The sequence below is a fragment of the Rossellomorea sp. RS05 genome, from assembly GCF_039822645.1.
Classification (GTDB): Bacteria; Bacillota; Bacilli; order Bacillales; family Bacillaceae_B; genus Rossellomorea; species Rossellomorea marisflavi_B.
The window spans coordinates 1375300-1461179 of record NZ_JBDKWY010000001.1; the positions used below are offsets into that span (position 1 = coordinate 1375300).

Below are 85880 nucleotides of genomic sequence, written 5' to 3' on the forward strand. Positions count from 1 at the left end.
CCTGTACCGGTCTGGGATTGACCGATGGCACTTTGACCCTTCAAGATCATCGGGATCATCTTTTTCTGGATTTCCGTCGGCTCATGAAACCCCCGTTCTTCAATAGCATGCTGAATGAACGTTTTGAATTCATACTGTGTGAAGGCGTTCTTTGTCATGTCTCTTCATCTCCTTTATATCGACATCTCATTATACCTATTTCATGGTGATGCATGGACACCCCATACTGAAGGGTCCACCCGGTGTTCAGCGGGTGAAGATCTATATAAAACGTCAGTTGTCATTTAAAATAAGAACATCTAATCATTATAATCAATTTTCGGGGAAACATCTAGCCTATCAGGACAAAATCATTTCTCCCTCTACACAATACCCTTTTCAATCTGCTTGCATACGTTATAAAGATGGCAATTCCATTTGAAAGGAGGCGATCATCATGCCGCCACGCGGAATGATGAGAATGCGCGGAGGAAATCCATTCGGCATGCAGCAGCGGAATCCGTTCGGGATGCAACAGAGCAACTTCCGCATGCAGCAGGGGAATCCATTCATGATGCAACAAAACCGAAGGAATCAACCTACTATTGGCCGCACTTCACCTTCTCCGTTCCAGATGTCAGGAGGACAGCCCGGTAAAAAGAAAGGTCTGCTCTCCAAACTATTGAAAAAAGGCGAAAATCGAGGGGGTGGCACCCCTGAAGGTGGAGCAGGCCTTCTCGAACAGTTCACACGGTCCGTATCCGACTCGGGGATGGACCGGTCTCCGCAAGCAGCCGGAGGCATCCTTCAAGGGCTGATGAATCCGGGAAATATTGGCTCTTTCCTCACGAATACCCAACAGGTCCTGCAAACCGCTCAGCAACTCGGACCGATGGTTTCCCAGTATGGTCCCATGGTCAAGAATATCCCAGCATTATGGAAGTTGTACAGGGGACTGAAAGATGTAACAGGGGATGAAGAAACGAATGCAGATGCAGAAGATGCTACTCCCCCACCAAAGGATCAGGACTCCGAGGAAACCGTGGAAACACCCGCACTCGATGAAGAATCAGAGCCTGCCCCTCCTGTCAGACCGAAAGCCCCCAGGATAACGGGGCAATCTTCACCAAAGCTTTATATTTAAACCAGTAATGCCCTGCAGAATGCCTATCTGGAGGGCTATTCCCAAAGGTTCAACCCTTTCCGTACCCATACTCTTTGTCATAAAGGACGTTCTCCTTTATAATGGGGGTACAACCTTTCCCATGTAGGAGGATTATCAGTGGATATTATTAAAATTACCCCGAGGGGGTACTGCTACGGAGTCGTCGATGCCATGGTCATCGCCAGGAATGCGGCGCTCGACAAGTCACTCCCCCGTCCGATATATATATTGGGCATGATTGTCCATAACAAACATGTGACCGATGCATTTGAAGAAGAAGGCATCATCACCCTGGATGGTCACAACAGAAAGGAAATCATCGACCAGGTCAATGAAGGGACCGTCATCTTCACAGCACATGGGGTATCCCCAGAAGTGAAGGAAATCGCCAAGAATAAAGGACTGGTGACACTGGATGCAACATGCCCCGATGTCACGAAGACACATGACCTCATCCGCGAAAAGGAAGCCGAAGGTTATGACGTCATCTACATCGGTAAAAAAGGCCACCCAGAACCAGAAGGGGCCGTCGGTGTCGCACCTGATATCGTACACCTTGTGGAAACCGCCGCGGATGTGGAAAAGCTCACCATCGACAATGAAAAGATCATCGTGACGAATCAGACGACGATGAGTCAATGGGATGTTCTCGATACGATGGAGAAAGTCAGGGAAATGTACCCACATGTGGAACTTCACAAAGAAATCTGCCTGGCGACGCAGGTGCGTCAGGAAGCCGTTGCAGAACAGGCTGGGGCGGCAGACGTCCTGATTGTAGTCGGTGACCCGAAGAGCAATAACTCCAACCGGCTGGCACAGGTGTCAAAAGAAATCGCCGGAACACCTGCCTACCGGATCTCTGACATAAGTGAGTTGGAGCTGGAGTGGCTGAAGGGTGCTAAAGTAGCTGCCGTCACTGCAGGTGCTTCCACCCCTACTCCCATCGTCAAAGAAGTCATCCGTTTCCTGGAAGCATATGACCCGGCTGATGAAGAGACGTGGACAAGGGAACGCAATGTCCCGCTCAATAAGATTCTTCCAAAAGTACGCAAAGCAAAACTTGGTTCTTCTAAATAAATCTAAACGCCTATGCAGGAATTCTCATGCATAGGCGTTTTCTTTGTCCTTTCCTGTTCCCACTCACTATGGATCACTTGACTCATGAATGCTATAATTAAGGAAAACATTTACAGGAGGCTGTATGGGCTATATCTTGAATTTGCGTAAACAAGTCGGGACCCTCCCCCTCATCATGGTTGGATCATGCGTCCTCGTCATCAATGATTCAGAGGAACTCCTATTGATGAAGCGCACGGACAATCAATGTTGGGGCCTGCCGGGAGGTTCCATGGAACCCGGGGAAACCTTGCAGGAAGTAGCCGAAAGGGAGCTTTATGAAGAGACCGGCATCAAAGCTGAAGCTTTATCTTTATGGGGTATCTATTCAGGGCAGGAATTCTACTACCAGTACCCACACGGAGACGAGGTCTACAATGTTGTGACCGCCTATCTATGCAGGTCTTACAGTGGAGAATGTTGTCTGAATGAAGCGGAAGGATCCGAATTGCGCTTCTTCCCATTGGATTCCCTTCCCCTCGAACTGAGCCCGCCAGATCAACCCATCATTATGGAGTTTCTGGAGCAAAAAGAAAAGCCCCGTTCGCAACCCTTATAATAAGGAGTGCAGACAAGGCTTTTTTTACATGAACGTAAACGGATTCGTGTTAGAGGTAGAAGGGAAGATATTCACGACATATCCTTTTTCCGCGCACGTCTTGGCCAAGTGCCGGGCCACGCCGTCCTTCATGATTTTTTCGATATGATGTCCCGCATCAATGACGTTCAAGCCAAGCATCATGGCATCGTGGGCTGTATGATAGTAGATGTCACCCGAAATGAAAACGTCTGCTCCTTGTCGCTTGGCAGCATGGATGAATTTATTCCCGTCGCCACCGAGGATCGCCACTTTGTTCACGGGCGCCTCAAGGTCACCGGTCACTTTGACACCATCCATCCCGAAGACCGCTTTGACCCGCAGGGCAAATTCTTTCAGGGTCGTGCCCTCAGGTAACCTTCCGATCCTGCCGAGACCCATAGCGGGCGCTTTGTTCTCCAGTGTATAGATGTCATAGGCCACTTCTTCATAAGGATGATTGGTGAGCATGGCTTTCAGTACCCTGCCCTCCAAAGAAGCAGGAAAAACTGTCTCAATTCTTTCTTCCTCTGCTACTTCTAGGCTACCCTGTTCCCCTAGGTAAGGGTCGGTTCCTTCCCCCGGCATGAATCTGCCTTCTCCTCTTGTAGTGAAGCTGCAATCGGAGTAGGCGCCGATATTCCCCGCTCCCGCTTTGGCCAGGGCCCCGCGGAGGCGTTCACCGTGCTCTTGCGGTACAAAGACCACCAATTTCCTGAGCTCTTCGGAGTACGTCGGTACAAGGACGGATGGCTCAACCAGCCCAAGGGCATCAGCGAGCAGATCGTTCACTCCACCTTCCGCCACATCAAGGTTGGTATGGGCAGCATAAACGGCAATATCATGTTTGATGAGTTTTTCAATCATTCTCCCCTGATAGGTATCGGTATGGATTGATTTAAGGGACCTGAACAGCGGAGGGTGATGGGCGATGATCAGCTTCACATTATTCTTGATCGCTTCATCCACCACATTTTCAAGAACGTCCAGGGCCACCATGACATTTTCCACCTTTTCATTCAGCTTGCCGATCTGAAGTCCGATCGGATCGCCCTCCTCTGCAAGATGCTTCGGTGAAAATTGTTCAAATAGCTGAATGATCTCATGTCCATTTGGTGTTTTCATCGATTCAGAACCTCCTCTACCAGTTTGATTTTTACAAGCAGATCATTTCTGCGCTCCTCGAGTGCTGGAGTTTCCTCAGCCTGTTCCATGTTTTTCAGGATCACCTTCCACTGGGTTATTTCATGTGTCCATTTCTTTCTGAACGGCGCACTGCGTTCAGTACTTAGTAACGGACCCATGAGGAGCTCTGCTTCAAGATTTCCGCTTGTATATCCTGCCTTCGGATCTCCTTTTTCCGCTACGAGAACTTCATAGATCTTACCGTCCTCTTCCAAGATCTCCTCTCTCAGAAGGGACCAGCCATTATCCATCAGCCATTCACGGATGGACACGGCGCTGATATTCGGCTGTAGGATGAGTCGTGCATTTTCTACTTTAGCCTTACCCTTCTCGAGAATGGAGGCAATCAGGGGCCCGCCCATGCCAGCAATGGTGATGCAATCCACTTCTTCTGGACGGAGCACATCAAGGCCATCTCCCAGTCTGACATCCACCCTGTTTTCGAGGGCATTCAGTTTGACCTGTTTCAGAGCTGATTCGAATGGTCCCTTCACGACTTCACCGGCGATGGCCGAAGCCGCAATTCCTGTCTGGATCGCATAACATGGAAGATAGGCATGATCCGAACCGATATCTGCAATGGTACTGTCTTTTGGTATGTAGGATACAACTGTCTCCAGTCGTTTGGATAATTTTTCGCTATTCATCATTTCACCTTATCAATCTGGATTCATTCTTCCCTTCCCTGTACCGGGAAGGATTTTTCCGCTTCGATACCATTCTACCCAATTTCAAGGCATAAAAAAAGCCCCCTGCCCATCAGGCAAAGAAGCTTTCCCTATTATTTGAGTGACAAGATCCAGTCTGCCATGGCATCAAGATTCTCATCTTCCACAAGTCCTGCCGGCATGATGCCTTTACCATTCTTGATCGTTTCCTTGATTTGATCTTTGGAAAGATCCGTTCCTTTCAATGCAGGTCCAGCTCCGCCTTCATAGTCACCACCGTGACAGCTCATACAGTTTTCCTTGTAGTGTGCTTCAGGATCGAATTCACCGCTTGAAGCCTGCTCTCCGCCTTTTTCTTCTTCCTTTGCCTTGTCAGCCTTCTCTTCAGCATTATTCAATCCTTCAAGAGATAAGAAGAAAACAAGTCCGATACCAAGTGCCATAATGAGAATGAACGGAATGATTGGATTGCGATTCATGGCTTAACCCTCCTTCGTATGTATACCATCCAAATAGTACCCTATTTAACAATTTATATTTTACTGTAAAAACAGGGAAAGTAAAAGTCCTACGAATTAACTTTTCCATCTTTCTCACAATTTAGACACATTATGTTCGTTTTTACGTCGAATTCTCTTAACCGTTTTCATTATTGACACAAAAGCAATCCATTTCACAGGACTATCATCCTGTTCTGATTTGGTATCGCTAACATGAATCTCTCGCATTTCCAGTTACTTTACCAAAATAAGGGACCCGTTACCAAGGGTCCCCGGGCATCAGTGACATCCAATCAGCCTTGAGATCACCATGCGCTGGACTTCCGACGTTCCTTCGCCGATTTCGAGGAGCTTCGCATCGCGAAGGTACCTCTCCACATGATACTCCCTCATATACCCATATCCTCCGTGGATCTGGATCGCTTCATCGGCCACTTCCATACTGATTTCGGATGCATAGAGCTTGCACATGGACGCTTCCTTGGAAAATGGTCTGCCCTGATCCTTCAGCCACGCTGCCTTGTGCACCATGTTCCGGGCCAATTCGATCTTCATCGCCATGTCGGCCAGCTTGAACTGGGTCACTTGGAACTGGGAGAGCGTCTTTCCGAACTGCTTTCGCTCTTTGGCATATTGCAGGGCCTTATCAAAGGCTGCCTGAGCCACCCCCACAGCCATCGCACCGATCCCGATCCTTCCGCCGTCAAGAGTGACCAGGAACTGCTTGAAGCCCTCTCCTCTCTTACCAAGGAGGTTCTCCGCAGGAACCTCTACATCTTCCAGCACGAGTTCAGTGGTGTTCGAGGCGTGCAGCCCCATCTTTTCATAATTATCAATCACCTTGAAGCCTTTGGCATCCGTCGGTACGATGATTGCGCTGATTTCCTTGTTGCCGTCCTTTTTACCGGTGATAGCAGTCAGAGCCAGATGGTTCGCATAGCTGGCATTTGTGATGTAACACTTATTCCCATTGATTACCCAGCGGTCCCCTTGCTCCACTGCCGTCGTCTGGGTTCCACCAGCATCTGATCCCGCATTCGGTTCGGTCAGCCCGAAAGCTCCGAAGCTCTCGCCCGTACAGATCGGCGTCAGATACTTCTCCTTCTGCTCTTCCGTACCGAACATGGAGATCGGTGCTCCACCCAGGGAAATGTGGGCAGAGTACGTGATGCCTGTTGATGCGCATGCACGGCTCAATTCTTCTGTCACGATGGCAAAGCTGACCGTATCCGCCCCGGCTCCGCCGTATTCTTCTGAAAACGGAAGACCCATCAGTCCAAGGTCCGCCAATTTTTTAAAAACGTCAGCAGGGAATTCCTTGGCCCGGTCCCTGTCAAGGGCACCCGGCGCCACCTCTTCATCTGCAAACTCTTTAATGGTTTTTTTGATCATTGCCTGTTCCTGTGTCAAATCAAAATTCATTCCCATCCCCCTTGTCTGTCTCGCTTCCTGCCAAAAGCAGAAATGTATGCGCTATCATTTCCATTATAAAAGGATTAAATGAATTTTCTCAACTTTAAAAAACTTTATAATTTTCTGTAGTTATATTACAATATAAATAGTCAGCAGGATCGCTCCCAGAGTCCCTCCGATGGAAAATGGAAGGATTTTGCGCCCGAAACCCGTAACCGACCATACAAAACAATGCAAATATAGGAGCGCTATCAGGACACCTCTCTTCCCTTCAAAAAATGCATCCACGATGTGAACCGTCATAAAAAGAAGGATGAGGGCTACAACCACATACACAAAAAGGGTAGAGATTCCTTTTTTGCTATAATGAATTGCCATGACCACAAGGAAAACGACAAATACTGCCAAAATCGCTGTTTGCAAAAGCGGTGACATTTCAGTAAAATAAATGACAAATACGGTGAGGCCGAGAGTCAGGGCCGATGCTGCAAGATGTGTGTACCCCTGTGAGGAAACGCTTTCACTTCCCCCTTTGGTGTAAAGGTTTAGAAGGTAGTCACAGTAGTGCTCCGGAAGCATGCTGCTTTCTTTCCACCGTTTGATTTCGTTTATGATGATTGTTGTTTCTTTATCCTGTTGTTTGATTCCAATCACTGCCTAACCTATCAAGTATATGTATAAACTTCGTCACAGCCTGTCGAAATTCCTTTTTTGCCGAAAAAAAACCGCCTCGGCGTATGCGAGACGGTTCTGGTTCCTATTCGAGGAAATCTTTCAAACGTTTGCTTCTGCTTGGATGGCGTAGTTTACGCAGAGCTTTCGCTTCGATCTGACGAATCCGTTCTCTGGTAACACCGAAAACTTTACCGACTTCTTCCAAGGTACGGGTCCTTCCGTCATCAAGTCCAAAGCGAAGACGCAGAACGTTTTCTTCACGGTCTGTCAAGGTATCGAGTACATCCTCGAGCTGTTCCTTCAAAAGTTCGTAAGCAGCATGCTCTGATGGTGACTGTGCTTCTGCATCCTCAATGAAGTCGCCGAGATGTGAATCATCCTCTTCCCCGATCGGTGTTTCCAATGAAACAGGTTCTTGGGCAATTTTCAGGATTTCCCTTACTTTTTCCGGTGTAAGGTCCATTTCTTCTGCTATTTCTTCAGGCGCAGGCTCACGACCAAGATCTTGAAGAAGTTGGCGTTGGACACGGATCAGTTTATTGATGGTCTCTACCATATGGACAGGGATACGGATCGTCCTGGCCTGGTCAGCGATGGCACGGGTGATGGCCTGACGGATCCACCAAGTGGCGTACGTACTGAATTTGAACCCCTTGCGGTAATCAAATTTCTCAACCGCTTTAATAAGGCCCATATTCCCTTCCTGGATCAAATCAAGGAATAACATACCCCGACCGACATAACGCTTCGCAATACTGACCACAAGTCGAAGGTTGGCTTCTGCAAGGCGGCGCTTCGCCTCTTCGTCCCCTTCTTCGATTCTTTCGGCAAGATTGATTTCTTCTTCTGCTGATAGCAGGTCGACCCTTCCGATTTCTTTCAGATACATACGGACCGGATCATTTATTTTGACGCCGGGAGGGACACTGAGGTCATTCAGATTGAATTCCTCTTCCTCTTCCTTTGCCAATTCAGGGGCACTCGGATCGTCATCTTCATCACTTTCTTTGATGATTTCGATGCTTTGTTCACCTAAGTGCTCGTAAAATTCATCCATTTGATCAGAGTCCAATTCGAAGCCCGATAGTTTATCGGCGATATCCTCATATGTGAGAACACCTCTCTTCTTACCCTGATTCACTAAAAATTCTTTCACCTGATCAACGGTCAATTCAGACGCTATTTGTTTGGAACGCGCGGACTTTTCAGCCATGTGTTCCCCTCCTTCCAACTTCCTGGCAAAACTATAAAGACTTACGCAGCTGTAAGATTTCCATCGCAATCTCTACTTCCTTGCGATAATCATTTCTTCTTTCAGCTTCTTTTCTTTCCTGTTCTTTTTCCTTTATCTTCAACATCTTTTGATGTTTTAAGACCTGTTTCACATAATCCATCAGTTCATCATCGGTGCATTCTTCGCTGATGGACATCATTTCGATCTCCGTCACCACCCGCCTCAAACGCTCATCGCTCAGATATCCAATGAATCCGCGGGCGCCTGGTGGCAGACCTTCTTCATAATACCCGAGAAGATAGGTGATGATCGCCTGGTGCTCATCTACGTTGAGACTGACACCTGCAAGCCAATCCTGAACCTTATACGCAATGTTGGGGTCCCTCATCATATGGGCGATCAAGCGCCTTTCGGCATTTTGATATGCAGGAAGGAGCTGTGACTTCCGGTTGAAGGGAGCAGCCACGGGTGCGGGGCTTTGTTGTACCTTCTTTGACCGGGGTGCTCCTGCCTGCCCCATCTGCTGCTGCAGGGCATCCAGCGATAGATCAAACTCATCGGCGAGGTTTCTCAGATAGAAGTCTTTTTCAACGGCACTGCTCAAGCCGACGATTTCCTTGAGTACCTCTTCGATATAGGCGAGCCGATCTCCTTCATCATTCAGGTTTTTATTCAGCTTGTAATAGCGGAGTTTGAACGCCATGAATGTCAGAGCCGCCCCTATTACATCCTGCTGAAACTTTTCGGATCCATAGGTGGAGATGTAGTCATCGGGGTCGAGCTGCTCCGGAATGGCGGCGATGCGGATATTCATGCCGTGGTTCGTCAGGAGATTTCCTGCCCTGAACGCGGCTTCGATCCCCGCAGAGTCGCCGTCATAACAAATCACGACGGTATCCGTGAGTCGTTTGATCAGTCCGATCTGTTGCTCGGTCAAGGAGGTCCCCATTGTGGCGATCCCATTCTCGACTTCCGCCTCGTTTGCGGAAATGACATCTGCAAACCCTTCAAAGAGGATCGCCTGCTGTTTCCGCCTGATTGAGGCCCGAGCACCATGGTAATGATAGAGGATTTTACTCTTATTGAAGATTTTCGTCTCCGGACTGTTCAAGTATTTCGGTTCATCGCCTTTTTGGAGGCTCCGTCCCGAAAAGGCAACCGTGTCTCCTTTGGGGTTCTGGATGGGAAACATGATCCTGCCTCTGAACCGGTCCAGGAAGGATTGGTCCCTTTCCCTTCTGACCAGGAGCCCGGCCTCTTCCATGAGTTCGAGGGGATATCCCCTCTTTTCTAGAAACTTGACTGTGAAATCCCAATTGGGAAGCGACCAGCCGATTTTGAACTTCCGGATGCTTTCGGTTGTGAACCCCCTGGCAAGCAAATATTCCAGTGCATCCTGACCCTCTTTTGTATTAAGGAGCAAATGATGGTAAAATTTACTCAAAAGTTCATGGGCCTCGATCATCCTCTTCTCGTCTTCAAGTTGAGCATGATCTACATTCGGGGTGGAAGGCGTAACGTCAATTTCCTCGCCAACCTTCTCACCAAGCTTTTGAGCTGCTTCCTGGAAGGACATGCCGTCTACATCCATAAGGAATGTAAAGGCGTTACCTCCCGCACCGCAGCCGAAGCAATGGAAGATTTGTTTATCAGGTGATACAGAAAAAGATGGAGTGTTCTCTCCATGAAATGGGCAGAGCCCAAAATAGTTACGACCCTGTTTCTTCAGTTGCACATAGTCGCTTACAACATCCACGATGTCCGTGGATGATAAAATTTTATTCAGCTTCTCTTCAGGGATTCTTTCTGACACTATTCATCACCTGTTTTATAAATGTCACTCATAAGTTGATTCGATAAATTTTATCAATCTCCTGCAATTTGCGACAATAAATTCTCGAAGTTTGCGGAAAAAGTTTCCCGGTCTGATTGGGTAAATGCCTTGGGACCTTTTCCATACTTCCCTTTTCTACGTTCCTTAGCGGCAAGATACCTGTAATCGAGGGCCGTGGCAATCATTTCTTCCCTGTATGCTTTTCCCCTGGGGGACAGTGCATAAACGTGCTTTGGCAGGACAAGACTGGCAAGCCCTATATCCTGGGTGACGAGCACATCGGAAGATCGGACGTGATTCATGATGTACAGATCGGCTGATTCCTTGGAACTATCAACATAGATCCATTCACCTGCTTCAGGCTCACTTTTCCGGTGGGCATGGGAAGCGACGAATACAACCCCGAATCCGTATCTTCTTGAAATCCGGCTGATTTCCTCCTTGACAGGACAAGCATCAGCATCCACGAATACACAAGGATGATATGGGTCATACCTAACTATTCTACATCACTCCATGTAATCCTTCTCTCCCGGATAACTTTCCTTGGGAGCAAGGAAGAATTTGTCGAAAAAAACCCTCTTCAGGACTTGACATATCACAATAATTAGTTTATTCCTTAAGAGTTTAGTCTAAACCTATTTTAAATATTTTTATCACAATTTTTTATTATAGTATATCCCCGGCTATTTGACCACCCATAAAACTCCTTCTCTTCACGATTCCACCTTCTTGCTTCTCCACTTTAGGTTGAAGTCCCCAAGCACAGAAAAACCGGACCACCACGATCATGATGGTCCGGGTAAAAACACTCAGGATTTCTGATAGATATTCGTGATGACATTGGCCGTCTCTTCAACGGCTTTATTCGTCACGTCGATGACATGACAACCGATGCGTCCGGTGATCGCTTCGAAGTATGTAAGTTCTTCTTCGATTCTTTTAATGTTTGCATAGCTTGCCTGGTCGTTCAATCCAAGGGATTTCAACCGTTCCCTTCGGATCGTATTCAGTTTGTCCGGACTGATCTTCAGCCCGAAGCATTTTTCCGGAGGAACCTTAAAAAGCTCCTCGGGGGGATCGACTTCAGGCACAAGGGGGACATTTGCCACCTTATAACGTTTGAGTGCCAGATATTGTGATAATGGCGTCTTGGAGGTCCTTGATACGCCCACCAAAACGATATCCGCCCTGAGAAGGCCCCTTGGGTCCCTTCCATCATCATACTTCACGGCAAATTCGATGGCCTCGACTTTTTTGAAATAATCGTCGTCCAGTTTCCGGACCGTACCCGGTTCAAACAGCGGCTCCTTTTGATATGACGATTGATATGTATCCATGAGGGGTCCGATGATATCGAACGCATGGAGGTCTTCCACCTTCGCCTTCGCCTTGATATAGGCGCGCATTTCAGGTTTCACAAGGGTATAGACGATCAGCCCTTTCGTCAGTTTTGCAAGGGAGATTACTTCATCGATATTTTCCAATTCTTCGATATACGGGAAGCGTTTAATGACCGTATTCTTAGAACCATCGAACTGGCTGATGGCTGCCTTGGTCACTAGTTCGGCCGTTTCCCCGACGGAGTCTGATACCACATAGATAATCGGTTCTTTCACGATCATTCACCACCTGTTAATATTCATCTGCCAGTGCAACGAAGGCCTTTGTGACATTCGTCTTTGTAATCCGCCCTGTTACTTCAAGATCTCCATTATCCGTTTTCCGGACAACAGGGACAGAGTCGATCTGCTTATGGATCAAATCCTTCGCTACACCGATCAACGGATCATCCTTCTCGCATGTCGTGATATTCGGCATCCTCGTCATGATGATATTCACCGGGAGCGTACTCAATTCCTGCTTTCCGATGCTCGCCCTTAGAAGATCCTTCCGGGAGAGTACCCCGACCAGATAGGAATTCGCATCGACTACGAACAGTGTCCCCACATCTTCGAGGAACATCGTCACGATTGCATCATAGACTGAGACATTTTCATTCACGACCACAGGAATGGATTGATAATCCTTCACGTAGATTTTCTTCAGGTTTTCTGTCAGCAGCTGGGTTCCCGTCTTACCGGTATAGAAATAACCCACCCGGGGCCTTGCATCAAGGTAACCCGCCATTGTCAGAATGGCCAGATCCGGTCTCAGGGTGGCACGGGTCAAGTTGAGTCGGTCGGCAATCTGTTCTCCCGTGATGGGCCCATTATCTTTCACGATCTGCAAGATAGTTTCTTGACGTTTATTCAGTTCCATTTTCCTTCACCACCTAACGACCCTTTTTCAAAATGTTATACTGTATACTAAATATTATATACTAATGAGTCAAAATGAAAAGAGTATTATCTTTTCCCTTTATGTGTAAACTATATCGGAATATTAGACCTGTAAAAGAGTATCCTGTTTCCAGGGAAACATCAACTCTTTTTAACTTTGAGCGAACAATGGTTGTCAAGAAGAAAATCCCATGATAAAATAGCTAACACATTCATAACGTAAGCAATGACGGATAGATAAGTAACCGCAGCCTTAAGCGACCGGGGATGGTGGAAGCCCGGAACAGCGGAGAAACGGCGATCCCGAGCTCATACAATCGAAAGTGGATATGCCTTTTGCATATCAACTAGGGTGGAACCGCGAGCCAAAGCTCGTCCCTAGGCCAACAGTGCCTGGAGACGAGCTTTTTTTATTGGCCGGCACCCTTATCTAAAAAAGGAGTGACAGATTATGTCGATGGAACAAGTAGTAAACCTTGCCAAGCACCGCGGATTCGTCTTCCCAGGATCTGAAATCTACGGTGGCCTTGCCAACACATGGGATTACGGTCCCCTTGGCGTGGAGCTGAAGAACAACATCAAGAAAGCATGGTGGAAAAAATTCGTTCAGGAATCCCCTTATAATGTCGGTCTGGATGCCAGCATCCTGATGAACCCCAAAACATGGGAAGCTTCCGGCCACGTTGGGAACTTCAATGATCCGATGATCGATTGTAAAAAATGCAAAACCCGTCATCGTGCCGATAAATTGATCGAGAATGCCCTTGAAGCAAAAGGGATGGAGATGATCGTCGACGGCCTCCCGTTCGAAAAGATGGAAGAGATCATGAAGGAACATGAAATCGTCTGCCCTGACTGTGGAGCGCAGGATTTCACAGAAATCCGTCAGTTCAACTTGATGTTCAAAACGCATCAGGGTGTAACTGAATCCTCAACGAATGAAATCTTCCTTCGTCCGGAAACGGCCCAGGGGATCTTCGTCAACTTCAAGAACGTACAGCGTTCCATGCGTAAAAAAATGCCTTTCGGTATTGCACAGATCGGAAAGAGCTTCCGAAATGAAATCACTCCGGGTAACTTCACGTTCAGAACACGCGAATTTGAACAGATGGAGCTTGAATTCTTCTGTAAGCCCGGTGAAGATCTTGAATGGTTCTCTTACTGGCGCGAATTCTGTAAGAACTGGTTGCTGAACCTTGGTCTAAACGAAGACAATATGCGCCTTCGCGATCACGACGAAGACGAACTGTCCCACTACAGTAACGCAACAACCGATATCGAGTACAAATTCCCGTTCGGATGGGGCGAACTGTGGGGTGTGGCTGACCGTACAGATTTCGATTTGAAGCGCCATATGGAGCATTCGAATGAAGACTTCCATTACATGGATCCGCAAACCAATGAAAAATATGTGCCTTATTGCATCGAGCCTTCCCTCGGAGCAGACCGTGTGACACTTGCCTTCCTATGTGATGCATTCGAAGAAGAGGAGCTTGAAAACGACTCCCGCACTGTCCTCCGCTTACATCCTGCACTTGCACCATATAAGGCTGCCGTGCTTCCGCTTTCGAAGAAGCTCTCGGATGAAGCGTTCAAAGTGTATGAAGAGCTTTCCAAAGACCTGATGATCAATTTCGATGAGACGGCTTCCATCGGGAAACGCTATCGTCGCCAAGATGAGATTGGTACCCCGTTCTGCATTACGTATGACTTTGATTCTGCTGAAGACGGCCAAGTGACGGTCCGCGATCGTGATACGATGGAGCAGGTTCGCATGCCGATCAGCGAAGTAAAAAGCTTCCTGGATGGTAAAATTAACTTCTAAATGAAACAAGACCTCCACGCCTGAGCGTAGGGGGTCTTTTCTATCCAATCCAACAAAAGGACCGCTCCCGGCAAAAGGGGGCGGTCCTTCTCACTCTATTCACATCACACTAGAATAAATCCTTCAGGTTGTCCATCTGGTCCAAGAATCTTCTTGATTTCAAGTGCAAACCGGAATATTCGTCGTAATAGGTCCGGATCACCTTTTTTAATTCGGCCTTTGTTTCATCCTTCACCGATACATTCCCCAACCGATTGATATCAAAGTAATAAAAGACCCTGAGTAACTTGACCGTCCCCTGTTTCAAAGGGAGGGCGTGGGAGTCCTTGTGGACGCACCGGTGGCAGATGAAGCCATTTTCCCGGAATGAAAAGGAAAAGGTCCCTTCCTTCTCACCGCACACAGAGCATCTATCGAGGTTCGGATAAAGCCCCAAGACCGGCAACATCTTCATTTCAAAGATATGGACGAGGATCTCTGGATCCACTTCATCATCAAGATAATGCAGGGATTGGTGGAGAAGCTCGAACAGGAAGGGATTCGGCTTCCGGTCCTCCGTTGCCTTATCCAGCAGCTCCACCATGTAGGTGGCGTAGGAGGTTTTGAATAAATCTTCCCGGATATGACGGAGTGACTCGACCATCTCCCCCTGCTGGAGGGTACCGAGACCGTTTCCTTTGATGTACATGAAATAGCCATATGTAAATAACTGTGATATGGCGGAAAGACGGCTGTTGGGCTTCTTAGCACCACGAGCCATCAGTCCCACCTTACCGAATTCTCTTGAAAAGACGGTAACGATTTTATTCGTTTCGCCGTAGTCATTCGTCCTGATGACGATTCCTTCACATTTCTGTAGCATAAGGCCACCTCCCGACGTCCATTTGTCCGGGTGATGACAAACTCGTTTACGTTATGGGAAAATCCGCTTCTGAATTCTCCTCATCAAATCCTGTTATTTCATCACTTGAATCTTTTTCGAGTTCTTTAAAAAGCAGATACGTGTCGATACTTCCTGTTTGCGAAAAGAACTTCCAGGTTAAGTCTAACATTTAAAACCCACCTTTCTGGATTTAAGCTAGTAAGACCTTTCATGTGATTAGAGTGAGCATTTCCCGCAGATTTGATGTGTTCTAAATATTGTTAATCCTGAGATCAATATTCATCATCATTGAAGCCGTAGTCTTTCAGGTTCGAAGCACGGTTGCGCCAATCTTTCTGGACCTTCACCCAAAGCTCCAGATAAACCTTCGATCCCAGGAGATTTTCGATATCGATCCTGGCTCTCTTGCCGACTTCTTTCAGCATGGCTCCGCGTTTACCGATGACGATCCCTTTCTGTGAATCACGTTCGACGATGATCGTGGCAAGGACGTCGATGAGGTTATTGGAGTCTTTCCTCTCCATCTTGTCGATGACGACCGCAATGCTGTGCGGGATCTCTTCACGGGTCAGATGCAGCACCTTTTCCCTGATGAGCTCGGATACGATGAAACGCTCCGGATGATCCGTGATCTGATCGGCTGGATAAAATTGAGGCCCTTCCGGCAGACGGTCCTTCAATAGTCCAAGGAGCTGGTCGACATTATTCCCCTCAAGGGCTGAAATCGGCACGGTGGCCGCGAATGGATACAGTTCGTTATATTTCTGGATGATCGGTAAAAGCTCATCTGGATGAACCTGATCGATCTTATTCAAAATGAGGAAGACGGGTGTCTTGACTCCTTTGAGCTTCTCGATGATATAGTGATCACCCTTGCCTAGGCCTTCTTCGACATTGATCATGAAAAGGATCACATCGACTTCCTTCAGGGTATTCTGCGCGATCTTGACCATGAAATCCCCAAGCTTATGCTTTGGTTTATGGATTCCCGGTGTATCGATGAAGATCATCTGCGCTTCATCGGTCGTATAGACTCCCTGTACTTTATTACGGGTCGTTTGTGGCTTATCGCTCATAATGGCAATTTTCTGGCCGATGACACGGTTCAAGAATGTCGATTTTCCGACGTTCGGTCTTCCGATGATGGAAATAAAACCTGATTTGTACTGATTACTCATGTAAATCCTCCGGTGAAAAAGCTCCCGGCAACAACTCTGCAACTGTCAGTTCCTGAACATCTCCGTTCAGATTGGTAAGGACGACCCGCATGTCTTTCGAACAAAGCTCCGAAATGACCTGACGGCACGCTCCACATGGAGGGACCGGTCTCTTCGTATCCGCTACGACGGCAAGCATGGAGAAATCTTTATCGCCTTCTGAGTACGCCTTGAATAAGGCGGTCCGCTCAGCGCAATTGCACATGCTGTATGCCGCGTTCTCGATGTTGCATCCACGATAGACCTTCCCGTCCTTTGTGAGGAGCGCTGCCCCTACCTGAAACCGACTATAAGGGACGTATGCTAGTTCTCTTGCTGCCTTTGCTTCTATTATCATTTGTTCAACATTCATTCGTTTGATTCTCTCCTTTTTCCCTTACCCCTTCATTTTACTACACTTTTTCTGAAATGACATGGGATGTTATCAAATTGTTAATAAATAGTTAGATAATTCAAACAACTTATCCTTCCTGTTCTCTTTTCCCTTCCTCCATTAAAACGCTTTCAGCCCAGAAAATCAAATGTCCCCAAAAAGGGGACATGGATTTAGAAAATCGCCACTATTTTCGGTATGAAAATGATCAAGCCGATAATGGCCGAACAGATGGCAAAAAGCAACACGGCCCCCGAACCCAGGTCCTTGGCCAACTTGGCTAGAGGATGATAAACCGGGGTCGAAAGGTCAACCGCCTTCTCGATGGCCGTATTCACCATTTCGAGGGAATGCATCAGGAAGATCAAGATGAGGATGACCATCCATTCCACTTTTGACACGTGGAGCAACGCCGCCATGACGAGGACAATCATGCCCATGCATGTATGGATTCTGAAGTTCTGCTCGGACTTCCAAGCGCTCACCACCCCTTCCGATGCATAACCGAACGACCTCATCAGCTTCTTGAAGCCGCCCTTAGCCCCTTTGGAGTCCATATGCGTCCAGGATATCCCTTTGTCTCTGGAACATCCTCTCTTCGTCTTCTTTCTCCATATGGTCGTATCCAAGCAGATGGAGGAAACCATGAAGGGCGAGGAAGCCCAGTTCCCTTTCGAAAGAATGACCGTATTCTTCCGCCTGCTCACGCGTGCGTTCGATGGATATCACGATGTCTCCGAGGATCCGCGGCATCCCTTCCCCGATGATTTCCACTTCGTCCTCTCCAAGCTCTTCGAGTGCGAAGGAAATGACATCCGTCGCCTGATCCTTCTCTCGGTAATCCCGGTTGATTTCACGGATCCGTTCATTGGACACGAAGGTGACGGACACTTCACTTCCTTCTTCGATCCCTTCTTTGCCGGCGGCAAAATCCAGAATGGACAAGACGAGCTCCGAATCCTTATCCGATATCTCTTCCGTTTCATCTATCATATCAATATTCAAGATCATGTTCATTCTCCTTTTGCTTGTTCTTCCGGGTATTCTATCCTTGGATGGAAGATCCCGTTCAATGTCTCGCACAGGGCCCTTTTCACTTGCTCCAGTTGTTTCAGTGTAATATCACATTCATTGAACTGCCCGTCCTGGAGCCTGTCCTGGACGATGGAATGGATCAGGTTCTTGATCTCCTCCTGTGTTGGAGACGACTTTGAGCGTACGGCAGCTTCCACGCTATCCGAGATCGAGATGATCGCCGCCTCGATGGTTTGCGGCTTCGGACCAGGATAACGATACTCCTCTTCCTTCACATCTTTCCCCTGTTCCTTCGCCTTATAATAAAAGAATTTCAACAGGGTGGTTCCGTGGTGTTGCTCTGCGATATCGATGATCTCTTTAGGAAGCTTATGCTTTCTCAGCATGTCTGCTCCGTCCGTCGTATGACTAATGATAACATCCCGGCTCGTTTCAGGCGATACCCGGTCATGGGGATTTTTCCGGTTCATCTGATTTTCGATGAAGAACTGGGGACGCTTCGATTTACCGACATCGTGATAATAACATCCCACTCGTGCAAGAAGGCCATTGGCTCCAATGGCTTCACACGCAGATTCGGCGAGATTGGCCACCATGACGCTGTGGTGATAGGTACCAGGAGCCTCAGTCAGCAGCTTCTTCAGAAGTGGCTGGGTCGGTCTCGAGAGCTCCATGAGTCGCATGGAAGACAAGATCCCAAAGCCTGCTTCGAAAAAGGGAAGGAATCCGATTGTGAAAATGGATGAACCCACTCCTGAAATCAATGCAAATATGAAGTAGTAGAGATACTCCGTATTCGTATAGGATGTTCCACTAAGCAGGATCAGGAACGCAAGGACCAAAACGTTCACCAGCGCAACAAAAAGACCGGCACGGAGAATATTGGACCGTTGATTCTTACTCACAAGGAATAATACCCCTGCAACTCCGCTGAACAGGGTGTAAATGGCGATTTCAAAATCGATTGCACCCGTGAACGGATGGTGGAAGATCACACTCGAGCAGGCAGACAGGATGAAGACCATCATCATGGCGATCCGCTCGTTCAACAGGATCCTGAGGATCATCCCGCTGAACGCTGCAGGGAGTATGTAGGCAATATCATTGAACTGAAGTTGCTCAAGAAGACCAACAATCTTCATGATCAGCAGGGAAATGACGAAAATGATGCTTGTGAGCAACAGATAATTCTGCTTTCTTTCTTCCGTGATCTGAAGGGTGTAGAAGAAGTAATACAATGACCAGATGATGACGATCACAAAGATCGCGAGACCGAGGAATGGTTTAAAAGAGAAACTGTTGTCGACCATCCCGAGCGCCTTCAGGATTTCGTATTTTTTCGGCGTCACGAGTTCTCCGTCTTCTACGATGACACCTCCTTCAATGATTTCCACGGAACTGACATTGGCAACCGCCTGTTTCTTCAGTTCTTCCGTCTTTTCTTTATCATAATATTCCGTTGGCTCGAGGGCCAGGTTCCCGAGATCGATGGCCACCTGAAGGAGATTGCCGTTGAATGAAAATTTGGAAATCCGCTGTTCGAGTTCCAATCGTGCTTCCTTCAGGTCCTCTTCCTTGACGTGGTCCTCCATGATCACCTGCATCTGGGTGGATACCACCGTTTCGACGCGGTCAAGGTCTTCACCTGATGCTTCGAGCATGGTCAACAAGCGATCATCCTTCAGCGTATCCGCTGCATCGTTTTCCTTCGGCAGCTTCTCTTTCAGCTGATTGAGCTGATCGTTCAGTTCTTTTTTAGAAGGAGGCTTCAGATCATCCCGGTTCTTTTCCTCGTATTGTTTCTTCACGTCCTTGACGCTCTCGACCATGGAATGGACCAGGGTATTGGAATTGTCGATGGCCCCTTCCTTCGGGGTATACACCTTCCCGACCTCCATTTCCGCTTCTTGTTTCTTTTTCTCCGTCGCTTCGGCATCGACGAATTTCTTCGGCGCCCTGATGGTCGTCTGTGCTTCTTCATACAAATGGATATCCAGGGTTTTCGGTTTTACATTTCCATATAGGACCCCGAAGACGATGAGCCCCAGGAGGATGAATAGCAGATTTGTGAATAGTCTGTAGCTTAGGATGCTTTTTATCTTGTTCAATAACGGGTGCGTGCGCATAGTGACCCCCCTGTTGTAACGGTTTCCGGCAACATACAGCCAGTCCAGGAAATACATATGTAAAATGATAGCAGTTTTTTACTTATTTATCTATGTATAAAAGGGTACAAAAAAGATTGATCCTCGCCGCGCATGGCGACATGACGCGCGAGATCAATCCTGGTATTATCCTTGTTGTTCGTTTTTTTCGTACGCATCGATGATTTTAGCCACAAGAGGGTGGCGGACCACATCTGCCTGCTCAAGGTAGATGAATTCTACTCCCCTGACGTCCTTAAGGATCTTTTCCGACGAAATCAAGCCCGATTCACTTCCACGAGGAAGGTCTACCTGGGAACGGTCACCCGTGATGACCATCTTGGAATCAAACCCTAATCGGGTCAGGAACATCTTCATCTGTGCCTTGGTCGTATTCTGGGCTTCGTCCAGGATGACAAAGGCATCATCCAGGGTCCGACCCCTCATATAGGCAAGGGGGGCAATCTCGATGGTGCCTCTCTCGATGAGGCGGGCAGTATGCTCCGCTCCCAGCACATCGTGAAGGGCATCATAGAGTGGCCTCAGATAGGGATCCACCTTCTCCTTCAGGTCACCAGGCAGGAAGCCGAGGCTTTCTCCGGCTTCCACCGCTGGCCGTGTGAGGATGATTTTCTTCACCTGACCGTTTTTCATGGCATGCACGGCCATGACTACTGCGAGATATGTCTTCCCTGTACCGGCAGGGCCGATGCCGAAGACAAGATCTTTCTTCCTGATTGCTTGGATATATTGGCGTTGACCAAGGGTCTTGACCCTGATTGATTTACCCTTGGCATTCTTTGTGATTTCTTCTTGATATAGGTCTGCAAAATACTCAAGCGTCCCTTGTTTCCCCATTTCAATGGCATACAGCACATCCCTTGAACTGATGTTGATGCCTTTTCGGATAATGGCAACAAGCTGATCGGCAATTTCGACCGTCAGGCGCACCTCTTCGTCCTTACCGGATACGAGAAGCTCCTCTCCCCGGGTGACGATTGAAACGCTGAGTTCCGTTTCCAACAATTTTAAATGTGAATCCGATACCCCAAAGAGCGCGACGGCTTCATTCGGGTTCTCAAGCTGCAATTTCATTAAGATTTCGTCTGACATTCGCTAGTCTCCTTGAATGAGTGGTTGTCCTACTGCAATGTTTTCTATTACCTTAAAGTGAATGGTTACCCTAACTTTACCATTCTCGAACTTCTCATGCAAAATTTTTTCTCCCTTTATTTCCGCATCGTCCGGAAGTTGGGATAGAAGGTTGTTCCGTGCAAGCTTCCTTGCTTCTGCAAGAGCTTGTTTTTTTGTATATGTGCGGTCCACCACTTCTTTCTCTTTGATGGAAGTGTCGGTTATGGCAATCGGCGTTTCCCACTTCAAAAAGCGGAGCCGTTTTGTATTCACTTCTTTTACGGATTCCTTATATTCCGGATCCCCGAATCCCCATACAGGAAGCTTCCACCCGGATATACCCACGTGGAAACGTCTCTTCTCGTTTCCTGTAAAGACGGAAAATGTTGAATGGAGGGGAAGATCAACACTCGTCTTATACCAAGTTTCCCCGAAGACTTCGCCTTTGGCAGGTACGCCCTTTGGTTTATCCTCAGTACCGATCAAGCCGGATACAAGCAGTTGTCCCTTTTCAACATAATCGGTGACTGCCACCTTCGGATCGCCCTCTTCGACGAACATATGGACGATGACCGCTTTCTTGCTAGCCACAAGATGCTGTGCACCCGTTACTTCCCCTGGCTCAGGAGCGTTCTTCTCCACTACTTGGAAGTGGAAGGTTGTCCCCTTAAGGTCCACACCGACCCATGTGATATTATCCATGCGATACGATAATTCCCTCTGGATGGTTTCCACATCCGGCACGGTAAACTGCGTTTTACCAGTAGACAGTCCCAGCGACTTTAATTCTTTCCTCATCTGATGCTCGACTTCCGGGGACGCCCCCTTGATCTCGATTCCCCAGATCATATTCGAGAGGACGAAGATGATGGCGAAGAAAGCGAGGGCTCCCGCGAGGAAACCCGAGTTCTTCCATATCCGTTTCAAAAGGAACGGCCCCCCTTCCCCTTTCAGGAAGGAAACCCTGCAATCGAACGGTCGCACAGCATGCCTCAGCTTATGTACATCACTGAATGCAATCTGGAATGTGATGGATTCCGGGGTCTTCCTTTTCACATCCCACACCGGGATCCCCGTCTTTAATAAGGCGTTGAGGACAGGCTCCATTACCCTGCCTTCAATTTTGACCATGACCTTCCCATTGATAAAGGTGACCCATGGATTCTTCAAAGTCCATTCCTCCTACTCATCTAAATAGATTACTTCAACGACTTTCCCCTGTAAGAGGATTTCCTCAGGAAGGATGATTTTAATCACAAATTGTTCCCCCTTGATCAGAAGCTGCCCCTGCTTAAGGAGCAATCTCACTTCATTATCCGCAAAGGTCAGGAGCCCCCTGTGGTTTTCTATATAAATATGGATTTGTCCAATCATTGTGATGCGGGGTAGGTCCATCATGACATCTTCCGGTAGATCCATCTTCTCCGTCATCCATTTGCGCATCTCCTGGAGCCAGTTTTTTGCCATAAAAAAAGAACCCCCTTTCATCTCATACGTATGAATGAATCGGGAGATATATGTATGGCCATTGTATAAAAACCGGGTTTCCTAAAAGCGTTGAACCACCAATTCAATCAAGATCACCCCGCCTTTCGGAATGAAGTACGTTCACCCATTGAATAGCATAGGATATTCCGAAAACGTTGAAGGGATTGAGAAACATGTATTACGATCCAAAAAGGATCCACCATTCACACGTCTACTCCTGGAATGCCGGGTCCATTCCTTCTTATGTGAACGGTCCTGTTGAAAGACGAACATATCATCCACCGTACCATCATCATGGTGAACCCGCCTATCCGCTTCACTACTATGGCCCTGGACGGTTCGTGAGTTCCTCCACCCCTTACCACCAACCTCTTCCTGTGCCAGAAAGGGACATGGCTATAGAAGACAGGAATGAAAACAGCAATAAAAATGCCGTGTATTTCGGCCGAACACCTGATGAGTGGATCACTCACACGGACTTTCTGGTCAATGAAGGGCTGGAAGATGTCAATAGGGGAATAAATGCCACCCACATTCTTCAGGAATTCATATTAATGGGCGTCCTTGTGGGAAAAGGGTACGCTCCAGAAAAAGCATATAAAACGGTGGAAGAATGGCAACGTACAGGTGCATCAAAGCATCTTCAGCAAAGCAAAAACATGTATAGGTATGGCGATTCTCCGAGTAATCGTCCGCCTGTTATCCTTCCCCAATTCTAAAAGGGAGTGCGATGATACTTATCATCGCACTCCCTTCCTCATTATAGACCCTTGAGTTTTCCAGAAAATCCCAAGTTCACTTCACCAAAAGAAAAAGGGTGAGGTTAAAATTGCACCTCACCCTTTCTAGATTCCTCTGAAAAGTAGACCACCGCTTGTGGCCCTCTGAACTTGCCACCTAACGAAATGAAGGTGGCGCTCTGTTCACAGTTTATTATTTTCGATGATGCCTTCTTCTCGACCTTGGCGCTCCGAAAACTTCGGAGTAAATGAACCCTTTCACTACATCATCCTGATTATGGAAATCAAGGTCGATGCGCTTCTTCCGAATGGTTTCAGCCTTTGCCAATGTTTTCTCCATTTGCTTCGATAACCGTTTTTCCTCTTCTTGCCAGGTGTTGGTAATCGCATTAGCAGCGGTTGCCTTCTTCTCTTCAAAACGAGTCTGAAGGTTTGTAGCACTCTTATTGACTTGTTTTTCGACTCTGGCTTTTGTTTGTTCGATTTCAGGTGACCGGGAAGGATTGCTGCCCGGGTTCGGCGTACGGGGTCTGTTCGTCTGATCCTTTCCCTTTTCTTTATTACGGCCGAAAAAGGCGGAGATCAGACCGATGACGATCGCAAATATCAGTCCTTCCATGAAGGCATCTCCTTTCCTTCAGGGACTTACTTATCCGTATCGTGTTTGTCCCCGGTCATTTTACCGATGGAATCTCTCATATCCGTATCGGCATCGATATTCTTAAGATTCATATAATCCATGACGCCCATGTTGCCAGAACGCAAAGCTTCTGCCATAGCAAGTGGTACTTCCGCCTCGGATTCCACAACCTTCGCTCTCATTTCCTCGACTTTTGCTTTCATTTCCTGTTCGTTTGCTACGGCCATTGCCCTTCTTTCTTCTGCTTTTGCCTGGGCAATCTTTTTATCTGCTTCAGCCTGCTCTGTTTGAAGCTCGGCACCGATGTTTTTACCGATATCCACGTCCGCGATATCAATGGACAGGATTTCAAAAGCCGTTCCTGCATCCAATCCTTTCGATAGGACTGTCTGCGAAATCAAATCAGGGTTTTCAAGTACCTTTTTGTGATTGTCGGAAGAACCGATCGTTGATACGATCCCTTCCCCTACGCGGGCAACGATGGTTTCTTCTCCAGCTCCACCTACGAGTCGGTCGATATTGGCACGCACCGTGATACGCGCTTTCGCTTTCACTTCAATCCCGTCCATCGCCACACCGGCGATGAATGGTGTTTCAATAACCTTAGGGTTAACACTCATTTGAACGGCTTCGAGTACGTCCCTTCCTGCAAGGTCGATGGCGGCTCCGCGTTCGAATGTCAATTCGATATTGGCACGGTGGGCAGCGATCAAGGCATTGACGACCCTGTCGACATTCCCCCCTGCAAGATAGTGACTCTCAAGCTGATTGATGGATACTTGCAGACCAGCTTTATGAGCTTTGATCAACGGATTGATGACCCTGCTCGGGATGACCCTTCTCAGTCTCATACCGATCAGCGTGAAGATGCTGATCCTGACACCTGCTGCTAGTGCTGAAATCCACAGCATCACAGGGACGAACGTGAATAGGATGGATAGGATGATGATTCCCACCACAATGGCGGCAATCAAGAGAATTGAACTTGTATCAATGACCATTTACACAACCTCCAATAATTTAGGTGATTTCCCTTACGACGATACGGGAACCTTCCACTTTTACAATCTTGATTTTTTCATTTGCTTTGATGAAGCTTCCTTCGGTGACGGCATCGATCCGCTCATCGTCGATGAGGATGGTGCCCGATGGTCGGAGTGGCGTCTTGGTGATGCCTTCGCGTCCGATGAGTTCCAATCTGTTGGCATTTGAAACGTAACCGCTTTCCGTGGATGTTGAATCTCGCAAAATCATCTTATTGAATAGTCTCATTTTTTTACCAAACACCTTTACATACAGAATGATGGCGGCGATCGCTACAGCGATGGCTATTAGAATCGAGTAACCCATTTGCACAAAATCGCCTCCTGCCATAAAAATGCTGCCGATGACGGCTGCGGCCCCGAGCGTGCCGGCAATTCCTCCCGGAAGGAAAAACTCTGCTATTAACAAGGCGATCCCAATGATGAAGAGGATGAGGGTTTCATACCCTGCAAAACCCGCCACCATATGACCATAGAAGAACAAAAGGAGCGAGCTGATCCCGACTGTCCCTGCTACCCCGAACCCAGGAGAATAAAGTTCTACGATCAATCCCAGGCTGGCAAGCGACAAGAGGATCGGAACGACGACCGGATTGGTCAGGAAGCGGGCAAGCTTTTCTGCGAAGGTTTCTTCCACATTCACAACAGAACCCTCTTCAGCGCCTATCTTTTGAAGCAGTTCATCCATAGTGCTTACGGTACCGTCGGAATATCCGATTTTCTCAGCGTCTTTTGATCCCAAGGTCAGCAGCTCACCCTTTTCAAGGTCGACTTCGGGGATGGACATAGAGTCGTCAGCCATCGCCATGGCGTACTTTGGATCACGATCCTTTGATTCAGCTGCGCTTTTCATGGAAGACAGCCAGTAGCTCTGTGCTTTTTTATCTGCTGCGTTCCCCTCTTGGTCGATGACAGCTGCAGAACCGAATTGCCCATTCGGCACCATATAGATTTCATCGGCGTGAAGGGCCAGGAACGCTCCGGCAGACAACGCCTTATGATTAACGAAGGCGACAGTCTTTGTATCGATTCCATCCATGAGCTGACCGATATCACCCGCGGCATCCACAAGACCACCCGGTGTGTTGAGATCGAATATGATCACATCGGCACCGGCATCCTCCGCTTCCTTGACGGCACGTTCAAGGAAGGCATGCAGACCGCGTTCCACTTCTTTGTGGACGGGTATCACATAGGCCTCTTTGGCGGCGGCACCTGTCAACGGCTGGATCAGCGAATAACCGAAAAGGAACAGGAACAAAACCAATAATCCTTTTTTCAAACAGACCCCCTCGTTTCATTAAAATGATTCCCTGACTTATGTACGTTTGAGTTGGGGATCAGGTTTCATCTTTTTTGATTTTTTCTCATGAGGAAGATTCTGGTTGAAGAGCGGTACGCGATCAGGTCGGCAAGACGGTGTGGCGGGCATACCTCTGAAGGAGAGGAACCATGGGGCTGTTGATGCATGCTACTTACTAAAAAAGCCGGCAAGCAACTGCTTCCCGGCTTTTTCCTATGATAGATGGTGAAGAACAAGTTTATTGACGAGAGCCCCATCAGCTTTCCCTTTTACTTTGGGCATGATCGCTCCCATCACTCTACCCATATCAGCTTTAGATGAAGCGCCCACTTCTGCTACCGTCTCTTGGACGATGGCTGAAACTTCTTCTTCCGAAAGCTGCTTAGGCATATATATTTCGACGTAAGTCAGTTCTGCTTGGAGTTTCTCCACGAGATCGTCACGACCTGCGTTTTGAAACTCCTGGAGGGAGTCTTTCCGTTGTTTGACTTCTCGAGAAAGGACTGTCAACTCTTCGTCTTCAGAGAGCTGCTGATTTCCGTGCTTGATGGCTTCATTTTGAAGTGAGGCCTTCAGCATGCGGATGACGGACAGCTTCTCCTTTTCTTTGTTTTTCATCGCTTGTTTCATATCATCATTTAAACGATCGAGAAGACTCATGGTTACACCCTCTCTTAGAACTTACGTTTTCTTGCTGCTTCTGATTTCTTTTTGCGTTTTACGCTTGGTTTTTCATAGAATTCGCGCTTTCTAAACTCTTGTAAAGTTCCTGTTTTAGAAACTGAGCGTTTGAAGCGACGAAGAGCATCTTCAAGCGATTCGTTTTTACGAACAACTGTTTTTGACATCTCTCTTTCCCTCCCTCCGAACACACTACACTTACATGTTCAAGTCAGAAATGGTTTGTACCATATCCAAGGACATTGGATGTCCCTTTACTTAAGATCTTCCCTTGCTGCATTGTCACAAGGGGACAGAAAGTGTATGTCTTTCTTGGATGAATCCCATAAAGTACTAAAAGGAATCCATGTACTTTGCCATTATAATATATCCTATGTGATAGGTCAACAATTTATCCCGAATCAGGACATAAATAGGCATGTCCTCCGCGGTTTCCCCATAGATTTGAGTATGCTCTTCTATACAAGGCGGAAGGGAGACGATCCTATCATGGGATATATGTTGGCTTTCATTCTTTTCATCGCTTGCTTCCTATTCGGCATGACCTGGCTGAGGACGGGCCTGTTCAACCTCGCCAGTGATAATATCCGGAGATGGCTCCACTACCTGACCCATACACCGTTCAGGGGTGTCTTGACCGGGACGCTCCTGACGGCATTGATTCACAGTAGCTCTGCGGTCATGGTGTTGACAGTCGGACTTGCTTCCTCGGGTATGATCCCCTTCAGACAGACGATCGGGATCATGCTGGGTTCAAATATCGGAACCACCTTCACGTTGGAGATGTTCACGCTCAACCTGAATATGCTCATCATCCCGGCTGCCGTCGTGGGGGCCATCCTCCTCTTGTTCGGATCTACGAATGGCAGGAGCTTCGGGATGACCTTGGTGGGCTTCAGCTTGATCTTCACCGCCATCATGGGCATTCAGCGCCTCGCTGAACCCCTCACCCATCATCCTGCGGTGAAAGGATACATGGAAAACATGGATCGCCATCTTTTCCTCGCCCTGTTGGTCGGCTGTCTTCTCACGGCCATCATCCAGTCCAGCACGGTGGTGACAGGAGTGGCCATGGGGTTTCTTGCAGCAGGATCAATCGGGATCGATACGGGCATCGCAGTGATGCTTGGGTCAAACGTGGGGACATGCATCACTGCCATCATGGCGAGCATTGGAGGAGGGCGGGAGGCAAAGCTCACGGCCTATGCACATGTATGGCTGAACGTCATCGGTGTCGGACTTTTCATTCCCTTTATCCCCCTTTTAACGAGAGGCGTCCAAGCTTTGGCTTCTTCAGGGGATATGCAGCTTGCCCATGCCAGTGTGATCTTCAACCTGGTCTGCTCTCTCATGGTCCTTCCGTTCGCAAGAAGATTTGCCCGATTTGTTGAACGAATTCACGGTCCAAAGGCTAGAGGATAAAAAAGTTGGGACAAAACTAAGAAAGCTACCAATTAAAGGCGATCAATATCAATATCAGTATAAATCTTTTATTCCACTCACGGTTCCCCTGCAAGACTACGCTTGTCCTGGGAGTTGTCGTCATGTACTACAATCCACACTATACAATTGCTCATGACACAAATGAAAAAACCGAATACATTCGCCTGATCGCAAATGAATTCGGGTTTCATTATGACTAAGACACATTTGTCCCAGCCTCGTTCCTACATATTAACTCAGTAGTCCGATTCTGCTGCCAGTCCCTGCATGATTTTCACGCCGGAGCTCGCACCAAGTCTTGTAGCTCCTGCTTCGATCATGTTTTGGGCATCTTCAAGGGAGCGGACTCCACCAGATGCTTTAACGCCGATATCAGGTCCAACCGTTTCCCTCATGAGGGTGATGTCGGCTACCGTTGCCCCACCAGTGGAGAATCCAGTAGACGTCTTCACATAATCGGCGCCTGCCTCAACAGCAAGCTTGCATGCTTTAACCTTTTCTTCGTCGGTCAGAAGGCATGTCTCGATGATGACCTTTGACAGGGCTTTTCCTTTAGAAGCTGCCACGACCGCTTCCATATCCCGTTTCACCAATGCATCATCCCCGCTTTTGAGCGCGCCGATGTTGATGACCATATCCACTTCTGTCGCTCCATTGGCGATGGCATCCTTCGTTTCGAATGCCTTCACTTCTGGGGTGGAAGCTCCAAGCGGGAATCCGATCACTGTGCAGACCTTCACTTGAGTGCCTTCAAGCAGTTCATGTGCATATGACACCCAGGTAGGATTCACACATACTGATGCAAATGTATATTCTTTTGCCTCTTGACAGAGGATTTCGACTTGTTCTTTTGTTGATTCCGGTTTCAGTAATGTATGGTCGATCATATTAGCAATTTGTTGAGCCATTCCAATCTCTCCTTTAAGCAGTTGTCCGTACCTCCATCATCATACCAAAATCCTCTGAAAAAGACGAGTATTTCTTGTTGGAAGATCACGCACCATTCCACCTATCATAACGATGAGACCGTTTTCTCCGACATTGCATTCTAGATCTTGTATACCCTTGCTTCATATGGTTTGAGCGTGATCGTGCTCGATTCTTCATGCGCTTCCACTTCATGATTGGCCAAGAGCAGCTGGGAGAACATCACTTGGATGTCTCCAAGATCCACTTCCGCACCTTCCGTCGATAAATTCGTGAGCACTACGACACGAGTGTCGTCTTCAACGCTTCGGGTATACGCATAGATCTGCGGATGATCCTCAAGAAGCAGCTCGTAGGCACCATATGTGAACACCGGCTCTGATTTCTTAAGTGCGATCATTTTCTTATAGAATGAAAGGATTGATTCTTGATCCTTTTCCTGTGCGGATACATTGATCTCCTTGTAGTTTGGATTGACTTTCATCCACGGCTCCGCCGAGGAGAAGCCTGCTTGTTCAGCAGCAGACCACTGCATCGGAGTACGGCTGTTATCACGTGATGAAGCCCAGATGATCTCCATGATGGCGTCATGCTCCAATCCTTCATCACGCTTGGCGCGGTACAGATTCTTCACAGCCACATCATCATAGTCCTCGAGGTTAGGGAACTGGACGTTGGTCATGCCGATTTCCTGTCCCTGATAGATGAACGGGGTCCCCTGCATGAGGAAGTACATCGCTCCCATGGCAGTAGCGCTCTCCCTCCATAGAACGGTGTCATTCCCCCAGGTCGATACCACCCGCGGCTTATCATGGTTTTCGATGAACAGGGCATTCCAGCCGTCACCCTCGAGTCCTTTCTGCCAACGGCTGAGGACCTTCTTCAATTCCACGATATCGAGATCGGCATCAGACTCGGCATCCCACAGTCCAAGATGTTCGAACTGGAAGATCATGTCCATCTTTCCTTCCTTCTCCCCGACCCAAAGACCTGCCTCATCTGCGCTTACGCCATTGGCTTCGCCGACCGTCAACACATCATAGTTCGCATAGGTCTTTTCTTTGAATTCCTTGAGGAAGGTGTGGATCCCCTCCTGGTTCATATGCATATCGAATGAGGAAACATATTTCTTCCCATCAGGATTCGGCATATCCGGAAGACCTGGTCGCTTTTTGATATGGCTGATGGCATCGATTCGGAATCCGTCGATTCTTTTATCAAGCCACCAGTTCACCGTATCATACAGCGCTTCGCGGACATCTGGATTCTCCCAGTTCAAGTCGGGTTGCTTTGTCGAGAACACATGAAGATAGTATTGCCCTGATTCTTCATCAAATTCCCATGCCGAACCATTGAAGATACTTTCCCAGTTGTTCGGTTCCTCCCCATCCTTAGCGTCCCTCCAGATATACCAGTCCCTTTTCGGGCTATCGACAGCGCTCCTGGATTCAATGAACCATGGGTGTTCATCGCTCGTGTGATTCAACACGAGGTCCATGATCAGCTTCATATCCCGCTTATGCACCTCGGATAGGAGCTGATCGAAGTCCTCCATCGTGCCGAAATCCTTCATGATGTCCTGATAGTCTGATATATCATACCCATTATCATCATTCGGAGATTCATATACCGGGCAGATCCATATTACATCGATACCAAGGTCCTTGATATAGTCGAGCCGTTGGATGACACCTTGAATATCACCGATTCCGTCACCGTTGGAATCTTGAAAACTCCGGGGGTAAATCTGATATCCCACTGCTTCCTTACGCCATGATCGTTCCATCTCATCACACCTTATCTATGTTTTTTAGATTAAACGCTTTCACCTAATATGCAATCGTTTGCACAATCAAAGAAAAAAAGTACTGGAAGAGATTATTCCAGCTACGTTTAGTTTACCTTCTTCCACCGACCATATCAATATCTATTTTATAAATATGCTTACCCTGCCGAAATCCCCACACCTCACCCATGAAAAAAGGCCGCCTAATGGCAGCCTTTTTATCAGATAGCAGCTTTTTGATCCTCGAGGACCCTCACGAATTCACCTTGGTTGGTCGGATAACCGGCCTTGGTGATTTTCACCTTCACGAGTTTCCCGATCATCTCTTCCCTAGCAGGGAATATGACTTTGAGGTAGTTATCCGTATATCCGACATACAGATCCCCGTCCACCTGTTCTTCAGGGATCACTTCCAGCACTTCGTTTTCAAAACGGGAAGCATACTCCTTCGCCAGCTGATCAGATAGATTGATGAGGCGATGAACGCGTTCATTCTTTACCTCTTCATCAATTTGATCATCCATTCTGGCAGCGGGTGTACCGGTCCTCTGAGAGTAAGGGAACACATGAAGCTCTGAGAATTTTTGATCTTTGATGAAATTGTACGTTTCCATGAACTCTTCTTCCGACTCACCCGGGAATCCGACGATCACGTCTGAAGTCACGGCCAAGCCCGGCAAAGCTTTCTTGAGCTTTTCAAGCCTTTCAGCGAAGAATTCCATTGTATATTTCCTGCGCATCCGCTTCAGGACGGTATTGGAACCGGATTGAAGAGGAATATGCAAATGTCTTACCACCATATTGGACCTATCGATCACATCGATGACTTCATCGGTAAGCTGACTCGCTTCGATGGACGAAATCCTGATCCGCTTCAGCCCCTTCACCTTCTTCTCGAGGTCGGTTAGAAGCATGGCAAGATTATAGTCTTTCATGTCTTCTCCGTATCCTCCAGTATGGATCCCGGTCAAGACGATTTCTTTGTATCCTGCGTCAACCAGCTGCTGCGCCTGGTGGATGACTTCCTCTGGGTCACGGGAGCGCATGAGTCCGCGGGCCCATGGAATGATGCAGAATGTGCAGAAGTTGTTGCAGCCCTCCTGGATCTTGAGCGAAGCCCTGGTACGGTCCGTGAATGCCGGTACATCGAGCTCCTCGTATACGCGGTTTTTCATGATATTCGTCACGCCGTTGATCGGCTGGCGTTCTTTTTTATACTCGTCAATGTATGTGAGCATCTTCCTGCGGTCCTGAGTTCCGACTACAATATCCACTCCAGGGATGGCCATGATTTCTGCAGGGGACGTCTGTGCATAGCATCCAGTCACGCAGATGACCGCATCGGGATTCTTACGGATTGCCCTCCTGATCACCTGACGGCTCTTTTTATCCCCCGTATTCGTAACCGTACACGTATTGATCACGTACACGTCTGAAATGGAGTCATACTCCACCCGGTCGTATCCTTCTTCTTTGAACAGCTGCCAGATCGCTTCTGTTTCATAATGATTCACTTTGCATCCTAACGTATGGAACGCTACTGATGGCATTGCCTTCACCTCATTAATTCTAATTGATAGCTGATGGCGGACAGAGCATAAAGAGGGGCGGTTTCAGTCCGTAGGATCCTCGGTCCGAGGCCACATGGGATGAACCCGTTCTCCTTGCATAATTCCACTTCACTATCGGTCAAACCGCCTTCCGGTCCGAATAGGATCAGGACCCTTTGTGAAGGCTTCAACTTCGAGAGTACGTTTGAAAGATTGCTTTTTTCTCCCGCTCTTGATTCTTCTTCATATGCCACTAGCTTGTAATCATACCCCTCGGCTTCCACAAGCAATTCTTTTAGCGTAAGCGGGGAAGAGAGGTCGGGAATCAGTGTCCGGTGCGACTGCTCGGCCGCTTCCTTCACAATCTTCTCCCAGCGCTCGACTTTCTTCTTCCCCTTCTTTTCATCCCATTTCACAATGGAGCGTTCTGCTTTAAAAGGGATAAATCCCGAGGCGCCAAGCTCGGTTCCCTTTTGAAGGATCCATTCCAACTTATCCCCTTTCGGCAAACCGCTCGCAATGGTGACTAAAATTGGCATTTCCTTCTTGTCCGACTCCCATTCTACAATCGATACATCGACAGCGTCACTGGAAATCCTTTCAATTTTACCGATGGCAGAGGATTGGTCAGGGAAAACAACGAAAATCTCGTTGCCTTCCTGCATCCTCATCACACGTACGATATGATGATGGTCCTCTCCTGAAATGGAGATCCATTCCCCATCCTGATAGGGTTGCTCTACAAAATAGCGCTGCATATCAATTCACCGGCTTCTTCGCGATGATGGCCACCCAATCTTCCATCACCATGACTTCTTCCACTTGGAATCCAGCCTCTTCAAGGGCGTCACGTACCTGCTGTTTCTTCGGCTGGATGATCCCTGACGTAATGAACGTTCCGCCAGGCTTCGTGAGGCGATAGGCATCCTCTGTGAACCGAAGAATGATTTCAGCCAGGATATTGGCTACAATCACATCCGCTTCTTCTGTGATGCCTTCAAGTAGGTTGTTCTCATCTACGGTCACGATGTTCTGAACCTTATTGAGCTTGACATTCAAGCGTGCCGAACGCACGGCTACCTCATCCAGATCATAAGCGTTCACACGTTGTGCCATCATGAGGGCTGAAGCAATGGATAACACACCGGATCCGGTCCCGACGTCGAGTACATAGTCGTTTTCCTTCACTGTCCGCTCAAGGGCCTGGATACACATGACCGTGGTGGGATGCGTTCCCGTACCAAATGCCATACCCGGGTCGAGCTCGATGATGAGTTCGTCACTGTTGACCGGGGTATACTCTTCCCACGTCGGCACGATCGTCACCTTATCAGAAATCTTCACCGGATGATAATATTTCTTCCATGCTGTGGCCCACTCTTCCTCGTTCACTTCGGAAATCTCCACTTTGTTCTCACCGATATCAATGTCATATGTGACGAGATTGGTGATGCCCTGCTTAATTTCCTCAACGGTTTCACCAAGGAAGCTGTTGACCGGCAGATAGGCTTTGACCAATACACCTTCATTCGGATAATCCTCAGGGTCGAGTTGGTAGATCTCCCCGAATACGTCTTCCCGTTCTTTGATCAGCTCCATCGGATCTTCAATCACGACACCGCTGGCGCCTGATTCATGAAGGATATTGGAAACTGGTTCGATTGCTTCGTTCGTTGTAAGGATACTGATTTCTGACCATTTCATGTTTCTCTACCAACTCCGTTCTGAGTTATTCACCTTTGAAGGCTTTTTTCACTTTATCAAAGAAACTTTCATGCTGTTCATCCGGTACCTGCCCGCTGATATCGGCAAATTCCCTTAACAGCTGTTTTTGTTTTTCCGTAAGCTTGGACGGAGTGACGACCTTGATCAGGACGTGCTGGTCCCCTGTGCCGTAGCCCCTTACATTCGGAACACCTTTTCCTTTTACGCGGAAACGGGTTCCCGTCTGCGTGCCTCCAGGAACTTTGAGCTTCACCTTGCCGTGCAATGTCGGCACCTCGATTTCGTCCCCGAGTGCTGCCTGTGCGAATGTAATCGGCATTTCGCAGTAAACGTCATCTCCATTACGTTCGAAGAAATCATGGTTCCGCACGTGGAACACAACATAGAGATCTCCAGCCGGTCCACCGTTGATGCCCGGTTCACCTTGACCGCTCACACGCAGCTGCTGTCCATCATCGATTCCTGCAGGGATCTTGACGGAGATTTTACGGCGTTTTTGCACTTTGCCGTCTCCTCCACATGTCCTGCACTTGTCTTTGATCTGTTTACCCGTTCCATTACAGTGATGACAAACGCGTCGGTTGACAATCCGTCCGAATGGGGTGTTCTGCTCCACATTCAGCTGACCGGAACCTTGACAGTGGGAGCAAGTTTCCACTTTCGTCCCGGGCTTCGCCCCCGAACCATGGCAGGTATCACATTCTTCTTCCCTCAGAATCTCGATTTCCGTGTCTTTTCCGAAAACCGCTTCCTCAAAGGAAAGTGTCATGGTGTACTGCAGATCGGCTCCTGCCCTTGGGGCGTTCGGATCGCGTCTTCTGCCACCGCCTCCGCCGCCTCCGAAGAACGTATTGAAGATATCTTCGAAGCCTCCGAAGCCGCCTCCGAAGTCTCCTGCTCCACCGCCGCCGAATCCCTGGTTCGGATCGGTATGTCCGAATCGGTCATACTGTGCCCGTTTCTGATCATCGCTCAGTACTTCGTACGCTTCTTTGACTTCTTTGAACTTATCTGCAGCATCCGCTTCTTTATTAATATCAGGATGATATTTTTTGGAGAGTTTGCGGTATGCTTTCTTCATTTCTTCTTTCGAGGCGCCTTTATCGACACCGAGAACTTCATAATAGTCCCGTTTACTCATTCAAACACCACTCCCGAATCCTTTGCATAAAGGTTATTTTAACATTGGGGGAGATCGATTATCAATAGAAACCCTCGGATCCCTCCCCATAGAAAAAGCCAAAGCCAAGAACCGTCCTGACTTTGACTTTTTTCAATGGTTGATTTATTTCTTTTCGTCGTCTACTTCTTCGTACTCAGCGTCTACGACATCATCGTTCTTTGCGTCTCCTCCTTCAGCTCCCTGTGCAGCCTGGGCTTCAGCTTGGGCTTGCTCATAAAGCTTCATGGAAAGGTTCTGAACAATTTCTTGAAGTGCATCTTTCTTCTCACGGATCAGGTCAAGATCGTTCTTCTCGATCGCTTCCTTCAGTTCAGCTTTCGCCTCTTCCGCTTTTTTCACTTCTTCTTCGTCCACTTTACCTTCAAGGTCTTTTAGCGTTTTTTCCGTTTGGAAGACAAGTTGGTCTGCTTCGTTGCGAAGTTCAACTTCCTCTTTACGCTTCTTGTCCGCATCGGCATTTTCTTCTGCTTCCTTCACCATGCGTTCCACTTCATCGTCTGAAAGGCCGGTTGATGATTTGATTGTGATGTTTTGCTCTTTACCTGTTCCAAGGTCTTTCGCGCTTACATTCACAATTCCGTTTTTATCGATATCGAATTTAACTTCAATTTGTGGAACACCACGTGGTGCCGGTGGGATATCCGCAAGTTGGAAACGGCCAAGCGTTTTGTTATCCGCAGCCATCGGGCGTTCACCTTGAAGGACATGGATATCAACGGCTGTCTGATTGTCAGCGGCTGTTGAGAACACTTGTGATTTAGATGTCGGGATTGTCGTGTTACGATCGATGAGCTTTGTTGATACGCCACCCATTGTTTCGATACCGAGTGAAAGTGGGGTTACGTCGAGAAGGACAACGTCTTTGACGTCACCAGTCAGGACTCCACCTTGGATGGCAGCACCCATTGCCACAACTTCATCCGGGTTAACGCCTTTTGAAGGCTCTTTTCCAGTTTCTTTGCGAATCGCTTCCTGAACGGCAGGAATACGAGTTGATCCACCAACAAGGATGATCTTGTCGATTTCACTTGCAGATAGACCGGCATCTTTCATCGCTTGGCGAGTAGGTCCCATTGTGCGCTCTACAAGGTCAGAAGAGATTTCTTCGAACTTCGCACGGGATAGAGTCACTTCAAGGTGAAGTGGTCCAGCTTCCCCAGCTGTGATGAACGGAAGGGAGATTTGTGTGGACGTGACACCAGAAAGGTCTTTTTTCGCTTTTTCAGCCGCATCTTTCAAGCGTTGAAGAGCCATTTTGTCTTTTGAAAGATCAATGCCGTTTTCTTTTTTGAATTCAGCTACGAGATAGTCGATGATGACTTGGTCGAAGTCATCCCCACCTAGACGGTTGTCACCTGCAGTTGAACGGACTTCAAATACTCCATCGCCTAGTTCAAGGATGGATACGTCGAACGTACCGCCACCAAGGTCATAGACAAGGATCGTCTGGTCTTCATCCATTTTGTCAAGGCCGTAAGCAAGTGCTGCTGCCGTCGGCTCGTTGATGATGCGTTCCACTTCAAGGCCAGCGATTTTACCCGCATCCTTCGTTGCTTGACGCTCGGCATCGTTGAAGTAAGCAGGTACAGTGATGACCGCTTTATCAACTGTTTCACCAAGATAGTCTTCAGCGTATGATTTCAAGTGTTGAAGGATCATGGCTGAGATTTCTTGAGGCGTGTAGTCTTTACCTTCTGCTTCCACTTTGTGGGCAGTACCCATGTGACGCTTAACGGAAATGATGGTGTTAGGGTTTGTGATTGCTTGGCGTTTCGCTACTTCCCCAACTTGTTTTTCTCCATTTTTGAATGCGACAACAGAAGGAGTCGTACGGTTACCTTCAGCGTTGGCGATAACTTTTGGTTCTCCGCCTTCAAGTACGGATACGCAAGAGTTTGTTGTACCTAAGTCGATTCCGATAATTTTACTCATCGTAGAAAAACCTCCCTGTATTCATATGTAGTGTATTATTGATTCACTTTCACCATAGATGGACGGATGACGCGGTCCTTCAGCTTGTAGCCTTTTTGGAACTCTTCGACAACCACGTTGCTTCCGTATGCTTCGTCTTCAGTCTGCATGACGGCTTGATGCATATGCGGATCAAACTCCTGTCCTACAGCATCGATCGCTTCCACGCCTTCTTTTTTGAGGGCTTCGATCAGGCTTCTGTGGACCATTTCCATCCCTTGGAGAAGGGTTTTGGTTTGATCGTTATCCGCTTCTATATTCAAAGCGCGTTCAAAGTTATCGAGGGCCGGCAATAATTCAGTGATCAATGCCTGCGAGCGATACTTTTCCTTCGCTTCATTCTCAGCATTTATACGGCGACGGAAGTTATCGAAATCCGCTCTGAGGCGAAGATAGCGATTTTCGGATTCGTCAAGCTTCGCCTGGAGCTCGGACAGTTCATCAGTTGCTTGGTCTTCCTGAGGTGCTTCTTCAGCGAATACCTCTTCCACTGTTTCTTCATTGTCCACTTTCGGCTGTTCTTCATTCAATTCTTGATCATTCTTCGTTTCTTCAGACAATTCGTTCACCTCCTTAAAATAAATGTGACTTCTACAATATAGCCACTAGCTTTTGCTTTGATACAGCTTGGTCAGCACCTTGGACATATCCGTTGAAAAGAAGTCGAGGAGGCTGATCACACGGGAATAATCCATCCGTGTCGGACCGATGATGGCGATCGACCCCAGCTGCTCCATCCCGATCGAATAAGTGGCTGTGATAAGGCTGCAGTTTTCCATGGCGAGATTGTTATTCTCTTTCCCGATCTTGATGCTGAGCCCGGACCCTGAAGGACGGATCAGATCGTAAATGCTTTCTTCCTGATCAATCATCTCAAGTAGGAGCCTGACTTTTTGTATATCGTTGAATTCAGGTTGGTTCAGCATATTCGTCTTCCCGCCGAAGAACAGTTTATCTGTTCCTGACAGATGGAAGTCATCAAGCATGGAATGTAGGATGCTATCATAGCTTTCGATATGCCGTTTCAGCAGGATGGCAACTTCCTTGAAGATGCGGTCGTTCAGCTCACTGAGGGGAACGCCTGTGAGGCGATCATTCAGGATATTGACGAGCTTTTCAAGGTCACTCGCATCCATGCCCGGCGGCAGGGCCACCGTTTTATTCTCCACATGACCGTTTTCAGTCACGATGATGGCGATCGCCGTTTCACGGTTAAGCGGAATGAGCTCGATTTTACGGAGTTTGTTCTCCTTCACATCTGGCCCGAGGACGATCGTAGTATAATTGGTTAAATCGGAAAGGATCTTGGCTGATTTCTGAACCACTTTCTCCAGCTCATAAATCCTCTCGGAAAAGATCGAACGCAGTGCATTCACTTCATTCTTCTCCAGCTTTTGCGGAGATAGAAGATGATCGACATAGTACCGGTACCCTTTCTCGGAAGGGACGCGGCCTGAAGAAGTGTGGGTCTTTTCAATGAACCCGAGTTCTTCTAGATCAGCCATCTCGTTCCGGATCGTTGCCGAGCTGAAGGAGATTTCATCCTTCTTCGACAGGCTCCGGGATCCGACCGGCTGAGCCGACATGATAAAGTCGTCGATAATGACTTGTAGAATAAGAAGTTGTCGATCTGTTAACAACATTCATCACCCCTGTTAGCACTCTTAGATACTGAGTGCTAAATCTAATAATAAATTATCAAATCATGATAGGGATGTCAATATTTTAGATCACACCAAGGAAAGATTGAAATACTTCATTCCCCAGGAAACGTCCCTGCTTCGTGAGACGGATCCGATCACCTGCAACCTCGAGGAGTCCCTTACCCGTCATCTCCTCCAGCGCATCGGGGAAGATGCTTTCGACGGTCGCACCGAATTTCTCTTCGAATCTCTTCCTGCTGACCCCTGCTGTCTTCCTTAAACCGAGGAACATCTCTTCTTCCATCATCTCGCCCTTGGTCACATCATGTGACTGGATCGTCGGTACCTCACCCATGCTCACAGGTTCCATATATTTCTTCAATGGACCGTGGTTGGAATAGCGCACTCCGTTTATATAACCGTGTGCACCGGCTCCTAAACCAACATATTCTTCATTATCCCAATAAACAAGGTTATGAAGGCTCTCAAAGCCTTCCTTGGCAAAGTTGCTGATTTCATATTGATGGATGCCATACCGTTCCATCGTCTGGATGAGCACATCGTACATGGCGGCCTCCTGCTCCTGTGAAGGCAGGGACAGCTTTCCTTTTCTCATCAGGTTGTAAAACACCGTTTTCGGTTCCACGATTAGGGAGTATGCCGAGTAATGAGGCAATCCAAGATCGAGGGCCTTCGTCAGGGTGTCCTTAAAATCTTCTTCCGTCTGCTTCGGCAGGCTGTAGATCAGATCGATGCTGATATTTTCAAAGCCGACCTTCTCAGCGGCTTTGACGGAAGTGTACACGTCTTCACTCTTATGCGTCCGCCCGATCGACTTCAGCAGGTCATCATTGAACGACTGTACACCGAAGCTCAATCGGTTTACACCATGGTCCTTCAGCACCTTCAGCTTCTCTTCCCCCAGATCTCCGGGGTTCGCTTCGAACGTGAACTCCCCTCCTGAGAACGGGAGATGCTCATTGATTTTTTCGGATAGGTATGCAAGCTGGCGTGCATCCAGGGATGTCGGGGTACCCCCGCCAACGAAGATCGTATCGAGCTGTCCTTTCTGCCTCCGCAGTTTCATTTCTTCTCCGAGCCGCATCAAATACTCATCGACCGGCTGGCCTTCAAGGAACACTTTATTAAAATCACAGTAGTGACAGATATGTTCGCAGAAAGGGATGTGGATATAGGCTGATTTGGCCATTGATATCCCTCCTATTTCAACTCATAGAGAAAGGGGGTAAGCGCCGAATCATCCGACGCTTTCCCCCTTCCCCCTGTATGTGTGCGCCCCCATCCGTTGGGGGTTGGTCATTATTTTGAATCCGTGTCGTCCATTTTCAGGACGGCCATGAATGCTTCCTGAGGCACCTCGACGGAACCGACGGACTTCATTCGTTTTTTACCTTCTTTTTGTTTCTCGAGAAGCTTACGCTTACGGGAGATGTCCCCGCCGTAACATTTAGCCAGTACGTTCTTGCGGATGGCCTTGATGGTTGAGCGGGCAACGATTTTTTGTCCGATCGCCGCTTGGATCGGCACTTCGAACTGCTGTCTCGGGATGAGCTGCTTGAGCTTTTCCACAATGAGTTTCCCCCGTTCGTAGGCAAAGTCCATGTGGACAATGAAGCTCAGGGCATCGACGTTCTCTCCGTTCAGGAGGATGTCCATCTTCACAAGCTTGGATTGCTTATAACCAATGAGTTCATAATCGAAGGAGGCATACCCTTTCGTATTGGACTTCAATTGATCGAAGAAGTCATAGACGATTTCCGCCAGCGGAATTTCGTAGACGATGTTGACGCGCGTATCATCCATGTACTGCATGTCGATGAAGTTCCCACGCTTATTCTGGCATAGTTCCATGACCGCGCCGACATAATCATTCGGTACCATGATGGTCGCCTTTACGTACGGCTCCTGTACATGATCAACCTTCTGAGGATCCGGCATCATGGATGGATTATCGACGCTCAGGCTCTCTCCATCGGTCAGTTGTACATGATAGATAACGCTCGGCGCCGTCGTGATCAGGTCGATCTTGAATTCCCGCTCGATCCGTTCTTGGATGATCTCCATATGAAGGAGTCCAAGGAAACCACAGCGGAAACCGAAACCGAGTGCCTGGGAGGTCTCAGGTTCATACTGCAGGGCCGAGTCATTCAGTTCAAGCTTTTCAAGGGCTTCACGTAGATCATTGTATCGATTTGAATCGATCGGGTACAGACCGCAGTAAACCATTGGGTTCATGCGGCGGTAACCTGGAAGTGCTTCTTCAGCCGGGTTGTTTGCAAGGGTGATGGTGTCCCCCACACGGGTGTCCCCAACATTCTTGATAGACGCGGTCAGGAAGCCTACATCCCCGACGGTAAGCTCCTTTAGTCCAGTTGGTTTCGGTGTGAAAACGCCGACCTCTGTGACTTCGAATTCCTTGCCGGTTGCCATCATACGGACCTTATCCCCGACTTTGACGCTCCCTTCCATCACACGGATGTAAGCGACGACGCCCCTATATGCATCATAGAGGGAGTCAAAGATCAAGGCTTTCAGTGGCGCATCGGGATCACCCTGTGGAGCAGGTACTTTCTCCACGATCTGCTCGAGGATATCCTCGATTCCGATTCCCGCCTTGGCAGAAGCGAGGACCGCATCCGATGCATCCAGTCCGATGACATCTTCCACTTCCTGTCTGACCCTTTCAGGATCTGCCGCAGGGAGGTCAATCTTATTGATGACCGGCAAGATTTCAAGATCATTGTCCAAAGCCAGGTACACGTTGGCAAGGGTCTGTGCTTCGATCCCTTGTGCTGCGTCAACAACGAGTACGGCCCCTTCGCACGCTGCAAGGCTTCGGGATACTTCATATGTAAAATCGACATGTCCCGGAGTATCAATCAAATGGAAAATATACTCCTCGCCGTCTTTCGCCGCATATTTCAACTGAACTGAATTCAGTTTGATAGTAATTCCGCGCTCTCTCTCAAGGTCCATGGAATCGAGCAGCTGCTCTTTCATTTCACGGGCGGTCAGCGCTTTTGTCTTTTCAAGGATTCGGTCAGCCAAGGTCGATTTCCCATGATCGATATGCGCGATGATGGAAAAGTTCCTGATCCTGGACTGTCTGTTCAATTTTTCTTCACGATTCATTCTATGTTCAACTCCTGTAAATTCCACACATATACACTAGTTTGAATTATAGCAGTACCATCTGCAATATTCAATGTAAACTGAAGCCGCCAGATTATATGAGTGAACTGAGGAAGTCGAGGAGCTTATTGGTAATGCCCTCCACCATTCCTGCGATGGTCTTACCGATGGACGAAAAGAAATTATAGGCTTTCATTTCCTCAAGCTTTTCCTTCTTTTCTTTTAATGTCTTCCCCTCGACATCTTTTCCCAATACGGTTGCTTCAATATTCCCTTCATTATCCTCCGAAACCTTTACCGGTGCGGAGAAGGCATCCTCATGCTGTGCGCCTTTCGTTTCTACAATCCCATCATTGGCATATTGCATTCCGATCAGCACGCCGAGGAATAAGGCCACCGCCAAAACAAGACATTTCAATGTGAACATCTTCATGAACGCCCTTCTCCTTTCATCTTTTCGTTCCACCGTTCAGGTAATCAGCGTATGCTTTTGAAAAAGCGCGGGCAGACCGTCCGATCTCTTCGGCCGTATTATCTACCCCTCCGAATTCCAGGAGGAGGGAGTGACCCGACAAGTCCTGATTGAATACCCCGTTTGTATCCGCACCGCTTTTGAGGATGATCCCACGGGTGATACCGGGGGAGGCAGACTCAAGTTCTGAGACCATTAACTGGGCAAATTCAAGGTTCTTCTTATACCCTGGTTGATCCTGGCCGATGACAAAAGCAATCCTCGCATAGGGTTTATCTTGGATGGTGACCGTGGAGACGGAAGGACCCACAGCGTCACGATGGATATCCAGGAGTGTGACCGGCTGTCGATGACTGAGGATCACAGGGATGAGGATTTCCCTCGACTTTTCATAGGCCCTGCCGTACGGAATGTTTTGTTCAAGAAGCCTTTTAATCACATCCGTACGGTCGATTTCCGCTTGGACACCCTCTTTTTCCAGCTCTTTCTTGATCATGACCCCTGCGTCCATGACCGTACTTCCGTCCCCATAGGCCTCCTCTGAATGGGTGAAATACAAGAACACTTTTACTTCAGGCGGATGACTGTAGAAATGTCCGGCAGGGATGAGGGTCAGGGTGAATAAGAGAAGGGCAGGCTTTTTGAAAAACCGTGTCAGAGAACAATTCCGATTACTTTCTACCATCATCAGGCACCTTCTTTCATGCCTCTCACTAGTATTTCTATTCATCTGATAGAGATGATAGAACGGCAATTAGTAGCATTATCGGGAATTCCCCTCGGATTTAAACCCCCATGCAAAAAACCCCCTCTGGGCAGGGGGCTATCTCGTTTTGAATCCGGTATCGTCCTGGTCGACTGCTTCATGGAGTGCGGCATTCAGCCCGTTGGCGATCAGGTTGGCCATATCTTCGATGAACACATCCACTTCCTTCGGCGTGACCATGAGATTATGGCCGATCGGGGCCAGGACTTCATGGATCAGCTTCCTTTTCTCATCATCACCGAGGTTTCCGACAACTCCCAAAAATGTTTGCCGGTGAGCTTCCTCCGGCAGGTCATCATCGGTAAGCTTGCGTCTTTCGCCAAAGCTGAGTCCGGCCGGGGCAAGGGACCGGGACGGCCGGTCTCCTTCCCTCATCTCTTTGCCGAAATGCTTCAATAGAAAATCCACTGTATCGCTGACAATCGTGACGGCATCGAGTACAGTCGGAACACCGATGGCAAAGACGGGTACCCCTAGCGTCTCTTCATCCAAGCCTTTCCTTTTGTTCCCCACACCTGAACCTGGATGTATTCCCGTATCCGAGATTTGAATGGTCGCATTTACACGCTCAATGGATCGCGAGGCAAGAGCATCGATGGCGATGATAAAGTCCGGTTTTGACTTTTCCACCACACCGAAGATGATATCGCTCGTCTCGATTCCTGTAAGCCCCATGACGCCTGGGACGATGGCGCTCACGGAGCGATACCCTTCCTCGACGGATTCAGGCTGAAGTCTGAACAGATGCCTGGTCACGATGACATCTTCGCACACCCTTGGTCCCAGAGAGTCCGGCGTCACATTCCAGTTTCCCAGCCCTACAATTAAGCAGCTGGCGTCTTTCGCGATGTTCTTGTTCTCGATGAATCGTGAAAATTCCCTTGCAAATATTTTCTCGACCCGTTGCTGGAGCTCTGTGTCCTCTTCACGAATGCCAAAGGCTTCAATGGTCAGATAGTTCCCGGCCTTTTTTCCGATTTTCTCTTCGCCTTCCTTTGAAACGGACACGAGGGAGACTTTCACATCGTCTTCTTCCTTTTCTTTGATAATGACCCCGGATATTTCAGATTGATCCTCCCCCTGGTCGGCGAGTGCCATCTCCCTTGCTTCAACGGCGAGATCAGTTCTGACTTCATAAACGTTTAAATCGAGTTTTTCTTCCTTTTTCATGCGCGCGTACCTCCACGTCTGGATTCTTGCTATTATATTTTCCTTAAGGCCGCCGCTTCATTCACCCGTTTAAATTCATCCTGAGTATTGCAATCTGCCGGTGCGTTTGATAAAATATCACTTGTTCTTATTAGTTAGGAATATACACGAGTCAAATAGAATCTCGAACCTTTTGTAGGAGGTGACAGAAATGCCAAACATTAAATCAGCTATCAAACGCGTGAGAACAAACAACGAACGCAACGTTAAAAATGCAGCTGTGAAATCTTCAATGCGTACTGCGATCAAGAAAGCAGAAGCGGCAGCTACTAATAACGAAGATAACGCACAAGAACTAGTGAAAGTAGCCGTGAGCCAGCTTGACAAAGCAGCTCAAAAAGGTTTGATCCACAAAAACACTGCGGATCGCCAAAAAGCTCGCCTAATGAAAAAAGCGAACTAATGAAAAAACCATTCCGTTTTACGATCGGAATGGTTTTTTTGTGTTTATAGGTGCTTTTTTTGAAGATGGGGGATGAGGTGGAAGTGGTCCGTTCCTTTTCGCTGCAGGGGCTTGCTTTCCGCGGGGAGGAAGTCGAGCCTCCACAGCTGCGCCTCCGGGGTCTCGATCATTCCTCTTTTCCCGTCAGAGTCATGCCCCTTCTGCTTCAATCCACTCTGTGATTCTTGATAAGGGTCCCCATAAAGTCAACATCCTGCTTCGAGTCTTGAATGTTGACTTTATATGAAGAGAGGCTCATTGGAACATTGATCGTTCCTTTCCGCTGCAGGGGCCTGCTTTCCGCGGGGAGGAAGTCGAGCCTCCTCAGCTGCGCTTCCGGGGTCTCGAGCTTTCCTCTATTCCCGTCGGAGTCTAGCCCCTTTCGCTTCAATCCACTCTCTGATTCTTGATGGGGTTTCCCTTGAATGAAACATTCTGCCAATCAATTCTTGTACGTTCCGGGTCTTGATAAATGATCGTATTAATTATTCATATTGTGCTTGTCATGCTTTTTCCTTTTCACAGCGCATGCAGCTTCAAAAGGAAGAGTTCGATCATGAGTTCTTTTTTGATTTTTCCGGATTTGATTTCGTAATCTCCCTGTGAGAGGAGGTCGATGATGCGGGATAGCTGTGTGTCGTCGAAGTGTTTTGCCTGGCCTGCGGCGAGCTTCACCCTGAATGGGTGGACTTTTAGGTTGGTGGCGATTTTTTGTTGGCCGTAGCCTCTTCTCGATAGCTCCTTCACTCCATAGATCAAGCGGAACTGACCGGCAAGGATGGCCAGGATCTTTAGGGGCTCTTCGTTCTGCTTCAAGAGGTCATAATAGATCCTGAGTGCCTCATCGGTACGCCTTTGGACGACCTTGTCGACGAGGGCGAAGATATTTTGTTCAAGAGAACGGGCCGTGAGCTTTTCTACGACGGCTGCATCGACGAGGTTCGTGTCACTTGCATAGAGGGACAGCTTGTCCAATTCCTGAGTGAGCATCATCAAATTGGTCCCGGCAAGGTTGATGAGGAGTTCCACTGCTTCTTCATCGATCTGGACCCCATGCGTCGTGGCGCGCTCCCGGATCCACGATTTCAGCTCCTGTTCCGACAGTTTTTTCGCCTCGACCACCTCTCCGGCTTTTTTCAAGGCTTTCGTGATCTTTTTGCGCTCATCCAGCTTCTCATAGTGGGCTGTGATCACAAGGATCGTGTATGGGGCCGGTGACTGTATGTAATCTTCCAGGCGCTTTACGTTATGCTCCACTTTCCCCTTTGATTTCTCAGATGTGAGGAAAATAGGGTTCTGAAGGATCACGACTCTCCTCTCTCCCATGAATGGAAAGGTTTCGGCATCTTCAATCGCTACTTCTACCGGTGTTTCTTCCAAATCATAGGTTGAAAAGTTGAAGTCCATTTCCTCTTCCGTGATGGCATGGGATATGATCCTTTGCCGGGTTTCGTTAATAATAAATGATTCATTTCCGTAAACTAAGTAAATCGGGGAGAATCGGGCATTCTCTATTTTCTTCCAGATATCGATAACCAAGACAGCACTCTCCAATATTTCTTTCTATCCCTCTATGGTAGAAAAGCTTTACCCATTTGGCAAGTGGAAAAGGGGACGCCCGCCGTAAAGGACACCCCCTATATCTATATTAACGCGACAGCAGAAGACCTAGGAACCTTGAGCTGCAGCGGTATTTCCCTCTTGTAGATTAGTGTCACCCCATGCCTCGGTCTTATGGGTGACAACTCTTGTCAGTAAAGGAAAATGTAAAGTGAAAGTATAGATTTTTACCGGGTGATGCTCTATACTAAAATAGAAATAGGAGGGGTAAAAGTTGAATCAATTCGAAAAGAACGTACAATCGAAACGTAATGATGCAGTAGATTCAGGCGTCGGCTTTGTTGTCTCTTTTGGCTTCTTCGCTGTCATGTTCGTAATTGCAACCGTTATCAAACTCATCGGTTCATAAAAGAACAGGAAGGAGGCAGACCAAAAAGGGTCACGGTTCTTCAATTCCCGTATATGGTACTCACCGAAGTATCCTACACATGACTTGAAGCTCCATGACGCTTTTACCGGTCTGCTTTTTTTTTCATACTCCCATCCTATGGTCGGTGGGCAGAAAACGTTCCGCTTCCCCTCCAAAAACGATAGGTCACCGCCCCATCTTCCGCTGTGTTGTAGATTATTACGCCACCATTCTCCAGGCGAGCCACCACATCGGGGTGCGGATGTCCGAATCGATTATCCTTGCCGGCTGAAATAATCGCCACTTTTGGGTCCACCGTTTCCAAAAATTCAACCGACGTGCTTGATGCACTTCCATGGTGACCGACCTTCAGGACGTCCGCTTCAACGTTATACCGGCGGATCATCTTCCGTTCCCCGCTTTCTTCCAAATCTCCGGTGAAGAGCCATTTCATCCCGCCGATATGGGCATAAATCACAAGGGAGTCATCATTCCCCTCATACACAGCGTCATCGGGTGAAAGGATCGAAAACGAGCTACCACCCGCCTGCCACTCGTCCCCCATCTTCGCCTCCCGGACTTCACTTCCTTTTGCAGCCAACATGACTTCCTCCATCACTTCCTTTTGAGCACTTCCCGGCGAAATCCACACTTCCTTTACTTTCATCCCTTCCAGTACATCCACCGCCCCGCCTACATGATCAAGATCTCCGTGGGTAAGAATCAGTTTGTCGATCGATCCGATGCCCTTGCTTTTCAAATAAGGCAACACGATATCCTTCCCCGTTGAGAAGGCCTTCTTCCTCTCCTCCCACTCTTCCTGAGGGAAAATCAGATTCCCTCCTGTATCGATCAGGTATGTCCCCTGGTTAAAAGGGAGATCGATAAGGATCGAATCCCCCTGCCCGACATCAATGAACGAGATTTCACCGTACGGGCGAAAGCTATTCCACATGAGATGGAGACTGATAAACAAAACAGGGATTACAGCGGATTTGATCTGTCTCCCCTTTTCCATGAGCATGAAACCAACCCAGATGATGACGAAATAACCACCCGTCACGATTGCATGGGGCCTGCCAAGAATGAGCGTACTGAACGGGAAGGACGCAAGGAAAACAGAGAATCGATCCGTCCATCCAAGCAAGGATTGATAAAGATCCATAGCAAAAGGAAGATGAAAGCCCATGATCGTGACAGCATACAGAATGAAAGCCGCAGGGAGGATGACGAGGGAATAGAGTGGAACGTACAATAAATTCGTCACAAATCCGATCACGGAAAACTCAAAGAAATGATGGAGGATGAAAGGTATAGATGCCACCTGGGAAACGTAGGTCACCTTAAAGGCCTGAAGAAGGGTCGAAGAGCTCGAGAGGATCCGATTGGAGGAGAGGACGAGTGAAAAACTGACAAAGAAGGACAGCTGGAATCCGGCATGAAACAAGAGGAAGGGGTCATAAAAGACCATTACGCTGAAGATGATACTGAGACTATCGAGAGTCTTGATTCCAAGGAAGGCTTTTTGCCCGAGGAGGATGACGATGAGCATGGACGAAGCCCTCACGACAGATGGTGCGGCACCCGTAAGTACCATATAACCAAGAAGGAACACGATCACGACCCACCCTGCTCGTTCTTTCCGCAGTCCCGCACGGAGAAGCAGGAAGAATACACATGCCGAGATGAGCCCAACATGAAGGCCCGAGATCGCAAGGAGATGAACAACTCCAAGGGCCCTGTATGCTTCCATAGTCTCTTCTGCTATCTCCCCCGTATCTCCGAATAGCAGGGCCTGGGTGATGCCGACCGCTTCAGGGGGAAAGCCTGAAGCAATCAACTTCAATCCCTCTGACCTGACCTGCACAAGCTTGTCACTCCAACTGTTTGCTGGCACGCAGGTGCTGAAAGAATCGACTTTAAGGGTCCAATAGGTCTTCTGCTGATACAGATACTCCTTGTAATCGAATAAGTTGGGGTTCCCGCTCCCGTTTGGGGCCTTGAGTTCTCCCGACACGGTACAGGATGTTCCTGGGGATATCGATGAGAATAGTTCTTTTTCTGATAGGGATGACAAATAATAGGTGAGGGCTACCGACTCCCCTCCTGTGTCAACGGGAGAAGAAAAGCGGTTTCCATCAATGGATGGGATGTTCGTGAAGGTGATCAGGAAAGTGGTTTGATCTGGAGAAAGGATGCTGAAGCGGCTGTTCTGTTGGTAGAGTCCGTTCAGGTATGAGAGGAAGATAAGGAAGCAACAAAAGAAGATCCGGGGGGATTTCCGCAAGAATAAGGAGAGAAACAGAAGGGAAAGAACGAAAGCACCCCAAACCCATTGAAGTGCCAGAAGCGTCCCTGCCAACACGGAGATCCCTCCGTACAGAAAGAACTCCCTATCGACTCTATTCATTGAATAGTTTCATATATTCCTGTTCATAGTGGCTGACTTTTTCTTCATCAGCCCCGCATGCTTTTAGGTCTGCAATCATCCCGGCGATCATGTCTGCTTTTTCACGGTGGTGCACATCGATGCTGTTTTCATCGAATTGAACCTTTTCCACCTTGATCCCTGCCTGTTCAAATAGCTGGATTGCATAAGGATGGTTCTTGTAATCTTTCGCATAATAAACCGTTGTGATGCCCGCTTGGATAATGGCTTTGCAGCATTGCAGGCAAGGAAAATGTGTCACATATATATCGGACTGTCCTGAACCGACGCCAAATTTCGCACATTGGAGAAGGGCATTCATCTCTGCGTGGATCGTGCGCACACAATGGTTATCGATCACATAGCAGCCTTCGTCGATACAATGATCCCCTCCAGCGATGGAACCATTATATCCTCCTGCAATGATCCTTTTATCCCTTACAATCGTTGCACCGACGGCAAGCCTTGTACAGGTGCTCCTAAGTGCCAGCAAATGGCTTTGCGCCATGAAATATTGATGCCACGCAATTCGTTCCATTGTTACTCCCCTTTTCTACTAAGATTCGTCTATCGCCGGCTCAACCGACCTTGTACTAGTGTAGTCATAGATGCGTCCAACGTCAATTCATTGAACGGTAATCAATTCTTTCAGTCGTTCAAATGTCTTCTCTCCGATGCCCGATATGTTCTTGATATCTTCCACAGACCTATAGGGTCCATTCTCTTCGCGGTATTGAATGAACGCGGCTGCCTTTGAAGGACCGATACCAGGGAGTGTCTGGATCTCTTCTGAGGTGGCTTGATTGATGTTCACAAGTTCGCCTTCTCCACCGTTCGTGCCAGAAGGAGAGCCCGGTGGAAGGGGCGTCTCCACTTCTCCTTTCTTCGGTACATAGACCATCATTTCGTCGCTCACCTTCAAAGCTAAGTTGATGGCATTGCGGTCAGCGTCTTTCGTGAATCCGCCTGCCATTTCCACGACGCCATCGACTCTTTCATGGGGAGACATCTCATAGAGACCAGGGCGCTCTACCTGCCCTTTGATGTCAACGAAGATCTTGTCATCGGTCGTGACCGTATCAGCGGGTTGAGGAGCTTCGATTGCAGATTCTTTTGCTTCGATGGCCATGGGAGTTCCCTGTTGGGGTGGTGAAGGTTTGAAGAGAAGGAAGAGGGACAGGGCCGCAGCGCCTGCCAGGATGAAAAGGAGAGTCCGGTATTTCTCAAATAAGTGTATCAAGAGATCACCTCTTATGGGGAATATTGATCGTGGTCTTAAAGTGAGGAGGAGGAAGAATTGCCGTGGTACATGTTCCATTCGACACCATGTGAGAAAATCCTGCTTTTTCCCTCAAAATTAAAAAACCTGATGATGCGATGATCATCAGGCTTCCGTATTCTTCGCGCATGTAAAGAAAATGCGTTCACTGTCTTCTCTTGGAGACTCATCACGGTAATCGGCCGTGATTTCCTTCACGATGAATCCTGCTTCCTCGAGCCAGGCTTGATAGCGCTCGACCGGATACGTCCTTTGTTTGTGAAGCTCTTCCACCCTCTCATAGAGACCGGTCGCTTCCTGACGCACAAAGAAGGTCAGTTCGTGCTCGACGCTATGGGGATATTCACCTTTGAAGCTTTCCCAGATATACGAAACCTCTTGGTCGGTCAAGGTGAAGCTTGATTCCATGAAGATCTCATCCATCTTGAAGAGGGAGTGGACATCAAACAAGAAGACACCATCCTGCTCTAGATGAGCATGGACGCTCTTGAACGTATCCTTCACACTTTCCTCGGTCTCCAGGTAGTTCAAGGAGTCACAAAAGATGGTCACGACATCATAGGAACCGAGCCCATCAAGGGCGGCCATATCCTGATTGAAGAGCGGAAGGGCGACGCCCCTGCGTTCCGCCTTCTCCCTGGCGACCATGAGCATGTCTGAGGATAAATCCACACCGGTGACGTCATAACCAGATTCTATGAGTTTCAATGAAATCTCGCCCGTCCCACAAGCGATGTCAAGGACCCTGTTGCCGCCATTACCATACCGTTCACCATGTGTCCGGAGGAAATCAACCCATCCATCATACGGAACATCTTCCATGAGGTGATCATATATGTAGGCAAATCCTTCATAGCTCATGGGTCAGCTTTGTTCTACTTCTACCAATGAAGCATCTCCCCACAGGCGCTCAAGGTTGTAGTAGCCCCTCTCATCTTTGTGGAACACGTGGGCAACGACATCCCCAAGGTCGACAAGGATCCAGCGGGCCTGGTCGAACCCTTCCAAACGGCGTACTGTGTGGCCGTTTTCTTCAGCTGTATCCTTCAGTTCCCGGGCAATGGCCTGTACCTGTTTATCAGAGTTCCCGTGGCAGATAAGGAAGTAATCCGCAATGAGGGAAACACCCTTCATATCAAGGACCACGATATCTTCTGCTCGTTTATCATCTGCGGCTTTGTAAGCCAATTCTACTAATGTCTGTTCCATACTAACTCCTCCTATCGAAGATCAATCCGTTATAAAATCTGAATGTGTCCGGATGGATCGCCTGGTTCTTTTTCATTAAGAATGTCATGGTATTGCGCAGTGAAGCGATCAGCGCTTCGTCAAGGGATGTTTCTGCCATCGCCCTGACCTCCTCTACCCCTGGAAACTGACGGTTCGGTTCAATGTAATCAGCAAGATAAACGACCTTATCAAGGACGGTCATCTTCCTCTTACCGGATGTATGATTCCGTATTGCCTCCAAGACTTCGTCATCATCGATGCCTACTTCTTTTTCAACAAGATAAGCGCCGACGGGTGCATGCCATAGCTCCGCATTATAGTCCAGAAGATCGTCACCCAGGTGATGAGAAAGAATGATTTCTTTCATCTCATCTTTGTCCCTGAACTTGGCATAGTCGTGAAAGATGGCCGCAACCTCTGCCTTTTTCACATCGGCGCCGTATTTTGCAGCAAGGTGAATGGCGGTTTCCATCACACCGCATGTGTGAATGTACCGATGTTCCGTTAAATGTTCTTTCACGATCGAAAGGGCTTCTTCCCTATTCATACAGTTTCTCCCCCTTTATCAATCGATAGACGTCATCTTGAACAAGATAGCGGAATGACCGCTTGTCTTTCGCAAGGTTTCTGATCGTGGATGAAGAAATGTCGATGGCGGGAATATCCAATGACGTTATCTCATATGGACTGTCAGTAGAATATTGTGGACGGTTTACACCAATGAACGTGATGGTTGAGAGCAATTCATCGATTTCCTTCCAGTTGGGAAGGTATTCGACCATGTCCCCACCGATGATGAAGGAAAATTCATGGTGAGGATACTTTTCCCTCAGAAGCCTCATCGTTTCATACGTGTAGGAAGGACCTTCCCTCTCCAGCTCGATCGTCTCGACCCTAAAGTGGGGATGCCCCTTGATTGCTTCCTTGATCATGGCCACGCGCTGAATAGCCGTCACATTGCTCTCCATCACCTTATGGGGAGGGACCGCGTTCGGCATGAACCAGACTTCGTCCAACCCGGCTTGATCCCTTACCTGTTCGGCCACGATGAGATGACCCATATGGGGCGGATTGAATGTACCGCCCAAAATCCCGATCTTCATGTTCATCACGACCTTATCTTGGAAGGATTATCGCCTTGTTTTCTTTAGATTCCTTATATAGGACGACCGTATGGCCGATGAGCTGCACAAGCTCTGCCCTCGCTCCTTTTGAAAGGGCCTTCGCAACGTCATGCTTGTCCATTTCACAGTTCTGCAGGATGCTTACCTTCAGCAGTTCCCTGGCTTCAAGTGCTTCTCCGATTTGGTTGATCATATTCTCATTCACTCCGCCCTTGCCGACCTGGAAGATCGGGTTCAAATGATGGGCTTGTGACCGTAGATATCTTTTCTGTTTACCTGTTAACATGTTGACCTCCTAGTTGCTTTAAAACGATTTTTTTCATAGTTTCTGTGTCAGGGGTGACCCCCGTCCACTTCTCAAACGCCAGTGCCCCCTGGTGAACAAACATTTCGAGACCATTCTGCGTTTGAGCCCCAAGCTCCCGTGCCCGTTTCATGATGGCTGTTTCAAGGGGGTTATAGATGATGTCACTGAATAGGCTGCCATCCTTCACCGAATAGAAGGCAAGCGGTGAGTAGCCGACGTCCGGGCTCATCCCGATCGAAGTCGTCTGGATGATGATGTCATACCTGTTGACCGCTGCTCCCGCTTCATCCAGGGGGATGAATGAAGAAGAGATGGCGAACGGACAGGCTGCAATCATGTCCGCTGCCCTTGTTTCGGTGCGATTGGCGATGTCGATATGCTCCACCCCGATGGAGGCGAGGCTGTAGAAGATGGCCTTTGCGGCACCGCCTGCTCCGATCATCAAGACGGACTTGTTTGTCACATCACCGGTCAGTGCCTTCTGCAATCCTTCGACATATCCCGGACCATCTGTATTATACCCTGTCAGCACCCCGTTATCGTTAACGATGGTGTTGACCGCACCTATGGCTTCCGCAAGGGGATCGATGCGATCAAGGAGCTCCATCACGGCGACTTTATGGGGCACGGTGATATTCACACCGCGGATCCCGAGCGCCCTTATGCCTCCGATGGCCTGCGGAAGGGCGTCGGGGGTGACGCGGAATTTCATATACGTGCCTTCGAGCCCGGAATCCTTCAGTGCTGCTTGATGCATGACCGGGGACATGGAATGGGCAATGGGGTCACCGATGACCCCGTATAAGTGATTCATGATAATCCCCCTAGATCAATGATTTTCTTAGGAAGACGCTGACCCCTTTCGGTACATGGGCAGCGATGTAAGCTCCCGGTTCGTTCACCGTGATCCAACCAAGTCCGGAAAACACGATATCGGTCTTCCCTTCCTTGATCTTGAATTCATGCTTCACAAGCTCAGGGAACGTATCCATATCCTCGATGCGGGGCGGCTGAAGCAGCTCACCGGCATGATTTTTATAGAGCTCGTCTGCTTTTTCCACCTTCGTCCGGTGGATATTCAGCTCATTGGAGAAATAGCAGGTGAATGCCTGACGGTCTCCCTTCAGGAAATCGAAACGGGAAAGCCCGCCAAAGAATAGCGTTTGCTCCGGATTCAACTGGAACGTCCTCGGCTTGATTTCCTTCTTCGGTGTGATGATCTTCAAATCACCCTTGTTCACAAAATGGGCCATCTGATGATGATTGATGATTCCCGGTGTATCGATCAGGTATTCGTCTTCCCCGAGTGGAATTTGGATCATATCCAAGGTCGTTCCCGGGAAATGCGATGTGGTGATGACGTCCTGTTCCCCTGAAACCTGCTTGATGATGCGGTTGATGAACGTGGACTTCCCTACGTTGGTACATCCGACCACATACACATCACGGCCTTCACGGTACTCTTCGATGGCCTGGATCGTTTCTTCGATTCCCTGGCCGCGTGAAGCACTCACCAATTTGACATCGACGGGCTTCAGTCCGAGCTGTTTCGCTTCATGCTTCATCCACTGGGTAAGCTTTGAATGCTTGACCGATTTAGGAAGAAGATCGGCTTTATTCCCCACAAGGAGGATTGGATTCGAACCGACGAAGCGGTGAAGCCCCGGAAGCCAGCTGCCGTTGAAATCAAAAATATCAACGACTTTGACGATCAACCCTTCTGAATCGCCTATTTCATTGAGGATTTTCAGGAAGTCGTCATCCGTAAGGGGAACGTCCTGCACCTCATTATAATGCTTCAGCTTGAAACAGCGCTGACAGATGACTTCATCCTTCTTCAAGGAAGATGGGGGTGCATACCCCAATCCTTCCTTGTCTTCCGTCTGAATCTCGACTCCGCAGCCTATACATACAACTTGACTCACTTTTTATCCTCCCAACCGATCATGCCTTTTCGTTTGAAGAAGTTCATGATCCTTCTCTCGACTTTGCGATTAAATTTCGTCATAAATCCGTCCGACTGAGCCACAGGAACGACCAGAATGGTATGAAAGCCGCTCCGGTTCCCCCCCAGCACGTCAGTGAGCAGCTGATCGCCGATCACGACCGTCTCCTCTTTCCTGACATCCATCTGCCTGATCGCCCGTTTGAATGCCCGTCCCATGGGCTTGCGCGCCTGGAAAATGAACGGGACACCGAGGGGATCGGCAAAAGACCCGACGCGCATCCTGTTATTATTGGAAACGATCGTCACAAGGATCCCATGTTCCTGCATCTCCTTGAACCATTGGATCAGCTTCGGGGTGGCATTCGGGCGGTCCCACTCGACCAAAGTATTGTCAAGGTCCGTGATGATTGCCTTGATTCCTTTTTCTTTCAGATCCTCCGGCCGGATCGCAAATATATCCTGTACCTGTTCATCAGGCAAAAATTGTTTTAACAAAGCAAACACCTCATATTTATAGTCATTTGACATCTCAGTCTTCCGCACGCTTACTGTATAACAGATTAATGATAACCAATTTCCCCATGACTTTCAAAGTAAACCCGCATGTATTCATTGGAAGGGGAAAATATGTGAGGAAAATCAAATATTTTTCGACAAAATTCAACTTTGCTCTCGACTGTGGATAACGTTATACACATTATTCACTTACGAATCACCCAATATTTTACCAGTTGTATACAGGTTAACCACAAGATATCCACGGAGACATGTGGATAAAGGAACAGTTGTTCTGTCTTTTTAATTTTGGTAAAGTTTAGTTACAGCAAGAGCACGGTAGTAAAAGTATGGGAGGTGGAGTCATGAGGAAATTATCCGATGAATTGTTGATCGATTCCTATTATAAGGCCAGAGAATTAAATCTCAGCAAAGAATTCATTCGCCTCATCGAAATGGAAATTCACCGACGTTCCCTTACGAATAAAATCAAGGCTTCATCTTAATACGGATAAACGGGACGGATGCTCATCCGTCCCGTTTATTTTGACATGAAGCTACCCAAATGCTCCCCGACCCTTACTTCACGAGGGGCGGTATCCCCGTCGAAGGAGAAGCGGCCTTTTTCAAACAGAAGGATCACGGTGGACCCGAAGCTGAAGTAGGCGACTTCCTCGCCCTGGATCCATTCGTTCCGATCCACGACGTAATCGACACTGTTAACGAACATGGCCCCGACTTTGACAACGGCCATCCTTCCTCCGGGATGACGCAGCTCCGTGATGGACCGATAGTTCTTTGATAAGGTTTCCTTTCCGTAACGGAGGCCGAGTTCGTTGACGGGATAGGAGTGCTTTCCGAGCTCCCATCTGCCGATGACCTCTCCGTTTGCCGGACTGTGGATGCGATGGTAATTCGCAGGGCTCAGGTAAAATACGGCGAAGGATCCCCCCATATACGGTGCTGCTTTCTCATCAGAACCCAACATATCCAGGATGGAGTAAGGCTTGCCTTTCACCGTTACTTCGAGCTGATCCGTGATCACACCCGTTTCTGCCATGACACCATCCACGGGACTGACCACAGCGGCCTCCCCTGCCTGGATCGTCCGTGCGCCCGGTTTCAGTCTGCGGATGAAGAATTCATGAAGACTCGGATAGAGTTCGATGGACTGCTCCATTTCTTCCGTATTGATCCCGTAGGTTTTGGCAAACGAAGGGATCAGCTTCCTGCTTGCTTTTGATCGAACAAACCGACGGAGCAAAAAAGAGGACCACTTTTTATTCGTCAGTTCGATGCACAACCGGTAAAGAGATTGCTTCAACAACTTCCAACTCCTTTATCGTCAACAGGGATGGGCACAGCCCAAAAGTCCCAGACATTTGAAAAAAAGTACGATTTTTGAAAAACCCTTAACGTTCACAGTTTAATAAGTATATAATAAAACAATGTCATATACTATATCTTATATTATCTTTTTCTTTGAATAAGGAGTGAGGTTCATTGTTTCTCTCCGAAGCACTTGATCAAACCGTAAAAAAACTGAAAGCCCATGCAGCCAATTTCGTGACGCTACTCAACCTGTCCCTTGGGGGGTTCGCCATTGTCTCTGTCCTGCATAACCAGCCTCATCAGGCCTTATTATTCATCTTCATCGCTGCTCTCACGGACCGTTTCGACGGGATGGTGGCCAGGAAGCTGAACGCAGAGTCAGATCTTGGCAAACAGCTCGATTCCATGAGCGACATCGTTTCATTCGGGGTGGCACCGGCTGTACTCATGTATTATGCCGCGCTCCAGTCATTGGGTGTGGTAGGGGCATTCTTCATGATTTTCTATATCGGCTGCGGCGCCTATCGACTTGCCCGCTTCAACATCACCGATAATGCCGGTTACTTTACAGGGCTTCCCATCACGGCAGCAGGCTGCCTTGTGACCCTTTCCTATCTCGCCATTCCCCATGTACCGGTTGGGATCATCCTGACGACGATGATCCTTATGTCCCTTTTGATGGTCAGCCCGTTCACCATCAAAAAAGTATGAAAACCATTATATAAAAAAAGGATGCCCGGTTCGCGTAAGAACCGGGCATCCTTTTTTATACGTATCATACCAGGGTGCATCCCCGCCTAAGGAGCACCGCGGCAACTCCTATTGATCAGCAGCAGCAGGTCGTATAGTACCACCAGCCTCCGAAAAGGAAAAGCAAGATCAACAGGATGACACCGAGGGCGAACAGATAGCCGCCTCCACCGTAGTAACCTGGATAGCCCGGTCCATAGCATGGATATCCGTACATGGGTTTCCCCCCTCCCGTACTTCCTGTAGGTAGTATATGTAGGTTGGGACGCACGGGTATAGGCGTTTCACCAACTCCCCTGTCGTTTTCCAACCCTTGTCCTACTCAAAGAAGTGCTTTTCACAAATCACATGCGGAAGTATACATTCGTGGGTGGTTATTGATAAATCCCATTGAACCATACTTCTTTGTATAAGATGAATCTTTCAAAATACCGATTTCCTTTTTTATCCTTACAGCGTATACTTTTGATACACTTGATTCCGGTAAAAGGAGTGGTGATGGATGAGAAATTTATTCTTTTCTGCTTAGGGGTCTATGATTATTGCAGGTAGACTGCTAATTTTTCAACGTGCTGACCATTACGTTTTGTACACTGTATCATCAGCCTTCTGCGTGTCCATTGCAGTGAATGGCCTGGTGATCTGTTCCCTTTCCCGTTCCTCCTTTTACAGATCCTCTATGTATTCAACCGTCGTCTTTAACGGACTTTTTTCCGGAATGATCGGATTACTCATCCTGCACGTTTACGATGAACCATTTGAGGTGGATGCGGTGGACCTTTTGACTCCTTATATTACGTTGTTCTTCCTTTCTTTCTTGCATGCCATCATCATGTTGATCATGATCAAATGGAATCCAAATCTTGTGTAAAGACTCTCTCCGGGGCTATTCATCAAATCCCTTTCCCCTTACTTCCAGAGGACATGCAAGAGACTCCACTCGCTAACATAGGTATGGGTTATAGGCAAAAGTCCTTTTGGAGGTGGAACCATGTCTGGAGTTCTGACAGCGCTCGGCTATTTCGTGAAAGAATTGTTCTTCCTTGTTTCCTATGTAAAGAATAACGCCTTTCCACAACCGCTATCGGCAGCAGAGGAACGGAAATACTTACGGCTCATGGCAGAAGGGGATGAGCACGCGAGGAATATGCTGATCGAGCATAATCTTAGGCTCGTGGCACATATCGTGAAGAAATTCGAAAACACCGGAGAAGACCCCGAAGACCTTATCTCCATCGGCACGATCGGGCTGATCAAGGCGATCGAGAGCTATTCCGAGGGTAAGGGAACGAAGCTTGCCACCTATGCTGCCCGTTGTATCGAGAATGAGATTCTTATGCATCTCAGGGCACTCAAGAAAACGAAAAAGGATATCTCCCTTCACGATCCGATCGGTCAGGATAAAGAAGGGAATGAGATCAGCCTCATCGATATCCTTAAATCGGAAGCCGATGATGTGATCGATACAATTCAGCTCAGCATGGAACTGGAGAAGGTCCGGAAATACATCTGCGTCCTGGATGACCGGGAGAAAGAGGTCATCGTCGGCCGTTTCGGACTCGACTTGAAAGAAGAGAAGACACAGCGGGAGATCGCGAAGGAACTGAACATCTCGAGGAGCTATGTGTCCCGGATCGAAAAGCGGGCCCTGATGAAGATGTTCCATGAGTTTTACCGAGAGGAGAAAGAGAAACGGGGAAAATGATCATCTGAACAGTGAAAGCCCGCCGGTTCGTCAATATGACGGAGCCGGCGGGCTTTCTTTTGTGATGATTCAGAACTGGATTTTCGATCCCTTCTCCAGGCGCTGGATCTGCTCTTCCCCTGTTGCGGCGAGCTCCTTGAACTGGTTGATTGTTTCCCGCATCTGCGGAAGGGCCTCTCGCTTGTAGGTGGAGATCGAGTCCATGGCTTCGATGACATCGCTGAAGGCGGTCTTGAGGGTGTCGACGGAGATATTCGCTACCATCGCCTGCTTCTGGATGGCGGTCCCTTGATCTCTCAGCATTTTCGAAGTCCCGGCGATGATCGTATTCGTCGTCGCGTTCAGTGCTTCGATCTTCTTGAGGACGATCTTTTGATTGTACAGGGCACTTGCGACGGTCACGCCGATCCGGAGGGCGGAGATGGTGACCGTTTTCGCCCGGTCGACGCCGCGGATGAGCTCCCGGTTGTTCCTCACGACCATTTCATAAGCGATGATGCCCTGCTGGTTGACGACGAGCATCGTGTTCAGGTCCATGACCCGCTGGCGGAGAGGGAACAGGATTTCCTCTTCAATGAACCGGACCCGATCGGGATCTTCCCCCTTCTCACGTGCCACTTCCACCTGTGCGGCGATGGAGGCGTCCATGAGGGAGCCGAGTTCGATTTCCTTCTGAAGCACCTTGGTCAGCTCCCTGAGGGCGTGCTGTTCGATTTCAAGGGTGGTATTGTCATTTTTCAGGACATTCCTGCCCTTCTCCAGTGACTCAACGATATCGGATATGACGGTGTCGGCTTTCTGATACTTGGCGAAGTAGGCCCGCAGGGGATTGAACAGCTTCCCGAGGAGTCCCGTCTTGGCAAAATCAATCATGCTCGGGTCGAGGTCCTTGATTTCGATTTGAAGGTCGCTCAGCCCTTTGGCCACCTGTCCGCCCTCATCACCCGTCTTCGATAGATTGCCCACTGATACCTGCAGGAGGGCATTTTTGCTCGAAGACGATCGCAGGGTGTCCATCCCGAATGAATCAATGGAAGCAAGGATTTCCTTTTTCTTCTCAAGGGAATCGAGGTCGAGGTTCAGGACCGCCTGGACGTTCGCTTCCGCCGCTGCCTGAAGCTTCCTTACTTCCTCAGGCACAGGTTTGACCTCTTGTTCAATTACCTTTTTCACTTCTTCTTGTGTGGTCACACTCATGGAAAAGCTCATACAATCCCCTCCTATAATTGGACGTTGAACAGATTTCGGATCTTATAGACGACGTCGTCGGTATCGGCATTGATGCTGGCGGCCTCATTGATGGATGAAATGGTTTCGAGCGCCTTGAGGTCCGCGTTATACCCGATTGTATACACCGGGATTTTGTACGCTTCGATCAGGGGCCGGACGGCCTTCAATGAATTCCCCTGATTCGTATCCCCGTCGCTCAACACGAAGATGAGGGGGCGTGTATCCGGATTCTTCCCGAGCTCATCCTGGAGCATCTTCATGGCCACCACGATTCCGTCATAGGTGGCCGTACCGCCATTGGCCTGCAGGCTTTCCACAGCCCCGACGAATTCGGATTGCTGATTCACATCGAATTTTTTGATCGGCATATTGATGGCCACATCATCCGAATAACTGACCAGACCGATTGAATTGTCTTTCCCAAGATACTTTTGTCCTTTGAGGAGAGACTCTTTCAGCTTATTAAGCGATTCCCCGTCCATGCTTCCCGATACGTCCGCTACGAAAACGGCGGCAATCGACTGGCTGCCATTCTTTTTTTCCTTCCAGATTTTCTGGGCGGAGGTGATGGTGCTTCCGTCGAGGGGCTTCATTTCGGACTGATACTCTTCCAACCCATTGAAGCCATCCTTTTTGGCAAGCTCCTCGTAACGGTCTTGCTTGGCGAATTGAGCGAACTCTTCAAGCACTTTGACCTTTTCTGCAGGGAGCTCCCCAAGGGCATATAACGGGTTATCGTGTCGGACACCGAACGGCACGAATTCATAGGAATCTTTTAGATCGGAAGCGTTCGTATAAGTCTGATACTCAAGTACGAATCCATCCAACATCCCTGACTTGGCTGCTTCCCTCATTTGCAGGGTCGTAGAGGCTGTGAAAGGGACATTGGCCTGGAACGATTCAAATCCCTTCACGGCATCGTCACTCAGGACGTTTTTGTTGTCGAAAGTATTGAGGCCGGTGATGAGGAAGTTCAATCCCGTTGAGCTTGCGAACGGATCGGTATACCCCATGGCGAATTCATCCTCGGTCATGGCTTCCAATATGGTCTTCGCATTCACGGACCCGTACTTCTCGATGAGCTGATCATGTTTTTTCTTTGAGATCACGATGCCTGGCACATTCCCGACAAGGCGCTTTTCGATCAGGTTGGACTCCACTCCGGAGGCTTTGACCATTTCCCCCCACAGTTCATTGGAAGGAGCGAAGGCGTCAGGAATGCTTTTCCCTGATGTGATGTACTCTGTCGCCGTCCCGGATGCGATACTGCGGATGGTCACCTGGCCCGATGCGCCCGAGGCATTGAAGTCTTCCGCTACTTTATTCAGCCATCCTTCCTTCCCCTTCCCGGATTTTTCTGTAGAGGAAAAGATTTCGACCGTCGTATTCCCCGTCCCCTCTACGGTAAGAGGGAATTTCGAGATATCCGGAAGCTCGGAAGCTGCATCCGCCGGGTCGAGATCGATTTGACCTTTGATCGGCTTTTCTTTCGTCACGTCAATCTTACCGTATAGTTCATCCAGCTGTTTATCTGCACTTTCTGCCGTGATCTGCTTATCGGTTTTCCCGAGGTTGGAGGTGAGTTTGATCCCGAAGAAGACACCACCGAAGACCAACAGGACGATTAGACCGGAAACGAGCAGGAATTTTCCTTTTTTCATCATACGTTTCCCCTTTTCTTTATGTTTTATAGAGCTTTGTCTGATTGATGAGGGAATGGATTTCCTTCATGCAGGCCATGTTGTCGATATCTTCGATGGTGACAGTATTGAGACGGGTGATTTCAAGCAGCAGCTTATCGAGATCGAGAATGATTTCTTCATTGATCTCGATTGCCTGTTTGATGAAGAACAGATACTCTCTGTACAGGGATGTCTTCTCGGCTAGGAGGGTTTGACTGAGGCGCGGATCCTTGGACCGGACGGATTTGTATTCCCGCTCATCGAAGGCACCCGCTTTGTTCAAGAGATTCCTTACGTTCTGGAAAAAGAGCTGTTCCACCTCAAGGACCGTGTGGCTGAATTTCCGGTGACTCATTTCACCTTGCTGGAACCGGTCATTGATCGCCTGCTGAAGGGAGGCTTTTTTCTGTTCCAGGCGGTCCACCTGCTCGATGGCATAGTGAAGATCTTCACGAAGCGACTTTTTCCCGAAGAATCTGGAGAGGGCTTCCTTGTAGTCTTCATCTGAGGCAAGAGATAGGATCTGGAGCGGTTCTTCTTCCTTGAAACGAAGCGCATACACTCCGTAAAGGACACCTATGGCGCTGGCCGTGAGGATCGATGCACCGAGCGCTGCTTCAAGGGCACCCCCCGTCAGGGCCAAGCCGATAAAGCCGGGGGAAAATATCACGATGTTTGCCATCGTCACTCCAAGAATGAGGGCGCCGAGCTGAATCATTTTCTTCATTTTTCTCCCCTCCTTCGGTTAACTTTTCGGAAAAATGAAAAAATAGTCCCTACTTACTATACTACTATTGGAAAATCCTTTCAATCACTTCATGCAAAGTCCCTATACGAGATGACAACAGATAGGACTTATCAGGAAGGATCTCCCTTATCTGTCTTACGTATGGTGGAGGCTTATGGTTTCAAAATCATGAGCAGGATGATTGTGATATTGATGGCCTGTGTGAACCACACTTTCGGAAGGAACAGGGCCATGCGCTTCCGGTATTCCTCCATAAAATATGGGCCGCTTTCCTGATTGAGCATTTCCCACAATGATAGGGCGGCCTTCCTTGACAGGACAGCAGACGAAAAGCGCATGATGAAGAAGAGGATCAGGGAAGCGATGATCCAAGGCTCGAAAGGATAGCCGAGGATCACCATGCCGATACCGCTACCCAACAGGATGAAATCACTGCATTTCGCTAGTGTCCCCATTCCCCCAAGGAGCCCGAGGACCGTCCTTGCTCCTTCTTCTGAACGAGGGAATTGTAGCAGAAAGGGGAATAAGAACGTCTGTCCGAAACCGATGAGAGCTGTGGATACATGGATGATCACAACGATTGAATACATATCTGCCCCCTTCCCACTTATGAATATAGACCTACTATATGCGGAGCTCTCTGTCCTTTTCACCACATAAAAAGGCGGCCCTTTCCCAAGGTGGCCGCTTACCATGTTTCATCTTTCCTTTGTGGTCTCTGCCACTTTTCCTCCATAAAAAAAGAGGGCCTCCGCCCCCTTACTCTGCACCGACTTCTGCCGTGATGATCAACCCGATCGCCACGGTCACCACCAGACCCATAATCATGGAAAACATGACGCAAAACTCCTTCCATTGCTACGTCCTTACGGTCAGTATATCACCGCAAGTGCCTCATGAATCCTTCCATTCATGAACACCCTGTTGCGATTCTTTGACAGATATGTGTCCTCTCCTCCAGTCATAATCAATAACTCCTGACAATATAGTGAGAGTGAAGAGAGGTGACGGTATGTTCAAGAAGCGACGACCGAAACGATCTCCCCTACCTGCACGGCATGTCTTCATCATATCGTTCATCGTGTTCGTGCTGATGACGGTACAGAGTCTGTACATGATCAATAGGGGCATCGAGCCCGCACTCATGGAAATCGCTGAAACAACGACCCGGCAGTTCGCCGCCCAGGCCATCAACGATTCCATTTCCAAAAACATCTCTGAAGAGGTGGATATCAATCAGTTGATCGTCAAACATGAAACCGGCGGAGAGCCCAGCTATAGCTTCGACCCGGGTATATACAACAAGCTGATCGCAGAATCGACCGAAAGGGTCCAGCAGTACCTTGATTATGTGGAGAAAGGCGACCTGGAAAAGCTCGAGGCCTTTACCTCTGAGACGGAAATCGATTTTGAGAAAAGCAAAGATGCAAAAGGCATTGTGTATTATGTGCCCCTCGGCCTTGCAGCGAATAATACACTCCTTGCCAATATGGGCCCGCAGATCCCCATCCAGTTCATGATCATCGGGGACGTGCAATCGAATGTAGAAACACAAACAAATGTGGTCGGGATCAATAACACCTATCTCGAAGTGTATATCAACATTTCGGTTGAAATGAATGTAATCATTCCGAGGCGGACCAAAACGATCAAGGTGGCCAACAAAGTAAAAATCGGCGATCTGTTCATACCAGGGAAAGTCCCGGACTTTTATAGCGGGAACGGCAGCGGAAGCTCCCCTGCCATCCAGCTTCCGAAAAAAAGCGAATAGAAAAAGCGGGTCCGGTATCGGACCCGCTTTCTTCATTATTCCGGCATCCGCTTCTTCTTGAAGAACCTGCCGATCATCACTGTCCAAATCGAGATGGTCAAAAACATCCTGTCACCAACCCTTCACGTTCGTTAGGCTGTGTCCTTCTCCACCCAGAGCGCATTCAGCCTTTTCACTTGTATAAAAATCATGTTCATTCTCCTCCCTATGGTTTGATCGTACAGGTATTACAGCGTATGTGATGTGAAGTGTTGCTGTCTTGTCTTGGTTTCTTCGAAATGCTTCGAGACCGATTCATTATGTGTAGCTTCTTCGAATGACGTACGCTTCTTTTTCAACGTAAGCGTCACGAATAGTAAGTTCAGAGTCATGGCGATCCCCCCTTTCCAGTGTTGTTTTTTTGCATGAAAAAACCGCAGGGACTCCCTTCCCGGCGGCGCACAAAAAAGCCGCAGGAAGATGCATTCTCCCTGCGGCATTCATTCACATATTGGTCAGAATGAAAGATATCCCACTGTCGGTCGAATGGTAATATGAAGTTGTACGGCGTTGATTCCTTTGATCATCATCATGTTACTCGACCTCCGTTTCCGTGTGATATTTTTCTTACATTGGTTAGTATATCCAATTATAATGGAAAAGTAAACCACTTTTTTGAAAATGTTTTTTTCATACGATCAACTTAATCCTTTATACCGGTCATGATCTCCGTCCAAGACTTCGCGTTCCGCGGGTAGCGCGTGAGCCTACACACTAGGCTTGCGGGATCACTCTTCCCTCAGGAGTCTCCGTCTTGCACTCCAATCAACCGCTCGAAGCAATGAATAAATATCTAAAAAAACCCGAATTCATTTGCCTGATCCTTGGCGAATGAATTCGGGTTTGCTATAAAACGCTTTTATCTCAGCCTTATTCGTCTTCCATTATTCGTTTTTGATACATGATTGCTTTTTTGAAAAAAGTAAAGGAAGCAATCAGTAAGACCATGGTCATGCCCATGAGGCTGTACAATTTCACCGCGGTATCTGAAATGCCGGGGATCAATACGCCCAGATATAAGAATACGCTCAAATAGAGAAGGGTGAATCCAAACCGTCTATAGTCGGATCGCTTCTGTTCAAAGATGTTCTTATCCATCGTCGACACCTACTTTCGGACTAGTTAACTCACAATCTATGGTAACATATCCGGAGGGGTCGCCCCTCATGTAATTGATGCCATTCCTGCCAGCTTATTTAGAGAGCGCTTGATCGATATCCTCGATGAGATCTTCCACGTCTTCAAGTCCAACGGAGATCCTGACGAGGCCATCCGTAATGCCTAGTTCGTCACGACGATCCTTCGGAATCGATGCATGCGTCATGCGGGCTGGCACGGAAATCAGGCTTTCCACTGCACCAAGGCTTTCTGCGAGAGTAAAATATTTCGTATTGGTGAGGAGACGGTCAGCATTCGCCTCGCTGCCCACATCGAACGACACCATACCGCCGAAGCCGGATGCTTGCGCTTTTGCAATCTCGTGGTTCGGATGTGATTCAACTCCAGGGTAATAAACTTTGGATACTTTTGGATGCTGCAGGAGAAAGTCGACGATTTTCTTCGTATTGATTTCGTGCTCTTCCATACGGAGTCCAAGCGTCTTGATCCCACGGATGAGCAACCATGAATCCTGTGGACCCAGGACCCCGCCCGTAGAGTTCTGAACGAAGAATAGATCTTCTGCAAGCTGATCGGAATTCACGACCACGAGTCCCGCCACGACATCACTGTGACCTCCAAGGTACTTGGTGGCACTGTGAAGAACGATGTCTGCACCGAGGGCAAGAGGATTCTGCCAGTATGGCGTACTGAACGTATTATCCACGATCGTGAGCAGATCATGCTTCTTTGCAAGAGCTGCTGCTTCTTTGATATCCGTGATCTTCAGAAGCGGATTGGTCGGGGTCTCGATATAGACCGCTTTTGTGTTCTCACGGATCGCTTCTTCGATGGACGCCGGATTGCTGGAATCGACGAATGTCGATTCTATGCCGAGGCGGTTCAATACTTTTGTCATCACACGGTAGGTGCCTCCGTATACATCATCTGTGAGGACGACGTGGTCACCGCTGTTGAACAACATCATGACGGCTGTGATGGCGGCCATGCCGGAACCGAATGCGAATCCGCGTTCTCCGCCTTCAAGATCTTTGATTAATTCCTCAAGTGCATGCCTGGTCGGATTTCCTGAACGGGAATATTCAAACCCCTTATGCTTACCGACTTCATCCTGCTTATATGTGCTTACCTGATAGATCGGCGTGGAAACCGCACCCGTTTGTGGATCTGTCGGAATGCCACCGTGGATCAGTTTCGTTTTCTTTTTCATTCTGAACTTCCTCCTTCATAGATATCCTGACTTAAGTATCGTTCGCTGGAATCCGGAAAGATCGTCAAGAGATGGGACCCGGGTTCAGCCTGCTCTGCTTCGAGGAGTGACGCATACATGGCCGCACCGGAAGAGCTTCCGACGAGAAGGCCTTCTCTTCCGGCCAGCTCCTTGACCATGGTGAACGCATCTTTATCACTCACCGTATGAATCCTTTCGAAATAAGATGGATCCATATAGTCCGGCAGGAACTCCATGCCGATTCCTTCTGTGCGGTGGGAACCGGAAGGACCTCCGTTAAGGATGGAACCTTCAGGCTCGACGATGACGGTCCTGAGCGATGGCTTCTGCTCTTTCAGGAATCGCGCCGTCCCCATGAATGTACCACCTGTACCGGCGCCCGCTATAAACGTATCGATCCGTCCGTCCAACTGCCTCCAGACTTCCGGACCGAGTGTCTTGTAATAGGTCATGGGGTTTGCAACATTCGAGAACTGGGCAGGTGAATACGAGCCCGGGACCTCCTTCAGCAGCTGTTCGGCCTTGGCGATGGCCCCCTTCATCCCGTCGGCTGTCGGGGTGTTCACTACCGTAGCACCGAGGGCCCTCATGAGGGTTTGCTTTTCGACCGAGAACTTTTCCGGTACGCAAAACATCACTTTATAGCCTGAACTCACAGCCGCCAGTGCAAGTCCGATACCCGTATTGCCAGCCGTGGGCTCTATGAGTGTCCCGCCTTTTTTGATCTTGCCGGTCCGGATCGCATCTCCAAGTAGCTCTTTTCCAAGACGGTCCTTGACACTCCCACCCGGATTCATGAATTCCAACTTCGCGAAAAGCCGGACCCCTTCCTTCAGCGGGAAGTTCGTCAGTTCCACGATGGGTGTGTTCCCGATGAGGTCCTGTACACTGCTATATACTTCCAAAGGTTGCTCCCCCTTACAGAGCTGCCACAGGGACAGCTTCTCTCTTTATACGGACTCTACAATATTCATGACCATATTGGCTGAATGCAGGGCCGCTTTTTCCAGGTATTGATCGAATGACAGATCAGATTCCTTCCCGGCAATATCAGATAGGGAACGGATGATGACGAACGGGGTGCCGAATTGATGGGCAACCTGTGCGATCGCCGCCGCTTCCATCTCTACTGCCTGCAGAGAATCGAACTTATCACGGATTGCTTCTACCCGTGCAGGATCGCTCATGAATGAATCCCCTGTTGCGATCAAGCCGGAAACGACTTGTACGTCCCCCATCTTCTTCACCGACTGCACGGCGATTTCTTTCAACTTTTCATCCGCCGTGAAGGCAGCCGGTAGCTGTGGCACCTGACCGTACTCATAGCCGAATGCTGTCACGTCCACATCATGATGACGGACCTCTGTGGAAATGACCACGTCCCCGACGTTCAGTGCAGGATCGAATCCGCCTGCTGATCCAGTATTGATGATGCTGTCTGGCTTGAAGTGCTGTAGTAGGACCGCTGTTGACATCGCGGCATTTACCTTTCCGATTCCGGAACGTAGAAGAACGACTTCCTTCCCTTTCATTGTTCCACTTGTATATTCACACCCTGCGATGGTTTCGACCACAGGATTCGAAATGTTTTCCCTTAATAAAGTGACTTCTTCTTCCATTGCTCCAATGATGGCGATTTTCATAGTGTACGACCTCTTTCTACTGTTTAGTCGCCTCCATGATCCATACAAATGCATTCACCTGATCGAATGTGACTGTGAATCCTCTCGGTTCAAGGAGGGCTCTGAACACATCCAACGTGGTGTAGTATTCGCGTTTCAGGTCATCTGCTAGATTATGATATCCTTTTTCGATGGCTGCGGATATGGCGGCTTGATAGTGCCGGTCACTCTCGAACATGGTGTCGGCCCATACTATTTTACCACCACGGGGCAGGTACTTGCCATAAATCTCAAAGGCTTTTCCTTTTTCCTCATCGGTGAGGTGGTGAAATGCGTAGGAACTGACGAACGAGTCCACCGTCCCAACAAGATCGAAATCAAGGAAGTCTCCATCCCTGAAGGTGACCTGGTCCCCGAGTTTCTGCATGCCGATCTCCCTCATCTCAGGGGATGGCTCGAACGGCAGAACCTCCAGCTTGTTCTCCAAGAGCTTCTTCGTCAAATTGCCCGTTCCTGGACCGAATTCGACGACCCTTCCTTTTACACGGGCAGCCACTGCATCTAGTATGGCATCATAGTGTTCAAACACCGCCTGGTATTCGACATCATGACCCGTTACGGTATCATCGTATGAATCCGCCCAATCCTGGAATAAATCCAAAAACTCTCTACCCATCGATCCCACTCCTGTTGGAAAGTTTATAATTCCTATCCATATACTATGATTTAATTTTAAAACTGTTATTAAATTATCATATCCACCCCCATTATTCAACTGTTATCCATTGCCAAGGGGGCAAACAAGCCCTAAAATAAGGAGGCGAACCGATAAGAGGGGGAGAAACATGAGTATTTCATTTGAATTGATCAAGGATAAGGTCGAGTTCTTCGAGGCCGCAGATCTTTCCACACTAGAAAAGAAAATTACCGAGCAGATTGAATTGAATCAGTCGATCATGCTCAGGGTCCACCATGTACAGCATCATGTGACGGTAGATGAAAACAATCGCCGCCTCTATACGGCCGTGGTCCATTTCAAGCTGAATCAATGAATGCAGAAACAAAAAAATCCGCCGGGGTCCACATGACCCTGGCGGATTTTTCTTTAGTTTTTATCGTTTTCGATCAGTTCCTGAACCTTAGTCGGCTGCCAGCCCTCTCCATCGATCCACTGAAGATAGACCCTGTATGCCTGGGAGTCATTCTTTGCGGATACTGTACCGATGGATTTCTGCGGACTACCGTTTCCTTCGATATACCATACCGTCATATTGTTTTCTGGTATTCCGGTAGCGTAGGATAGAGCTTTCACCTTTTCGTTCCAGTCAGGTGTTCCCAGATCATAAGAAGATACGTGCTCTCCAGATTGTGAAGTGCCCACCGGCTTCCAGTCTGGATGCACAACGGTTTTATCCACATTCGGTTCGTCGCCATCCTGAACTTTCAGCTTGCTGTCGTCTTCCGACTTCAGATCTTTTTCTTTATCATCGTCGGATTTTTTTTCATCTTCGTCTTTTTTGTCCTTGTCCTCTTTGTCGTCAGCAGCTTTTTTATCATTTGAATCCTCATTATCTTTTTTGGCAGTATCGCTTTTATTTTCTTCAGCAGAGGCTTTCTTGTTCCCTCCGTTACCCGTAGAGGAAGAAGCCGTATCGGAGCTTTTGTCGTTCCCGCCTCCAATAAGGATCGAGCCGCCCACTACGAGGATCAATAGGACGACGACTGCAATCATGATATTCAGGATTTTATTGGTGTTCTTTTTTGATCGTTTATCTAATCGAGATTGGTACTTCGCCATGTCTTTCCCTCCCTATTATCCTCAATAGTTTAACAGACAGGGGAAAAAGAAGAAAGCGAAACATTATCCATTTCCTTCGACTCATTCCTGATCCAGACGGTAGAGGGCGTCGACGCTGTCCTTGAAGATCGGATAGATGCCACCTTCGTCCACTAGAACGTCCATATTCACCGCCACAAGGGCATACTTCGGGTCGTGGAAGGGGAAGTAGCCGGCGAACCACTTGTTATAAAGCTCATTTGCCTTGGTTTTCTCTCCCCTGTAGCTTCCGGTCTGGGCTGTGCCCGTCTTACCGGCGACTTCGTATGCCGCTTCCTGAAGATAAGGGGCCGTCCCTAGGGGAGAATTCACGACCCCGCGCAAGTACTGCTGCATTTTCATCGCTGTGAACGGGCTGATTCCTTCGCCGCCTTCCTGCCTCGGGAATGTCACCATATCCGCTCCGTTCTGATATTCAACCATCGATACTGCACTCACTTCGTACGCCTTTCCTCCCCTTGCGATCGTCGCCATCATATTAGCCATGCCGATGGGGGTCACCCTCACTTCATTCTGTCCGATTCCGGTCATGGCGATCTGGTTGCGATCCTCTTTTGCTTCATCTGACGCAAAGATCCTGGATTGTTCCAGCTTCAATTGGGAGAAATCCTCGTAGTGGAATACGTCCCCTTTCCAGGCGACATCACCCGTTAGGCCGAGTTTATCTGCGTACTCTTCAATGAGATCCGGGTCTTTTTCTGTCAGTTCATTGGCGAGGTCTGCAAATGTACGATTGCAGCTTGCTGCCAGACTGTCCCTGATATTGATCGAGCCGTGTGGCTTCTGTGCTTCCCCTCCCCTGATATTCCGGTCACAGTCGAACATCCTTGTTTCATCCACCATGCCTTCCTCAAGGCTCGCCGCTGCAATGACCGTCTTGAAGACGGAACCGGGTATGAGGGCCTTTCTCATATAATCCGTCGCTCCTTCTCCGAACGGATCCCCCTGTTTCATCTTCGGTCGAGAGACGCTGGCCACGATCTCACTGCTTGCGATATCGAGTAGGAGGAGCCCCCCTTTTTTCATCTCGTATGTATCAGCAACCTCTTCAAGGGCTTCCTGCGCCCTTGAATCGATCGTCGTCTTCACGTTTAATGGATAGAATGGATTGGCCGAGGCGACATATTTCACGTCTGCTCCGAACAGCGGTCCTCCCGTTGCATCCACATGATACACAAGCTTCGCCTGCTCCTCGGCTATGAGCCATTCGTCAAATATGCCCTGAAGCCCAGACACACCGACGGGCTGATTGGCCCCCTTGACCCTATCGGGATACCGCTCATGGAACAGGGTCGTGTTCTCACCCGTCACCCCGATCAGTTGTGCGGCAGGGATCACAGGCTTTTTCACTTTTTTCTTCACGGCGAAGACCCCTTGGACCTCCAGAGCGTTCACGCGGTCCATTTGAGACTGCGTAAGATCCACGCTGCCTTTCAGGACCACGGGTTCCTTTGCCCCGAGGAGATCCCGCTTGATGTCTGCTTCGTTCATACCTAGGATGGATGCTACAGTGGCGCTCGGCCACTCGATCTTATTCAGGAACGGGAAGAGCACCACGACATTTTCTTCATCGAAGGTCAGGGGATTGCCTGCACGGTCAAGGAAAGCCCCTCTCCCTTCGTCTATGACGATCTGCTGCGTCCGCTGTTCCACGCTGCTCTCAATCAGGTTGATTTTGTGTTTGGAGAATGACTCGGTCTGGACCAGTTGCACCTGCATCAGCCTTCCGATCAGACCAAACAGGATGGATAATAGGATGATACTTAAGAATAAGACCCGCTTCTTCTTCATGCTTTCACCTCTACCATCATTGTTGACGGTTCCGAGATGAATTAGTCCTTTGATTTTCTCCATAAAAAAAGAGGCCCGGAGGCCCCCTTCTTTTATCAGCTTACTTCTACGATCTTGACGCTCATTTCCCCGCCTGGAGTCTGAACCGTCACTTGTTCGCCTACTTTATGTCCAAGAAGACTTTTGGCGATCGGGGAGTCATTGGAGATTTTCCCTTCAAATGGATCGGCTTCAGCGCTTCCCACGATGGAATATGTTTCTTTATCGCCATCAGGAAGTTCGATGAAGGTCACCTTCTTACCAAGCTGGACCGTATCGGAATTATGATCATCTTCTTGGATAATCTTTGCGTTGCGGATCATATTTTCAAGCGTCGAGATGCGTCCTTCTACGAATGCCTGCTCATCTTTGGCTGCATCGTACTCAGAGTTTTCGGATAGATCCCCGAAGCTCCTTGCGACTTTGATGCGCTCGACGACTTCTTTACGTTTAACCGTTTTCAGGTTCTCTAGTTCTTTTTCTAACTTTTCTTTCCCTTCGATCGTCATCGGGTATACTTTTTCTGTACTCATGACCCTCTTCACTCCTTCTCTATTTAGAGCATCCCCTGGCTCTTTATGTACCATATTGCTTCAACATGTAAAGCGAGGGAATGGAGAAGATGAAACCCTTCTCCATTCCCTGATGATGTTCAATTGTGGGGATTTGTAAATTTTGGACTTTATTTATCTATGCTATCGTATTACAAAAATGACTTTTGTTCAAGAATTGTTTGAATTTTTGTGACCATGAGGTCGATGGCCACATGATTATGGCCGCCTTCCGGGATGATCACATCGGCATATCGCTTCGTCGGTTCGATGAATTGATTATGCATCGGACGGACGACCGTGATGTATTGATCAATGACGGAATCAATGGAACGCCCTCGCTCCTTAATATCACGAAGCATCCTTCTGATGATGCGGAGATCGGCATCGGTATCCACGTATAGTTTAATATCCATTAAGTTGCGCAATCTCTCATCTTCTAATACAAGGATTCCTTCTAAGATGATCACATCTTTCGGCTCAACAGGGATCGTTTCATCCGAACGCGTGTGCATTTTGTAATCGTAAACGGGTTTCTCCACGTGCTGATGATTCAGCAGGCCTTGGAGATGTTCAATCAAGAGGTCATTATCGAATGCCAGTGGATGGTCATAGTTCGTTTTCAGACGCTCCTCGAATGGTAGGTGGGATTGATCTTTATAATAATAATCCTGCTGCAACATGAGGATGGAATGGCCCTGGAATTGTTCGTAGATCGCTTTCGTTACGCTAGTCTTCCCTGACCCTGAACCTCCTGCTACACCAATGACGACGGGTTTCTGCTTCATAAGGTTACGATGTTCTCCTTTCGAATCATGCAGTGCTCCTGCTCTGCATGATCTTTCACAATTTATTATGGGTGGCGGACAACATCCTGCTCATTCCCTTTTTCATCCCTGGTTGTATGATGGTGTGAATGACCGGATCTGAACGATCCTTCTTTGACCACTCAGCACCCTCCTCCAGCCCCGCTCATTTTTTCATGCATGCATGAAAGACGGTCAGCTTCACCGGAGTATCAGGCTTCTACACGGGTGCCCCGCTTTTTGCTGATTGCGACCCCGTCCCCGACCGGGAGGATCGACGTATCATATTCAGGATGATCCATCAGCCATTTGTTGTAGTCCTGCAGTTTTTTCACCATGTTACGGATCCGCTTCTGCTCAACCACTTCCTCTGCCACCAGTCCTTTGAACAGAACGTTGTCAGAGTATACGACACCTTCAGGGGTCAGCATCTCGGAATAACTGTCGAAGAATTTGCGATACTGACCTTTAGCAGCATCGATGAAGACCGCATCATACGGACCATGTTGCTTTACATCTTCCTGCAGCTCGAGGGCATCACCGAACAGGGTGATGACCCTGTCACGTGCAGATGAACGGCCGAGGAACTCCTGTGCCTTCTCATACCTTTCTTCGTCCCTTTCAAGTGTGACGATGGTGGTATTGGGAAGCGCTTCGGCCATCCTGAGTGCAGAGTATCCGATTGCCGTACCCACTTCAAGGATCCGCTTCGGCTGTTGGATCCTGAGCATTCCGAGGAGCGCCTCGATGCCGACAAGCTCCATGATCGGCACCCCGTTCTCCTCAGCATATGCTTCCATTTCCTGAAGCAGATCGGAACGGTCCAGAACAATGGATTCTATATAATCGATTATTTTTTCGTCCACGGAATCAACCTTCTATCGTTTATTTTCCGGCCCATTGAGCGTAATGAACATGAAAAGAAGAAAGCTACCTTGAGCTTTCTACTTAAAACGCCGGGCATCGGTATATGAAAATAACTTGTATCATTTTATCATATGAAGAGGAGGAAAGCGAATATTTCTTTCCTCCTCCATGGTTCAGTCCTTCTTATTCGTGATGTATTTTTCTTTCTTCTCATTATGTTCATCCAAGGTTTCCGAATAGTAAACGGTCCCGTTCGATGAAGCAAGGAAGTAGTAGAAATCCGTGTCTTCCGGTTCCAATGCCGCTTCGATGGACGATACTCCTGCGTTTGAGATCGGTCCCGGCGGCAGTCCTTTATTCTTGTACGTATTGTAAGGAGAGTCCACTTCAAGATCTTTGTAGGTGGTCCTTGCCTTATGTTTACCTAGTGAATACAGCACGGTTGGATCCGTTTGGAGAGGCATGTCCTCTTCGATGCGGTTATAGAAGACGCTTGAGATCTTCCCTCTGTCCGCTTTCTCCGTCGCTTCTTTCTCCACGAGGGAGGCAAAGGTCAGAAGTTCATGAGGGGACATTTTCTTCTCTTTCATGGCTGGCTCATATTGAGCCAGCACTTCGTTCGTCTGGTTGATCATTTCCTTCAGGATGCTTTCAAGAGATGGCTTCTTTTCATAGAACGAATAGGTTGCCGGATACAGATAGCCTTCAAGCGGTCGTTTGATCTTTTTGTTTGAGACATCTTTCGTAATGAGATTCGGATATTCCTTCTTTAATTGCTCGATCCATTTCTTATCTTCCAGCTTCTTTTCCACTTCCTGCTTCGAATACGGTGACTTCTCACCAATCAACCCGGCAATCTCATCAAGTTGCAGGCCTTCTGGAACGGTGATGGTGAACTCCGCGTCGCGGATCACCCTGCCGGTCTTCAGGCTTTTGATGATTTCATCCATGGTCATGGAAGGGGTGAGACCGTAGCTCCCTGCCTGGAAGCCTGATTCATTGTTGAACTTCACATAATACTTGAATACCGTCGCATTCTTCACGATCCCCTTGTCTGCAAGAAGATCGGCGATGGTGGAGACCCCGGAGCCGATCGGCACCTCTACATTAACGGGCTTGGAGTCATCGGGGTCAACGGGCTTCAGGGCGGATTTGACATAGAAATAGCCGCCTACCGCCGTTCCCCCTATAAGGATGACCACGCATAGAAGAATGAGGCCGACGATCTTCCTGATGGATCTTGCTTCGGATTGTCGTTCGAGTAATTTTTTCATCAGCGTTTCCTTTATCTCTTTTTTATCTGTCATAACCATTCCCCCTTTCGAGCAAAAAGCGGGATATCCGACATTGATTTCGACATCATCTCCACCATTATACAATATTTTGCACAAAGAAAAACAGGGACCGGTAAAAAGGAGAGAGTTTTCTCCCTTCACCGGCCCCTGCATGTAAGGAATCCTTATTCCATTTCTTCATCTTCAAGGAATGTGTTGAGCATTTCCTCGATCATGTCCCACTCATCTTCTGTTTCGATCGGCTGCAATTCGCCTTCTTCGCCTTCGTTTCCAGGCAGGAATGCAGAAGCGTGGATTTCGATTTCTTCTTCGTCATCTTCGTCTGCTCCAAGTGGATAATACAGGACGTATGATTTGTTGAATTTATCTGATTCGAATGTGAAGAGGACTTCACAAAGCTGTTCGTTTCCTTGTTCGTCTACTACTGTGATTTGTTTTTCGCCATGTTCCATTTTAAATACACCTCATTATTTTTGACTGTCCAAGAATCCCTGAAGGATCATGGAGGCAGCCATTTTGTCGATTACTTTCTTACGCTTCTTCCTGCTCACATCTGCCTCAAGGAGAACCCTTTCGGCAGCCATCGTACTGAGCCGTTCATCCCAAAAGACAACGGGTACACCGAGCTCGATACGGACAAGCTCTCCGTAGGCTTGTGAAGCTTCCCCTCGGGGACCGATGGTATTGTTCATATTCTTCGGCAGGCCGACGACGACCTTGCTCACTTCATATTCTTCTGCCAGCTCCTTGATCCTGTCGAGCCGGAACGTATTCTTCTCTTCGTCTATCTTGATGGTTTCGATTCCCTGGGCCGTCCAGCCGAAGGCATCGCTGATGGCGACACCCACGGTCTTCGAGCCGACATCCAATCCCATAGTGCGCATGTGTTATCCCTCTTTATGCTGTTTCAAATACGATTTGACTAATTCTTCGATGATTTCATCGCGCTCAAGGCGTCGGATGATATTCCTGGCATCTTGATGCCTTGGAATGTACGCGGGATCTCCGGATAGTAAATACCCTACGATTTGATTGATCGGGTTGTACCCTTTTTCCTGAAGCGCATTATGGACTTGAAGGAGGACTTCCTTCACATCATGTTCAAATGGCTCCTCGGAGAAATCAAATCGCATCGTTTTGTCAAAAGAACTCATCATTGACACCTCTCTTCAGGCTTGTCTTTTTGACAACCGAATTGTTAATCGCTACAACCATTGTACACCACTTTGACAGGGAGTTAAACGGATTTCACCCATTCTTCTACAAATTGAAGGGCATCATCCAGCTTCGACGCATCTTTTCCGCCTGCCTGCGCCATATCCGGACGTCCGCCGCCTCCTCCGCCGCAGCGTGTAGCAACTTCCTTCACAAGCTTGCCTGCGTGATATCCTTCTTTGACGAGATCATTCGTCACACCTGCGATGATGTTGACTTTATCGCCACTGGCAGAAGCAAGGACGATCACACCGGAGGACAGCTTCTGCTTCAGGTCATCCATCATGTTGCGCAGGTCGCCGCCACCGACTTTTGCCGTCAGGACATTGACTCCATCCACGACTTTGACTTGGTCGGTCAGGTTTCCTGCTTCTATGTTGGACAATTTTGCCGCCAATGATTCATTCGCTTTCTGAAGTTCCTTCATTTCCTGCAGAAGGGATTCGACGCGGACCGAAACTTCTTTCGGATTGGTCTTCAGCTTCGCAGCCGCTTCTTTAAGGAGGGAGACCTGGTCATTCAGGACACGATATGCCCCTTCGCCTGTCACAGCCTCGATCCTTCTTGTGCCTGCTCCGATGCCGCCTTCTGATTGGATCTTGAAGAGGCCGATCTCAGAGGTATTGCCTACATGACAGCCACCGCATAGTTCCAGGGAATAATCGCCGATGGAAACGACACGCACTTCATCCCCGTATTTCTCACCGAATAGTGCCATGGCACCCATCGCTTTTGCTTCCTGCAGGGTCTTTTGTTCGATGTTGACTTGAAGGGCCTGCCATACTTTTTCGTTGACGATCTGTTCGATCTTTTCCATTTCTGCTTCCGTGATGGAACCGAAGTGGGAGAAGTCAAATCGGAGTCTGTCCGGTTCAACGAGTGACCCTGCTTGATTGACATGCTCCCCGAGTACATCCTTCAGTGCTTGATGAAGAAGATGCGTCGCCGTGTGATTCTTTTCGACTTTCTTGCGGGATTCCCTTGAAACGATGGCTTTCACTTCTGTGCCCTTGAGCAGAGATCCTTCTTCTACGATACCTGAGTGAAGGTTTTGTCCGTTTGGAGCCTTTTTGACGTCTCTTACAAACACCTTTACCCCATCGGCAAAGAGATAACCCTTATCCCCGATTTGTCCACCGCTTTCAGCATAAAACGGGGTTTCATCCAGGATGAACTGCACTTCTTGCCCCTTGTCGGCCTTTGGCTGACGCTCATCTCCCACGATGACTTCGAGGACGGTAGCCGTTGCTTCAAGAGTCGAATAGCCCACAAATTTACTCTTCACGGTCACATCACTGAGAACACCGCCTTGGACCTGCATGCTTCCCACATCCTGACGGGCGGAGCGTGCACGTTCGCGCTGCGCTTCCATTTCCGACTCGAAGCCTGCTTGATCGAGGCTCAGTCCTTCTTCCTCTGCATACTCTTCAGTGAGCTCAACAGGGAAACCGTACGTGTCATACAATCTGAAAACATCTTTACCTGGGATGACGGTGCTGCCAGCTGCTTTTTGTTCTTTCATCACGCTGGAAAGGATGTGCAATCCTTCGTTCAGCGTTTCATGGAAGCGATCTTCCTCGTTCTTCACCACTTTTTGGATGAACTCCGTCTTTTCCTTCACTTCCGGATAGAAGTCGACCATCACTTCCGCTACAACCGGAACGAGCTCGAACATGAACGGACGATTGATGCCGATCTGCTTCGCGAAGCGCACAGCCCTTCTGAGCAGACGTCTCAGTACATAACCGCGTCCTTCATTGGAAGGAAGGGCCCCGTCCCCGATGGCAAATGCCACGGTCCGGATATGATCGGCAATGACTTTGAATGCTTTGTCGTCTTCTTTACGCTCGCCGTATTTGCTGCCCGACATGCCTTCTGTAGCCGAAATGATCGGCATAAAGAGGTCGGTATCGAAGTTCGTCGGCACCCCTTGGACCACGCAAGCCATACGCTCTAGACCCATACCGGTATCGATGTTTTTCTTCGGAAGCGGGGTGTACGTCCCGTCAGGATTATGGTTGAACTGCGAGAACACAAGATTCCACACCTCAAGATAACGGTCGTTCTCCCCTCCTGGATACAGTTCAGGATCATTTGGGTTCTCCCCATATTCCGGGCCGCGGTCATAGAAGATCTCCGTGTTCGGTCCGCTTGGTCCTTCCCCGATATCCCAGAAGTTCCCCTCGATTCGGATGATGCGTTCTGCCGGTACTCCGACTTTGGTATGCCAGATATCGAATGCTTCATGATCTTCAGGATGGATCGTTACGGAAAGCTTTTCAGGATCGAATCCGATCCATTCCTCTTTCGTCAGGAATTCCCATGCCCATTCGATGGCTTCCACCTTGAAGTAATCGCCGATGGAGAAGTTCCCGAGCATCTCAAAGAATGTGTGGTGACGGGCCGTTTCCCCCACGTTTTCAATATCGTTCGTCCTGATTGATTTCTGTGCATTCACGATCCTTGGATTTTCAGGGATCACACGTCCATCAAAATACTTTTTTAGTGTTGCGACTCCACTATTGATCCATAGAAGTGATGGATCCTCATGGGGGACCAGTGAAGCACTCGGCTCCACGCCATGGTTCTTTTCCTGGAAGAAATCCAGGAACTTTTGCCGGATTTCGGCTCCTGTCAATGTTTTCATCGTCAGTTCCTCCTTTGAATATGTACATAAAAAAGAATACAAAAAAGCCCTCATCCCTGATCAGGGACGAGAGCTAACTCGCGGTACCACCCTGGTTATGGATAAAGATTCTTATCCATCCCTCAATACGCCTTAACGCGGCCATACGGCAGGGTTCTTCCTGCACTCCGGATCAGCATTCCGTCATCCTTCATCCGGGTACCCTTTCAGCCTAGGGGTGCCCTCTCTTCTCGATGGACTATGACGTACTCGTTCCTTCATCGTTTTACGTGTATAAATTGGATTATAAAAATAATCGAAGGGTTTGTCAATGTCCCTCCTTTTCTTTTTGACGGGAATGGATGAAATGCGTCCGGCCGTGCAATATGGCGACCTTGATGATGGCAAGGGCCGGTACTGCCACAATCATGCCAATCACACCTTGGACCTCACCGCCGATTATCAAAGCGCCCATGATGAATAGAGGGTGCATATGCAGCGTCTTCCCGACAATCAAGGGAGACAGGATATTCCCTTCGAGGAACTGCAGAATCAAGACGATGATCACCACGTAAATGACCATGTGAAGGGAAATCGTGCTTGCCACAAGCACTGCCGGAATGGCCCCGATGATCGGTCCGAAATAGGGGATGACATTGGTCACCCCGATGATCAGGCCAAGGATAAGGGGATATTTCATTCCGATGAGCCAAAGTGCCGACGTCGATACACCGAAAATGATCAAACAGACCAGGAGTTGCCCACGGATATAGCCTCCTAGAGAAGCATCCACGTCCCTTAGGAAACTTGCGCTGCTTTCTCTCCACTTGCGGGGAGTGAGCCGGATGAAGAACCTTTTGACCTTCACCACATCCTTCAGCAGATAAAAGGATACAAACGGGATGATGGCAATGATCAGAAGTGAATTCATGAACTTCATCAGAATTGCAAGGACGACGGCTGCAAGGCCCGTCACCCATGCTTCCAGCCCATTGATCCGCTTATCGAGCATGGATTGGATGCCTTCCGGCCACGCGGCGGTCTTATACTGGATATAGGTGAGCCCGCGGTTGTATTGATCGGTCAGTACTGGAGCATTTTTAGATAAATCATCGATTTGGTGGATGATAGCCGGCGTCCCCTTATAAATCCCCCACCCGATGCTTCCAAAAAAGAGCAGGTAAATAAGAAGGATGGCGATCCCCCGGTGAATCCCAAGTTCATGAAGTTTCTCCACCACGGGATGGAGCAGATACGCGATGAACGCTCCGATGATAAACGGCAGTGCCGCAAAAAAGAATACGTCAAGGACGGGTTGCCATACCGGCTTCAACAGAAAAAGTACATATAAGAGCAATGAAGCGACAAAGGCAATGGTTAATCGGTAAAGCCATTTCGCATAATTGGTAGCCATGAAAGGTCCCTCCCTTTTATGTAGTGTGCCGAAGCAGGGAGGTTTTAGTCATGAGAAAAGGTCCGGCAATAGCCGGACCTTTGAGGTATTTTCTAGAAGAGCTTCTTCACTTGTTTGCGGAATCTCTTCATTTGCTTACGATTCAACATATTGGACCTTTGGGAATAGATGGACGCGGCGATGCCTGCCCCGAACCCAACGATCGATGAAAACGCCCTGTTCATGAAAAACACCTCTCCCTAGCTAAGTTGGCGTTCTTCCTCGTCAAACAGATCATCAAGCGAACTCAGTGAGCCATCTTCCTCCACCTGATGGGTGTGGATGACTCCCTTGGACAGGGATAATTCGATATAGCATCCCCAGCAATAAAACTGATTGATGCCGATTTTCCCTATATCTTTGCTTTGGCAGTTCGGACATTTCACGGCAGGATTCACCTCGTTCTTAGGTTTTATCCTTACCATCATGGCCCTGCGAGCAAAAAGATATACTTGAAAGGCGAAGAATGTTCGAACGCTCCTTCCTAGTTTGGACCGAATGAGACGAATCATAAGCTGAAACCATTTCCAGTCTCACGTCATGAAGTCATACGGTGTGATGCCCTCCATCCCGATCATCGGGTCCACCTTCATCAAGTCGATCGGGGCATCGTCTTCCGGCACACTGTCTTCCATTGTTTGAAGCCTTTCCTTCAGGGTCGTCTTCCTTATGATATCCTCTTCCCGTTCGACCCCCATACGGAACGCATCTTCTTCCCCGCACAGGATGAGGAACTGCTTGCTTCTGGTGATCGCCGTATATAGAAGATTTCTCCTCAGCATACGGTAATAACTTTTCACCACCGGAAGGATGACGATGGGAAACTCACTTCCCTGGGATTTATGGATGGAGCAGCAGTACGCATGGGTGATCTGTCCGAGATCCTGACGGGTATAGGTGACCTCCGTCCCCTCGTAGGAAACGATGACCATATCCTGCTTTTCCGTGTTTTCCTTTGCGTAAAAGATGGACACCACTTCACCGATGTCCCCGTTGAAGACGTTGTTCTCGGGCTGGTTGACAAGCTGAAGCACTTTGTCCCCGATCCGGTACTTCACATCCCCGAAGGCGATTTCCTTCCGCGTTCCATCATTCTTATTGAAGATTTCCTGCAGAAGGACGTTCAACCGGTCGATTCCAGCTGGACCTCTGTACATCGGGGCCAGAACCTGAATATCCTTCGGTGTGAAGCCTTTCTTCTTCGCGTTTTCCACCACTTTCTGAACCACTTCGGTGATCTGATGGGTCCGGCAAGGGAAGAAAGAACGGTCCTTCTGCTGCTTCACAAGGTCATCCGGCAAACGTCCTGCCTTCATTTGATGGGCAAGGTCGATGATGGAAGAGCCTTCTTCCTGGCGGTAAATATCCGTCAATCGCACCGTCGGCACCCTTCCCGATTCCAATAGATCCTTCAGCACCTGTCCCGGTCCGACGGATGGAAGCTGATCTTCATCGCCCACAAAGATCACCTGAATATTTTCAGGCAGGGCCTTGAGGAGCTGATGGGCAAGCCATGTATCCACCATCGATACTTCATCCACAATCAGCAGCTTTCCTTCGATGGCCCTTTCTTCGTCTGTCTGAAAACCCTCTTTTCCATTCCAGCCCAACAGTCGGTGGATGGTCATGGCAGGCAGCCCCGTCGATTCCGTCATCCGCTTGGCGGCCCTTCCCGTCGGGGCAGCAAGAAGCACCGGGAACGGTTCATCCTTATATTCCTTCGGGTCAAGCGAACAACCGTGAAGATCGGCATACAGCTCGACAATCCCATTGATGACGGTGGTTTTTCCCGTACCAGGTCCTCCCGTCAAGAGGAGCATGGGGCTCATGAGTGCCGTTTCGATGGCTTCACGCTGCGAGGGGGCATACTGCACGCCCAGGCGATCCTCCAACGCCCCTAAGGAAAGGAGGAATTCCGATTGGGGGAACTGATCCTCATAATCGGTCTGGGCAAGGATCCTCTCGATATTCGTGACAATGCCTTTTTCGGAGAAATAAAGGGAAGGGGTGTAAATCTTCGTCCCCTCACCGGCGACTTTCCCTTCCTCTTCCAGCGCCACGACCTGGGCAGAGATCTCCTCGAATTCGATGCGTGCGGACTGACTCTTTTCCAGTAGGTCCTTCACGCTCACAATGAGTTCTTCCGCCTCAAGGTACACATGACCCTGTTTCACGCACATCTGCTCCAACGTATACAAACAGCCTGCCTTGATCCTGTCGGGATGACTGCCTGTGATCCCGATCTTCGAGCCTAGTTCATCTGCACGGGTGAAACCGATGCCTTCGATATCCTCCACCAGCTTATAGGGATTGTTGTGGATGATCTCCAGTGCCTGTTCTTTATAGGCCTGGTAGATCTTCATGGAAATCTGCGGGCCGAAACCGAAATCGTTGAGCATGATCATGACGCGCTCAAGTCCCTGATGCTCGGATAATGTATCAAAGATGGTCTTTGCCTTTTCCTTCGGAAGCTTCGGCACCTCGTCGAGGACCGATGGATTCTCAAGGATTTTGGTGATGGCATTTTCACCTACGTGTTCCACGATCTTTTCAGCCGTCTTCGTCCCGATCCCACTGAACAGATCACTTGATAAATAGTGGACGATCCCTTGTTTGGACTGAGGGATCTCCTTCTTGAAATGATCGGCATGAAACTGGGTGCCGAATTTCGGATGATCCTGAAAGCGACCGAAAAAAGAGTAGGTTTCTTCTTCATGAAGCTTCGGGAAATGTCCCGTTACAACGGCTTCTTTATCACTGTAGCCCTCATCATTGGTCTCTTCCACCCTGATGCGCACGACACTGTACATATTGTCTTCATTGTGGAAGATCGTGACAAGATGGCGCCCTTTGACGTACAGTTCTTCATCTCCAAATAATTGTAAAGAGTCTTGCTGGCTCAATTCAGCGAACCCCCCGGTTATTCACTCTCTTCTTTTTTGATCATTTCCACCGTCGCCACACCCATCTGGGCAAGCTCATGGTCAGGTTGAAGCTCGATGGCCTTACGGAAGAAGACAAGCGCTTGATCTGTATTGCTCTCATGGACCAGATTGGCGACGCCGAGGTTGTAATAGGCATCCGCATGTTCCGGATCAAGTGATAGCACATTGTTGAAAACCTCAATCGCCTCCGTATAAGCTTCTACTTTTGCAAGGGAAAGGCCCAATTGGAAGAAGGCTTCAACATCCTGATCATTCAGTTCGACGCTGCGCTGGAAATATGGCAGGGCAAGCTTCGGCTGATCGAGCTGCGAGAGGCTCATGCCCAGCATGAAGTGGACGTCCGCATTCTCCATCCCTTTTTTGATGGCACGCTCGAACTGGTATTTTGCATGATCATACTCCCCTTGATTGAAGTGAAGCGTACCGAGTGAATAGTAAGCTGCCCCAGCTTCAGGGTCGACTTCCATCGCACGCTCGAAAAAGCGCTTCGCTTTTTCCGGATCTCCAACAGACATAAGGACATTCCCGAAGTTGATATAGCCTACCGGGTCCGTCGGGTTCTCCTCGATAGCTTCAGTGAAGATCTGAACGGCTTCCTCCACCTTCCCCTGTTGAAGAAGTTCAATTCCTTTTGCATTTTTATCCATATGAAAACACCTCTTAAAATTCGTCTAGTATGTAACCGATGATGGTAGTAGTATACCACATCGGCCTGGTCATTCTCTTCCCAAACAAAAAATGGACTGATAGAAGAATGGCCTTCTTTTCAGTCCATTATTGTGGGGGGCAAGTCCTTTGTTCTTGGCCAGCTCCGGGGGCTTGGGGCTCGAGGTCATAAGCTGTGAAATCCATAAAGGCACAGAACGCCTTTTTGGCTTTCCCCTCTTATGCTTGTCGCCCCAGATCGAGCCCCCTCCGCTTTTCTTCTTGTCCAGCTCCGGGGGCTTGGGGCTCGAGGTCATAAGCTGTGAAATCCATAAAGGCACAGAACGCCTTTTTGGCTTTCCCCTCTTATGCTTGTCGCCCCAGATCGAGCCCCCTC

General features: G+C 48.5%; 95 protein-coding genes, 1 pseudogene and 1 other annotated feature (1 of these 97 running past the window's edge). Of the genes and pseudogenes, 15 read left to right on the top strand and 81 right to left on the bottom strand.

The annotated features are described in order from the left end of the window. Positions 1-158: the 5' end (the start) of a DEAD/DEAH box helicase gene (locus ABJ225_RS07185; protein WP_053426545.1), read on the bottom strand. The gene continues 1150 nt to the left of window position 1, outside the view; the window shows 158 of its 1308 coding nt (coding positions 1-158); the start codon lies at positions 156-158; its stop codon lies off the left edge, out of view. 278 nt (positions 159-436) lie between these two features. Between ABJ225_RS07185 and vrrA the strand changes: the two genes are divergently transcribed. The 3 genes from vrrA to ABJ225_RS07200 all read left to right on the top strand — a co-directional run bounded on the left by vrrA (position 437) and on the right by ABJ225_RS07200 (position 2819). Next, on the top strand, positions 437-1123 hold the full coding sequence (gene vrrA, locus ABJ225_RS07190) for a VrrA/YqfQ family protein (protein ID WP_347319171.1): 687 nt from the start codon (positions 437-439) through the stop codon (positions 1121-1123). Between the two features lie 138 nt (positions 1124-1261). Beyond that, on the top strand, positions 1262-2221 hold the full coding sequence (locus ABJ225_RS07195) for a 4-hydroxy-3-methylbut-2-enyl diphosphate reductase (RefSeq protein WP_053426543.1): 960 nt from the start codon (positions 1262-1264) through the stop codon (positions 2219-2221). A gap of 124 nt (positions 2222-2345) precedes the next feature. After that, positions 2346-2819 (top strand): NUDIX hydrolase, encoded by a 474-nt coding sequence (locus ABJ225_RS07200; protein WP_218246222.1) that lies wholly within the window; start codon positions 2346-2348, stop codon positions 2817-2819. Between the two features lie 24 nt (positions 2820-2843). Here ABJ225_RS07200 and ABJ225_RS07205 read toward each other — a convergent pair whose 3' ends face one another. From ABJ225_RS07205 to ccpN, 10 genes are all read right to left on the bottom strand, one after another. Continuing rightward, a complete protein-coding gene (locus ABJ225_RS07205) occupies positions 2844-3962 on the bottom strand; it encodes a Nif3-like dinuclear metal center hexameric protein (protein ID WP_347319174.1) in 1119 nt (372 codons plus the stop codon). Next, positions 3959-4669 carry a tRNA (adenine(22)-N(1))-methyltransferase gene (locus ABJ225_RS07210; RefSeq protein WP_347319176.1) on the bottom strand — a complete coding sequence of 237 codons (711 nt, stop codon included), beginning with the start codon at positions 4667-4669 and terminating at the stop codon, positions 3959-3961. Before ABJ225_RS07210 ends, ABJ225_RS07205 begins: the two co-directional genes overlap by 4 nt. A gap of 134 nt (positions 4670-4803) precedes the next feature. Next, on the bottom strand, positions 4804-5169 hold the full coding sequence (gene cccA / locus ABJ225_RS07215) for a cytochrome c550 (protein WP_053426539.1): 366 nt from the start codon (positions 5167-5169) through the stop codon (positions 4804-4806). A 300-nt stretch (positions 5170-5469) separates the two neighbouring features. Continuing rightward, positions 5470-6612: an acyl-CoA dehydrogenase family protein gene (locus ABJ225_RS07220; protein ID WP_053426538.1), complete on the bottom strand. Its 1143-nt coding sequence runs from the start codon at positions 6610-6612 to the stop codon at positions 5470-5472. Between the two features lie 120 nt (positions 6613-6732). Further along, the gene (locus tag ABJ225_RS07225) at positions 6733-7257 is read right to left on the bottom strand and encodes a hypothetical protein (RefSeq protein WP_347319178.1); all 525 of its coding nucleotides are present in this window, start codon (positions 7255-7257) and stop codon (positions 6733-6735) included. A 103-nt stretch (positions 7258-7360) separates the two neighbouring features. Next, positions 7361-8491: an RNA polymerase sigma factor RpoD gene (gene rpoD, locus ABJ225_RS07230; protein WP_048006123.1), complete on the bottom strand. Its 1131-nt coding sequence runs from the start codon at positions 8489-8491 to the stop codon at positions 7361-7363. Positions 8492-8522: 31 nt separating this feature from the next. Then, positions 8523-10325 carry a DNA primase gene (dnaG, locus tag ABJ225_RS07235; RefSeq protein ID WP_347319181.1) on the bottom strand — a complete coding sequence of 601 codons (1803 nt, stop codon included), beginning with the start codon at positions 10323-10325 and terminating at the stop codon, positions 8523-8525. A gap of 53 nt (positions 10326-10378) precedes the next feature. Then, on the bottom strand, positions 10379-10813 hold the full coding sequence (locus ABJ225_RS07240; RefSeq protein ID WP_218246227.1) for a YaiI/YqxD family protein: 435 nt from the start codon (positions 10811-10813) through the stop codon (positions 10379-10381). A 345-nt stretch (positions 10814-11158) separates the two neighbouring features. Beyond that, complete coding sequence (locus ABJ225_RS07245; protein WP_179125838.1) at positions 11159-11971, bottom strand: pyruvate, water dikinase regulatory protein; 813 nt, start codon at positions 11969-11971, stop codon at positions 11159-11161. 10 nt (positions 11972-11981) lie between these two features. Next, positions 11982-12608: a transcriptional regulator CcpN gene (gene ccpN / locus ABJ225_RS07250; protein WP_048006125.1), complete on the bottom strand. Its 627-nt coding sequence runs from the start codon at positions 12606-12608 to the stop codon at positions 11982-11984. Between the two features lie 468 nt (positions 12609-13076). On the opposite strand from ccpN, the gene ABJ225_RS07255 reads away from it, so the two are divergent. Next, positions 13077-14453, top strand: coding sequence for a glycine--tRNA ligase (locus tag ABJ225_RS07255; protein WP_347319324.1), 1377 nt, complete (start codon positions 13077-13079; stop codon positions 14451-14453). Positions 14454-14562: 109 nt separating this feature from the next. Here ABJ225_RS07255 and recO read toward each other — a convergent pair whose 3' ends face one another. The 10 genes from recO to yqfC form a co-directional block, all read right to left on the bottom strand. Then, positions 14563-15315 (bottom strand): DNA repair protein RecO, encoded by a 753-nt coding sequence (gene recO, locus ABJ225_RS07260; protein ID WP_347319184.1) that lies wholly within the window; start codon positions 15313-15315, stop codon positions 14563-14565. A 46-nt stretch (positions 15316-15361) separates the two neighbouring features. Next, the gene (locus ABJ225_RS07265; protein WP_079516415.1) at positions 15362-15505 is read right to left on the bottom strand and encodes a YqzL family protein; all 144 of its coding nucleotides are present in this window, start codon (positions 15503-15505) and stop codon (positions 15362-15364) included. Between the two features lie 103 nt (positions 15506-15608). Continuing rightward, entirely contained in the window at positions 15609-16514 is a 906-nt protein-coding gene (era, locus tag ABJ225_RS07270) for a GTPase Era (protein WP_048016263.1), read from the bottom strand. Further along, positions 16507-16905: a cytidine deaminase gene (locus tag ABJ225_RS07275; RefSeq protein ID WP_218246228.1), complete on the bottom strand. Its 399-nt coding sequence runs from the start codon at positions 16903-16905 to the stop codon at positions 16507-16509. The genes era and ABJ225_RS07275 overlap by 8 nt, the downstream gene beginning before the upstream one ends. A 194-nt stretch (positions 16906-17099) precedes the next feature. Beyond that, on the bottom strand, positions 17100-17483 hold the full coding sequence (locus tag ABJ225_RS07280; RefSeq protein ID WP_347319187.1) for a diacylglycerol kinase family protein: 384 nt from the start codon (positions 17481-17483) through the stop codon (positions 17100-17102). After that, positions 17464-17937 carry an rRNA maturation RNase YbeY gene (ybeY, locus tag ABJ225_RS07285; protein ID WP_053426529.1) on the bottom strand — a complete coding sequence of 158 codons (474 nt, stop codon included), beginning with the start codon at positions 17935-17937 and terminating at the stop codon, positions 17464-17466. Before ybeY ends, ABJ225_RS07280 begins: the two co-directional genes overlap by 20 nt. Before the next feature lie 2 nt (positions 17938-17939). Continuing rightward, positions 17940-20087 (bottom strand): HD family phosphohydrolase, encoded by a 2148-nt coding sequence (locus tag ABJ225_RS07290; protein WP_347319189.1) that lies wholly within the window; start codon positions 20085-20087, stop codon positions 17940-17942. Between the two features lie 165 nt (positions 20088-20252). Next, positions 20253-21218: a PhoH family protein gene (locus tag ABJ225_RS07295; protein WP_148984574.1), complete on the bottom strand. Its 966-nt coding sequence runs from the start codon at positions 21216-21218 to the stop codon at positions 20253-20255. 3 nt (positions 21219-21221) lie between these two features. Continuing rightward, positions 21222-22409 carry a sporulation protein YqfD gene (gene yqfD, locus ABJ225_RS07300; protein ID WP_347319191.1) on the bottom strand — a complete coding sequence of 396 codons (1188 nt, stop codon included), beginning with the start codon at positions 22407-22409 and terminating at the stop codon, positions 21222-21224. Positions 22410-22421: 12 nt separating this feature from the next. Further along, a complete protein-coding gene (yqfC, locus tag ABJ225_RS07305; protein WP_056535282.1) occupies positions 22422-22706 on the bottom strand; it encodes a sporulation protein YqfC in 285 nt (94 codons plus the stop codon). A gap of 449 nt (positions 22707-23155) precedes the next feature. Here yqfC and ABJ225_RS07310 point away from each other — a divergent pair. Next, positions 23156-23446: pseudogene (locus ABJ225_RS07310) on the top strand (hypothetical protein); the annotation flags it as partial. 214 nt (positions 23447-23660) lie between these two features. Here the strand turns inward: ABJ225_RS07310 and ABJ225_RS07315 are convergent. The 5 genes from ABJ225_RS07315 to rpsU all read right to left on the bottom strand — a co-directional run bounded on the left by ABJ225_RS07315 (position 23661) and on the right by rpsU (position 27301). Next, positions 23661-24086, bottom strand: coding sequence for a hypothetical protein (locus ABJ225_RS07315; RefSeq protein ID WP_347319193.1), 426 nt, complete (start codon positions 24084-24086; stop codon positions 23661-23663). Between the two features lie 26 nt (positions 24087-24112). Continuing rightward, a complete protein-coding gene (gene floA / locus ABJ225_RS07320; protein ID WP_048006137.1) occupies positions 24113-25108 on the bottom strand; it encodes a flotillin-like protein FloA in 996 nt (331 codons plus the stop codon). A gap of 19 nt (positions 25109-25127) precedes the next feature. Continuing rightward, positions 25128-26432, bottom strand: a complete 1305-nt coding sequence (locus ABJ225_RS07325; protein WP_347319195.1) for an NfeD family protein — start codon at positions 26430-26432, stop codon at positions 25128-25130. A gap of 234 nt (positions 26433-26666) precedes the next feature. Then, on the bottom strand, positions 26667-27113 hold the full coding sequence (locus ABJ225_RS07330; RefSeq protein WP_218246233.1) for a GatB/YqeY domain-containing protein: 447 nt from the start codon (positions 27111-27113) through the stop codon (positions 26667-26669). Between the two features lie 14 nt (positions 27114-27127). Further along, a complete protein-coding gene (gene rpsU, locus ABJ225_RS07335) occupies positions 27128-27301 on the bottom strand; it encodes a 30S ribosomal protein S21 (protein WP_032087602.1) in 174 nt (57 codons plus the stop codon). A gap of 331 nt (positions 27302-27632) precedes the next feature. Here rpsU and ABJ225_RS07340 point away from each other — a divergent pair, with 331 nt between their 5' ends. Further along, complete coding sequence (locus ABJ225_RS07340; protein WP_347319198.1) at positions 27633-28556, top strand: Na/Pi symporter; 924 nt, start codon at positions 27633-27635, stop codon at positions 28554-28556. Between the two features lie 257 nt (positions 28557-28813). On the opposite strand, the gene deoC is transcribed toward ABJ225_RS07340, so the two are convergent. From deoC to gpr, 14 genes are all read right to left on the bottom strand, one after another. Beyond that, on the bottom strand, positions 28814-29485 hold the full coding sequence (deoC, locus tag ABJ225_RS07345; RefSeq protein ID WP_056535270.1) for a deoxyribose-phosphate aldolase: 672 nt from the start codon (positions 29483-29485) through the stop codon (positions 28814-28816). Between the two features lie 140 nt (positions 29486-29625). Beyond that, on the bottom strand, positions 29626-31290 hold the full coding sequence (locus ABJ225_RS07350; protein WP_347319200.1) for a glycoside hydrolase family 13 protein: 1665 nt from the start codon (positions 31288-31290) through the stop codon (positions 29626-29628). 221 nt (positions 31291-31511) lie between these two features. Further along, positions 31512-32840, bottom strand: a complete 1329-nt coding sequence (mtaB, locus tag ABJ225_RS07355) for a tRNA (N(6)-L-threonylcarbamoyladenosine(37)-C(2))-methylthiotransferase MtaB (RefSeq protein ID WP_218246237.1) — start codon at positions 32838-32840, stop codon at positions 31512-31514. Between the two features lie 5 nt (positions 32841-32845). Continuing rightward, positions 32846-33598: a 16S rRNA (uracil(1498)-N(3))-methyltransferase gene (locus ABJ225_RS07360; RefSeq protein WP_218246238.1), complete on the bottom strand. Its 753-nt coding sequence runs from the start codon at positions 33596-33598 to the stop codon at positions 32846-32848. A 1-nt stretch (position 33599) separates the two neighbouring features. Beyond that, positions 33600-34544 (bottom strand): 50S ribosomal protein L11 methyltransferase, encoded by a 945-nt coding sequence (gene prmA, locus ABJ225_RS07365; protein WP_347319203.1) that lies wholly within the window; start codon positions 34542-34544, stop codon positions 33600-33602. Between the two features lie 25 nt (positions 34545-34569). Further along, positions 34570-35706, bottom strand: a complete 1137-nt coding sequence (dnaJ, locus tag ABJ225_RS07370) for a molecular chaperone DnaJ (RefSeq protein ID WP_347319205.1) — start codon at positions 35704-35706, stop codon at positions 34570-34572. Between the two features lie 144 nt (positions 35707-35850). Then, the gene (gene dnaK / locus ABJ225_RS07375) at positions 35851-37680 is read right to left on the bottom strand and encodes a molecular chaperone DnaK (RefSeq protein WP_142128743.1); all 1830 of its coding nucleotides are present in this window, start codon (positions 37678-37680) and stop codon (positions 35851-35853) included. 35 nt (positions 37681-37715) lie between these two features. Next, positions 37716-38279 carry a nucleotide exchange factor GrpE gene (gene grpE / locus ABJ225_RS07380; protein ID WP_218246240.1) on the bottom strand — a complete coding sequence of 188 codons (564 nt, stop codon included), beginning with the start codon at positions 38277-38279 and terminating at the stop codon, positions 37716-37718. A gap of 45 nt (positions 38280-38324) precedes the next feature. Then, entirely contained in the window at positions 38325-39359 is a 1035-nt protein-coding gene (gene hrcA, locus ABJ225_RS07385) for a heat-inducible transcriptional repressor HrcA (protein WP_142128745.1), read from the bottom strand. Positions 39360-39444: 85 nt separating this feature from the next. Next, entirely contained in the window at positions 39445-40572 is a 1128-nt protein-coding gene (gene hemW, locus ABJ225_RS07390) for a radical SAM family heme chaperone HemW (protein WP_347319208.1), read from the bottom strand. A 110-nt stretch (positions 40573-40682) separates the two neighbouring features. Then, positions 40683-42515, bottom strand: a complete 1833-nt coding sequence (lepA, locus tag ABJ225_RS07395) for a translation elongation factor 4 (RefSeq protein WP_056535245.1) — start codon at positions 42513-42515, stop codon at positions 40683-40685. 94 nt (positions 42516-42609) lie between these two features. After that, the gene (locus ABJ225_RS07400) at positions 42610-42948 is read right to left on the bottom strand and encodes a DUF3679 domain-containing protein (protein WP_347319210.1); all 339 of its coding nucleotides are present in this window, start codon (positions 42946-42948) and stop codon (positions 42610-42612) included. Between the two features lie 16 nt (positions 42949-42964). Next, on the bottom strand, positions 42965-43675 hold the full coding sequence (gene spoIIP, locus ABJ225_RS07405) for a stage II sporulation protein P (protein WP_347319212.1): 711 nt from the start codon (positions 43673-43675) through the stop codon (positions 42965-42967). 135 nt (positions 43676-43810) lie between these two features. After that, entirely contained in the window at positions 43811-44923 is a 1113-nt protein-coding gene (gene gpr, locus ABJ225_RS07410; protein WP_347319214.1) for a GPR endopeptidase, read from the bottom strand. Between the two features lie 190 nt (positions 44924-45113). Here gpr and rpsT point away from each other — a divergent pair, with 190 nt between their 5' ends. Further along, positions 45114-45365 (top strand): 30S ribosomal protein S20, encoded by a 252-nt coding sequence (rpsT, locus tag ABJ225_RS07415; RefSeq protein WP_048006153.1) that lies wholly within the window; start codon positions 45114-45116, stop codon positions 45363-45365. A gap of 59 nt (positions 45366-45424) precedes the next feature. Then, positions 45425-45586: a hypothetical protein gene (locus ABJ225_RS07420; protein ID WP_347319216.1), complete on the top strand. Its 162-nt coding sequence runs from the start codon at positions 45425-45427 to the stop codon at positions 45584-45586. Here the strand turns inward: ABJ225_RS07420 and ABJ225_RS07425 are convergent. After that, positions 45571-45846 carry a hypothetical protein gene (locus ABJ225_RS07425; RefSeq protein ID WP_347319218.1) on the bottom strand — a complete coding sequence of 92 codons (276 nt, stop codon included), beginning with the start codon at positions 45844-45846 and terminating at the stop codon, positions 45571-45573. The two genes, ABJ225_RS07420 and ABJ225_RS07425, sit on opposite strands and share 16 nt — an antisense overlap. Before the next feature lie 77 nt (positions 45847-45923). Beyond that, positions 45924-46943 carry a DNA polymerase III subunit delta gene (holA, locus tag ABJ225_RS07430; RefSeq protein WP_347319220.1) on the bottom strand — a complete coding sequence of 340 codons (1020 nt, stop codon included), beginning with the start codon at positions 46941-46943 and terminating at the stop codon, positions 45924-45926. A 295-nt stretch (positions 46944-47238) separates the two neighbouring features. Between holA and ABJ225_RS07435 the strand changes: the two genes are divergently transcribed. Then, the gene (locus ABJ225_RS07435) at positions 47239-47373 is read left to right on the top strand and encodes a YqzM family protein (protein ID WP_048006155.1); all 135 of its coding nucleotides are present in this window, start codon (positions 47239-47241) and stop codon (positions 47371-47373) included. 136 nt (positions 47374-47509) lie between these two features. Here ABJ225_RS07435 and ABJ225_RS07440 read toward each other — a convergent pair whose 3' ends face one another. The 11 genes from ABJ225_RS07440 to ABJ225_RS07490 form a co-directional block, all read right to left on the bottom strand. Next, positions 47510-49783: a DNA internalization-related competence protein ComEC/Rec2 gene (locus tag ABJ225_RS07440; RefSeq protein ID WP_347319222.1), complete on the bottom strand. Its 2274-nt coding sequence runs from the start codon at positions 49781-49783 to the stop codon at positions 47510-47512. After that, positions 49776-50339, bottom strand: a complete 564-nt coding sequence (locus tag ABJ225_RS07445) for a ComE operon protein 2 (RefSeq protein ID WP_347319224.1) — start codon at positions 50337-50339, stop codon at positions 49776-49778. The genes ABJ225_RS07440 and ABJ225_RS07445 overlap by 8 nt, the downstream gene beginning before the upstream one ends. Before the next feature lie 87 nt (positions 50340-50426). Further along, the gene (locus tag ABJ225_RS07450; RefSeq protein ID WP_286188248.1) at positions 50427-51041 is read right to left on the bottom strand and encodes a helix-hairpin-helix domain-containing protein; all 615 of its coding nucleotides are present in this window, start codon (positions 51039-51041) and stop codon (positions 50427-50429) included. Positions 51042-51185: 144 nt separating this feature from the next. Then, positions 51186-51941 carry a class I SAM-dependent DNA methyltransferase gene (locus ABJ225_RS07455; protein ID WP_347319226.1) on the bottom strand — a complete coding sequence of 252 codons (756 nt, stop codon included), beginning with the start codon at positions 51939-51941 and terminating at the stop codon, positions 51186-51188. A 3-nt stretch (positions 51942-51944) separates the two neighbouring features. Next, complete coding sequence (rsfS, locus tag ABJ225_RS07460; protein WP_048006159.1) at positions 51945-52289, bottom strand: ribosome silencing factor; 345 nt, start codon at positions 52287-52289, stop codon at positions 51945-51947. Position 52290: 1 nt separating this feature from the next. Further along, a complete protein-coding gene (gene yqeK / locus ABJ225_RS07465) occupies positions 52291-52857 on the bottom strand; it encodes a bis(5'-nucleosyl)-tetraphosphatase (symmetrical) YqeK (protein WP_056535226.1) in 567 nt (188 codons plus the stop codon). Next, positions 52850-53419 (bottom strand): nicotinate-nucleotide adenylyltransferase, encoded by a 570-nt coding sequence (locus ABJ225_RS07470; protein WP_347319229.1) that lies wholly within the window; start codon positions 53417-53419, stop codon positions 52850-52852. Before ABJ225_RS07470 ends, yqeK begins: the two co-directional genes overlap by 8 nt. 7 nt (positions 53420-53426) lie before the next feature. Next, complete coding sequence (yhbY, locus tag ABJ225_RS07475; protein WP_056535224.1) at positions 53427-53720, bottom strand: ribosome assembly RNA-binding protein YhbY; 294 nt, start codon at positions 53718-53720, stop codon at positions 53427-53429. Next, positions 53707-54555, bottom strand: coding sequence for a shikimate dehydrogenase (gene aroE / locus ABJ225_RS07480; RefSeq protein WP_347319231.1), 849 nt, complete (start codon positions 54553-54555; stop codon positions 53707-53709). Before aroE ends, yhbY begins: the two co-directional genes overlap by 14 nt. Positions 54556-54565: 10 nt before the next feature. After that, positions 54566-55666 (bottom strand): ribosome biogenesis GTPase YqeH, encoded by a 1101-nt coding sequence (yqeH, locus tag ABJ225_RS07485; protein ID WP_347319233.1) that lies wholly within the window; start codon positions 55664-55666, stop codon positions 54566-54568. Continuing rightward, positions 55663-56217 carry a YqeG family HAD IIIA-type phosphatase gene (locus ABJ225_RS07490; RefSeq protein WP_048006164.1) on the bottom strand — a complete coding sequence of 185 codons (555 nt, stop codon included), beginning with the start codon at positions 56215-56217 and terminating at the stop codon, positions 55663-55665. Before ABJ225_RS07490 ends, yqeH begins: the two co-directional genes overlap by 4 nt. A 332-nt stretch (positions 56218-56549) precedes the next feature. Between ABJ225_RS07490 and sda the strand changes: the two genes are divergently transcribed. Next, positions 56550-56690, top strand: a complete 141-nt coding sequence (gene sda / locus ABJ225_RS07495; RefSeq protein ID WP_048006165.1) for a sporulation histidine kinase inhibitor Sda — start codon at positions 56550-56552, stop codon at positions 56688-56690. 35 nt (positions 56691-56725) lie between these two features. Here the strand turns inward: sda and ABJ225_RS07500 are convergent, their stop codons facing one another. Then, positions 56726-57511, bottom strand: coding sequence for a phosphatidylserine decarboxylase (locus ABJ225_RS07500; protein ID WP_311284433.1), 786 nt, complete (start codon positions 57509-57511; stop codon positions 56726-56728). Between the two features lie 176 nt (positions 57512-57687). On the opposite strand from ABJ225_RS07500, the gene pssA reads away from it, so the two are divergent. Further along, a complete protein-coding gene (gene pssA, locus ABJ225_RS07505) occupies positions 57688-58227 on the top strand; it encodes a CDP-diacylglycerol--serine O-phosphatidyltransferase (protein WP_218246252.1) in 540 nt (179 codons plus the stop codon). Positions 58228-58342: 115 nt separating this feature from the next. Here pssA and ABJ225_RS07510 read toward each other — a convergent pair whose 3' ends face one another. Further along, positions 58343-58483 (bottom strand): hypothetical protein, encoded by a 141-nt coding sequence (locus tag ABJ225_RS07510; protein WP_162838944.1) that lies wholly within the window; start codon positions 58481-58483, stop codon positions 58343-58345. Between the two features lie 369 nt (positions 58484-58852). On the opposite strand from ABJ225_RS07510, the gene ABJ225_RS07515 reads away from it, so the two are divergent. Together ABJ225_RS07515 and sigK are read left to right on the top strand one after the other, a co-directional pair. Continuing rightward, a complete protein-coding gene (locus ABJ225_RS07515; RefSeq protein ID WP_218246253.1) occupies positions 58853-59137 on the top strand; it encodes a hypothetical protein in 285 nt (94 codons plus the stop codon). 120 nt (positions 59138-59257) lie between these two features. Further along, positions 59258-59971, top strand: coding sequence for an RNA polymerase sporulation sigma factor SigK (sigK, locus tag ABJ225_RS07520; RefSeq protein WP_048016280.1), 714 nt, complete (start codon positions 59258-59260; stop codon positions 59969-59971). Between the two features lie 69 nt (positions 59972-60040). Here the strand turns inward: sigK and ABJ225_RS07525 are convergent, their stop codons facing one another. The 4 genes from ABJ225_RS07525 to ABJ225_RS07540 all read right to left on the bottom strand — a co-directional run bounded on the left by ABJ225_RS07525 (position 60041) and on the right by ABJ225_RS07540 (position 64221). Beyond that, the gene (locus ABJ225_RS07525) at positions 60041-61180 is read right to left on the bottom strand and encodes a toxic anion resistance protein (protein WP_347319237.1); all 1140 of its coding nucleotides are present in this window, start codon (positions 61178-61180) and stop codon (positions 60041-60043) included. Between the two features lie 11 nt (positions 61181-61191). Beyond that, positions 61192-62865, bottom strand: a complete 1674-nt coding sequence (locus ABJ225_RS07530) for a vWA domain-containing protein (protein ID WP_347319239.1) — start codon at positions 62863-62865, stop codon at positions 61192-61194. 16 nt (positions 62866-62881) lie between these two features. Next, positions 62882-63610 (bottom strand): hypothetical protein, encoded by a 729-nt coding sequence (locus ABJ225_RS07535; RefSeq protein ID WP_238281566.1) that lies wholly within the window; start codon positions 63608-63610, stop codon positions 62882-62884. Positions 63611-63783: 173 nt separating this feature from the next. After that, entirely contained in the window at positions 63784-64221 is a 438-nt protein-coding gene (locus ABJ225_RS07540) for a hypothetical protein (protein ID WP_347319241.1), read from the bottom strand. Positions 64222-64643: 422 nt separating this feature from the next. On the opposite strand from ABJ225_RS07540, the gene yunB reads away from it, so the two are divergent. Continuing rightward, positions 64644-65402, top strand: a complete 759-nt coding sequence (yunB, locus tag ABJ225_RS07545; protein ID WP_048006174.1) for a sporulation protein YunB — start codon at positions 64644-64646, stop codon at positions 65400-65402. 227 nt (positions 65403-65629) lie between these two features. Here yunB and ABJ225_RS07550 read toward each other — a convergent pair whose 3' ends face one another. From ABJ225_RS07550 to ABJ225_RS07575, 6 genes are all read right to left on the bottom strand, one after another. Beyond that, complete coding sequence (locus tag ABJ225_RS07550) at positions 65630-65773, bottom strand: YrzI family small protein (protein WP_179125840.1); 144 nt, start codon at positions 65771-65773, stop codon at positions 65630-65632. A 538-nt stretch (positions 65774-66311) separates the two neighbouring features. Further along, the gene (locus ABJ225_RS07555; protein WP_218246258.1) at positions 66312-66539 is read right to left on the bottom strand and encodes a YrhC family protein; all 228 of its coding nucleotides are present in this window, start codon (positions 66537-66539) and stop codon (positions 66312-66314) included. A gap of 94 nt (positions 66540-66633) precedes the next feature. Continuing rightward, the gene (locus ABJ225_RS07560) at positions 66634-67770 is read right to left on the bottom strand and encodes a bifunctional cystathionine gamma-lyase/homocysteine desulfhydrase (RefSeq protein ID WP_347319244.1); all 1137 of its coding nucleotides are present in this window, start codon (positions 67768-67770) and stop codon (positions 66634-66636) included. After that, positions 67767-68696, bottom strand: coding sequence for a PLP-dependent cysteine synthase family protein (locus tag ABJ225_RS07565; protein ID WP_347319246.1), 930 nt, complete (start codon positions 68694-68696; stop codon positions 67767-67769). The genes ABJ225_RS07560 and ABJ225_RS07565 overlap by 4 nt, the downstream gene beginning before the upstream one ends. Before the next feature lie 45 nt (positions 68697-68741). After that, entirely contained in the window at positions 68742-69434 is a 693-nt protein-coding gene (mtnN, locus tag ABJ225_RS07570; protein WP_056535198.1) for a 5'-methylthioadenosine/S-adenosylhomocysteine nucleosidase, read from the bottom strand. Between the two features lie 16 nt (positions 69435-69450). Next, entirely contained in the window at positions 69451-70089 is a 639-nt protein-coding gene (locus ABJ225_RS07575; RefSeq protein ID WP_347319248.1) for a class I SAM-dependent methyltransferase, read from the bottom strand. Between the two features lie 169 nt (positions 70090-70258). On the opposite strand from ABJ225_RS07575, the gene ABJ225_RS07580 reads away from it, so the two are divergent. Further along, entirely contained in the window at positions 70259-70465 is a 207-nt protein-coding gene (locus ABJ225_RS07580; protein ID WP_079516442.1) for a DUF2536 family protein, read from the top strand. A 53-nt stretch (positions 70466-70518) separates the two neighbouring features. Here the strand turns inward: ABJ225_RS07580 and ABJ225_RS07585 are convergent, their stop codons facing one another. The 16 genes from ABJ225_RS07585 to ABJ225_RS07660 all read right to left on the bottom strand — a co-directional run. Then, positions 70519-71211 (bottom strand): YrrS family protein, encoded by a 693-nt coding sequence (locus ABJ225_RS07585; RefSeq protein WP_056535193.1) that lies wholly within the window; start codon positions 71209-71211, stop codon positions 70519-70521. 81 nt (positions 71212-71292) lie between these two features. After that, positions 71293-73041, bottom strand: a complete 1749-nt coding sequence (locus ABJ225_RS07590) for a peptidoglycan D,D-transpeptidase FtsI family protein (RefSeq protein ID WP_347319251.1) — start codon at positions 73039-73041, stop codon at positions 71293-71295. A gap of 95 nt (positions 73042-73136) precedes the next feature. After that, positions 73137-73613, bottom strand: a complete 477-nt coding sequence (gene greA / locus ABJ225_RS07595; RefSeq protein WP_048006184.1) for a transcription elongation factor GreA — start codon at positions 73611-73613, stop codon at positions 73137-73139. A gap of 170 nt (positions 73614-73783) precedes the next feature. Next, a complete protein-coding gene (udk, locus tag ABJ225_RS07600) occupies positions 73784-74419 on the bottom strand; it encodes a uridine kinase (protein ID WP_053426487.1) in 636 nt (211 codons plus the stop codon). A gap of 230 nt (positions 74420-74649) precedes the next feature. Further along, complete coding sequence (locus ABJ225_RS07605; RefSeq protein ID WP_347319253.1) at positions 74650-75303, bottom strand: O-methyltransferase; 654 nt, start codon at positions 75301-75303, stop codon at positions 74650-74652. Positions 75304-75477: 174 nt separating this feature from the next. Continuing rightward, entirely contained in the window at positions 75478-76617 is a 1140-nt protein-coding gene (gene mltG, locus ABJ225_RS07610; RefSeq protein WP_148984600.1) for an endolytic transglycosylase MltG, read from the bottom strand. A 146-nt stretch (positions 76618-76763) separates the two neighbouring features. Continuing rightward, positions 76764-77051 carry a DUF1292 domain-containing protein gene (locus tag ABJ225_RS07615; RefSeq protein ID WP_048006187.1) on the bottom strand — a complete coding sequence of 96 codons (288 nt, stop codon included), beginning with the start codon at positions 77049-77051 and terminating at the stop codon, positions 76764-76766. 15 nt (positions 77052-77066) lie between these two features. Continuing rightward, positions 77067-77483 (bottom strand): Holliday junction resolvase RuvX, encoded by a 417-nt coding sequence (gene ruvX, locus ABJ225_RS07620; RefSeq protein ID WP_218246263.1) that lies wholly within the window; start codon positions 77481-77483, stop codon positions 77067-77069. A gap of 3 nt (positions 77484-77486) precedes the next feature. Beyond that, a complete protein-coding gene (locus tag ABJ225_RS07625; protein WP_048006427.1) occupies positions 77487-77753 on the bottom strand; it encodes an IreB family regulatory phosphoprotein in 267 nt (88 codons plus the stop codon). A gap of 83 nt (positions 77754-77836) precedes the next feature. Continuing rightward, on the bottom strand, positions 77837-80461 hold the full coding sequence (alaS, locus tag ABJ225_RS07630) for an alanine--tRNA ligase (protein ID WP_347319257.1): 2625 nt from the start codon (positions 80459-80461) through the stop codon (positions 77837-77839). A gap of 59 nt (positions 80462-80520) precedes the next feature. Then, positions 80521-80731 (bottom strand) — a binding site (T-box leader). A 37-nt stretch (positions 80732-80768) separates the two neighbouring features. Then, entirely contained in the window at positions 80769-81854 is a 1086-nt protein-coding gene (locus ABJ225_RS07635; protein WP_079516444.1) for an AI-2E family transporter, read from the bottom strand. 92 nt (positions 81855-81946) lie between these two features. Next, positions 81947-82078 (bottom strand): YrzQ family protein, encoded by a 132-nt coding sequence (locus ABJ225_RS07640; protein WP_347319259.1) that lies wholly within the window; start codon positions 82076-82078, stop codon positions 81947-81949. Between the two features lie 15 nt (positions 82079-82093). Beyond that, positions 82094-82318, bottom strand: coding sequence for a hypothetical protein (locus ABJ225_RS07645; RefSeq protein ID WP_079516779.1), 225 nt, complete (start codon positions 82316-82318; stop codon positions 82094-82096). A 108-nt stretch (positions 82319-82426) separates the two neighbouring features. After that, positions 82427-84796, bottom strand: coding sequence for an SF1B family DNA helicase RecD2 (gene recD2, locus ABJ225_RS07650; protein ID WP_218246265.1), 2370 nt, complete (start codon positions 84794-84796; stop codon positions 82427-82429). 17 nt (positions 84797-84813) lie between these two features. Continuing rightward, the gene (locus ABJ225_RS07655) at positions 84814-85485 is read right to left on the bottom strand and encodes a tetratricopeptide repeat protein (RefSeq protein WP_347319262.1); all 672 of its coding nucleotides are present in this window, start codon (positions 85483-85485) and stop codon (positions 84814-84816) included. Positions 85486-85554: 69 nt separating this feature from the next. Further along, the coding region (locus ABJ225_RS07660; RefSeq protein ID WP_347319264.1) for a hypothetical protein at positions 85555-85880 on the bottom strand (326 nt) is incomplete at its 5' end.

Coding starts and splice junctions, on each gene's coding strand:
- ABJ225_RS07265 (WP_079516415.1), bottom strand. CDS start 15,505: ATGTTAGACTTAACCTGGAAGTTCTTTTCGCAAACAGGAAGTATCGAC.
- sda (WP_048006165.1), top strand. CDS start 56,550: ATGAGGAAATTATCCGATGAATTGTTGATCGATTCCTATTATAAGGCC.
- ABJ225_RS07580 (WP_079516442.1), top strand. CDS start 70,259: ATGAGTATTTCATTTGAATTGATCAAGGATAAGGTCGAGTTCTTCGAG.
- hemW (WP_347319208.1), bottom strand. CDS start 40,572: ATGGCCAAATCAGCCTATATCCACATCCCTTTCTGCGAACATATCTGT.
- ABJ225_RS07400 (WP_347319210.1), bottom strand. CDS start 42,948: ATGAAGATGTTCACATTGAAATGTCTTGTTTTGGCGGTGGCCTTATTC.
- yqeK (WP_056535226.1), bottom strand. CDS start 52,857: ATGAATAGGGAAGAAGCCCTTTCGATCGTGAAAGAACATTTAACGGAA.
- prmA (WP_347319203.1), bottom strand. CDS start 34,544: ATGAAATGGTCAGAAATCAGTATCCTTACAACGAACGAAGCAATCGAA.
- ABJ225_RS07645 (WP_079516779.1), bottom strand. CDS start 82,318: ATGGTAAGGATAAAACCTAAGAACGAGGTGAATCCTGCCGTGAAATGT.
- ABJ225_RS07615 (WP_048006187.1), bottom strand. CDS start 77,051: ATGGAACATGGCGAAAAACAAATCACAGTAGTAGACGAACAAGGAAAC.
- recO (WP_347319184.1), bottom strand. CDS start 15,315: ATGCTACAGAAATGTGAAGGAATCGTCATCAGGACGAATGACTACGGC.
- rpoD (WP_048006123.1), bottom strand. CDS start 8,491: ATGGCTGAAAAGTCCGCGCGTTCCAAACAAATAGCGTCTGAATTGACC.
- vrrA (WP_347319171.1), top strand. CDS start 437: ATGCCGCCACGCGGAATGATGAGAATGCGCGGAGGAAATCCATTCGGC.
- ABJ225_RS07585 (WP_056535193.1), bottom strand. CDS start 71,211: ATGGCGAAGTACCAATCTCGATTAGATAAACGATCAAAAAAGAACACC.
- ABJ225_RS07245 (WP_179125838.1), bottom strand. CDS start 11,971: ATGATCGTGAAAGAACCGATTATCTATGTGGTATCAGACTCCGTCGGG.
- ABJ225_RS07590 (WP_347319251.1), bottom strand. CDS start 73,041: ATGAAGAAGAAGCGGGTCTTATTCTTAAGTATCATCCTATTATCCATC.
- rpsT (WP_048006153.1), top strand. CDS start 45,114: ATGCCAAACATTAAATCAGCTATCAAACGCGTGAGAACAAACAACGAA.
- aroE (WP_347319231.1), bottom strand. CDS start 54,555: ATGAATCACTTATACGGGGTCATCGGTGACCCCATTGCCCATTCCATG.
- mltG (WP_148984600.1), bottom strand. CDS start 76,617: ATGGTTATGACAGATAAAAAAGAGATAAAGGAAACGCTGATGAAAAAA.
- floA (WP_048006137.1), bottom strand. CDS start 25,108: ATGGTCATTGATACAAGTTCAATTCTCTTGATTGCCGCCATTGTGGTG.
- yunB (WP_048006174.1), top strand. CDS start 64,644: ATGTTCAAGAAGCGACGACCGAAACGATCTCCCCTACCTGCACGGCAT.
- ABJ225_RS07635 (WP_079516444.1), bottom strand. CDS start 81,854: ATGGCTACCAATTATGCGAAATGGCTTTACCGATTAACCATTGCCTTT.
- ruvX (WP_218246263.1), bottom strand. CDS start 77,483: ATGCGCACTATGGGATTGGATGTCGGCTCGAAGACCGTGGGTGTCGCC.
- ABJ225_RS07220 (WP_053426538.1), bottom strand. CDS start 6,612: ATGAATTTTGATTTGACACAGGAACAGGCAATGATCAAAAAAACCATT.
- ABJ225_RS07530 (WP_347319239.1), bottom strand. CDS start 62,865: ATGATGAAAAAAGGAAAATTCCTGCTCGTTTCCGGTCTAATCGTCCTG.
- alaS (WP_347319257.1), bottom strand. CDS start 80,461: ATGAAAACATTGACAGGAGCCGAAATCCGGCAAAAGTTCCTGGATTTC.
- spoIIP (WP_347319212.1), bottom strand. CDS start 43,675: ATGATGGTAGAAAGTAATCGGAATTGTTCTCTGACACGGTTTTTCAAA.
- mtaB (WP_218246237.1), bottom strand. CDS start 32,840: ATGCCATCAGTAGCGTTCCATACGTTAGGATGCAAAGTGAATCATTAT.
- lepA (WP_056535245.1), bottom strand. CDS start 42,515: ATGAATCGTGAAGAAAAATTGAACAGACAGTCCAGGATCAGGAACTTT.
- ABJ225_RS07330 (WP_218246233.1), bottom strand. CDS start 27,113: ATGAGTCTTCTCGATCGTTTAAATGATGATATGAAACAAGCGATGAAA.
- ABJ225_RS07470 (WP_347319229.1), bottom strand. CDS start 53,419: ATGAACATGAAGATCGGGATTTTGGGCGGTACATTCAATCCGCCCCAT.
- ABJ225_RS07625 (WP_048006427.1), bottom strand. CDS start 77,753: ATGAGTTCTTTTGACAAAACGATGCGATTTGATTTCTCCGAGGAGCCA.
- ABJ225_RS07275 (WP_218246228.1), bottom strand. CDS start 16,905: ATGAATGTTGAACAAATGATAATAGAAGCAAAGGCAGCAAGAGAACTA.
- sigK (WP_048016280.1), top strand. CDS start 59,258: ATGTCTGGAGTTCTGACAGCGCTCGGCTATTTCGTGAAAGAATTGTTC.
- ABJ225_RS07540 (WP_347319241.1), bottom strand. CDS start 64,221: ATGTATTCAATCGTTGTGATCATCCATGTATCCACAGCTCTCATCGGT.
- ABJ225_RS07290 (WP_347319189.1), bottom strand. CDS start 20,087: ATGCGCACGCACCCGTTATTGAACAAGATAAAAAGCATCCTAAGCTAC.
- ABJ225_RS07280 (WP_347319187.1), bottom strand. CDS start 17,483: ATGGACTCCAAAGGGGCTAAGGGCGGCTTCAAGAAGCTGATGAGGTCG.
- ABJ225_RS07490 (WP_048006164.1), bottom strand. CDS start 56,217: ATGTCAAATGACTATAAATATGAGGTGTTTGCTTTGTTAAAACAATTT.
- deoC (WP_056535270.1), bottom strand. CDS start 29,485: ATGGCTCAACAAATTGCTAATATGATCGACCATACATTACTGAAACCG.
- ABJ225_RS07200 (WP_218246222.1), top strand. CDS start 2,346: ATGGGCTATATCTTGAATTTGCGTAAACAAGTCGGGACCCTCCCCCTC.
- ccpN (WP_048006125.1), bottom strand. CDS start 12,608: ATGGAACTGAATAAACGTCAAGAAACTATCTTGCAGATCGTGAAAGAT.
- ABJ225_RS07350 (WP_347319200.1), bottom strand. CDS start 31,290: ATGGAACGATCATGGCGTAAGGAAGCAGTGGGATATCAGATTTACCCC.
- rsfS (WP_048006159.1), bottom strand. CDS start 52,289: ATGGAACAGACATTAGTAGAATTGGCTTACAAAGCCGCAGATGATAAA.
- ABJ225_RS07445 (WP_347319224.1), bottom strand. CDS start 50,339: ATGGAACGAATTGCGTGGCATCAATATTTCATGGCGCAAAGCCATTTG.
- ABJ225_RS07535 (WP_238281566.1), bottom strand. CDS start 63,610: ATGAAGAAAATGATTCAGCTCGGCGCCCTCATTCTTGGAGTGACGATG.
- ABJ225_RS07455 (WP_347319226.1), bottom strand. CDS start 51,941: ATGAGCTATGAAGGATTTGCCTACATATATGATCACCTCATGGAAGAT.
- ybeY (WP_053426529.1), bottom strand. CDS start 17,937: ATGATCTTGAATATTGATATGATAGATGAAACGGAAGAGATATCGGAT.
- ABJ225_RS07655 (WP_347319262.1), bottom strand. CDS start 85,485: ATGGATAAAAATGCAAAAGGAATTGAACTTCTTCAACAGGGGAAGGTG.
- ABJ225_RS07560 (WP_347319244.1), bottom strand. CDS start 67,770: ATGAAAAAGAAAACGAAACTGATCCACGGTGGCATTCCGACAGATCCA.
- rpsU (WP_032087602.1), bottom strand. CDS start 27,301: ATGTCAAAAACAGTTGTTCGTAAAAACGAATCGCTTGAAGATGCTCTT.
- ABJ225_RS07340 (WP_347319198.1), top strand. CDS start 27,633: ATGTTGGCTTTCATTCTTTTCATCGCTTGCTTCCTATTCGGCATGACC.
- ABJ225_RS07440 (WP_347319222.1), bottom strand. CDS start 49,783: ATGAATAGAGTCGATAGGGAGTTCTTTCTGTACGGAGGGATCTCCGTG.
- dnaJ (WP_347319205.1), bottom strand. CDS start 35,706: ATGAGTAAACGGGACTATTATGAAGTTCTCGGTGTCGATAAAGGCGCC.
- ABJ225_RS07360 (WP_218246238.1), bottom strand. CDS start 33,598: ATGCAGCGCTATTTTGTAGAGCAACCCTATCAGGATGGGGAATGGATC.
- ABJ225_RS07315 (WP_347319193.1), bottom strand. CDS start 24,086: ATGGAAGGACTGATATTTGCGATCGTCATCGGTCTGATCTCCGCCTTT.
- mtnN (WP_056535198.1), bottom strand. CDS start 69,434: ATGAAAATCGCCATCATTGGAGCAATGGAAGAAGAAGTCACTTTATTA.
- ABJ225_RS07210 (WP_347319176.1), bottom strand. CDS start 4,669: ATGAATAGCGAAAAATTATCCAAACGACTGGAGACAGTTGTATCCTAC.
- gpr (WP_347319214.1), bottom strand. CDS start 44,923: ATGAAAAAGGAAGAAAAACTCGATTTAAACGTTTATGAAGTCAGAACT.
- ABJ225_RS07550 (WP_179125840.1), bottom strand. CDS start 65,773: ATGACTCTGAACTTACTATTCGTGACGCTTACGTTGAAAAAGAAGCGT.
- ABJ225_RS07640 (WP_347319259.1), bottom strand. CDS start 82,078: ATGAACAGGGCGTTTTCATCGATCGTTGGGTTCGGGGCAGGCATCGCC.
- ABJ225_RS07555 (WP_218246258.1), bottom strand. CDS start 66,539: ATGGATAAGAACATCTTTGAACAGAAGCGATCCGACTATAGACGGTTT.
- era (WP_048016263.1), bottom strand. CDS start 16,514: ATGAGTAATCAGTACAAATCAGGTTTTATTTCCATCATCGGAAGACCG.
- ABJ225_RS07525 (WP_347319237.1), bottom strand. CDS start 61,180: ATGAGCTTTTCCATGAGTGTGACCACACAAGAAGAAGTGAAAAAGGTA.
- yqfC (WP_056535282.1), bottom strand. CDS start 22,706: ATGGCAAAAAACTGGCTCCAGGAGATGCGCAAATGGATGACGGAGAAG.
- ABJ225_RS07205 (WP_347319174.1), bottom strand. CDS start 3,962: ATGAAAACACCAAATGGACATGAGATCATTCAGCTATTTGAACAATTT.
- ABJ225_RS07295 (WP_148984574.1), bottom strand. CDS start 21,218: ATGTCAGACGAAATCTTAATGAAATTGCAGCTTGAGAACCCGAATGAA.
- dnaK (WP_142128743.1), bottom strand. CDS start 37,680: ATGAGTAAAATTATCGGAATCGACTTAGGTACAACAAACTCTTGCGTA.
- ABJ225_RS07510 (WP_162838944.1), bottom strand. CDS start 58,483: ATGTACGGATATCCATGCTATGGACCGGGCTATCCAGGTTACTACGGT.
- cccA (WP_053426539.1), bottom strand. CDS start 5,169: ATGAATCGCAATCCAATCATTCCGTTCATTCTCATTATGGCACTTGGT.
- ABJ225_RS07575 (WP_347319248.1), bottom strand. CDS start 70,089: ATGGGTAGAGAGTTTTTGGATTTATTCCAGGATTGGGCGGATTCATAC.
- yhbY (WP_056535224.1), bottom strand. CDS start 53,720: ATGTTAACAGGTAAACAGAAAAGATATCTACGGTCACAAGCCCATCAT.
- greA (WP_048006184.1), bottom strand. CDS start 73,613: ATGAGTACAGAAAAAGTATACCCGATGACGATCGAAGGGAAAGAAAAG.
- udk (WP_053426487.1), bottom strand. CDS start 74,419: ATGAAGCAGAAACCCGTCGTCATTGGTGTAGCAGGAGGTTCAGGGTCA.